This is a genomic window from Sphingomonas gellani (genome assembly GCF_900110035.1).
Classification (GTDB): domain Bacteria; phylum Pseudomonadota; class Alphaproteobacteria; order Sphingomonadales; family Sphingomonadaceae; genus Sphingomonas; species Sphingomonas gellani.
This window is the reverse complement of sequence record NZ_FOCF01000002.1, coordinates 57,672-171,520: the sequence shown is the minus strand read 5'-3', so window position 1 is coordinate 171,520 and position 113,849 is coordinate 57,672. Positions and strand designations below refer to the sequence as shown.

At 66.9% G+C, this 113,849-nt stretch carries 104 protein-coding genes, 2 tRNA genes and 2 pseudogenes (2 of these 108 cut by a window edge); 61 read left to right on the top strand and 47 right to left on the bottom strand.

Translation table 11 applies throughout. The features are described 5' to 3' along the window. Positions 1–79, bottom strand: partial view of an Lrp/AsnC family transcriptional regulator gene (locus BMX37_RS05120; RefSeq protein WP_093664420.1) — the beginning only. 362 nt of this gene lie to the left of the window's left edge; 79 of the gene's 441 nt are visible here — the first part of the coding sequence; the start codon lies at positions 77–79; its stop codon lies beyond the left edge, outside the window. Between the two features lie 136 nt (positions 80–215). On the opposite strand from BMX37_RS05120, the gene BMX37_RS05115 reads away from it, so the two are divergent. After that, positions 216–1,262 (top strand): ornithine cyclodeaminase, encoded by a 1,047-nt coding sequence (locus BMX37_RS05115; protein WP_093664784.1) that lies wholly within the window; start codon positions 216–218, stop codon positions 1,260–1,262. Positions 1,263–1,283: 21 nt separating this feature from the next. Here BMX37_RS05115 and pdxR read toward each other — a convergent pair whose 3' ends face one another. Continuing rightward, a complete protein-coding gene (gene pdxR / locus BMX37_RS05110; protein ID WP_093664419.1) occupies positions 1,284–2,765 on the bottom strand; it encodes a MocR-like pyridoxine biosynthesis transcription factor PdxR in 1,482 nt (493 codons plus the stop codon). Positions 2,766–2,932: 167 nt separating this feature from the next. Here pdxR and BMX37_RS05105 point away from each other — a divergent pair, with 167 nt between their 5' ends. Beyond that, positions 2,933–3,532: an FMN-binding negative transcriptional regulator gene (locus tag BMX37_RS05105; RefSeq protein ID WP_093664418.1), complete on the top strand. Its 600-nt coding sequence runs from the start codon at positions 2,933–2,935 to the stop codon at positions 3,530–3,532. On the opposite strand, the gene proC is transcribed toward BMX37_RS05105, so the two are convergent. The 4 genes from proC to BMX37_RS05085 are packed head-to-tail and all read right to left on the bottom strand — an operon-like array spanning position 3,516 to position 10,691. After that, positions 3,516–4,322: a pyrroline-5-carboxylate reductase gene (gene proC / locus BMX37_RS05100; RefSeq protein WP_093664417.1), complete on the bottom strand. Its 807-nt coding sequence runs from the start codon at positions 4,320–4,322 to the stop codon at positions 3,516–3,518. The genes BMX37_RS05105 and proC overlap by 17 nt on opposite strands. A gap of 18 nt (positions 4,323–4,340) precedes the next feature. Beyond that, positions 4,341–5,873, bottom strand: a complete 1,533-nt coding sequence (locus BMX37_RS05095; RefSeq protein WP_093664782.1) for an amidase — start codon at positions 5,871–5,873, stop codon at positions 4,341–4,343. A gap of 28 nt (positions 5,874–5,901) precedes the next feature. Next, positions 5,902–7,983 (bottom strand): S9 family peptidase, encoded by a 2,082-nt coding sequence (locus BMX37_RS05090; RefSeq protein ID WP_093664416.1) that lies wholly within the window; start codon positions 7,981–7,983, stop codon positions 5,902–5,904. Beyond that, complete coding sequence (locus BMX37_RS05085) at positions 7,980–10,691, bottom strand: TonB-dependent receptor domain-containing protein (RefSeq protein WP_093664780.1); 2,712 nt, start codon at positions 10,689–10,691, stop codon at positions 7,980–7,982. Before BMX37_RS05085 ends, BMX37_RS05090 begins: the two co-directional genes overlap by 4 nt. A 587-nt stretch (positions 10,692–11,278) precedes the next feature. Here BMX37_RS05085 and BMX37_RS18980 point away from each other — a divergent pair. Beyond that, positions 11,279–12,046 (top strand): annotated as a pseudogene (locus BMX37_RS18980) (tyrosine-type recombinase/integrase); the annotation flags it as partial. A gap of 6 nt (positions 12,047–12,052) precedes the next feature. Next, positions 12,053–12,766: pseudogene (locus BMX37_RS18975) on the top strand (IS91 family transposase); the annotation flags it as partial. A gap of 499 nt (positions 12,767–13,265) precedes the next feature. Here BMX37_RS18975 and BMX37_RS05075 read toward each other — a convergent pair. Then, positions 13,266–14,174: a LysR family transcriptional regulator gene (locus BMX37_RS05075; protein ID WP_170841851.1), complete on the bottom strand. Its 909-nt coding sequence runs from the start codon at positions 14,172–14,174 to the stop codon at positions 13,266–13,268. 138 nt (positions 14,175–14,312) lie between these two features. On the opposite strand from BMX37_RS05075, the gene BMX37_RS19440 reads away from it, so the two are divergent. After that, positions 14,313–14,891 carry an alpha/beta fold hydrolase gene (locus BMX37_RS19440; RefSeq protein WP_170841871.1) on the top strand — a complete coding sequence of 193 codons (579 nt, stop codon included), beginning with the start codon at positions 14,313–14,315 and terminating at the stop codon, positions 14,889–14,891. Here the strand turns inward: BMX37_RS19440 and BMX37_RS18720 are convergent. After that, complete coding sequence (locus BMX37_RS18720; protein ID WP_212611407.1) at positions 14,845–14,985, bottom strand: hypothetical protein; 141 nt, start codon at positions 14,983–14,985, stop codon at positions 14,845–14,847. The genes BMX37_RS19440 and BMX37_RS18720 overlap by 47 nt on opposite strands. 414 nt (positions 14,986–15,399) lie before the next feature. Between BMX37_RS18720 and BMX37_RS05065 the strand changes: the two genes are divergently transcribed. Next, complete coding sequence (locus tag BMX37_RS05065) at positions 15,400–16,179, top strand: helix-turn-helix domain-containing protein (protein WP_093664413.1); 780 nt, start codon at positions 15,400–15,402, stop codon at positions 16,177–16,179. A gap of 715 nt (positions 16,180–16,894) precedes the next feature. Here BMX37_RS05065 and BMX37_RS05055 read toward each other — a convergent pair. Next, a complete protein-coding gene (locus tag BMX37_RS05055) occupies positions 16,895–18,118 on the bottom strand; it encodes a tyrosine-type recombinase/integrase (RefSeq protein WP_093664411.1) in 1,224 nt (407 codons plus the stop codon). A 59-nt stretch (positions 18,119–18,177) separates the two neighbouring features. On the opposite strand from BMX37_RS05055, the gene BMX37_RS05050 reads away from it, so the two are divergent. Next, positions 18,178–18,417: a hypothetical protein gene (locus BMX37_RS05050; RefSeq protein WP_139198013.1), complete on the top strand. Its 240-nt coding sequence runs from the start codon at positions 18,178–18,180 to the stop codon at positions 18,415–18,417. Between the two features lie 100 nt (positions 18,418–18,517). Here the strand turns inward: BMX37_RS05050 and BMX37_RS05045 are convergent, their stop codons facing one another. Together BMX37_RS05045 and BMX37_RS05040 are read right to left on the bottom strand one after the other, a co-directional pair. Then, entirely contained in the window at positions 18,518–19,315 is a 798-nt protein-coding gene (locus tag BMX37_RS05045; protein ID WP_093664409.1) for a DNA adenine methylase, read from the bottom strand. Between the two features lie 328 nt (positions 19,316–19,643). Beyond that, the gene (locus tag BMX37_RS05040; RefSeq protein WP_139198011.1) at positions 19,644–20,762 is read right to left on the bottom strand and encodes a hypothetical protein; all 1,119 of its coding nucleotides are present in this window, start codon (positions 20,760–20,762) and stop codon (positions 19,644–19,646) included. 152 nt (positions 20,763–20,914) lie between these two features. Between BMX37_RS05040 and BMX37_RS05035 the strand changes: the two genes are divergently transcribed. Both BMX37_RS05035 and BMX37_RS05030 read left to right on the top strand, forming a co-directional pair. Beyond that, complete coding sequence (locus tag BMX37_RS05035) at positions 20,915–21,547, top strand: serine O-acetyltransferase (RefSeq protein WP_093664407.1); 633 nt, start codon at positions 20,915–20,917, stop codon at positions 21,545–21,547. A gap of 15 nt (positions 21,548–21,562) precedes the next feature. Then, positions 21,563–21,742, top strand: coding sequence for a hypothetical protein (locus tag BMX37_RS05030; RefSeq protein WP_212611393.1), 180 nt, complete (start codon positions 21,563–21,565; stop codon positions 21,740–21,742). 114 nt (positions 21,743–21,856) lie between these two features. Here the strand turns inward: BMX37_RS05030 and BMX37_RS05025 are convergent, their stop codons facing one another. Both BMX37_RS05025 and BMX37_RS05020 read right to left on the bottom strand, forming a co-directional pair. Continuing rightward, positions 21,857–23,281, bottom strand: coding sequence for a lipopolysaccharide biosynthesis protein (locus tag BMX37_RS05025; RefSeq protein WP_170841850.1), 1,425 nt, complete (start codon positions 23,279–23,281; stop codon positions 21,857–21,859). A 23-nt stretch (positions 23,282–23,304) separates the two neighbouring features. After that, positions 23,305–24,177, bottom strand: coding sequence for a glycosyltransferase family A protein (locus BMX37_RS05020; protein WP_093664404.1), 873 nt, complete (start codon positions 24,175–24,177; stop codon positions 23,305–23,307). 251 nt (positions 24,178–24,428) lie between these two features. Between BMX37_RS05020 and BMX37_RS18715 the strand changes: the two genes are divergently transcribed. Next, a complete protein-coding gene (locus BMX37_RS18715) occupies positions 24,429–24,578 on the top strand; it encodes a hypothetical protein (protein ID WP_170841849.1) in 150 nt (49 codons plus the stop codon). On the opposite strand, the gene BMX37_RS05015 is transcribed toward BMX37_RS18715, so the two are convergent. The 9 genes from BMX37_RS05015 to BMX37_RS04980 all read right to left on the bottom strand — a co-directional run bounded on the left by BMX37_RS05015 (position 24,566) and on the right by BMX37_RS04980 (position 31,920). Then, the gene (locus BMX37_RS05015; RefSeq protein WP_170841848.1) at positions 24,566–26,125 is read right to left on the bottom strand and encodes a hypothetical protein; all 1,560 of its coding nucleotides are present in this window, start codon (positions 26,123–26,125) and stop codon (positions 24,566–24,568) included. The two genes, BMX37_RS18715 and BMX37_RS05015, sit on opposite strands and share 13 nt — an antisense overlap. Before the next feature lie 90 nt (positions 26,126–26,215). Then, positions 26,216–26,473: a hypothetical protein gene (locus tag BMX37_RS05010; RefSeq protein WP_139198009.1), complete on the bottom strand. Its 258-nt coding sequence runs from the start codon at positions 26,471–26,473 to the stop codon at positions 26,216–26,218. 6 nt (positions 26,474–26,479) lie between these two features. Then, complete coding sequence (locus BMX37_RS05005; RefSeq protein ID WP_093664401.1) at positions 26,480–26,707, bottom strand: hypothetical protein; 228 nt, start codon at positions 26,705–26,707, stop codon at positions 26,480–26,482. Beyond that, entirely contained in the window at positions 26,704–27,855 is a 1,152-nt protein-coding gene (locus BMX37_RS05000; RefSeq protein ID WP_244501395.1) for a hypothetical protein, read from the bottom strand. The genes BMX37_RS05005 and BMX37_RS05000 overlap by 4 nt, the downstream gene beginning before the upstream one ends. 97 nt (positions 27,856–27,952) lie before the next feature. Further along, the gene (locus BMX37_RS04995) at positions 27,953–28,564 is read right to left on the bottom strand and encodes a hypothetical protein (RefSeq protein ID WP_093664400.1); all 612 of its coding nucleotides are present in this window, start codon (positions 28,562–28,564) and stop codon (positions 27,953–27,955) included. A gap of 203 nt (positions 28,565–28,767) precedes the next feature. After that, a complete protein-coding gene (locus tag BMX37_RS04990; protein ID WP_093664399.1) occupies positions 28,768–29,268 on the bottom strand; it encodes a Ros/MucR family transcriptional regulator in 501 nt (166 codons plus the stop codon). A gap of 160 nt (positions 29,269–29,428) precedes the next feature. Continuing rightward, positions 29,429–29,818, bottom strand: coding sequence for a hypothetical protein (locus BMX37_RS04985; RefSeq protein WP_093664398.1), 390 nt, complete (start codon positions 29,816–29,818; stop codon positions 29,429–29,431). Positions 29,819–29,978: 160 nt separating this feature from the next. Further along, entirely contained in the window at positions 29,979–30,203 is a 225-nt protein-coding gene (locus BMX37_RS19435; protein WP_170841847.1) for an EexN family lipoprotein, read from the bottom strand. A 1,054-nt stretch (positions 30,204–31,257) separates the two neighbouring features. Next, positions 31,258–31,920, bottom strand: coding sequence for a Crp/Fnr family transcriptional regulator (locus BMX37_RS04980; RefSeq protein WP_170841846.1), 663 nt, complete (start codon positions 31,918–31,920; stop codon positions 31,258–31,260). A gap of 575 nt (positions 31,921–32,495) precedes the next feature. Here BMX37_RS04980 and BMX37_RS04975 point away from each other — a divergent pair. After that, a complete protein-coding gene (locus tag BMX37_RS04975; protein ID WP_093664396.1) occupies positions 32,496–33,557 on the top strand; it encodes a glycosyltransferase in 1,062 nt (353 codons plus the stop codon). Positions 33,558–33,635: 78 nt separating this feature from the next. On the opposite strand, the gene BMX37_RS04970 is transcribed toward BMX37_RS04975, so the two are convergent. From BMX37_RS04970 to BMX37_RS04955, 4 genes are all read right to left on the bottom strand, one after another. Then, on the bottom strand, positions 33,636–34,502 hold the full coding sequence (locus BMX37_RS04970; protein ID WP_170841845.1) for a glycosyltransferase family 2 protein: 867 nt from the start codon (positions 34,500–34,502) through the stop codon (positions 33,636–33,638). Then, positions 34,499–34,747, bottom strand: a complete 249-nt coding sequence (locus tag BMX37_RS04965) for an oligosaccharide flippase family protein (protein ID WP_139198007.1) — start codon at positions 34,745–34,747, stop codon at positions 34,499–34,501. The genes BMX37_RS04970 and BMX37_RS04965 overlap by 4 nt, the downstream gene beginning before the upstream one ends. Before the next feature lie 26 nt (positions 34,748–34,773). Continuing rightward, complete coding sequence (locus BMX37_RS04960; protein ID WP_093664393.1) at positions 34,774–35,049, bottom strand: hypothetical protein; 276 nt, start codon at positions 35,047–35,049, stop codon at positions 34,774–34,776. A gap of 266 nt (positions 35,050–35,315) precedes the next feature. Next, entirely contained in the window at positions 35,316–35,810 is a 495-nt protein-coding gene (locus tag BMX37_RS04955) for a helix-turn-helix domain-containing protein (protein WP_093664392.1), read from the bottom strand. Between the two features lie 84 nt (positions 35,811–35,894). On the opposite strand from BMX37_RS04955, the gene BMX37_RS04950 reads away from it, so the two are divergent. The 9 genes from BMX37_RS04950 (at position 35,895) to BMX37_RS04915 (ending at position 40,635) form a co-directional block, all read left to right on the top strand. Then, complete coding sequence (locus BMX37_RS04950) at positions 35,895–36,167, top strand: transcriptional regulator (RefSeq protein ID WP_093664391.1); 273 nt, start codon at positions 35,895–35,897, stop codon at positions 36,165–36,167. Positions 36,168–36,324: 157 nt separating this feature from the next. Further along, entirely contained in the window at positions 36,325–36,810 is a 486-nt protein-coding gene (locus BMX37_RS04945) for a hypothetical protein (RefSeq protein ID WP_093664390.1), read from the top strand. Positions 36,811–36,914: 104 nt separating this feature from the next. Beyond that, entirely contained in the window at positions 36,915–37,352 is a 438-nt protein-coding gene (locus BMX37_RS04940) for an XRE family transcriptional regulator (protein ID WP_212611392.1), read from the top strand. Further along, complete coding sequence (locus tag BMX37_RS04935) at positions 37,349–37,540, top strand: hypothetical protein (protein ID WP_093664389.1); 192 nt, start codon at positions 37,349–37,351, stop codon at positions 37,538–37,540. The genes BMX37_RS04940 and BMX37_RS04935 overlap by 4 nt, the downstream gene beginning before the upstream one ends. Then, on the top strand, positions 37,537–37,791 hold the full coding sequence (locus BMX37_RS04930; RefSeq protein WP_093664388.1) for a hypothetical protein: 255 nt from the start codon (positions 37,537–37,539) through the stop codon (positions 37,789–37,791). The genes BMX37_RS04935 and BMX37_RS04930 overlap by 4 nt, the downstream gene beginning before the upstream one ends. Further along, positions 37,788–38,099, top strand: coding sequence for a hypothetical protein (locus BMX37_RS04925; protein WP_139198006.1), 312 nt, complete (start codon positions 37,788–37,790; stop codon positions 38,097–38,099). The genes BMX37_RS04930 and BMX37_RS04925 overlap by 4 nt, the downstream gene beginning before the upstream one ends. Further along, positions 38,096–38,266, top strand: coding sequence for a hypothetical protein (locus tag BMX37_RS18705; protein ID WP_170841844.1), 171 nt, complete (start codon positions 38,096–38,098; stop codon positions 38,264–38,266). Before BMX37_RS04925 ends, BMX37_RS18705 begins: the two co-directional genes overlap by 4 nt. Positions 38,267–38,657: 391 nt before the next feature. Then, a complete protein-coding gene (locus BMX37_RS04920) occupies positions 38,658–39,131 on the top strand; it encodes a hypothetical protein (RefSeq protein WP_093664386.1) in 474 nt (157 codons plus the stop codon). Between the two features lie 160 nt (positions 39,132–39,291). Continuing rightward, positions 39,292–40,635: a site-specific integrase gene (locus tag BMX37_RS04915; protein WP_093664385.1), complete on the top strand. Its 1,344-nt coding sequence runs from the start codon at positions 39,292–39,294 to the stop codon at positions 40,633–40,635. A gap of 12 nt (positions 40,636–40,647) precedes the next feature. Here BMX37_RS04915 and BMX37_RS04910 read toward each other — a convergent pair. Further along, positions 40,648–40,723 (bottom strand) — tRNA-Thr (locus BMX37_RS04910). Between the two features lie 162 nt (positions 40,724–40,885). On the opposite strand from BMX37_RS04910, the gene BMX37_RS04905 reads away from it, so the two are divergent. Then, the gene (locus tag BMX37_RS04905; RefSeq protein ID WP_093664384.1) at positions 40,886–42,184 is read left to right on the top strand and encodes a PAS domain-containing protein; all 1,299 of its coding nucleotides are present in this window, start codon (positions 40,886–40,888) and stop codon (positions 42,182–42,184) included. A 122-nt stretch (positions 42,185–42,306) separates the two neighbouring features. Continuing rightward, positions 42,307–46,893: an NAD-glutamate dehydrogenase gene (locus BMX37_RS04900; protein WP_093664383.1), complete on the top strand. Its 4,587-nt coding sequence runs from the start codon at positions 42,307–42,309 to the stop codon at positions 46,891–46,893. A 176-nt stretch (positions 46,894–47,069) separates the two neighbouring features. Here the strand turns inward: BMX37_RS04900 and BMX37_RS04895 are convergent, their stop codons facing one another. Together BMX37_RS04895 and BMX37_RS19430 are read right to left on the bottom strand one after the other, a co-directional pair. Beyond that, positions 47,070–48,716, bottom strand: coding sequence for an inorganic phosphate transporter (locus BMX37_RS04895; RefSeq protein WP_093664382.1), 1,647 nt, complete (start codon positions 48,714–48,716; stop codon positions 47,070–47,072). 109 nt (positions 48,717–48,825) lie between these two features. Next, on the bottom strand, positions 48,826–49,248 hold the full coding sequence (locus BMX37_RS19430; RefSeq protein ID WP_093664381.1) for a DUF3617 domain-containing protein: 423 nt from the start codon (positions 49,246–49,248) through the stop codon (positions 48,826–48,828). Between the two features lie 209 nt (positions 49,249–49,457). On the opposite strand from BMX37_RS19430, the gene BMX37_RS04885 reads away from it, so the two are divergent. Both BMX37_RS04885 and BMX37_RS04880 read left to right on the top strand, forming a co-directional pair. Next, positions 49,458–50,336 (top strand): ABC transporter ATP-binding protein, encoded by an 879-nt coding sequence (locus BMX37_RS04885; protein WP_093664380.1) that lies wholly within the window; start codon positions 49,458–49,460, stop codon positions 50,334–50,336. A gap of 14 nt (positions 50,337–50,350) precedes the next feature. Continuing rightward, positions 50,351–53,938 carry an ABC transporter permease/M1 family aminopeptidase gene (locus BMX37_RS04880; RefSeq protein WP_093664379.1) on the top strand — a complete coding sequence of 1,196 codons (3,588 nt, stop codon included), beginning with the start codon at positions 50,351–50,353 and terminating at the stop codon, positions 53,936–53,938. Between the two features lie 12 nt (positions 53,939–53,950). Here the strand turns inward: BMX37_RS04880 and BMX37_RS04875 are convergent, their stop codons facing one another. The 3 genes from BMX37_RS04875 to BMX37_RS04865 all read right to left on the bottom strand — a co-directional run bounded on the left by BMX37_RS04875 (position 53,951) and on the right by BMX37_RS04865 (position 55,660). Beyond that, positions 53,951–54,385 carry a pseudoazurin gene (locus BMX37_RS04875; protein WP_093664378.1) on the bottom strand — a complete coding sequence of 145 codons (435 nt, stop codon included), beginning with the start codon at positions 54,383–54,385 and terminating at the stop codon, positions 53,951–53,953. 390 nt (positions 54,386–54,775) lie between these two features. Then, on the bottom strand, positions 54,776–55,447 hold the full coding sequence (locus BMX37_RS04870; protein WP_093664377.1) for a hypothetical protein: 672 nt from the start codon (positions 55,445–55,447) through the stop codon (positions 54,776–54,778). A 136-nt stretch (positions 55,448–55,583) separates the two neighbouring features. Then, positions 55,584–55,660 (bottom strand) — tRNA-Pro (locus BMX37_RS04865). A gap of 171 nt (positions 55,661–55,831) precedes the next feature. Here BMX37_RS04865 and yajC point away from each other — a divergent pair. The 4 genes from yajC to BMX37_RS04845 all read left to right on the top strand — a co-directional run bounded on the left by yajC (position 55,832) and on the right by BMX37_RS04845 (position 59,220). Then, positions 55,832–56,170, top strand: a complete 339-nt coding sequence (gene yajC, locus BMX37_RS04860) for a preprotein translocase subunit YajC (protein WP_093664774.1) — start codon at positions 55,832–55,834, stop codon at positions 56,168–56,170. A gap of 5 nt (positions 56,171–56,175) precedes the next feature. Next, positions 56,176–57,774, top strand: coding sequence for a protein translocase subunit SecD (gene secD, locus BMX37_RS04855; RefSeq protein ID WP_093664376.1), 1,599 nt, complete (start codon positions 56,176–56,178; stop codon positions 57,772–57,774). A gap of 76 nt (positions 57,775–57,850) precedes the next feature. Next, positions 57,851–58,831: a protein translocase subunit SecF gene (secF, locus tag BMX37_RS04850; protein WP_093664375.1), complete on the top strand. Its 981-nt coding sequence runs from the start codon at positions 57,851–57,853 to the stop codon at positions 58,829–58,831. Between the two features lie 26 nt (positions 58,832–58,857). Continuing rightward, complete coding sequence (locus tag BMX37_RS04845) at positions 58,858–59,220, top strand: Mth938-like domain-containing protein (protein WP_093664374.1); 363 nt, start codon at positions 58,858–58,860, stop codon at positions 59,218–59,220. A gap of 578 nt (positions 59,221–59,798) precedes the next feature. On the opposite strand, the gene BMX37_RS04840 is transcribed toward BMX37_RS04845, so the two are convergent. Beyond that, entirely contained in the window at positions 59,799–60,620 is an 822-nt protein-coding gene (locus BMX37_RS04840) for a class I mannose-6-phosphate isomerase (RefSeq protein WP_093664373.1), read from the bottom strand. A 176-nt stretch (positions 60,621–60,796) separates the two neighbouring features. Here BMX37_RS04840 and BMX37_RS04835 point away from each other — a divergent pair, with 176 nt between their 5' ends. The 3 genes from BMX37_RS04835 (at position 60,797) to BMX37_RS04825 (ending at position 64,408) form a co-directional block, all read left to right on the top strand. Then, entirely contained in the window at positions 60,797–61,807 is a 1,011-nt protein-coding gene (locus BMX37_RS04835; protein ID WP_093664372.1) for an outer membrane protein assembly factor BamD, read from the top strand. A 130-nt stretch (positions 61,808–61,937) separates the two neighbouring features. Next, positions 61,938–63,593, top strand: a complete 1,656-nt coding sequence (recN, locus tag BMX37_RS04830) for a DNA repair protein RecN (protein ID WP_093664371.1) — start codon at positions 61,938–61,940, stop codon at positions 63,591–63,593. 113 nt (positions 63,594–63,706) lie between these two features. Continuing rightward, positions 63,707–64,408, top strand: a complete 702-nt coding sequence (locus BMX37_RS04825) for an NAD-dependent deacylase (RefSeq protein ID WP_093664370.1) — start codon at positions 63,707–63,709, stop codon at positions 64,406–64,408. A 1-nt stretch (position 64,409) separates the two neighbouring features. On the opposite strand, the gene era is transcribed toward BMX37_RS04825, so the two are convergent. From era to lepB, 3 genes are read right to left on the bottom strand one after another with little or no spacing between them, the layout of a single operon-like run. Continuing rightward, a complete protein-coding gene (gene era, locus BMX37_RS04820) occupies positions 64,410–65,306 on the bottom strand; it encodes a GTPase Era (RefSeq protein ID WP_093664772.1) in 897 nt (298 codons plus the stop codon). 47 nt (positions 65,307–65,353) lie between these two features. Next, positions 65,354–66,025, bottom strand: a complete 672-nt coding sequence (rnc, locus tag BMX37_RS04815; protein WP_093664771.1) for a ribonuclease III — start codon at positions 66,023–66,025, stop codon at positions 65,354–65,356. Continuing rightward, positions 66,025–66,837: a signal peptidase I gene (lepB, locus tag BMX37_RS04810; protein ID WP_093664369.1), complete on the bottom strand. Its 813-nt coding sequence runs from the start codon at positions 66,835–66,837 to the stop codon at positions 66,025–66,027. Before lepB ends, rnc begins: the two co-directional genes overlap by 1 nt. A 151-nt stretch (positions 66,838–66,988) precedes the next feature. On the opposite strand from lepB, the gene pgi reads away from it, so the two are divergent. From pgi to BMX37_RS04790, 4 genes are all read left to right on the top strand, one after another. Beyond that, positions 66,989–68,476: a glucose-6-phosphate isomerase gene (pgi, locus tag BMX37_RS04805; protein WP_093664368.1), complete on the top strand. Its 1,488-nt coding sequence runs from the start codon at positions 66,989–66,991 to the stop codon at positions 68,474–68,476. A gap of 63 nt (positions 68,477–68,539) precedes the next feature. Beyond that, a complete protein-coding gene (locus BMX37_RS04800; protein ID WP_093664367.1) occupies positions 68,540–68,953 on the top strand; it encodes a DUF4174 domain-containing protein in 414 nt (137 codons plus the stop codon). Positions 68,954–69,083: 130 nt separating this feature from the next. After that, positions 69,084–70,439: a glutathione-disulfide reductase gene (gene gorA, locus BMX37_RS04795; RefSeq protein ID WP_093664366.1), complete on the top strand. Its 1,356-nt coding sequence runs from the start codon at positions 69,084–69,086 to the stop codon at positions 70,437–70,439. Between the two features lie 71 nt (positions 70,440–70,510). Beyond that, entirely contained in the window at positions 70,511–71,077 is a 567-nt protein-coding gene (locus BMX37_RS04790; protein WP_093664365.1) for a DUF4337 domain-containing protein, read from the top strand. Positions 71,078–71,083: 6 nt separating this feature from the next. Here BMX37_RS04790 and BMX37_RS04785 read toward each other — a convergent pair whose 3' ends face one another. From BMX37_RS04785 to BMX37_RS19290, 3 genes are all read right to left on the bottom strand, one after another. Next, entirely contained in the window at positions 71,084–71,848 is a 765-nt protein-coding gene (locus BMX37_RS04785) for an enoyl-CoA hydratase/isomerase family protein (RefSeq protein ID WP_093664769.1), read from the bottom strand. 67 nt (positions 71,849–71,915) lie between these two features. Continuing rightward, a complete protein-coding gene (gene rarD / locus BMX37_RS04780) occupies positions 71,916–72,797 on the bottom strand; it encodes an EamA family transporter RarD (protein WP_093664767.1) in 882 nt (293 codons plus the stop codon). A 907-nt stretch (positions 72,798–73,704) separates the two neighbouring features. Continuing rightward, the gene (locus BMX37_RS19290; RefSeq protein ID WP_093664364.1) at positions 73,705–74,559 is read right to left on the bottom strand and encodes a cold-shock protein; all 855 of its coding nucleotides are present in this window, start codon (positions 74,557–74,559) and stop codon (positions 73,705–73,707) included. Positions 74,560–74,764: 205 nt separating this feature from the next. Here BMX37_RS19290 and BMX37_RS04770 point away from each other — a divergent pair, with 205 nt between their 5' ends. From BMX37_RS04770 to BMX37_RS04740, 7 genes are all read left to right on the top strand, one after another. Next, a complete protein-coding gene (locus tag BMX37_RS04770; protein WP_170841843.1) occupies positions 74,765–75,571 on the top strand; it encodes a TerC family protein in 807 nt (268 codons plus the stop codon). A gap of 39 nt (positions 75,572–75,610) precedes the next feature. Continuing rightward, positions 75,611–76,231, top strand: coding sequence for a ribonuclease D (locus tag BMX37_RS04765; RefSeq protein ID WP_093664362.1), 621 nt, complete (start codon positions 75,611–75,613; stop codon positions 76,229–76,231). Further along, positions 76,224–76,862, top strand: coding sequence for an LPS export ABC transporter periplasmic protein LptC (gene lptC / locus BMX37_RS04760; RefSeq protein ID WP_093664361.1), 639 nt, complete (start codon positions 76,224–76,226; stop codon positions 76,860–76,862). Before BMX37_RS04765 ends, lptC begins: the two co-directional genes overlap by 8 nt. 5 nt (positions 76,863–76,867) lie before the next feature. Beyond that, positions 76,868–77,401, top strand: coding sequence for an LptA/OstA family protein (locus BMX37_RS04755; protein ID WP_093664360.1), 534 nt, complete (start codon positions 76,868–76,870; stop codon positions 77,399–77,401). A 100-nt stretch (positions 77,402–77,501) separates the two neighbouring features. Then, the gene (lptB, locus tag BMX37_RS04750; protein ID WP_244501394.1) at positions 77,502–78,281 is read left to right on the top strand and encodes an LPS export ABC transporter ATP-binding protein; all 780 of its coding nucleotides are present in this window, start codon (positions 77,502–77,504) and stop codon (positions 78,279–78,281) included. A 48-nt stretch (positions 78,282–78,329) separates the two neighbouring features. Next, positions 78,330–79,838: an RNA polymerase factor sigma-54 gene (gene rpoN / locus BMX37_RS04745; protein WP_093664358.1), complete on the top strand. Its 1,509-nt coding sequence runs from the start codon at positions 78,330–78,332 to the stop codon at positions 79,836–79,838. Next, on the top strand, positions 79,835–80,677 hold the full coding sequence (locus BMX37_RS04740; protein ID WP_093664357.1) for a glycoside hydrolase family 16 protein: 843 nt from the start codon (positions 79,835–79,837) through the stop codon (positions 80,675–80,677). Before rpoN ends, BMX37_RS04740 begins: the two co-directional genes overlap by 4 nt. A gap of 50 nt (positions 80,678–80,727) precedes the next feature. Here BMX37_RS04740 and BMX37_RS04735 read toward each other — a convergent pair whose 3' ends face one another. Beyond that, a complete protein-coding gene (locus tag BMX37_RS04735) occupies positions 80,728–81,219 on the bottom strand; it encodes a GAF domain-containing protein (protein ID WP_093664356.1) in 492 nt (163 codons plus the stop codon). A gap of 125 nt (positions 81,220–81,344) precedes the next feature. Beyond that, positions 81,345–82,343, bottom strand: coding sequence for a ligase-associated DNA damage response exonuclease (locus BMX37_RS04730; RefSeq protein WP_093664355.1), 999 nt, complete (start codon positions 82,341–82,343; stop codon positions 81,345–81,347). A gap of 92 nt (positions 82,344–82,435) precedes the next feature. Here BMX37_RS04730 and BMX37_RS18700 point away from each other — a divergent pair, with 92 nt between their 5' ends. From BMX37_RS18700 to BMX37_RS04720, 3 genes are all read left to right on the top strand, one after another. Continuing rightward, complete coding sequence (locus BMX37_RS18700; protein WP_170841836.1) at positions 82,436–82,618, top strand: hypothetical protein; 183 nt, start codon at positions 82,436–82,438, stop codon at positions 82,616–82,618. Next, positions 82,528–85,041 (top strand): ligase-associated DNA damage response DEXH box helicase, encoded by a 2,514-nt coding sequence (locus BMX37_RS04725; protein ID WP_093664765.1) that lies wholly within the window; start codon positions 82,528–82,530, stop codon positions 85,039–85,041. Before BMX37_RS18700 ends, BMX37_RS04725 begins: the two co-directional genes overlap by 91 nt. Positions 85,042–85,161: 120 nt before the next feature. Continuing rightward, positions 85,162–87,042: a methyl-accepting chemotaxis protein gene (locus BMX37_RS04720; RefSeq protein ID WP_093664354.1), complete on the top strand. Its 1,881-nt coding sequence runs from the start codon at positions 85,162–85,164 to the stop codon at positions 87,040–87,042. Positions 87,043–87,219: 177 nt separating this feature from the next. Here the strand turns inward: BMX37_RS04720 and BMX37_RS04715 are convergent, their stop codons facing one another. Next, complete coding sequence (locus BMX37_RS04715) at positions 87,220–88,467, bottom strand: dipeptidase (protein ID WP_093664353.1); 1,248 nt, start codon at positions 88,465–88,467, stop codon at positions 87,220–87,222. Next, on the bottom strand, positions 88,464–89,171 hold the full coding sequence (locus tag BMX37_RS04710) for a helix-turn-helix domain-containing protein (protein ID WP_244501392.1): 708 nt from the start codon (positions 89,169–89,171) through the stop codon (positions 88,464–88,466). The genes BMX37_RS04715 and BMX37_RS04710 overlap by 4 nt, the downstream gene beginning before the upstream one ends. 137 nt (positions 89,172–89,308) lie before the next feature. Here BMX37_RS04710 and BMX37_RS04705 point away from each other — a divergent pair, with 137 nt between their 5' ends. The 10 genes from BMX37_RS04705 (at position 89,309) to BMX37_RS04660 (ending at position 102,547) form a co-directional block, all read left to right on the top strand. Then, on the top strand, positions 89,309–91,315 hold the full coding sequence (locus BMX37_RS04705) for a serine hydrolase domain-containing protein (RefSeq protein ID WP_093664351.1): 2,007 nt from the start codon (positions 89,309–89,311) through the stop codon (positions 91,313–91,315). Continuing rightward, positions 91,315–92,328 carry a dipeptide epimerase gene (locus BMX37_RS04700; RefSeq protein WP_093664350.1) on the top strand — a complete coding sequence of 338 codons (1,014 nt, stop codon included), beginning with the start codon at positions 91,315–91,317 and terminating at the stop codon, positions 92,326–92,328. The genes BMX37_RS04705 and BMX37_RS04700 overlap by 1 nt, the downstream gene beginning before the upstream one ends. After that, positions 92,325–93,590 carry a peptide MFS transporter gene (locus tag BMX37_RS04695; RefSeq protein WP_093664349.1) on the top strand — a complete coding sequence of 422 codons (1,266 nt, stop codon included), beginning with the start codon at positions 92,325–92,327 and terminating at the stop codon, positions 93,588–93,590. Before BMX37_RS04700 ends, BMX37_RS04695 begins: the two co-directional genes overlap by 4 nt. A gap of 76 nt (positions 93,591–93,666) precedes the next feature. Beyond that, a complete protein-coding gene (locus BMX37_RS04690; RefSeq protein WP_093664348.1) occupies positions 93,667–95,961 on the top strand; it encodes a TonB-dependent receptor in 2,295 nt (764 codons plus the stop codon). A gap of 22 nt (positions 95,962–95,983) precedes the next feature. Next, the gene (locus tag BMX37_RS04685) at positions 95,984–97,021 is read left to right on the top strand and encodes an N-acetyltransferase DgcN family protein (protein WP_093664764.1); all 1,038 of its coding nucleotides are present in this window, start codon (positions 95,984–95,986) and stop codon (positions 97,019–97,021) included. Beyond that, positions 97,009–98,133: a YkvI family membrane protein gene (locus BMX37_RS04680; protein ID WP_093664347.1), complete on the top strand. Its 1,125-nt coding sequence runs from the start codon at positions 97,009–97,011 to the stop codon at positions 98,131–98,133. Before BMX37_RS04685 ends, BMX37_RS04680 begins: the two co-directional genes overlap by 13 nt. After that, entirely contained in the window at positions 98,130–99,704 is a 1,575-nt protein-coding gene (locus BMX37_RS04675) for a serine hydrolase (RefSeq protein WP_093664346.1), read from the top strand. The genes BMX37_RS04680 and BMX37_RS04675 overlap by 4 nt, the downstream gene beginning before the upstream one ends. After that, on the top strand, positions 99,701–101,683 hold the full coding sequence (locus tag BMX37_RS04670; protein ID WP_093664345.1) for a serine hydrolase domain-containing protein: 1,983 nt from the start codon (positions 99,701–99,703) through the stop codon (positions 101,681–101,683). Before BMX37_RS04675 ends, BMX37_RS04670 begins: the two co-directional genes overlap by 4 nt. An 85-nt stretch (positions 101,684–101,768) precedes the next feature. Beyond that, entirely contained in the window at positions 101,769–102,113 is a 345-nt protein-coding gene (locus BMX37_RS04665) for a hypothetical protein (RefSeq protein ID WP_093664344.1), read from the top strand. Next, positions 102,110–102,547 (top strand): hypothetical protein, encoded by a 438-nt coding sequence (locus tag BMX37_RS04660; protein WP_093664343.1) that lies wholly within the window; start codon positions 102,110–102,112, stop codon positions 102,545–102,547. Before BMX37_RS04665 ends, BMX37_RS04660 begins: the two co-directional genes overlap by 4 nt. 185 nt (positions 102,548–102,732) lie before the next feature. On the opposite strand, the gene BMX37_RS04655 is transcribed toward BMX37_RS04660, so the two are convergent. Next, on the bottom strand, positions 102,733–104,019 hold the full coding sequence (locus BMX37_RS04655; protein ID WP_093664342.1) for a homoserine dehydrogenase: 1,287 nt from the start codon (positions 104,017–104,019) through the stop codon (positions 102,733–102,735). Between the two features lie 115 nt (positions 104,020–104,134). Then, complete coding sequence (locus tag BMX37_RS18435) at positions 104,135–104,281, bottom strand: lmo0937 family membrane protein (protein WP_139198004.1); 147 nt, start codon at positions 104,279–104,281, stop codon at positions 104,135–104,137. A 171-nt stretch (positions 104,282–104,452) separates the two neighbouring features. Between BMX37_RS18435 and BMX37_RS04650 the strand changes: the two genes are divergently transcribed. Beyond that, the gene (locus tag BMX37_RS04650; RefSeq protein ID WP_093664762.1) at positions 104,453–106,456 is read left to right on the top strand and encodes an OPT family oligopeptide transporter; all 2,004 of its coding nucleotides are present in this window, start codon (positions 104,453–104,455) and stop codon (positions 106,454–106,456) included. Between the two features lie 10 nt (positions 106,457–106,466). On the opposite strand, the gene BMX37_RS04645 is transcribed toward BMX37_RS04650, so the two are convergent. Continuing rightward, positions 106,467–107,087: an RNA polymerase sigma factor gene (locus tag BMX37_RS04645; RefSeq protein ID WP_170841842.1), complete on the bottom strand. Its 621-nt coding sequence runs from the start codon at positions 107,085–107,087 to the stop codon at positions 106,467–106,469. A 227-nt stretch (positions 107,088–107,314) separates the two neighbouring features. Here BMX37_RS04645 and BMX37_RS04640 point away from each other — a divergent pair, with 227 nt between their 5' ends. From BMX37_RS04640 to BMX37_RS04630, 3 genes are read left to right on the top strand one after another with little or no spacing between them, the layout of a single operon-like run. Next, on the top strand, positions 107,315–108,505 hold the full coding sequence (locus tag BMX37_RS04640; RefSeq protein WP_093664340.1) for an HlyD family secretion protein: 1,191 nt from the start codon (positions 107,315–107,317) through the stop codon (positions 108,503–108,505). A gap of 2 nt (positions 108,506–108,507) precedes the next feature. Then, complete coding sequence (locus BMX37_RS04635) at positions 108,508–110,088, top strand: MDR family MFS transporter (protein ID WP_093664339.1); 1,581 nt, start codon at positions 108,508–108,510, stop codon at positions 110,086–110,088. Then, entirely contained in the window at positions 110,088–111,587 is a 1,500-nt protein-coding gene (locus BMX37_RS04630; protein WP_093664338.1) for an efflux transporter outer membrane subunit, read from the top strand. Before BMX37_RS04635 ends, BMX37_RS04630 begins: the two co-directional genes overlap by 1 nt. Before the next feature lie 13 nt (positions 111,588–111,600). Here BMX37_RS04630 and BMX37_RS04625 read toward each other — a convergent pair whose 3' ends face one another. After that, complete coding sequence (locus BMX37_RS04625; protein ID WP_170841841.1) at positions 111,601–112,188, bottom strand: TetR/AcrR family transcriptional regulator; 588 nt, start codon at positions 112,186–112,188, stop codon at positions 111,601–111,603. Positions 112,189–112,368: 180 nt separating this feature from the next. Between BMX37_RS04625 and ubiM the strand changes: the two genes are divergently transcribed. Next, the gene (ubiM, locus tag BMX37_RS04620) at positions 112,369–113,538 is read left to right on the top strand and encodes a 5-demethoxyubiquinol-8 5-hydroxylase UbiM (protein ID WP_093664336.1); all 1,170 of its coding nucleotides are present in this window, start codon (positions 112,369–112,371) and stop codon (positions 113,536–113,538) included. A 43-nt stretch (positions 113,539–113,581) separates the two neighbouring features. Beyond that, on the top strand, positions 113,582–113,849 hold the 5' end (the start) of the coding sequence (locus tag BMX37_RS04615) for a succinyl-CoA:acetate CoA-transferase ScpC (protein WP_093664335.1). Its footprint extends 1,244 nt past the window's final position; 268 of the gene's 1,512 nt are visible here — the first part of the coding sequence; its start codon is at positions 113,582–113,584; its stop codon lies beyond the right edge, outside the window.

Genomic DNA, 113,849 nt, shown 5'->3' with positions numbered 1-113,849 from the left:
ACGCACGGCCGTCCACGCGCAGATGCGAGATGATCCGTCGGTCCAGATCGTCCGGGATGAATTTCGCATGTCGCGTCACGCCGGCCCCGTCCGTTATCGCAGAGTGCCTGCGCAAGTTGCGCAGCCGCTCGCCACTTTTAGCACGGAAATGCCATTCCGTCAGCTTCCTGGAAGGGGCACTTCAATCCGACTGACATGTGTTCGAAAGGTTCGTCATGGCACCCGCCGCTTCTCCGCTCGCCTACATCCCCTTTGTCAGCGTCGAGAACATGATGCGCCTGGTGCACCACCATGGCATCGAACAGGTGCTGCGCGACCTGGCCGAAGAAATCGAGGGCGACTATCGCCGCTGGGACATGTTCGAGAAGGCCCCTCGCCTTGCCTCGCACTCTCGCGATGGGGTGATCGAACTGATGCCCACCTCGGATGGCCAGACCTTCAGCTTCAAATATGTCAACGGCCACCCCGGCAACATCGTCAAGGGGTATCAGACCGTCGCGGCGTTCGGCCTGCTCGCCCGGGTGGACACGGGCTATCCGCTAATGCTGTCGGAAATGACGTTGCTGACCGCGCTGCGGACCGCGGCGACGTCGGCGATGGCTGCCCGCTATCTCGCGCCAAAGGGCGCGCGCACGATGGCGGTGATCGGCAACGGTGCACAGGCGGAGTTCCAGGCACTGGCGATGAAGGCGGTGATCGGCGTGGAGGAGGTGCGCCTGTACGACATCGACCCCGCCGCCAAGCGCAAGGCGGTGCACAACCTGCAGGGCAGCGGGATAAGGGTTACATCGTGCGACACCGCGCAGGACGCGATCGAGGGGGCGCAGATCGTCACCACCTGCACCGCCGACAAGGCCTATGCCACCATCCTGAGCGACAACATGGTCGGCGAAGGGATCCACATCAACGCGATCGGCGGCGATTGTCCGGGCAAGACGGAGTTGCACCGTGATATTCTTTCCCGCGCCAGCACGTTCGTCGAATATGAGCCGCAAACCCGGATCGAAGGTGAGATCCAGCAGATGCCGCCCGCTTATCCCGTGACTGAATTATGGCAGGTCGTGCGCGGCGACGCAGCCGGGCGGCGAGGTTCGCGTGAGATCACGCTGTTCGACAGCGTCGGCTTCGCAATCGAGGATTTCTCCGCGTTGCGCTATGTCCATGGCAAGCTGCAGGATGGCGATTACTGCCACCAGCTCGACATGCTGGCCGACCCGGACGATCCGCGCGACCTGTTCGGGATGCTTCAGCGCGCGGCCTGATCGGGCGCGGGCCGGGCGCGGCTATACGTACGTCGCCCGATGCAGGGCATCGACGGCATACTGCGCCTCTGTCGCGTTCAGGCTGGCGAACCCGACGCGCAAACCGCGCGGCGCGTCCTCGCTAGCCATGAACGATCGAGACGACGCCAGTCTTAGCCCCGCCGCCCACGCCCGCGCCTCCGCTGCGTCGAGGTCGATGCCCGGGAAACGCAGCCAAAAGGCGAGCCCGCCATCGGGCGGATCGAACGCGACCGTATCACTGAAGCGCGCGCGTAGCTTGTCGGCAAACTGGCGGCGGCGCTCGGCGTAGATTTTTCGTACCTTGTAGGCATGACGCTGCAGTTCCCCGCTGACGATCAGGTCGGCGGCAGCATCCTCGGTCAACCGGTTGCCCATGCCGTCGGTGACGGAAATCGCATGAGCGAGCGCCGGCATGATTGCGCGCGGGCCAACGATGTAGCCGATCCGCAGGGTCGGCAGCAGCAGCTTGGACAGCGAACCCAGATAGATGACGTGCTCCGGGCTATAGGCGGCCATGGGCAGCAACGGCTGCGACGCGAAATGGAACTCGTGGTCGTAATCGTCCTCCAGCACCGCGAAGCCGAACTGGCGTGCCAAATCCAGCATGCGCAGTCGGCGCTCCGGGCGAAGCGCGACGGTGGTCGGGAACTGATGGTGCGGCGTCAGAAACACGGCGCGCACCCGGTGCCTGCGACACGCCGCCTCCACGCCTTCGACGTCGATTCCGCTGCCGTCCAGCGGCACCGCGACGACGTGCGCTCCCGCTGAGCGGAACGCCGCCATCGCCGGCTCATGGGTCAGCGCCTCGACCAGGACAGTCTCTCCAGGTTTCAGCAGGATTTGCGTCGCCAGAAACAACGCGTTCTGGCTTCCGCGTGTGATGCACACCTCCTCCGGCGTAATCGACAGCGCACGCTGGTTGCGCAGCATCTCCGCGATCGCGCAACGCAGCCGCATCGATCCTAGGGGATCGCGGTATTGGAGCCGGTTCTCGGCGGCGGCCCCGACGATCGCCTTGCGATACGCGCGCGCCAGCGTTTCGGCTGGGAACAGCCGGCCATCGGGCGCGCCCTCGTCCAGCTTAAGCCCCTGGCCGCCTGGCAGCGCGATTGGGCGCTCGGGCGGGGGCAGCACGCGATAATAAGGCGCGACCTCGCCAATGGACGGCATGTCGGTATGGATCGGCTCGGCGGAGGGGGGCTTGCCGGTATGCGCGGGAAAGGCGGGGGAAACGATCGTACCGCGCGTCCCGGCCGAACGGAGCCACCCCTGCGCGATCAGCTCCTCATAAGCGATGACCACCGTTTTGCGGTTGACGCCAAGCTGGGCTGCGAGTTGCCGGCTGCTGGGCAGATACTTGCCCGCCGCCAGCCGCCCGCTTCTGATGTCCCGGATGATCGCACGGATCACCTGGCCGTAGAGGGGAACGTCCTTTTCCGAGGAAATCCGTTCCCCGAGCGTGACATGGAGTGGTCGCAACATGAATGAAGACGGCCTTTACTCAGCAGGGTGGAAGCGTTCGCACGAAGCCGTTGGCCCTGCCAATTGTATAAAAATTGGCCCTTGAACGGTCCAGCGCGCAAGGCAAAGCTGAGAATGCGAGCGTCGGACGCAGACAGCGCATCACGTTTTCCGGAGCCGGCCCCATCATGAGCGATCCTTTCGCGGACTTCACCACCGACGACATACGCGCGCTGATCGCGCAGCATCCGCTGGCCTGGGTGTGTTCGGTCGGCGACGCCCCGTCCGAAGCCGCGCAACTGCCGCTGATCGGCGAATATGACGAGGACGGGCGGCTGCTGTCGCTAATCGGGCATCTCGGACGGGCCAACCCGCTATATGACCGGTTGCGCGCGCAAGGACGCGCCCTGCTGCTGTTTAGCGGCCCATCGGCCTATGTCTCGCCCGAACATGCCGGACTGCGCGACTGGGCGCCGACCTGGATCTACGCCAACCTCAGGATCACGGCGGAGGTGACGGTGGATGCAGCACTGACCGACGAAGCGCTGGACGTGCTGATCGGGGCTATGGAACATGGCCGGCAAGCACCATGGACGCGCGCCGAGATCGCGCACCGCTATCACGGCATGGCCAGCGCGATCATCGGGTTCCGGGCGTGGGTCACTGGGATCGCGGGACGCTTCAAGTTCGGCCAGGACGAGCGCGACGCGGTATATCGGACCATCGCGGAGCGGCTTGCCGAACCCGCTGTCACCCCTTGGCTGCGTCGGTTCAATCCGGATCGTTGACGAGGTTCACGCCTTGGTCGGCAAGCTCGACGGATCGGCGTGCTGCGGCCTGCGCCACTCTTGCCATGAGGTCGTCGATACCCGCGTCTTCGTCCATCTGCGCCAGACCAGCCGCAGTGGTACCGCCGGGGCTGGTCACCTGTCGGCGCAGATCGGCCAGGGCGCAGCTCTCCGCCTCGACCAGCGCCGCCGCGCCGGTCAGGGTCGCGCTGGCCAGCCGGGTCGCCACGGGTTCCGCCAATCCCAGTCGCACACCCGCCGCTGCCAACGCCTCAGTCATGCGGAAGACATAGGCGGGGCCGCTTCCCGATATCGCGGTGACCAGGTCGATGTCCCCTTCGGTGGCCAGCCAGACGACCTCTCCGACCGCACCCAGCAGCCCTCCGGCGCGATCGCGATCGGCGCTCGACACCGCCTGGCCCGCGACCAGCCCGCTGATCCCCCGACCAATCGCGGCCGGCGTGTTCGGCATGGCCCGCACTACCCTCCCACTTCCGCCGAATGGCGCCGCCAACGCGGAGAGCGGCACTCCCGCCATGATCGACAGGATCAGCGGCCTGCAATCGGCGACCCGTCGTAGCGCCGGCGCGAGGGCGGGGAACGTCTGCGGCTTCACGGCAAGAACGACGACCAGATCGCTCTCTCCACTGACATCATCCAAGTTTGCAACCCGCTCCACGCCGTCCGGCAAGGTGGCGTCGGGATCGAAGGCCATGACGCGTTCGCCGCTGCTCCACCGTCGTGCCAGCGCGCCGCCCATCCGGCCGCAGCCGATCAACAGGATCGTCATCGTGCTAAACTCCTTGCGTCAGCGGAGCGCCGGCGGGCGCGTACGGGCGATCCACGGCGATGCCTGTTCATAGGCATGGCCGAGCTGGAGCACGGCTAGGTCGGCAAGCCGGGGGCCGATCAACTGGATACCGATGGGCAGTCGGTAGCGCCCGCCAAAGCCCGCCGGAACGGCAAGCGTGGGCAGGCCCGCCATGGTCGGCGGCAGCGTGACTTCCATCCAGCGATGATAGCTGTCCATCGCCTTGCCCGCGATCTCCCGCGGCCAATGCTGCTCGGCGTCGAAGGGAAACACCTGCGCGGTGGGCAGCGCCAGGAAGTCGTAGGTCTGGAACGCCTTGCGAAAGGCTTCAAGGATGCGCGTGCGACCTCCGGACGCCTTTGCCAGTTGCGGGCCGGTCAGCCTGGTGCCGCCCTCCACCTCCCAGACCGCTTCCGGCTTCAGTTGCGCCCGCTTCACCGGATCGTCGTAAAACCCCTGCAGGTCGGCCCCGACCGACCATTGCCGCAGCGGCACGGCGGTGTTCCACATCGCGTCGGCGCTTTCCGACAAGCGTGCTGCGTCGACGGTCATACCGATCGCGCCAAACGCCGACAGTGCCGCCTCGCAGGTCGCCATCACACCGGCCTCGGTCGGCAAAGCGCCTCCCAGGTCACCGAGCCAGCCGATCCGCTTGCCCTTCCAGTCGCGCTCCAGCGGTGCGGCGAACATCGCGGGATCGTCCTGCGGCGCAAACGGCGCGCGCGGATCGGGACCCGCCTGAACCGACATCAACAAGGCGACGTCGGCGACGCTGCGCGCCATCGGGCCGGACGTGGCGAAATTCTGCCAGAACAGGTCGGTGTTCGGAATCGACGGAACCCGGCCCCATGACGGGCGAAAGCCGAAAACGTTGTTCCACCCGGCCGGATTGCGCAGCGACCCGCCGAAATCGCTGCCATCGGCGAGCGGCACCATCCGGAGCGCCAGTGCGACCGCGCCGCCGCCGGTGCTGCCGCCTGCCGACTTGCGCGGATCATAGGCGTTGCGGGTCGTGCCGAACACCCGGTTGTAGGAGTGCGACCCCAGCGCGAATTCAGGCACGTTGCTCTTGCCGACGAAGATCGCGCCGGCGTTGCGCATCCGTGCGACGACCAGGGAGTCGGCGTCGGGAACATGGTCCTTGAGCAGCGGCGATCCTTGCGTGCTGGCGATGCCCCGCGTCGACGCGGTGTCCTTCACCGCATGGGGAAAGCCATGCAGCGGGCCATGGAAGTGCCCGGCAGCCGCGTCACGGTCGGCGACATCGGCCTGGCGCAGCGCATCCGCATGGTCGATCCGCGAGACCAGGGCCGTGAAGCGCGGGTTCAGCGCGTCGACCCGCGCCAGGTGCGCCGTCATCAACTCGCGGGCGGACAGGCCCTTCTTCCTGAGCTCAGCCGCCATCGTCACCGCGCTCATGTCGAGGATGTCTGCGCCCTTCGTCGCAGCCAGCGACGGGCTGGCGGCGATCAGCGCGGGGACAGCGGCCAGCATGTCGCGGCGGTTCGGATGAAAAGCGGGGTCGGGCATCGTCTTCACCTTCGCGTCTTCCGGTCGGTCACAGATGGGCATCGAACCAAGCGAGCACCCGCCGCTGGATGTCCAGCTGATGCTCGGGCTCGGAAATCCAGTGCGGTTCGCGCGGGTAGGTCACGAAAGTCGCGTCCTTTCCCATCAGGCGTAGCCCGCGATAGAAGGCCAGCCCCTGCGTCGTGGGCACTCGGCGATCCTCGCCCCCGTGCAGCACCAGCACGGGGCCAGACGCCTTTGCAATGCTGCGGAGTGGAGATGCGGCATCCATGCTCGCCACATCGGCCGGCGACGAACCGTAATAGCCGCCGAACCAGTCGGGCGTGTCTGTCGCCAGTGATAGGCTGAGCAGGTCGGTCACACCGGCGCCGACGATCGCCGTGCGGAAGCGCGTGTCGCGGGTGATCGCCCATGCAGACATGAAGCCTCCATAGCTCCAGCCGCCGATACCCAGCCTGTTCGGGTCGGTGATCCCGCGCCCGACCAGCATGTCCAGACCATCCACAATGTCCTGGTAGTCGCCAGTGCCCCAATCGTTCTTCACGCCCCGCGCGAAGGCGGTGCCCTGTCCCCCCGACCCGCGCGCATTCGGCAGCAGCACGACATAGCCGCGCGCCGCCAGGATTTGCGCCCAGCTGGTCCAGCTGCCCAGCCAGCTCGTCTCCCACACGTCCGCGGGGCCGCCATGCGGCTGCACCACCGTTTTCGTCGGCATCCCCGGCACGAAGCCGGGCGGTGTCACCAGCACGCCATAGATCGGCCTGCCGTCACGGCTGCTGGTCCAACGCACCTCCGCCACTTTACCGAGCCGCCAATCGCGCATCTGGGGGTTCACGTCCGACACCGCACGCAGCCTGCCGCGGCGGAACACCCAGGCATCGGCCGCTCGGCCGGCTTGGCTGCCGCTCAGCGCGATCGTCCCGTTGTCCGCGACCGATATGTCGCGGATCTGGCCATCCAGGTCGATCAAGGGCCGAAACCGGTCCGTCGTGACATCGACCTGCATCACCACGGTACGGGTGTGCACAACGGCACGCGCAAGCACCACGGCGTTGTTCCGCGACCAGTCGAGCCGCTTCAGCGTCCCATCCAGCGTCGCGCCCAGCTGCCGCAAGGCGCCGGTCGCGACGTCCGCGACATAGCCGCGCGTCCCGATCCTGTCCGGCTCGGGCGCGGTGAAGGCGATGCGCCTGCCGTCCGGCGACCAGCTGCCGGTGCTGTACACCCCCTTGAAGATCGTGCGCGCGACCGTCGCGCTCGCAACGTCCATCACCATCAGGTCGGAGCGGTAATAGAAATCGTTCAACCCGCCCGTAGCCGCGACCCGCAGCGCAAACCGGCTGCCGTCGGGCGACCAGCTCAACTCGCTCACCTCGCGGTCAGCGACAGCGATCCGCCGCAGCACGTGCGACGCCAGGTCTAGGATCCAGATACGGGCAAGGTCCTGCGGCGCATCCGCCTCTGCCCAGTCGCGCTTGGCCGCGCGATCGGCACGTTCGCATGCCGTGAGGGGATCGGGCGCGAGAAACGCGATGCGGCGCCCGTCCGGCGACCAGCGGAAGCTGCGGATGTCACGTCCCACGGCGGTGAGCGGCTGCGCCTCGCCACCGGTGGCCGAGATCAGCCACAATTGGCGCGGCGCCTCAGTCGGCGTCGGCTGGTCGGGGTCGCCCGTCACCGGGCGGAGGTCGAATCCGGCGACGCCGCGCGCGCTGGGGTTGGCGCGGTTCGACAGAAACGCGATGTTGCGGCCATCGGGCGACCATTGCGGCGTGTCGTCCAGCCCGGCGCTGACCGTCAGCCGCCTTGGCGGCGTGCCGCCATCGGCGGCCGCGAGCCAGATGGTGGCGTGGCTGGCGCGTTGGCCGATGCCGGGCTGGGTTACATACAGGACCTGCCGCCCGTTAGGGGAAATCTCCGCATCGCGGACATCGGTAAGCCCGGCGATGGCGTTCGGCGTCACCAGGTGGGTGGGCGCGTCGGCGACCGGCTGCGCGCCAGCGGCCGGAGCAGCCACGGCCAGGACAAGCGCCAGGCTGACCGCCAGTACCCGACCGGCATCCACCTTCAGCGCCTTGATGACCCGGGTCAGCGATCCCGTCGCGATCAAAAAGCCACCCTTGCGCCGACAGACAGGTAGCGGCCGATCACGTCGTAATAGGGCGTAAAGGTGGAATACAGCGGCGGGTCCTTGTCGAAGAGGTTCGACACGCTGCCATAGAATTCGAAGTTGCGGCCGTCGCCCATGGGCACCTTTTGGCTGAGCTGTACATCGAAATAAGTATAGGCGGGAATTCGGTTGTTGGTCAGCGTGGCGCGGGTCCGGTCCCAATAGCCGGATGAGATGTAGCGCGCCCTGACCAATCCGCTGAAGCTGTCGCTGGCGTACCCGATCGTGGCGTTGGCACGAACGCGCGGCGTGCCCTCGGTCAGCGCATAGCCCTGTGTCCCGACATACTCGACCTTGGTCAGGCCGTCGTCCACGGTGAAGCTGTTCACCCACGTGCCGACCAGGCGCAGGTTGATCCGCCCGTTGGTCGCCGCGTTCACGGGCATAGTATAGGCCACCTCGCCGTCGACGCCGTCCGTCTTCATCCGCGACAGATTGAGCTGCGCCGACGTGATGCTCTGGATCGTGCCTGCGGCGCTCCGGTCGATGAAGCCGCATAGGGTCGTGTTGCCCGCGGCGCAGCGATTGACGATGGTCTGCGCGCCCAGCGTGGTGATGACGTCGCGGATCGAAATGTTGAAATAGTCGAGCGACGCGGTCAGGCCGCGTGCCGGCGCGGTGGTGACGCCCGCCGTCCATGTGTCCGCACGTTCAGGCTGCAACGCCGCGCTGCCGCCGCCATAGATCAATGTGCTGGTGGTACCGGCGGCCGTGTTGCGCGGATCGACGATGCCCACGTACGACACGGTACGCGACGTGAACAACTCGCTGAGATTGGCTGCGCGGATGTCGCGCGAGCGCGCCACGCGGCCGACCACGCCCGGCAGGAACTCGTTGGTTGCGCCCAGCTTCCACGACCAGATTGTGCCGCTCAGGCTGTAGTCGGATGCCCGGACCGCGCCGTTAAACTCCAGCTTGCGTAACAGCGGCGTGTCGTGGATCAACGGCACGACGATTTCACCGAACGCCTCCTTGACGTTCGTTTTTCCCGAAAAGCCGGTGAAGTAGAAGGTGCTGAACGCGGCGGCGGCGTCGAGCTCGCCGATCCTCGCGCGGGTCGACACGTTGCGTCCTTCCGCGCCGATCGCGATAGAAACCGGTCCGGCGGGCAGCTCAAACGGCTCGCCCCGCAACGACACACCGTAGGTGTCGAGCTTGTCCAGCACGTTCGACTGCGGCGTACCGGTGACGTAGTCGATCGCCGCTTGGCTCGGCGCGCCGGCCCCGAACAGGTTGATCGGCACGCAGGTGCTGCTGGGATCGGTCAGCGCGACGCGGCAGACGGGCTGCCCCGTCATTGGGCTGATGACCGAATCGACGGCATTTGCGAAGTTACGGGTGATGAGGAAGCCGGGCGCGTGCAGATCGTTGTGGAACTCGCCATGGCTGTAGAACGCCCCGTAGCGCCAACGATTGTCGGCAAAGCTGCCGTCCAGCGCGACCGAGCCCTGGATGTTGCGCCGGTCGACATCGAGATCGGCGAAGGAAAGGTCGCTGTTGAAGCGGGACAACAGGAAACTGGTCTGTCGGGCCGCGGCGAGACGGTCCTTGATCTCCTGACGCAGAAACGCATTGTCGCTGCGGATCGTAAGATTGTCGCTGTGGCTGCCGAACCACGCATAGCTGTCGTAGTAGCGCGAGTAGCGCAGGTCCGCACTGAGCTTTAGCGTGCCGGTCAGGTCGTATGACGCCTTCGCCATCGCCGCATAGCGACGTTGAGGCACAATCAGCACGCCTATGTCATCGTTGGACGGCGCTTCGCCGCCGACCATGCTGCTGCCGATGATCCGACCGAGGTTAGGCGTGCGCAGGCTGCCGTCCGTATTGAAGCCCAGGCCCCGCAGCACGCCCGAGTTGATGTAACCGCCAACTAGCCTTGTCGAATAGCCGACATCCGGGGTGAGAGCCGTGTTGCCCAGCGTCGACCAGCGGCCGGTGTTTTCGCGGTCGATCCGCCGACCGATACCCCGGTTGTCGACGAACTCTCCGCCGATCACGAGGTGGCCGCGACCATCGGCGAAGCCGGTGCCGAACTTGCCCTCGGCTCGGTACTGCTGCGCATCGCCGCGCGACGAGACGGCCGCCTCGCCTCCGAGGCGCAATCCGTCGAAGCGACTGTCGACGTGCAGATTGACCACACCAGCCACTGCATCGGAGCCCCAAGCCGCCGAAGCGCCGCCGGTTACGACGTCGACGCTGTCGATCATGATGGTTGGAACGGTGTTCAGGTCTGAGTTGACGAGGCGTCGGCCGTCGAGAAGTAGAAGAGAACGTTTGTCGCCCAATCCGCGGATGTTCACTGGGAACCGGCCGGCGCTTACGTTAGAACTCGAAGTAACAGGCGAGTCCGCCGCCTTGAACTGCGGAAGGTCTGCCAGCGCGGCCCCAAGATTTGCTCTAGGCACGATCTCAAGTTCGGCTTGCGAGACGCGCAGGAGAGGTGTTGGCGATTCATACCCCGGACGATCGATGCGCGAACCGGTAACGACGATGTCGCCGGCTGGTGACGCATCGTTGCGGGCGGGCTCTTGTGCGGCATCATCTGGAGTGCTCGTCTGCGCGACCGCAGGCAAGGTAACGATCGCAACCGACACCAAGATCGCGCCACCTGCCAGCCAGCGCGTCGGGCGGTGTGATTTCTCTTGCATCGTGTCCATCCCCCTTGATCGGTCTTTCGATGCTCGCTGCCGAGGGAGGGCTTTTGATCCACAAGATCGATGTTCAGGTATCAACAGCAGAAACGCGTTCTGGCCTGCATACCGATTATCGTTCCTGTGGGTCTACTTCGCACTTCCTTCAACGATCGCCATCAACGCTCTCGCAGTCTCAGAAGTCGGCGGTGGACAGGAAACATCCAATTTTTTGCAAACCAATGGGTCCAAGCCGACTGTATATGGTCGTGACCAAGATTTCGGTGACCCGGCCGCCTGTTCGGGTACTGGCCACGAGGGTGCGGGGCTGGGGTGACCTAGGCGTCACGGTCGTCGGAGGCGGCACGACACGCGCTTACGAGGCACGCCTCTGTTTCGACGGGACTTCGTACCCGCGGAACCCGAGCGTCGCGCCGGCGGAACCGACCAGGGGATATCGCGGCCGCACCGTGCTCGGCTGACCCAATGCACGAAGCCGCTGCGCGGCAGTGGTGTTGGCGGTGAAGTAGCGCGTCGACGCTGAGGTTTGGCCGTGTGGCAGCACAGGCGGACAATGGGGTTCCTTCAACTTGAGGAACCCTGTCATGACGACGTCACCGACCACAGCACCTGTCACCCCGCTGCGTCAGCGGATGCTCGACGACATGGCGATGCGTTCGATGCGGGCTCAGACGCAGCACGACTATGTCCGCCACGTCCGCGCCTTCGCGGCTTTCCTGGGCCGTTCGCCCTACACCGCGACGGCCGAGGACGTGCGGCGCTTCCAGGTCCACCAGCGCGAGCAGGGCGCGGGCGAGGCCGTCATCGGCGGCGCGGTGTCGGCGCTGCGCTTCCTGTTCGGGGTGACGCTCGACCGACCCGACCTGTCGCGCAAGCTGGTGTTGGCGCCGCGCCCCAGGAAGCTGCCCGACGTGCTCAGTGTCGACGAGGTGGCGCGGTTGCTCAAGGCAGCGCCGGGCATCAAGTACCGCGCGGCGCTTGGCGTGGCGTACGGCGCCGGCCTGCGCGTGTCGGAGGTCGCGCACCTCAGGGCTGACGACATCGACAGCAAGCGGATGCTGATCCGCATCGAGGAGGGCAAGGGCCGCAACGCCATGCTGTCGCCGCAGTTGCTCGAGCTGCTCAGACTGTGGTGGCGCGAGGGCAAGCGGCGCAGCGTCCTGCTGCCGCACGGCTGGCTGTTCCCGGGCCGCAGCTGCACCGACCCGATCTCGACCCGGCAGTTGCACCGCGCGGTCTGTGAGGCGGCCGAGGCGGCGGGCATCCGCAAGCGTGTCAGCCCGCACACGCTGCGGCACAGCTTCGCCACTCACCTGCTCGAACAGGACGTCGACATCCGCGTCATCCAGGTGCTGCTCGTCCACATGATTGTCCCGGGCGGCGGATTGTCGCCGGACGGCAGCCGCTGGATCTCGTCACGCCCGGCATTCCTGCTGCCGGTGCGGGTGCTCGGCAAGCTGTTCCGCCGCCTGTTCCTGACCCGGCTGATGGCGCTGTACGACGCCGGGCCTCTCGGCTTCCATGGAAGGCTCGCGCACCTCGTAGACCGCCGCGCCTTCCTGCGGCACCTGTCCCCGGTTCGGAAGAAGAACTGGGTTGTCTATATCAAGCCGCCCTTCGCCGGACCACAGGCAGTGCTCGCCTATCTATCGCGCTACTCCCACCGGGTCGCGATCTCGAACAGTCGGCTCCTCCGCTTCGATGACACTGGCGTCACCCTCCGATGGAAGGATTACCGTCGCGCTGGCGCCGACCGGCAGCAGGTCATGACGCTCAGCCCCGACGAGTTCATCCGCCGCTTCCTGCTGCACGTCCTGCCGAAAGGATTCCACCGCATCCGCCACTACGGCCTGCTCGCCGGCGCCGCCCGCAAGGCCCATCTCGAACGTGCCCGCGAACTGCTCGGGGTCGCCCCGCCGATGGTCGATGCCGCGCCGGCCGAACCGGAAGATAGCCGCCCGCCATGCTCGTGCTGCGGCGGGCGCATGCTCGTCATCGAAACCTTCGAACGCTGGCGCCAGCCCCGCGCCCCGCCACACGACGCCGCCCCGACCGGAACCACGACGCCATGACCCGGCATGGCCAGACCCGGCCCCGCCACGCGATTACCTCGCTTCCGGCGTCCATGCCGCTCACGCCGGCGACATCGCCAGCCACATGAACGCTCGCCCAGACCCTCGGTCCCGCCCAAAATCCATGTCTGACACCGCGCTCGATTGCCGTCTTCCGGCACGTCGGAGCGCATCTCGCCACCAGTCGCGCCAGTCCGCCGACCACCCGAAAACCGCTTTCCCCATAGACCACCCGTGGCCCGCGGCTTCCTGCCATGGAGGAAATCATACACCTCCCTTTGCCTGATTACCTTCACAGATGACGACGTTTGAGAACGGTCTGTTGCTTCCCAACTACGGACGATCATTCATCTTCCAGGCAAATAGGGATCCACTCGGAAGAGCCGCTTACAGCGGCACGAGTCGAAGATGACTGACGCAAAGCCGGCAACCGGCCGGCGATGGAATAAGAAAGGTGTTGGCTAAAGGACTTGAGAGGTTACACACAGATTGTTTTGCCTTAGACGCCAAATCGAAGCTGCTGCCGCAAGACCGGCACAAGATAGTTGATGAAGGTGCGCACGACGCCCTTCTGAGATCGGCTTGACGGGAAGACCAGATGGACCGGTGTCGGCGACGCGTCGAGGTCTGTTAGAAGCGGAACAAGCCGTCCGGCAGCGATGTGGCCCGCAACTTGGTACGAGCGCGCGCACATGATGCCTCTTCCACGAAGCGCTGCATCAAGGGCGCCTGCTGCGCTATTCGTACTCAGCCGTGTATAAACCTGACTCGATCGCGCGGATGACCGACGTCCTTGAGCCGCGTCAATCGGCCACATGTCGTGGTCTCCCTCGGCATTGAGCCCGATACATTCGTGATCAGCCAAATCCTGCGGTGTTGCCGGAGCGCCATTTTTCTCGAGGTAGGATGGTGAGGCACAGAACATGGTCGTTATGTCCCCGACCTTGATCGCCTTCAACGTGGAGTCGGGAAGCGGTGCAAGCCGTACCGCCAGGTCCACGCCCTCGCCGGTGAGGTTCACGACGCGATTTACCAGCAGGACGCGGGCACTGACGCCCGGATGCGTATCAAGAAACTCTTCGACGAGCGGCATCACCTGCAGACGTCCAAAGAGCTCCGGCGCGGTTATGACGATCTGCCCTTGCAGGTTTGCCTCCGTGGCATCGATCTCGCCATCGTCCAGCCTTGCCAGAACGTCGCGCCAAACCTCCACATGGTGCTGACCGGCGGGTGTCAGGCTCAGCTTGCGGGTCGATCGAAGCAGCAACACGCACCCGGTGTGACGCTCGAGGACCGCCAACGCACGCGTTGCTGCTGCTGGCGAGCGACCATATCGTCTCGCCGCGGCTGAAAGGGAGCCCTGCTCTACCGCCGCAACAATCATTCGCATTGCGTCCAGCCGATCCATCTTTTCAGAATCTGCAATCAAGCTTGTCGAAACGCAAGCGTTTCTCCGCATCGCGAAACGACTAGGAGGGGCAGCTTGCTACAGGAGGTCGATGTGGACGAGGATGACGTGACTGTTCGACGGCGGACATTGCTCGCGATGATCGGAGCCGTTCCGATGATGGCCGGCGCGCCCGCGACGGGCCAGCCGTCGTCGCCGCAATCGAGTGGTAATCGAGGCGTTGCGCCGACCGTCCGGTATCGGACGCAGCATGTCGGTGACGCGGAGGTGTTCTTTCGAGAGGCCGGAGCGCCAAGCGCGCCGGTTATCCTGCTCCTGCACGGCTTCCCGACGGCCAGCCATATGTTTCGCGATCTCATTCCCGCGCTCGCCGACCGCTACCGCGTCATCGCACCCGATCTTCCGGGTTTCGGCCAGACCAAGGCGCCGCCCAGGGGGCAGTTCAACTACTGTTTTGATCGGCTGAGCCCCGAAGCCCACCCGTGGCACGGCCGTCGTTCTCGAAAACAATCCAGACCGTGTGAGAACTTGTGGTCGTGGAGCCACCCAGCCTTTTTTTGGCCAGAGGGGCAGAAACCCGTGACATGTTCGGGTTTGCCGCTGCACCGGCACCGGAGCGGTTTCATGGGGAACTTATCAGGCGCCGCACTGGCCCATATGGCAGCGTGGCTCAGGCTTGTACCGCTCGGATCAGCCCCTGTACGCCGACGAGGTTGATCGCCTGCCTGAGGTTGCAGGCGAGCGCCGTCAGGCTGAACTCGCCGCAACCGTAAGCATGGGGCCACGCCTCCTGCAACGTTCGTGGCCCCATGATTCGTGGCCCCATGATTCGTGGCCCCTTTTGTGTGGGCCACGGCGGAACATAATCAGGTTTCACGGGACCGCCGAGAGGCAGTTTACCGCAGATTTCCGCGGTTTTCCAGGTTTGTTCCGGAGACGTGATGGTGCCGCTTGCAGGACTCGAACCTGCGACCCCCGCATTACGAACGAAGCCGATAGCACGCGTTTCCGCGCCTTTCGGCCATCGTAGCGGCAGGAACCACTCCTGCCAAAGTCGCAGATTTCCGTAGGTCGCATCGCGCGACACCGGAGCGACACCGGGGAGACAAGCACCACCGACATCTGCCCTCTCGAGGGCTCTGCAACCTGCGAAGCGCGCGGCTGCCTACCCCGGTTCAGCCGGCGCTTTCGTGCGCCCATCGACTCCGCACCGGGAGCCGACACGATGTCGTTCGCCATTGCCCGTTCCACCACAGCCACCGCCATCGGCGGCCTCTTCGCCGACGTCCTCAACCGCCAGCGCGTCAAGCAAGGTACACCGCATCGAACAGGTGCATCGGTTCGGCGTGACAGCCTGGAGGCCGGCACGTTTGAAGAGGGGTTCTTTGCCGTCCCTGTAAAGGGCGAAGCCGACAAGCTGACCCGCGCGGCCGGCAAGCTGCTGGATGAAGGGCGGCGCCTGAAACGGAAGCAACGCGGGGGAGAGGAGCTGTCCGTCGCGGAGCGGGCGGTCGCGGCGATGACCGCTGCCGCTGTTCGAGTGTACCAGGAGTTTTGCACGCTGTGGCGCGTGACCAAAGGCCAGCTTTACCCCTCGTATGACTACCTCGCCGAGCGAACGGAACTCGGCCGCCGCACCGTCGCCCGGGCAATCGTCATCCTGGAGAAGGTCGGCCTCCTGATCCGGCAACGCCGCTTTGCGCGCGTCGAGGCGGAGGGTGCTGGCCCGCGCTGGCATCAGACATCGAACGTGTACCGCCCGGTCCTCGCGAAGGCGCTAATGACCTTCCTGCCCCGATCCATGCGCCCAGCGCCGCCCCCCGTCGACGAGATCCAGCGCGAGGCCGATCGGCAGGAGGACACGCAGCACATGCTGGCGGGCCTCAACTGCCGCGAGCTGGCGCGCGCCACCCTGGTGAGCGGCCCACTGGCGGACGTCGTGGCGAAACTAGGCGCCTGCATCGATGCCCGTAGCGAGAGTGCCGATATGGCGCTGAACCGCTAGTCGAGTCATTGATCTAAGGTCAAAAGGAGTCGCTACGCGACGCGCAGCCTGATCCCGTCAAAGGCGAGAGCCCTACCTCCCCGCCCCGACAGCCAAGACGCGGCTGTCGGAACGCGGCGGCTTGCGCCGCCACGGGCTGCCGGAAGGCAGCGAGCGCGGAAGCGGATCGCGATGCAAGCGGGTGATCCGCCAAGGGCGATCTTTTTAGTCCGGAAATCGTCGCGTTGCGTACGGAGGCACTGCGCAAGAACCAGCCACCTGCCTGTGTGAGCTTGGCTCGGCCAAAAGCGACGGCGGGCCCGATCCGCCGCCTGTCGCCTTAAGCCCTTAAATTCGGAGTGTATTTCATGAAGCCGCAATCGGAACCGGGTGATGTCACCGTTGAAGGTGGCTGGGTAATACTCGACGGGCCCGACGGGGTCGCGCTTACGCTCACCCCTCAGGCAGCTGGCGAGACGGGGCGGCGTTTGATCGCTGCCGGCTTCGAAGCTGTACGCTCGACGATACCGGAGCCACCATCCAATGTTGTAGACACGTCGCCGCCGGTCAGCTGAGTACGTTCGATCCCAAAGGCGTAATAATAAGGCGTAGCGATTGCGGGACAGGGGAATTGCGCGCGTGATGCGCCTCCGGCCCCCGCATAGGAGCCGGGCCCGTCGGGAGGACCCAAGGGGTTGGTCGGCGGTCAAGCCGCCGCTCGATCGGCCGGCCGCGCTCAGCCGACCAGCGCGATCGCCCAGGCTTCGAGGAGAGCCCGGCGGGGCCCGAGGTGCTGCGCCCGATTGTACGCACCCTCGACCTTGGCGACGGTGCCGTCCTCCTTCTTCAACACGTGGCCCAACACCGCCTCGATCATCTGCCGCTGGTCCGGCGCGCGCAGGTTCATGATCGTCGAAAAGGATGCGCGCCAGCCGTGCGGGACGTGCCGGCCGGCGTAGCCGGTGCGATCGTACAGCGCACCGATCGCAGCCTCGCCGATCGGCCGGCCGGCACCACGGCCCGGGAAGATGAGGGCGTCATGCAAATTTGCATCGCTGGCATGCATATTTGCACGCGCTGCGCGCAGGACCTCTACCGCTGCCGGCGAGAGCGGCACCAAATGATCGCGTTCGGCTTGGCTCTTGTCAGCCTTGCGCATCTTCACCCGGGCGGCCGGAACGCGCCAAAGCGGCTCGGGACCGTCCAGGTCCTCGATTTCCGACCAGCACGCGCCACGCACCGCAGCCAGGCGCACGGCAGTCAAGGCAAGGAAGCGAGAAGCCAGCACCGTCGCCGGCGCGGCCGCCAGTTGGTCGACGGCGACGAGCAAGGATCGCGCATCATCGATGTCAGTCAGCGCCGGGTGGTGCCGTGCCGGGGCCGCCGGCTTCAGCCGGCGGGCGAGAAAGGCCGACGGATCGCTGTCCACCAGCTCCTCGGTGATGGCGAACGCGAACACGGCTGAGATCCGCTGACGAATGCGGCGCGCGGTCTCCCGGCTGCCGCGCTCCTCGATGACGCGCAGCGCGTTCAGGATGACAGGCGGCGTGATCGCCGCGATCGGCATGGTGCCGATCGCCGGAAAGATGTCGCGCTCCAGGCTGACCAGCACGTCGGCCGCATGAACGTCGGTCCAGTTCGCCTTGCTTTCAGCATGCCAGCGCCGGGCGACATACTCGAAAGCACGAACTTGCGCGGGCTCCTCCGAACGCGCTGTGCGTGGATCCTGTCCGTTGGCCAGTTGCTCGCGCGCACGCGCGACCTGATCCCGCGCCTCGTCCAGGCTTACATTCGGCCACTCGCCTATCGTCAGCAGCTGCTCCTTGCCGCCGAGGCGGAAGCGCCAGCGGAACGACTTCAGCCCGGTTGGCGCGACGAACAGGTGCAAGCCTCGCTCGTCGGTCAGCTTGTAGGCGGCCGCGCGCGGCCGCGCGGCTTTCACCGCAGCGTTGGTCAGCATTTTGTAAAATCCTGATTTGGATGAGGGACTTCTGCCCCGCCACGGCGCATGCGCTCCGGATGGGCAGCTTCAGAATTCAGGTGGACGACGGCGGGCAGGTAGCGGAGGCCACGGTCACGAACCTGAAGAGCATGGACGCCGCATGTCGCGAGGCAGTGCATTCCGCCTTGCTGATCGGCCGCGAGCGATCAGCGGGAGGTCAGTTCCAGCAAATCTTAATTTGCCGGGTGCACGACCAGGACACAGACGAGAGCCGCGCCCTCTACGTCCGGATCGATGTAGGACCTGCGGAGGAGTAACCACGGCGGAGGTGCCCTCCGCCATGGTCGCGCGAAAGGCGCGGTTTTCCGCCGTTCCTGGAGTGACGGCCGGGGCACGATACCCCGGCCGATACCCGCCTCAGCGCGGCTGATTGCGGATGATCAGCTCCGTCACCTTCGTTCGCCGGCCGGTGGAGGCGCTCGACACCGTCCAGGTGGTCTGGACTTCCTTGATCGCGAAGGGTGCGAAGGTCTCGCGGATGAAGGGCGTGTCGTTGATCGACATGACGAACTGGCCGGCGATGCCGGCAAGCTGGGCCGCCAAGGCGACAAAGTCGGCACGGCCGAAGCCGGTGCCGTAGCCGGTCGTCTCGTCATAGGGCGGATCCAGGTAGAACAGCGCCCCCTGCCCGTCATAGCGGCGGATAACGTCTTGGTACGGCAGCTGCTCGATCGTCACCGGCTCGAGCCGATGGTGCAGCTTCCGCAGCTCGGCGCGCATCACGCTGTGCTGGATCCGCGACGACTGGTCGCGTCGAACGCCGAAGGTGCGGCCCGTCACCTTGCCCCCGAACGCCAGGCGCTGAAGGTAGAGGAAGCGGACCGCGCGCTCGATATCGGTCAGCCCGGCGGGATCCAGCTGGATTTGCCGCTCGAACTCGGCTCGGCTGGCGAGCAGCCAGCCGAATTCGTCGACGAACGGTTCATAGTGGCGTCGCACGACGCGGAAGAGATTGGCGACGTCGCCAGACAGGTCGTTGATGACCTCGACAGGCGGCGCCTTGCCCCGGCGCAGGAACACGCCGCCCATGCCGACGAAAGGCTCGATATAGGCGCGGTGGGGAATGGTATCGATGATGGCGCACAGGCGCTTGGCCAGGTTGCGCTTGCCGCCGAGATAAGCGGCGGGAGGATTGGCGGCGATCGTCGCTCGCATAGGTGTAGGCTCAGCTTTCTTCGGTAAGAAGCACGTCGGCTACGCGCGCTGAGTTGCCGCCGATCGGCGCGATCGGCGGGCCTGGAATGTCGTGGATCATGGTGGCTTCGGGGAACACGCTGGCGAGGCCTCTGGCGTCACCACCTGGTACCGGGTGGTTAGCCGCGCAGAACAGGCGACTGCGCCCCGCGTATTCCCCGAAGGTCTTCTATTTCGCAGGCCACCCGGCGAACCGGTCGGCCTGTTTCCGCGCGCGCGGACCTACCTCCGCGGCTAGCTCGGGCAGGCCCGGCGGCTATGGCACGCGTGTGGCGGCGGGTCGAGAGCGTCAGGGCGCTACGCAGCCGGGTCCGAGGTGCAGCACTGCCTTCCCCTTCAGCAGGGGCGTCCCGACCGGCAGCTTCAGATCGCACGCGTCGACGGTGATCGTCGGGATACCGCCCTCTGTCTGGAACAGCGGCGTGGCGTTGCCGCTGCGGGCGATCAGCCGCGCGACGTGGAGGCGGATGGAGCCCTGCACCTGGACATGCGCGCACTCGCCGCGACCCGGCTGACATGGGTCGATGCTGGTGATCGTACCCCAGTCGCCGTCCGACCAGACCTTGAAGTTGCGCCGGTTCCCCTCGGCAACCACGCGGTTCAGCGTCGTGCGGACGCTCTTGATGTCGTACCCAGCATCCCGGTTCCAGCCGCTATAGCCGTCCGTGATCGTGACATCGTGGCAACCCTTCTCCGTCGCGATCCCGTCGCCGTTGAAGATATCGCCAATCGACTGCATGCCGCGAATGTAGAACCGGCTGATCGTCCACGGCCCGCCATTGTCGCCCGCGTTCTTGCCCGCCAACCCGATCCCGGCCGGGACCTTCGACGATTGCGTGTTCGGCTTGGTCGCCTCGATCCGCACGTCGGTGATCGTGCCGGAAGACGAACCGCGGAAGTAGAAGCCGCCCGGTCCAGCGTTCAGGCTGGTGACGCGCGCGATCGTCACGCGCGGGGTGGCATCGCTGCCCTCGAAGTTGCGCAGGATGAAGCTGGCGCCGTCCGCCTGGATGTCCTGCAGGATCAGGTCCGGCACCACGCCGCGGGGCCGGCTGATCGTGCCCAGCCCGGTAAAGCGCATGTTGGCGATGCTGCCACCCGCCGCCTTGAAGTTGCGGGTGGTGGCGAAGGTGCCAGGGTTGAACAGTAGTGGGGCAGCTGGCGATGCAGCCACGGCCAGCGCCCCCGGCTGTGGCGGGCACGCGCTCTTCGGCCCGACATAGACCAGCGTCGAACCGCATCGGGTCAGGACCGTGCCCCTGCCGACGCCGAGGGCCTTAGCCTGGGTGGAGACCATCACCCGACCGTCGCCGCTCTTGTCGGGAAGCGGAGCGGTGACGGTGACGACCTGCGCGGCAGCCGCGAACGGCACTAGGGTCACCGCGAGGGCGAGGATCAGCTTTTTCATGGTGGTGGGTCCTTCTGGACTGCAGGCTGCGGGCTGCGGGATGCGGCCCGTCAGACGTCGGCGTTCAGCGCGTCGGTGAGGGTTAAAGCGTTCGCGCTGGACAGGCTGCATGATCTCGCGCGAAGGTGGCGGATCATCGAAACGGGGAAGCTATGACGGACAGACCGGCCTACGAAGACGCAAAGCGCGCGGATCACATTGACGGCTGCGCTCGCTCTTTTCGCCAGCTTCGGACGCTTCTGGCAGAGGACCTCTTTCGCTACTCTGGCCGGGTAAGCGCAGCGCAAGCCTTGAAGCACTACCTCTTCACACCGGGCTTTAAGTACACGGTGTGGATGCGCAGCACCGGTTATCTAAAAACCGGCAAGGTCACCAAGATGGCTCTTTATCCGCTGTTCAAACTCATACTGCTACGGTTGCGGTATAAGTACGGTCTGGCAATTCCTGAAAACACAGTGATCGGCGGCGGGCTGTTCATCAACAGGTTCGGAGGCATCTACATCCACAACGATGCGATCATCGGGCGTAACTGCAACATCACTCCGGGCGTTCTGCTCGGCCAGATAAACCGTGGATCGAAGGCCGGCGCACCCACTCTAGGCGATCGGGTCTTCCTCGGTTCAGGCGCGAAGGTGGTCGGCCGGGTGACCGTCGGGGATGATGCGGCCATTGGCGTCAACGCGCTTGTGACGAGTGACGTGCCGCCAAACGCAGTAATGGCCGCGCCGCAAGCCACCATGATCTCCGAACGCGGCTCAGGTGCCTACATCAATCGGCAGGTCTAACCCATGGATCAGCTGATGATCCGTCCTGACGGGCACATCACCTATACGCAGCACGAGGTCGCCGGAGAGGTCTTCGTTACTGTGCTGCTACCAGACCCGACGGCTGATCGGGTTGCTTCGATCGAGTTCCGCCTCGCTGATTTTGTGGCGTTTGCCGACTACACCGCCGATGTGAGTGCTGCGCTACTTGGTTGATCGCGGGCTCCAGCCTATCGCTGAAGCCCGCGAGCTGTCTCAGTTGATAGCGGTGGTCTTGCTGGTCGGTCCGAAGGGGTAATCATCCTAGATGACCTCCTCTGATCGGCTATCTCAAGCCCGTCGTACCATTCCGAACATCTCCAGCAGAGCCTCGCGACCAGACTTGCTCACCGCCTGGAGGGCCAGTGCCAGTGAGTACGCGATCACTGCCGTCAGCCCGACGAAATATACGGACGGCAGCGAAGCTGGAAACGTGCGGCTGATGACAAACGTGATAACACCAGCGATCAGGGAAGGCAGCTGGACGGTTATCAACGACCCGTAGCTGACCGGATTGTTCCGAGTGGCGCTCCAGTACAGAAATGGTAGACCTAGGAGCTGGCCAAAAAAATACGCCCGGGCAACACCAACTGCGCCGAACGGAATGCCAATTGCAAAGCTGGCTAAGCTAATAAGGCTTGAGGTAACGCCCCAGACGAACTGCCTTCTGCCCTGGCCAGTGCTTACGTAAAGCCACCCGGTCGTATTTGCTACGATCTGGGCGAGAGCTGTCAAGCTGAGCCAGAAGAAGATGGGAGCCGCGCCCATCCACTTCGGCCCAAGCAGTATCTCGACCACTCGGCCGCTGCAAATGGCGGCCGTGATCACTCCTGGAAGCGAAACGATTGCTAGTCCGCGAAGGGCGAGCAGATAGGCCCGGCGGTACCGCGCCGGTTCATCCTGCATCCGACTTAGGGCCGGCGTCATCACGCGGCTAAGCGGCTGATTAATGTTCTGAAGCGGGAACAGCATCAGCTTATAACTACGATCGTACAGGCCTAGCTGAGCTGAACCTTGCGCTTTCGCGATGATCACATTGTCAGCATTTCGAGCCAGAAAGTTCACAAGATTGAATCCAGTGATGCTCGCGCCGAAAGCGATCAACTTTCTGGTCCCCGCGAAGTTCGCGCCTAGGCGAGGTCGCCAACCGGAATTGGCCCACATCATTAGGGTGCTACTCATGGCGCCTACAAAGGCCCCTATCCAGATTGCCCAATAATTACGAAGAAAGTAGGCAGCGATGACCGTTCCGAACAAAGTTGCAGCAGCTGAAACAACATCGTTCAAGCTGAGAACGGAAAACCGCATCTCTCGATTAAGAAGAGCCTGATGCTGCAACTTGGCGCCGGATACGAGGACCGTCGCGGCCGTCGCCGCAGTGACGAGCGCCGCCCTTGTATCGTGATAGAACAACCCGACTAGGGGCGCTATTGCAACCATCACTACCGCGATGGCAGCGGAGGCGGCCATGTTGACCCAGAAGAGCGCGTTGCTGTGTTCAGGATCCAATGTTTTGGCCTGAATAACAGCCGAATTCAGCCCCAGGTTCTGGAAGATCAGGATGAACCCGGCGACCGGTGCGACCATGGCGGTTACGCCGTAATCGTCTGGCGATAGCAGCCGCGCCACTATGACCGTGGTAAGCATTGTGGTGACGACCTTGAACGCCTGGGCCACAGCCGTCGTCGCGGCTCCGCGGGTGGCGTTGCGGGCCATCGAGGCCGGTGCGCCTGCCGCCATCAGCCTATCTCCGGAGCAAGCCGGAACCGGTCGGGGATACCTTGAGGCCGGCCGTAAGTCTCCCACATTGCCCTAATCTGTCGATCATTAGCACCGGCCCAGTTCTCATGGATAAGGCCAGTGGCTTGGCTGTCGTAGGTGTGCATGAGTGGGATTTTACCGCCCACCTTTAGCTGAACGGTGTTCGCTCGCCGACCCATCCAGTAAAACCAAACATCGTCAGCGGTTCGGCAGATCCGAAGCGCGGTCTCCATATCCATTACGTCGGGATGCAAGCTGCCTGGAGGATAGAGCACGCCCCCGACCCCAGTTGGCATCAGATCTACGGACGACTTTCGGGCGAACTCGTCCTGAACGTCGTCTGCCCAAGAACCATATGGTAGAAGGAAGCCGTCGAGGGTGAACGAGACGCGGTGAGCGCGCGAGCACACGATCGCGCCAGGATTTTGCGCTGCTCCGGTCGTCAGTTGCTCCACCAAGTTGCTCGAGTACACCACATCGTCGTCTACAGTGATGATGTTGGCATTCGGAAAGTCTGAGAGCGCGTTCACGAGTTTGCCGTAGGATCGAATCGGCGGGCGTGGTTGAATTGAAATACGCTCGCCCGCGAGTTCAGTCACGAGCTTCGGCAGCGCCTTCTCGTCTCCCTGATCAAGGTAAAGCACGACCTGGTCGGGGACCACCGTTTGCATCAGCAGGCTCTGCAGAACGTGGTGAAGGCCCTTGAAGCGGGCGGGGTATGAGGTGAGGCTTACTACCAAGTCGCCCTGCAAAGGTTTCTTCACGCTGCCAGCGCGCCTGCTAGCCTTCGCGAGTGCTCGACGTACCCGCCGTTCCTTGATCACTCGCTGCCTAAGCTCTCTCAGCCCCATCCAGGCCCCCTTCCGTGTCGAGGGCTCGCGTTTGCATATATGATGCGGAAAATGAAGAAGCTTACGCTACTCCAAGGCCACAAAGATGGCGCAGAACGAATAACGTTCTGTGTCGCAGCAGATGTCCTGATGTCGCCTAATTCCCTACACCTAGTGTCGGTACACGGCGTCTACCAATGCTCGATCGCCCCGTCATTCCCCCGCCCCCTGACGGCGGGCGATGGCGATATCCTCGAAACAAGGGAAAAAATGTGGACAACGAGAGGTTGCTGGACCGGCTGGACCACCTTGAGCGGCTGGTCGCGGAGCTGATCGCCGAACGCGACGATCGTCGCCGGCAGAGCGAGGATGACGACGCCGTGTGGAACGCCGCCTTCCCTGGACAGTCTCAGGCTTCGTAGGCGCTCACCGTACCCGTGCCGGGTCCGGCGGTCGGCACGAATGACAGATTGGCATACCGCAGGGTGGCGCTGGTGTAGCTTTCGGTCGGGTACTGGGGCGCTCCGCCCGCACCGTTCAACACCGCGCACGCGTCCAGCCAGATCGTGGAGTTGTCCGACGTCGACGGTCGTCCGGTCGCGAACGCCGCGCTCTGCTCCGCGCCGTCCTGACCCCGCCGGGTGCTGCTTTCGCAGCCCAGGTTCCAGCTCATCGCCTGGTGCACGTCGTGAAGCGACCGGTCCTGGTTCTGCCGGTACGATCCACTGACGCGGATGACGCGGCAGGTTTCGTGACAGGTGGTGCCATTGTTCGCGAGGCCGGATTCCCAGCCGTTCCAGTCCGAGGTACATCCCAGCTCAATCGCAGAACATGCCTGATGGTAATTGAAGCCGTCGAACAGGGCGTTGCTGGCGTAGCAGCCGACGGCGATCGTGTCGCTGCCATCGGTCGCCGCGGAACCGTCCACCTGAAGTGCGCCAGCTCCAACGCCGCCATGAAAACCGCACCGTACGAAGTCGAACTGATGGCGAAAGCCGCCAGCCGCATAGAGGTGGAAGGCGGCATAGCCGCCCGCTGACCCGCCGATGAAGCGAAGCCCCTCGATATAGGCGCGCACCGCCTTTGTCGGCGTCGCGTTGATGCCAGCCGGCAGGTTGCCGGTCAGCGAGCCATGCAACAGGTTGGCGTCCGGAGCGCGGTTGTTGAAGGTCCGAACATAGATCTTGTTGTTGGCTACGTCGGTCCAGACGACACCCAGCCCATAAGCCGGAACCTGCCCAGCATCCGTGACGCCGTTCAGGGCTGTCCACAGGGCGTTGATTTCAGGCCAGGGGTTTGCGGCGTCGGCAGGCGCGGCGATCAGCTTGGCCAGCGGTCGGGGCGCGTTGTTCCGGTCGAGATTGGCGAAATCGTAGATCTGAGAGTAGCGCGTCGTCGACGTGACGGTTGCCACGTAGGTGTTGGTGTCGCTTGATGCCGCATAGTTCGGCGAAATAGCCGTGTACGCGTTGTATGCGACCCCGCCCGCGACACTCGGCTCTAAGACGCAATCCTGCGTGATGTCCGTGCTGCGCCAGCAATCCCCCCAAGTCGCGTTGTTCGTCGCCTGACCCGAGCGCGCCTGTGTGCTGCTGTCGCGGTAGACGATCGGCGTCGCGGCGGTCGGCAACGCCGCTTCATAGTTGACAGTGAATGGCTGTCCCGTGTCGACTCCCATTTTTACCGCCAGCCGCAGCGATCGGAACGCAGTCGCGGCGGACAGGCCGTCATTGTTGTTGTTGCCGGTCGACAGCCGCACGTAGAACGTGGTCACAGGCGCGATCCGCGCCTTGCGGGTCGCCTCGCTGTAGTCCGTCGAGAAGGTCGAGGCGCTGCCTTTGCCCACGCGGCTGATCGTCGGCGCGTAGGGACCCGAAAAGGCGAAGCCGCTGGGGCTAGCAATCGAAGCACTCGGCGTTGGCGTGGGAGTAGGCGCGACGCCGCTGTCGAGCGAGGTGCTGCGGAGCATACGCGCACGGTGCGCACGCCCCGAGCGATGAGGCGAAAAGGGCATTGGCAGTCCTTTAGATATGAAGAGGGGCGTCAGGCCGCGTGTCGATCAGCGCGGCCAGGCCTCGAGCAGCAGCTGCCGCTTCTGGTCGCAGGTCTTCAGGTCAAAGCGGCCGTCGCGGATCGTCGCATCGTCGTCGGCCGCAGTGGCGCTACCGTCCGGCTGCCGGTGCTGCGGCGTCGGCCGGCACCGTTCGGTCGCTGCCTGGGGCGGCGTCGGCAGGGCCGAGGGTCTGATCGAGCTCGTCGATCGCCCGCACGCGGTCAGCATCACGGCACAGCACACGGCCAGCAGGTGTCTGGGCATATTCCCTCAGGGCGCCAGCTGGAACACGACATCGCTGGTCGGCGTCTCGACCTTGCCATCGAACGCCCCCGAAAACAGGTCATAGGCGAGCTTCGGCAGCTTGCTGATCACCGGCCACCACACGGTGTCGTTCAGGTGGCAGACGCGGCTGTCGTCGACGCTGGCCATGCGCAGCGTGACGATCGCCAGCGTGTCCGGGTCTCTCGCGTCGACCTGGATCAGGACGCCCCTCACCGGATCAGGCTCACCTGATTGGCCTGCCAGCCCCAGCCGCTCGCCTTGCGCTGCACGGCCGCCAGGTCACCGACCAGCGTTCCGTAATAGCAGCGGCGCTGGCGCTGTGCGTCCGGCGACGGGTCGGTGCAGATGAACAGCTCGCCCGTATTGCCCAGCCGCTCGATCAGCGGACGGATCGCCGCCTCCACTTCCCATTTGTGGACTGCGGTGAACTCGATCGATAGCGTCGGCAGGCGGACGCCGCGCCGCTTCAGCGGCACGCCGCGCGCCGACAGATCATAGCTGCCGAGATCCTTGACCCCGAACTTGCCGCCAAAGCTGAAATTGCGATCCAGCTGGATGCGGGCACCCAGCACCAGGCGTCCCACCGTCGCGGCCGCGCCGGCGAGCCCGCCGATCGTCAGGCGGATATAGCGGCCGACCAGCCGATCACCCGACCACCAGCCGATCCCGCGTCCGCTCTCCCACATGGCAGCGCCGGCGAGGAACGGCAGGTCGCCGGTCGCAAAGCTGCCCGCCGGAAAGCCGTCGCCCTGCGCGGCTGTCGCCACTTCGACATTCAGCGTCCAGGGGGCCCCGGCGCCGTCGCAGCCGAGCAGCGCGGCGAAGTCGATCGCGCGATCGGCGCCGAGGTCGACCAGCAGCCACTGCCGGTCGGCGCCCGAGGCGGATTGCCACGTCACGCCGAGATAGTCGTTACCGACATAGACCGGGTCGTGCCCGGCCGCGGTCGAGCTGGCGGTCACCGCCGGCAGCGCCAGCGGCTCCCCGGGGCTGTCCGGGTCAGGCAAGTAGCGGAGCGTGGGCAGGCGCGGCAGCTGGACGTGCGGATAGGGGGTGGGCGCTGGCGGTGGGTGATCGTTGACGTTCCAACCCAGCCGATTGAGGACCTCGCTTAGCACCTCGCGCGATGCCGCCACGTCGCGTACGACCAGACGGCGCTGAGCGCCCGGCCGACGCTCCAGGCGGCCGTCCGCGACCAGCTGGCCGATCAACTGATGCGCCCTGCCCTTGCTGATTTTCAGCGCGAACGCGATCTCCTCGAGCGTGGGGCTCACCCCATCCCGCGCGATCCGTTCAATGATGTACGCCAGCACCAGATCTCGCCGTCGCGGTTCCGGTGCCGGATGGAAAGGCGCGCTCATCGACCCCCGTCTACATGCCCCTTCCGGAACATAGCGTGAAGAACCGGATGTAGGAAAGCGAGCGGTCTTTCGCTCCTCGATCCAAGATCGGAACCCGTTAATTGTCCTGCCGGACCTCGCCGGCGCGCGGAAGCCATCCCTTCGGCGGTGGCGAGTCCCAGACCCATCGGCGCGTATCTTCCAGCAGCACCTCCGGCGCCAGCCAGCCGCCCTGCTCCAGACGATAGCGGATCACCGCCATTGGCTCCTGCAGGCCGCTGGCGGCTGGGCGCTGCGCGTTCCCTGCCCTCTCCCACAGCTCGCGGATCGGCTTCGGATCGCGCATGTACCGATGCACGACCAAAAGCGCGAGGCGCAGATCCAGCGTCGCCACCTCGCGGCCCGGCGATCGCGCGACGATGTCCTGCAGAACGCCCACCGCGGCCCCGATCAGCTGTTCGTCATATTTGCCGATGCGGCGCTTCAAGTTCGGCTGCCGACGGGCGTAGGGCACCACCAGGGCCTTCAACCGGCGCGAGCCACAGCTGAAGCGGCGACAGGTCATGTAGCGGGTGATCTCGGACCAGGTCGTGTTCCCGCCGATCAGGTGCAGATGCCGGGCGAGTGCCTCCACCGTCCAATCGTCCTCATAATGGCAGTCGCGGCAGACGATCCGCACGTCCGCCTCGATCTGCGTCAGGTCTGAGAGGTGCTTGGGATCGCCGACCATCCAGGCGATCTAGCGAGAACAAAACGTGATTCGCTAGAGCTTAGCGGCGAACCATGGCGGATACCCTGTCCGCCATGGTTGACGAACACGGCAGAAACACGCGGGATCTAACTGGCTGATCTTTGAACGATACCCCGATGGTACCCCCGCGCGCAGCGTCATGCACGACCGGCAGGGAAACGCCCCTGCCGGCCCAATCCGGTTCAGGCCTCGCTCGCCGATATCTTACGACGCCGAGCGGCCGGCGCAGAAACCTCTGCCGCCTCGGCGCCGCCGCGCTGGCCAGGCTTGCGGCCCAACCCGATCTTCTTCGCCATGGCGCGGCGGTGCTCCGAATAGTTCTCGGCGACCATCGGGTAATCCGGCTTCAGCCCATAGCGATCGCGATACTCGGCCGGGGTGAGGCCGTTGCTCGCCAAGTGGCGGCGCAGCGTCTTGTACGGCTTGCCGTCGATCATCGAGATGATGTGATCCTTGGACGCCAGCGACTTGCGCGCGGTCACGGCCGGTACGTACTCGGTCGGCTGTTCTGCGGGCTGCTCCGTCGATGCTCCGCTGCCGAGCAGCGCTGACACAGTCTCATGCATCTTGCCGAGAAAAGCTGGAACTTCCTCGGACGAGGTCCGAGTGTTGGGGTTGCCCAACCAAGCAATGGTCAGCTCGGTGGCCAATTCGACCGCGTTGAGTTCAGAGGTCTCAGTCATTACGCACTCCCTTGAGTAGAGAGCTTAGTAACAACGTCTCGCGAATGGTCAATGTCACGAGCAGGTTCATCGAAAGAGCTTTATTGAACAGAATCCTGTCGAAGCGCTCCCCCAAGACGAAGGAAGAGAAGGGCTACAACACTGGCCGACTTCGGTGATGCTAGAGCGATCCGAAGATCCGACGTTCCCGGCTCATCTGCTCTTCCATCATCGCCCATATGCTACGGGCGGCTTGGCAGTAGCCCCTCCAATCGCCGGCTATCGCCTTGCTGCTCCACACCGAAACGTGCACGCTCGACGCCAGCCGCTTGGCGGCAATCACTCGCTGCAACTCAGCCAGCTCTGCAAGCATAGAGCGATCAGCTCGTGCGCGAAGTTCCGGGATCAGCGTCTCGTTTATATACTGCGTGCGAGCACCGCTGGCCCGGCTGAGGCGCACGCGAGCGTTGCTCAGCGCGGCCACGTTGGGCTCCGGCTGGCTGCAGAAGGCTCGGATTTCGTCAATGCCTGATGCAATCCGCCGATGGTGCTCAGCAAGCGTCTGATTCATGCCGCTATCATAGCGAACATTCGTTACCTGTCGTTTTAGGCAGCAGAAATCTGCGGAGCCATGACTGAACCAAAAAGTGCCGATCCCGCCGGAATCGTGGCGGGTATCCGCCCCGCCCTGATCGACGGCAGTGGAAGAAAAGCGGGCTACGCGCTTTTCCTCAATGTTTGCCGATCGTCACACCGTTTCTGCTTGGGGTGCCCTCGCGGTCGTAGAACGCCTGCTTGACGTTTCGGCAGTCCTCTGAAGAATCAAATCGTGCAACACATTCGCTTAAACGCTGATCAAGCACAGCAGGGTGCTCTCTGTAGAAGCTTACCGATCTCGACTCTTGAGTACACCCGCTTAGGATTAGTGTGATCGAGATCAGGGCGACTTGCTTCATGCAACCCGACTGGCACGCTTTCCCTCACCTAGGCAAGTCCGTAGATCAATGGGACCAAGTACGCAGCGTGCGAATGTGACACCGGCCTCCATCGCTTTCAGACAGTCCGCCACTCGCATCAGGCTGACCATGGAGGAGATATCCTCCGCCGAAGTTCGTAGCCCACGCGGAAAACCACAGGGTTTCCACCTTTATATCGCGAGAATACCTCCGCCGTACCCGAACGTCGGGAATTGGTTGGAAGCTGCCGTTGTGCCTGTCGGCGATGCAGCTATCGTCACGAGATGATCGACGAGGATAGGGACGATGGCCCGCCACGCTGGAGCGACCCACCCAGCCCCGTTTACAAAGCGCTCGGATGGGGCTGCCTAGCCGTCCTGCTCGTGCCGCTTCTCTTCATCATCTACGTTGTCGCGACTTTCTGCGAGAACAATTGCTCCTGAGGATCGATTGTCCGTTGCTGGGCGCGTCCGGCCGGGCCGCTTTTCACGTCCGCTTACCGATCGCGAACGGCCGAAATTGGGTGGTTCGCGGACGCTGATCGCTCGATGATAAGAACGGTTGCTCAACCGCCTTTGTAAGATCTTCGCCGGGGTCGACCAACGAAGTAGCCCAGCAGCGCTGTCCCTCCCCAACCAATGAGGACCAGTATCGCCCACGGGATCGACGGAAGCACCAAATTGCTGCCGCCTTCAGTGACGGCCTTGCCAAGAAAGAGGGTTGACGGGGCGAGCGCCCAAAGGGTGAGCAGCGCTCGTCGCGGCCGCGTCATCGTCAGCGAAGCGAGCCAGAACCCAACCAAGCCGCTAAACAGCAGAGTGGTAAGCAACAGCAACATGGCATCGACTCTAGCAGTCAATCAGACATCTGCAATTGGGCGTAAGCGGACGCAGACGACCATGGCGGAGACGACCTCCGCCATGGTCAAGGGCGGCCGCCAAAGACCGGGCAATCTAAGCCGCCACCTTGCGAGAGTACCCCGCCAGTACCCCGATGTCAGGACTGTCGTGGGCCGCGCTCTCGAGATCGAAGTCTGGCTGCTAGATCTGCGTCGTCATCTCGCGGGTAGCCAGTCGAGGCCCGAGCGAACGGGGCGGCGCGGCCGGCCGCCGAGCTCCACCAGCCGATCCATCGCGAGAATGGAGACGCACCGCCCGCTTCGCGCGATCAGGCCGTCAATCTCCAAGATCTTTAGCGTGCGGTTCACGTGCACGGCCGTGAGCCCGAGTACGTCGCCGATCTCCTCCTGAGTGAGCGGGAGATCAAAAGTGGAATGTTCTGCGAGCTGCAGAGGCCCTAGCCGCTCCGTAAGGTCGACCAGAAGCGCCGCCATCCTCTGCTCCGCTCTAGTTCGGCCTACTGAGGCAAGCTGATCCATGAGGGTGATTCGCTCACGTTGCGCGCTGAGCAAGAAGCTGACCGCAATGCGCGGGTGCTTTTGGATCACCTGACCAAAATCGGTGAGCGAAATAGCGGAAACGGCTGCAGGTGTGATCGCTGTGAGCGTCTCGACTGCTTCGTCGCTGCTCATACTTGACGTGCCCAACACATCGCCGGGCAGATGGATCGTCAGAACCTGGCGGCGTCCCGCGGGAAGCAGCATGGACGCGAGCACCCAACCCTCCGAAAGCAGGAAGAACCCGGCAGCGGGATCGCCTTCCCGCCGGATCGTGTCACCGCGTTCTACCGCATGAGGTTTCCCAACAAGCTTGATCACCGCGTCTCGCTCGCCGTCCGACAGACGGCCAAACTCCTCCATGGGGTGGAGCGGGTATGTGGAGGGCAAGCTTATTCTCCCGGCCGTCAACAGCGCCCATCTCACGCGAGCGTTTAGAGATACTACATTGTTAATGTAGGATAATTTGATCGACGACCGCAAGCATCCTTTATGGCGCCGAACGCGCGACCATGGCGGATATACGCTCCGCCGTGGTCAGGAAAAGTTGCGGGAAACCGCGGCCTTCATAATCGATCAAGCTGCTCGATACCCCAACGCTACCCCCAATTCAGCAACGCGACCGAACGCATGCTGATGCAAGAATTTCGGTCCACGTCGAGCGACTTGGCGATCTCGATCAGCTGCCGGGTGAACCTGATGTCCGACGAATGTAAGCGTTTTCCTTCTTCGGCCGTCACAGATGGCCATCTATTAACCCGGATGGCATCGCTGGTCCCAACACTGGACGTTTAGCGGTCCGACCAAACGAAGCGTTCACGACCTATGCAATTCACTTGCCTGATATAACGCCGTGCACCAGGGGGCCTTCGTGAGACGATAATCCGCGGGGAACCATGCCACAGAAGAAGGTTTTTGGATTGCCGGCGCGCCGGAATCGAAGGGAGAACCCCTACAACTTCCTCCTTGCGGAGGCGCTTGAAAAATCAGGCTGGTCTGTCGTGGACCCGAGCGTCAAGCAGGCACTTTTCGGTCGCGCGGATATCGTTCATGTTCACTGGCCACAGCAGTACGCCAGTGCCAAGGGAAACGCGTATCTTTACCGGTTGCCCCTCTTCGTTCTGACGCTTGCAGTTCAGAAACTCAGGGGCGCACGCGTGATCTGGACCGCGCACAACGTCACGTCGCATTCGTCCCGACGACCCAAGCTTGAGCACATGCTCATGGCTTACTTCGTCAGGCTCGTGGACGGAGTGATCTACCTGAGCGAGTCGGTCAAGCAAAGTGCTGAGGATGTCTACCTTCCGCTGCGGCGCGTTCGCTCTCGCATCGTTCCCCACGGGGTGTACGGTGATGCCTACCCTCCTTCTCCAACATTCGCGGAGGCCCGAGCACGCTTTGGCTTGGAAAGTTCTGGCGCAATAGCGGGTGTCATTGGCGACATTCGGCCTTACAAGGGTATTGATCGCGTATTGGCTAATCTAACTCGGCAAACACCCTGTTTCGAGGTCCTCATAGCTGGTGCGTTGCCGAAAGACGATTACGGCAAGGGCATCTTGCGACAGATCAACGATGCACGTCAGGCGGGTTGGAAGGTTCACCTGTTCGACAAACGCTTGGACGATGCTGAACTAGTAGCGGCGATCACCGCCTGTTCAGTTATTGCATTCCCGTACTTGACTGAGTCGACTTCTGGAATGGCGATGCTCGCGGCAGAGAGGGGAATCCGTATCGTTTCGCCACCCGGTGGAGCGTTTGACACCTTGCAAGCGCAACTGGGCGGGCGCGGCATGACGCGCACCTCTACATTCGATGTTCGGGATTTAGAGGAAGCGATTGCCGGCGCCCTGTCCGAAGACCCCGCCGCTCGTGTCGCTGACCTTCGCGATTGCAACGATTGGCGGCGGATCGCCAAAATTGTCACGGAGCTTTATGAAGACGCCATTGGCCATATCTGATGGTTCAGCATCGGGCAGACACAATGCCGGAGTAACTCCGAACGAGTTAAATCTACCGCGCGACTTGTCGGGCCCGAATTAACCCCGGTGCAGATGCTGCCGCACGATAAAGGCTGAGCCGGCCAATCCAGCCTTTCTGAACATTCTACCGGTTAGGAGCGCACGGCGAACCCGCGATGTCTCATGTGCCTTGCGAATGCCGAACGCGATTCTCAGAAAATATGCTCGGACGTCAGCCGCCATGTCACCGCCGTAGACGCCCAGGAAACGGTCAATCCCATCCGCGCGCCTCAGTGTAGCGGTCGTAATCCTCGCGCCGTGGTGCTCAACCCACTGTACCAACGGCTCGGGCACTACCCGATACCGCTTGCCCGCACGCACCAAGCGGATGAAGAAGTCCCAGTCGTTGAAAACGGGCACGTTCGGGTCAAACCCGCCGACATCTTCGAAGGCGTTACGGCGTATGAGGACACTGCTACCGGTCATGTAGACGCGTTGATGCAGAACGTTCGTCGCCGTCAGGCCGGGAGCCGTGGTCAGGTGCTTCACCGAACCATTCGGGAAACACCGATCGATGTACGAAATTACAAAGTCCGTATCTGAAGATAAGAGCTGCGCCGACAACGCCTCGAGGTAGCTCGGCAGCCATCTGTCGTCATCGTCCAGGAAAGCTATGGCTTCGCCTGCGCTAAGCCGCGCTCCAACGTTGCGCGATCCGCAGGCACCCGGCTCGGCTGCATTATGCACATAACGCAGTGGGACCGGAAAGGCAGATGCACGTACCTGAACTAATTCCCGCGTCTCGCTATCGCCCAAATCATCAATGACGAGTACCTCATTCGGTGCTTGCGTCTGCATTTCAACGGTAGACAAGGTTTCCGCCAGCAGCCTCGCTCTGCCGTGAGTCGGAATGACCACCGAAATAGTCGGACCAGCCTCTTTCACGCGCCAACCTCCTTTGTAGGCTTCCATAACATGGCGTTGGTCAGCCGATAATCGCGGAACACCTGCAAAAAGGACAACACAACTGCGGACATGGCCGCAAGCCCATAGGCGCGCGGGCCAACGAGGCGCGCGATCAGGATGGTCGAGAGCAGTGTGATGATCAGCGACAGTGCGCGCCGCAAAAGGAGAAGCATGGGCCCGCGCCGCGCCCGCCTGTGTATCTCCTCTATGCTCATTTCACGCATGTTCAGGTCAGCCTTTTCGCACTGTCTTAGTGGCCACGCTGGCCGCTATTGGTTCCGTTCTTCAGGTCATTTTGGATGCTGCTCGACACTTCGGCCGCACAGGCCGCGAACGCGTAGAAATCGTCCAGCGTGAATTCGACGTTTAGAACCTCGCGGCGCCCATGAGGCACCAGCACCGAGACCACCTGATTATGCCCGCCCCTGTCCGTCAGCAGGAACTGCACCACACCCGTCGGCTGGATGCGCGGTGTGTCCTTGCTTGCGCCGCGCCTACGAGCGCCCTCGTCGTTGATTCCGCCCATGCTTGCCCCTCAGGTTGAACCGCCTAGTGCGACTGCCCGTTCGTGCCGGCTTCTCGCAATCTCCATGTCTGCACCGAAAGGATGTGTAACGGCCGATCACACGGTTACAGCACCGTTTACTGGTATTTGCCCATGCCTGCTTCGACTCCCCAGCTACAACCTGTCCTGATATGGAACACAACGGGAACGGGAGGCCCGATTCGGAGTGTCAGTACGCGTATACCGTCGCTCGCCTGGGTGCGGCCATCGGTGTAAAAAGTGTCGGGTCAAGTGCGCCGAGCTCGCCGGGGTTCGTGATGATCTGTGGCAGGAGGTGCAGGCGCTTCGCGCGCTTCAGGAGCGGAATCCGACTCCTCATACAGCTCGGCGCCTTGCAGCCGCGCGAGAGCTCTGGGCAGACGCTTGGCGAGAGCATGAGCAAGCTCGGCCCCCTCCAGCCGGGCCAATGCCTTTAGCTGAGCCTCGTACATCTCGGTCAGCGCCGCTTCGCTTGGCAGCGCCACCGGCATAAGAAGATGCTGGATCATAGGCGAAGGAAGCGGTGGTGGCGCACCAACCTCGGGATCGTTGATTTCACCTGTCAGGTATTCTGGCGTGGTACCAAGCTCCCGGGCGATCCTATGCAGGTGCGAGGATCCCGAACTGATGCCAGCCTCAAGTTTACCTATAGTGGCTTGAGACAGCCCAGACCGACGCGCGAGAGCACTTTGCGAGAAGCCCTTCGCCAAACGTCGTTCCGCAATCCGCTCACCCAGCCGCATCGGATGGTTCTATTCTTCACAGAATAGCTGGGTAGCTTCGATTGGCTGTTGACGATCTATTCTAATCAGAATAGCCGTTCTTGCATGGCTCTCGAAGACCACCTCGAATCACCACTCGCCCGTGCGGTACGCGTCACGGTCGGTCGGCAGTCGGGGTTCGCCAGACTGATCGGTCGGAGTCAGCCTTACGTCCACAAGCTCCTGCAAGATGGAAAAAGACTGCCTGGCGAATACGTTCTGACAGTTGAGGCAGCGACGGGAGTATCGAAGCACGACCTTCGCCCCGACCTCTACCCGCGCGAGGGAGCCGCCCCCACTGGTCAGGACCGCCCCTCCGACTTGGTGCGGGCCCAATGATCGTTGCAACACATTTCCTTTCCGTCCGCTGGCAGACCGGCGGGACCTCGCGAGCCGCATCTTTCGTGCGAGGCAATGATCTGCCGCTCCCAACCTGTGCAGCCTCCGGCGCCGGTCGTATGCAGCGATCGGCGCCGCGTTTTCGGACGCTGGCCGCATGACGAAGGAGCGTGCGCCCGTCACGATCGAGAATACGCTGTATCGCGTGCTCGGCGAGCTGACGATCGAACTGGCAGCCGAGACCACCGGCCGCGCCGAAAGCTACCTCCGCGCCCTCTCCGATCCCGACAAGCGCGAGCGTCTGACGATCGAGGATGCGATCAAGCTCGACCTCGCGTGGCGCGCTGGCGGCCGCGAGGGCTTTCCGCTGTACGAGACGTTCGGCCGGATCATCGAGAGCGAGGCGGCCGAGCGGTTCGCTGACGCCGATGCGCTCGGCCTGCTCACCCAGGACTATGCCCGTGAATCGGGCGAGGCGACCGCATGGCTGATCGCAGCCATGCAACCCGGCGCCTCGCTCGACACCCTCCGCCGCGCGCTCAAAGAGTGCGAGGAGGCGGACACCGCCTGCACCCCGGCCATCGCCAACCTGCGCGACAGGATTCGCCGCAAGACCAGCGGAGCGGCGCCCGACACCAGCTGACCCGCCACCCCCGCGCCCCGCGCCCCTGACCACCACCACCGACGACAAGCCCGACCGCATGGCCCCGCCGCGCGGAACGGCTTGTCGCATGCCTGGAACCCGCCGTGCCCGAGCCCGTGATCTCCCCCGGTACCTACATCCGAAAGCGCCGTGAAGCCGCGGGCAAGTCGCTCGTCGACGTCGCCGTCCGGCTGCCGACCGATCCGGCCTGGCCGGAACACCAGCGCACGGAATGGCTGCGCCTGATCGAGGCGGACGCAGCACCTCTCGGCTTCAGCACGGTGGTCGCGCTCGCCGCCGCCTTCCCGCTCGACATGGGCGTGCTGGCACGCCTCGACGCCGTGCGGCAGGGACTGAGCGACACGCCTCCACACATCTGCCGCGACTGCGCCTGCAGCAATTACGACGGGTGCGTTGGCCCATTCGGCCGGGTCTGCCACTGGATCGAGCGGGACCTCTGCTCTGCCTGCGATCTGCGGACGATCGTTGACCAGGTCGACGCCATCCACGCCGCAGCAGCCGCCGGGCTTGCAGCACGATGAGCCGCCGCAGGAAATCGCTGCGCGTCCTGCACGCCGCTGCGGGGCTGTTCGCCGGCATCGCCCTCTACGCGACGATCTACGGCCCCGTGCGCGTAGCCGTCGCCTGCCTCGTCCTCGCGATCGCCGCTCAGCTCGTGAGCATCGATCGCCTCCGCTTCGCGCAGCAGACCGGGAGCAAGAACCCATGACGCGTCCTGCCCAGATCAGCCGCTCGTACCATTTCGAGCGGCCCACGCCCTTGCTGGTCGAGATCCACGATCACGATTGCCCCTGCTGCACCGATCTGCCGCCTGTGCCCTACACGATCGGCGACGTAGGCAAGCTGCTGCTCGCCGGCATGGGCATCGGCGTCGCGATCGGCGCCGTCTGCCACCCCCTCGCCTTCGCCGCGTCGACGATCGCGATCGCGCAGGACGTGCTGCAGGCGTTCGGGTTGTGAGCCCCTCCAAGTTGCCTGCTCCGCCGGTGCTTCTCACGAAAGCGGAGGGTTTGGATTACGCCTCGAAGATGATGCTCGAGATGGCGAGCATGATCAGACTTTGTGCGACGATCTCGGATGCGTTGCCGAAGACGATGGAACTTGGCTCGCTACCGGACGAAGCACGTGGGCATCTAACTCGCATCAGGGCCTCTCTCGTCGACCCGAAGCTCCAGATCGCGGCCGCCACGGCAGCAGGCGAACACATCCGCGAGTTGGCCATGGAGGAAAGGCTCATCGCCGCTCGGGTTGCGGCAGCAAACGCGTGAAGCCGAACCCCGGCCACCTCCCAACCGACGCGATGGGAAAGCGCGTGCGCGGCGAGCTGGAGAACGGCATGCCGTTCGCCGGCTGGCCGGCCGACGGCTCCGGTGCGTGCAACTGGCGGCGGACCGGGCACCCCTTCGAGATCGCGCGCTACGAGGTGGTCGCGTGACCGCGTCGGTGCAGCTCGAACGCTGCCGCTGCTCTGCCTGCCGCGGCTGGACCAGCGGAGGTTGCCAGCTGACCTTCATCACCAGCTCGGGGGGCAGGCCGGATGCCGCCCCCCTCACCGATCCCGACGTGCCGGCGACCGTCACCGCCGACATGAGCGCACCCCAAGGCCGCCCGGTCGAGACACCCGCTCCCACACGGCGTGGCGCTCGCGGCCACAAGCCGGAGACCGTGTCATGAACGCTCAGACCGCGATCGAACCCATCACCCGCCGCGCCGGCCGCAAGAGGCACGCTCCTCGGCCGAGGCTCACGTCGACGCGGCGATCGCCGCGCGTGCCGCAGCGGACACCTCCGCGACGCCGGCTTCGCGATCGGCGTTGGGGAGGTGCGATGACCCGCTTTGCCGCGACCACCGAGGTCAGCAGTTCGCGCAGCCGCGAGGAGATCGAACGGACGCTGGAGCGCTACGGCGCCGACCAGTTCCTCTACGGCTGGCAAGACGAGGCGGCGCTGGTCGGCTTCCGCATGGCGGGTCGGCAGATCCGTTTCATTCTCCAGCTGCCCAAGAAGAGCGACAAATCTTTCACCCATCATAGCCGCGGCGCGCGGACGCCAGAGGCTGCGCTGAAGGAATGGGAACAGGCCGTGCGTCAGCGCTGGCGAGCGCTCGCCCTCGTGATCAAGGCCAAGCTGGAAGCCGTCGAGAGTGGCATCAGCGTGTTCGAGGACGAGTTCCTGGCGAACATCGTTCTGCCCACCGGTGAGACCGCCGGCGCCTGGATGAAGCCGCAAATCGCAGACGCGTACCGCGTCGGCACCATGCCGGCGCTGCTGCCGATGCTGCCCGCCCCGGAGGAACCATGAACGCTCCCTCAATTGCCAAGCTGGACCGCAGGATCAGCCGAGCCGCCGAAGATGGCAGAGGCATCAGGCTCGAAGCCGCCGATGTCGACCTTCTGGTGACGCATGGCGTCCTTCACGTCATCCACCGCGCAACAGCAGACTATCTCAAGGATCAAGCGGGATGCCGCGACAGGAAACGCCGCTCTATCGTCGGGGGAAATATTGGCTCGGATGGGACCGGAAGGTCGACGGGTCTCTCCGCAGTCCCAACCTCACCATCTTCTGGTACGATCCCGCAGCGGGACGCGTCCGAAGCGCATCATCGGGCACGGCGCAGGAGGACCTCGCCGTCCTAGCGCTCGACCGGAAGTATCTCGCTGACACCGACGAGGCGCCAGCGTTCTGCCACGCGTGCGGTCAGCCGCTCGCCCAAGCTCAGGCGTACCTGCTGACTGACGCGATCGCCGACTATCGACTCGAGTGGGGGGACGCGCGAGCGTCGGCCGACACGATCGAGGGACGGCTCAAGCACGTCCTGGACTTCCTCGACGTCGAGGAAGCGCGAGGCAGCGAGGGCCGTTTCGGCATCGCCACTAGCTGCGCGGCGGCTTGCACGAGCGTGTTTGTCCATGCCTTCCGGGCTTGGTCGCGCAAGCAGCCGGTCGTCTGGAGAAACAAGGCCGGTCTCGTTACGAAGTCGAAAGACCGGTCGCCCGCGGCCACGGAGGCCGCGATCGCGCAGTTGGTCGCCGTTCTGAACCATGCGGTCAACGCGGATCCTCCGCGCTCTGACAAGCGACCGACGTACAAGCCGCTGCCGCCCAGCCAGGTGCAACGAACCCGTCGCACCAGGATCGGCATCGAGGAGTTGGCGAAGATCGTCGCCTATGCGGCCGAACCGAACAAGCGCCGAGGCTCGCTGCACCGCTTCATCGTCGCCTCGATCTGCACCATCGCCCGCCCGGGCGCCGTGGTAGAGATCTCGGTCACGCCTGAGCGCAACCAGTGGTGGCCTGGTTCGCCGACAATCGACCTCAACCCGAACGGCCGAACGCAGAACAAGAAGCGGCGCCCGCTTCTGCCTGTCCTCCCGCTGCTCGCGGAATGGCTCGACGCGGAGCGTGTCGAATACGATGCGCTACCTGTCGAGGAGCGAATCGGGCGAGGTTGGCTGGTCAACTACTATGGCCGACCGGTGAAGAGCATCGATCGCGCTTGGGACGCAATGCTCGTCGACTTGGGCTTCCCCACCGGACGGGAGTGGAAGCCTTACGTGCTGCGCCATAGCCTCGCCACGCTCGCCCGCAATCGCGGCGCTGAGAAGTGGGACTTGGAAGGCTTCATGGGGCACCGCGCCTCCAGCCAGACCGAGGTCTATGCTGTGGGCGAATTCCCCACGGTCGTGAGCGCCCTAGCGAGCATCATTTCCGATATCGAGCGACTGGCTCCGGGCTCCCTGCACCGGAATGCCACCGGAGCCAGCCGCGCGCCCCTCGCACCGAGGGAGGCAAAAATGCCCGGATAATAACATGTTAGGTGGTGCCGCTTGCAGGACTCGAACCTGCGACCCCCGCATTACGAATGCGATGCTCTACCAGCTGAGCTAAAGCGGCACGACCGGCGCGGAGCCGGTGGAGGTGGCGCCTGTAACAGCAGCGTCCCGTGCTGACAAGCCGCTCAAGCATGTCGGCCCGGGTTTACGTTGCGTTTACCAAGACGGGCGCAAGACGCGGGCATCCGGCATCATGCCGAACCCATAAGGGCCTGCAAACGCCATGAATATCGCGCGCGAATTCGAACAGCGGATCGGTATCGACGAACCGGAAACGGCGATCGACGTCGAGGCCGACACGGATGGCGGCATCGACGACGCCTTGTTCGACCTGGGCGGCGACGAGCGGCGCATGCATGTGCGCGCGTACAATCATTGGGTGTCGCTGCTGAAGGGGCGCGCGTATCCGGCGATCGCGGACCTGGACCCGAGCAGCATCGCCGATTTCGGCGGGCACAGCGTGCTGCTCGATTTCAGCAGAGGGATCGAGGATCCGCTGATCGCCTTTCTGGGGCGGAAGCTGCGCGAGGAGTGCGGGCTGGAGTCCGGGATCCAGCGAATCGGCGACGTGCCCAGCCGCTCCCTGCTGTCGCGACTGACCGATCATTACCTGCAGATCATCGCCAATCGCGCGCCGATCGGGTTCGAGGCGGAATTCGTCGGCATACGGGGCCGTACCACCCTGTACCGCGGCATCCTGATGCCCTTTTCATCCGACGGCGACGCGATCGACTATATCTACGGCGTCATCAACTGGAAGGAGACGGTGGACGCGGTCACGCAGGCGGGACTGCATGCCGAACTGGACGCGGCGGTGCGTGACGCTCCCCGCACCGCGCACGACACGCCCGTCTGGGCTGACGGACCGAGCGCCGAGGTCGCGGTGGAGGAGCCGGGTGACAGCGACGAAGGCGATGTCCCCTCCCCCCTCCTCGATGAGCCGCTGCCCACGGCATCGCTCGCGGACCGATTGGCGCTCGCCCGCGAAAGCGCGGCGGCAGTGCGTGCGGCCGATACGCGCAGCCGCTCCGCCCTGTACCGCGCCCTAGGCCGTGCGCATGATTTCGCCATCGCGGCTGACACGGAAGCGGACGATTATGCGGAGATGCTCGCCGACGCCGGCATCACGGTTCAGGCGCGCGCTCCGCTGACCCCGGTGGTGAAGCTGATCTTCGGCGTGGATTACGACAAGACGCGGCTGACCGAATTCGCCTCCGTGCTCAGCCACGCCCGCCGCAACGGCATCGGAAGCGGCCAGTTGCCGGCATTTCTGGACGGGTTCGCAGGCGGCATAAAGGCAGTCGTCGCGGCCGAGCGACAGGCGAAGAAGCCTGCGCCCAAGCCCGTCGTCGCGCCGGCACCCCGCCCGACCATCGCCCACCTGCCCTTCGACGTGACGGGCGATGCCGGCAGCACGGTGGTTCTGATCGCACGCATTGCGGATGGCGGCGGGCTCGACCTGATCGGCACGGTGACCGGCGACACCTCGCTGTGCGAACGCGCCCTGCGCGCGCTGGACTGATCGCGCCCGTCCTGAACCGGGGCGACGATCCGCTAAGGAAGCGGTAACAGGATGACGCGCGCGCAAATCCGCCGATTTGCGGGGGTTGAGCCGGTCACGGGGCGGGCGCATAGGCCGGCATCATGACCGATGTGCAAATGTTGACGAACCAGCTCGCAGCCCGCCTGACGGAGGGTGCACTTCCGGGCGAGCTCGACCGATTCGGACCCGCAGAAGTGACCGATGCGGCCCGCTTCATGGTGGACGCCGCTGCTGAGCGGACGCCCGGCACGCCTGCGATCACGCTCTCGCCCATCGCGGCGGACGATCCTCGCCGCCGCATGCGGCTGGCCGTGGTCAATGACGACATGCCGTTCCTGGTCGATTCGGTGGCGGCGGCGATCGGCGCGCGCGACATCGCGGTCGATCGCATCCTTCACCCCATCGTGCCCGTGTCGCGCGACGCGGACGGCCGCCTGCTCGCGGTCGGCGAGGGTCCGTCCCGCGAATCGATGATCTATCTGGAGCTGGAGCGTGCGGATGCCCGCGACCGGCGCGAACTGACCGATGCGTTGTGCGCCGTGCTGGCCGACGTGCGTAGCGCCGTCGCCGACTGGCCCGCGCTGACCCAGGCGCTGCGTCAGGACGCGGAGGCGCTGGGCAGCGCGGATGAGGGCGGCGCCCTGCTCGACTGGCTGCTGGCGGACAATCTGACGCTGCTGGGCCATCAGCGCTGGGCCCATGGCGGGGCGGGCGCCGCACTCGGCATCGCGCGGAACCGCCACGATCCGCCGATCCTGGCGGAGGCGAGCCGCACGCTGGCGATGAACTATTTCACCGCCGGCGGCGCCGCGCCGCTGCTGCTGAAATCCAGCCTGATCTCTCCCGTTCACCGCGCCGTGCCGCTCGACCTGGTGATCCTACCGGTGCGTGAGGGCAGCAGCGTCACCGGTCTGTCAATCCATGCCGGCTTGTGGACCAGCGCCGCGCTGGCCGCCGCGCCGGCGGAGGTGCCCGTCCTGCGGCGACGGCTGGCCGAGTTGCAGCAGAAATTCGGCTTCGACCCGCGCGGCCATGCCGGAAAGGCGCTGACTCACGCGCTGTCCAACCTGCCGCACGACCTCGCCGTAGCGATCGCGCCGGACGCGCTGGAGCGGCTGGTGCTGACCGCCATGTCGCTGGCCGATCGCCCGCGTCCGGCGCTGGTCGCCGTACGATCGCCGTTGGGCCGCCAGTTGTTCGCATTCGTCTGGCTGCCGCGCGATGACCTGACCACCGCGCGGCGTGTCGCGATCGGCGACATGCTCGCGGAACGGGCGGGCGGAATTGTGATCAACTGGTCGATCGCACTGGAAGAGGGCGGCATCGCGCTGCTCCGTTATACGCTGGACGTGCGCGGCGGCGACGCGAGCGCCGATGTCGACGGGCTGGAGCCGCGTATCGCGCGCATGGTGCGCGGCTGGATCCCCGCGGTCGAAGGATCGCTGGGCGAGGCGGTCGGCCCGGCGCGAGCAGCACGACTGGCGCTGCGTTACGCGGGCGCGTTTCCGACGGGGTATCGCAACGCCCATCCGGCGGAGGAGGCTGCGCTCGACACGCTGCACCTGTCCCGACTGGAAGGCGACGATGCACGCGGCGTCCGGATCGCGATGGGTGACAGCGGTACGCGGCTGAAGATCTATCGCCAGGGTGGCGCGCTGGCCCTGTCCGATGCGGTGCCGGTGCTGGAGAATTTCGGGTTCCGCGTCGTCGAGGAAATGCCGACCGCGCTGAGCGATGAGTCGCGATCCTCGATCCACGATTTCCAGGTCGAGGCGGACGGTACGTTACCGACGGACGCGTCCGTGCTGGAGGGGGCGATCGCCGCCGTGCTGGCAGGCGGGGCGGAGAATGATGCCTTCAACCGCCTGATCGTGGAGGCGGGGCTGACTCCGGATGCGGTGGTGCTGCTGCGCGCATGGTTCCGGTACCTGCGCCAGGCTGGACTGCCCTATGGCCTGGCGACGGTGGTCGATGCGCTGCGCCGCGCGCCCGTCGTTGCCGCCGCCTTGGTCGCCCGGTTCTTCGCCGCGCATGGTCCGAGCGATGGCGATGTCGCCGCCGCCGATGCCGCGGTGACTCAGGGGCTGGATGCGGTGTCCGCGATCGACGACGACCGCATCCTACGCGCCTATCGTGCGGTGATCGGCGCGACGCTGCGCACCAACGCCTTCGCGCCGGCGGGACAAGTGGCGCTCGCCTTCAAGCTGGACAGCCACCGCATCCCCGGTCTGCCCGCGCCCGTGCCATGGCGTGAGGTCTGGGTGTATTCGCCGCGTGTGGAGGGCATCCATCTGCGCGCCGGTCCGGTCGCGCGCGGCGGCCTGCGCTGGTCCGACCGGCGCGACGACTTCCGCACGGAGATCCTCGGCCTGATGAAGGCGCAGCGGGTCAAGAACGCGGTGATCGTGCCGACCGGGGCAAAGGGCGGCTTCTACCCGAAGCAGCTCCCCTCCCCCGCGGTCGATCGCGACGCCTGGCTGGCGGAGGGCACCGAAAGCTATCGCGTGTTCATCCGGTCGCTGCTGTCGATCACCGACAACATCGTCGACGGCGCCGTCGTGCATCCGGAGGGCGTGCGCATCCTGGACAGCGAGGACCCGTATTTCGTGGTCGCCGCCGACAAGGGCACGGCGACCTTCTCCGACGTCGCCAACGCGCTGGCGCTGGAACGCGGATTCTGGCTGGGCGACGCCTTTGCGTCCGGCGGCAGCCAGGGTTACGATCACAAGGCGATGGGCATCACGGCCAAGGGCGCCTGGGTCTCGGTACAGCGCCACTTCGCCGAACGCGGCGTGGACGTGCAGATCGACCCCGTCACTGTGGTCGGTTGCGGCGACATGTCGGGCGATGTGTTCGGCAACGGCATGCTGCTGTCGCGTTCGATCAGGCTGGTCGCGGCGTTCGACCACCGCCACATCTTCCTCGACCCCAACCCCGATGCGGCGGTGTCGTACGAGGAGCGTGCGCGGCTGTTCGCCCTGCCCCGCTCGTCCTGGGCCGACTATGCCGCGCCTCTGTCGGCCGGCGGCGGCGTCCACAGCCGCGCCGCCAAGTCGATCGCGGTGACGGCGGAGGTCGCGGCCGCGCTGGGCATCGAGGCGGGCGAGATGGAGCCCACCGCGCTGATCGCCGCGATCCTGAAGGCGCCGGCCGACCTGCTCTGGTTCGGCGGCATCGGCACCTATGTAAAGGCGCGCAGCGAGAACAACGCGGCCGTCGGCGACCCCGCCAACGATCGCCTGCGCGTCGATGCGGAGGACCTGCGAGTCACCGCGATCGGAGAGGGCGCGAATTTGGGCGTGACCCAGGCGGCGCGCATCGCCTTTGCCGGACGCGGCGGCCGCATCAACACCGACTTCATCGACAATTCGGCGGGCGTCGATTGTTCGGACAACGAGGTCAACATCAAGATCGCGCTGAATCGCGAAATGATCGAGGGCCGGCTGGCGGAGGCGGATCGCAACGCCCTGCTCGCCGCGATGACCGACGACGTCGCGCATCTGGTGCTGGAGGACAACCGGCTCCAGACGCTGGCGCTGTCTATCGCGGAGCGGGACGGCGCGCGCGCCATGCCCAGCTATGTGCGCCTGATCGAGATGTTCGAGGGCACCGGCCGCCTGGACCGCCGCGTGGAGGGATTGTCCGGCAACGACGACCTGTTGCGTCGTGGCCAGGAGGGCGCCGGGCTGACCCGGCCCGAACTGTCCGTGCTGCTCGCCACCGCGAAGCTGGCGCTGCAGGACGCGATCGAGACAGCCGGCCTGGGTGCCGATCCGGCGCTGCGCGACGACCTCCACGCCGCATTTCCGCGCGCCATGCGCGAGGCGTTCGGCCCCGCGATTGATGAGCATCGCCTGCGCGGAGAGATCGTCGCGACCAAGCTGGCCAACCGCATCGTCAACCGGCTGGGCGTCCTTCAACCTTTCGACGTGGCCGAGGAGGAAGGCGCCTCGCTCGGCGACCTGGCCGCGATGTTCGTGGTCGCGGAACGCTTGTTCGATCTCCAGCCGCTATGGGCGGAGGTTGAGCGCACAGCGATGCCGGAGGCGGCACGGATCGCCTTGTTCGACGAGATCGCGGCGGGCACGGGATCGCAGATCGCCGATCTGCTGCGCGCGGTGCCGGCCGGCACCTCTCCCGATGCGGCGCTGGCGCGGCTGCGGCCCGGTATCGCCAAGCTGCAAGCCGGACTCGACACGCTGCTGCTGGACGAGGCCCGCGCGCACAGCGGCCGCATCACGACGGCGCTTGCCACCGCCGGCGCACCGACCGACCTCGCCGCGCGCGTGGTGCGCCTGTTCGAGATGGACGGCGGGGTCGGCCTGGCCGATCTCGGCCAGCGGCTCGGCCAGGACGAGGCGGTGCTGACCCGCGCCTTTACCCGGCTGGGTCACGCGCTGGGGCTGGACTGGGCACAGGCCACGGCCGCGCGGATCGGCTCCAGCGACCCGTGGGAGCGTCTGCTGCTCGGCGGACTGGCGCGCGATTTCCAGCAGTTGCGGCTCGACTTCCTCGCCCGCCACGCCGCCGCCGATCCGGGCGCCGCGGTGGAGGCATGGCTCGACACCCATGCCGGACGAGTGGCGCAGTTCCGCGGGCTGGTTTCGCGTGCCCGTGCGGCCACGCAACCCGGCGCGGCGATGCTGGCGCAGATCGCGGGCCAGGCACGCGTGCTGCTCGCGCGCTGACTATCCAGGCGGGCGTGCACGGCGCGCTCGCCCGGTTGCTTTCTACGCTGAGCGAAGCGGCTTAACCGAGCCGGTCACTGGTGGGCAAATGCGTGTGCGTCGTGTCGCAGCGCCGAACGTCTACGATAGCAGGACATGGGCATCGCGCGCGGGCCGCTGGGCAGCTTCGCCCGAAACTACAGCCCCAGCGCGCGGACGCCGGCGAGCAACAGCCAGTACAACACGCCCGACAACAGCATCGCCACCGGCAGGGTCATGAACCAGGCCAGCGCCATCGCGCGCAGCGTGCGATGCTGCACCCCCGCGCCGTTCGCGACGGAGGCCCCTGCCACGCCGGACGACAGGATATGAGTGGTCGACACCGGCAGGCCGAACCGGTCCGCCAACAGGATCGTGCCAGCCGCCATCAGCTCCGCCGACGCGCCCATGCCATAGGTCAGGTGGCTCTTGCCGATCTTCTCGCCCACCGTGACCACGATCCGCTTCCATCCGACCATGGTGCCCAGCCCCAGCGCCAGCGCAACCGTCACCTTGACCCAAATCGGGATATAGCGCGTGCCCTGTTCCAGCTGCCCGGCATAGGCCTGCATCCGCTTGACCTCCAACGCGGAGAAGCGGCCTTGGGCGCCCTTGTCGGCCACCACCATGCGGGTCGCGTCCAGCACCAGGTACATGTCGCCACGCAGGTTCGGCGTCGCCGCCGCCGGCACCCGACCCAGCGATCCGTAGCTGCCGATGCGGCTGCCGACATCGTGCGACACGGTGGCCAGGGCGCCATACACCGCCCGGTTGTCGACCTTGCGCGTTGCAATGCCGCGCGTCAGCGTGTCGCGTGCTTCGACCAGGCTGTCCGGGCGTTTCACCGCGACCCGATCGAATGCCGATTCCGCCTGTGCCGCCACCGCCATGAACACGGGTGTGGCGCTTTCGGGCACGGTGCGGTTCAGGGCGTAGGCGGTGGGCGCACAGCCGATCAGGATCAGCATGATCAGGCCCATGCCCTTTTGCCCGTCGTTGCTGCCATGCGCAAAGCTGACGCCGGTGCAGGTCAGGATCAGCAGCGCGCGAATACCCTTGGGCGGCGGCTGGTCGCCCCTCGGCTCCCGGTACATCGCCGGATCGCGGACGAAACGTTTCATCAGCAGCAACAGGATCAGCGCGCCCCCGAACCCGATCAACGGACTGAACAACAGCGCGGACAGCACCTTTTCCACCTGACCCCATGCAACGCCCGACGCCCCGCCAGCGACCGGTGACAACAGCTGGTTCGCGATGCCGACACCCAGGATCGATCCGATCAGCGCGTGGCTGGACGAGTTGGGCAACCCCGCCGCCCATGTCGCCAGGTTCCACAGGATCGCCGCGACCAGCAGGGCGAAGATCATCGCATAGCCGCTGGCGCTGCCGACATGCAGGATCAGGTCCACCGGCAACAGCGTGATGATCGAGTACGCCACCGCACCCGAAGAGGTCAGCACGCCCAGGAAGTTGAACGCCCCCGACCAAACCACCGCGACCGGCGCGGGCAGGGCGTGGGTGTAGATCACCGTCGCCACGGCATTGGCGGTGTCGTGGAAACCGTTCACGAATTCGAACGCCAGCGCGATGAGCAGCGCCAGCCCCAGGAACAGGAACACGCCGGTCGCCAGCCTCTCCCCGACCTGCTGCGTGTCGGTCAGGATGCTGACCCCGGCATAGATCAGCCCGCCGACCAGCACCGCCAGGAATACCCAGCGGCCGGCCGGATGAAGATGCCCGTCAAGGCGCGGACCACCAGGGCGCGTGCCCGCCGCCGAGTCAGCGGGAAGGATCATGGTTGCCATGGAAACCGCCCTGAACCCGGCAGATGACAGTTCCGTGTAGCTTTTGCGACAACGCACGCGGGCCCAAGCTGTGGCGGCACCTCGAATCAACCGGCAGGCCAGCCCCCAACTACTTTCCCGCTGAACAGTTGCCCACGCGCTTCGCCTCCATGGGTGATCGCATCTCTGTTCGCAGGCCTGCGCGCCGCTGCATGGACGTGGACGTCCCGACATAGCTGTCGGCGGCGTACCGGCCGGCGGATCGCGTCACGATGAGGTCGTCGGAACTGGTGGCCTTGCATTCCGTTTCGAAGGAAAAAGCTCCACCCGACACAGGGGTTCGCAACACCCGACACTGACGTAGATCCGAAAAAGCCAATTCGGGTCCTTTCGCCGCATCTACTGACGCGAGGCAAACCGACCGAGGTCGCGCCGTCGGAAAGGACGTGCCGTCCGAGCGGCCGTCGAACAAGGCCGCCTCTATCTGGTTGGTGACGATCCGGCGCCCCGCTGTGATCGGCGTCGCTGCTGACCCTGCCGCCGCCAGCGACATCAGCAGGATCGTGCCCTCGCTATCACCGATGATCCTCCGCCCCCCCCAGCCCGTCTCGCATCCATCAAAGCAAGCCGGGTAAGCAGCCGCAATCGCCGACAGGACCCTACTTCCCGGACCGCCGGGCCTGCCCCTACCCGCGATTCACCGCTTTACACAGGCAATACACCTGTTAGCCTCCCTGCACGAACCCGGGGGGAGATCGCGCTGTGCTTGCCATCGAAAAGCTGACCCATGTCTACGCCAATGGCACGCGGGCACTGGACGGGGTCGACCTCCTGATCCCGCCGGGCATGTTCGGGCTGCTCGGCCCCAACGGCGCGGGCAAGTCGACGCTGATGCGGACGATCGCGACGTTGCAGGCGCCGACCTCCGGCACCATCACCTTTGACGGCATCGACGTCATCGCCCAACCAGAGGAGCTGCGTCGCACGCTTGGCTACCTGCCCCAGGATTTCGGCGTCTATCCCCGCGTGTCGGCGTACGACATGCTCGACCACATGGCCGTGCTGAAGGGCGTCGCCTCTCGCGCCGAGCGCCGCGATACAGTCGAGGGCCTGCTGAACCAGGTCAACCTGTGGGCCGTACGCAAAAAGGCGCTGGCCGGATTCTCCGGCGGCATGCGGCAACGCTTCGGCATCGCGCAGGCGCTGATCGGCGACCCGCGCCTCATCATCGTCGACGAACCGACCGCCGGACTGGACCCGGAGGAACGCAACCGCTTTCTCAATCTGCTGGGTGAGATCGGCGACAAGGTGGTGGTGATCCTGTCGACGCACATCGTCGAGGATGTGGCCGACCTGTGCCCGCGCATGGCGGTGCTGGCCGGCGGGCACATCCTGCTTGAGGGGGCGCCGCTCGACCTGATCGACGCGACACGAGGCCGCGTCTGGCAGAAGACGATCGCCCGCGACGAGCTGGAGGCGTACCGGAACACCCACCGGGTCATTTCCACCCGCCTGTTCGCCGGGCGCACGATCATCCACGTCATGGCGGACGGCCAACCGGGCGACGGGTTCGAACCGGTGCGCGGCGGACTGGAGGACGTGTATTTCTCCACGCTCGACGCCTCGCGTCGCGCCGCCTGAGGGGGGCCGGGGCCATGTTCGCCGGCATCTTCGGCTTCGAACTCCGCTACCAGCTGCGCAATCCGGTCTTCTGGGTCGCGGCGGTCATCTTCTTCCTGCTCGCGTTCGGCGCGACCACGGTTGACCAGATCCAGGTCGGATCGGGCGGCAACGTCCACAAGAACGCGCCCTTCGCCATCGCGCAGATGATGCTGATCTTCAGCCTGTTCTTCATGTTCGTGTCGACCGCGTTCGTGGCGAACGTAGTGGTGCGTGACGACGACACCGGTTTCGGCCCGATCATCCGGGCGACGCGGATCACGCGCGGCGCCTATCTGTTCGGGCGGTTCGGCGGTGCGTTCGCGGCGGCGGCGATCGGGTTCCTGGCGATTCCGCTCGGCGTCTGGCTGGGCAGCCACATGCCGTGGGTCGATCCGGAGACGCTGGGTCCGAACCGGCTGTCCTTCTACCTGTCGGCCTATCTGTGGCTGGCGTTGCCCAACCTGTTGCTGACGTCCGCCATCTTTTTCGCGCTGGCGACGGTCACGCGCTCGATGATGGCGACCTATGTCGGGGTGGTCGCGTTCCTGATCGTCTGGACGGTCGCCAACGTCGTGCTGGACCGCAACCCGGCCTATGAGATGTGGGGCGCGTATGGCGAGCCGCTGGGGTTCGGCGCGGTCGGATACCTGACGAAATACTGGACGGCCGCCGATCGCAACATGCTGGCGGTGCCGATCACCGGACTGGTGCTGTGGAACCGGCTGCTCGCGCTGCTGGTCGCCGGAGCGGCGCTCGCCATCGCCTTCGCCACCTTCCGCTTTGCCGTACGTCCGTCGAAAAAGGCGCGCAAGGCGGAGCGGCTGGCGGAACGGGCGGACACGTCGGAGCGTGCGCGCCCCGCCGGTCCCCTGCCCCGCCCCCGCTTCGACCGGCGGACCGCGCTGGCGCAGCTGGGCGTGCGGACCCGGCTGGAGCTGGGACAGGTGTTCCGCAGCCCCGCCTATGTGGTGCTGCTCGCGCTCGGCCTGTTCAACTCGGTCGGCGCGCTGATCGATCTGGGCGAGATCTTCGGCACCCCGGTGCTGCCGGTGACACGGGTCGTTATCGGCCTGCTCAAGGGGTCGTTCGGCCTGATCCCGATCATCATCGCGATCTATTATGCCGGCGAGCTGGTCTGGCGGGAGCGTGACCGCAAGACGCACGAGATCATCGATGCCAGCGCGATTCCCGACTGGGCGTTCGTGTTGCCAAAGGCGCTGGCGGTGGTGCTGGTGCTGTTCTCGACCCTGCTGGTCAGCGTGGTCGGCGCGATGGCGATGCAGCTGGTCCATGGCTACAGCCAGTTCGAGATCGGCAAGTACCTGCTCTGGTACGTGCTGCCGGGGACGGTGGACTATACCCTGCTCGCCGTGCTGGCCGTGTTCATCCAGGCGCTCAGCCCGCACAAATTCGTCGGTTGGGGCCTGATGGTGTTGTACATCATCGCGCGTACCACGCTGGGCCGGCTGGGGTTCGGCGACGTGCTGTACAATTATGCCGCAACGCCGGAGGTGCCGCTGTCCGACATGAACGGCCAGGGCAGCTTCTGGATCGGCGCGTGGTGGCTGCGGCTCTACTGGTCCGCCTTTGCGATCATGCTGCTGGTGGCGGCGCATGCGCTGTGGCGGCGGGGTACGGAGACGCGGCTGCTGCCACGTGTCCGCCGCTTGCCGCGCAAGCTGGCGGGCGGCGCAGGCCTGGTCGGCGCGGCGGCGCTGGCCGTGTTCGTCGCGACGGGCGCATGGATCTACACCAACACCCACATCTGGAACGAGTATCGCACGCCGATCGACGATGAGCGGTTCCTGGCCGATTACGAAAAGGCGCTGCTCCCCTATGAGCGCGTGCCGCAGCCATCGGTGCTGGCGGTGCGCGTCGCGGTCGACCTCCGCCCCGAACAGCCTGGGCTGACCGCGTCGGGTGTCATGACGCTGGTCAACCGCACCGGCCGTCCGCTGGACCGGATCGACGTGCGCATGGGCGACCGGCGCACGCGGCTGACCGCGATCGGCATCCCCGGCGCGGCGGTGCAGCGCGACTATCCGCGCTTCCAGTACCGCATTTACCGGTTGGCGACACCGCTGGCACCGGGCGCGACCACCACCTTGTCCTTCCGCACGGAACGGCGCCAGCGCGGCTTCGCCAACAGCGGCAACGACACGCGCGTCGTCGCCAATGGCACCTTCGTCAACAATGCGGAGTTCGCGCCGACGATCGGCATGGACCGCCAGACGCTGCTGCAGGATCGGACCAAGCGCCGCAAATACGGCCTTCCGTCGGAACTGCGCCCGCCCCGGCTGGAGGATCTGTCGGGTACCCGGTTCAGCGCGTTCCACGTCGATTGGGTAAAGACCGACGTCAGCGTGACCACCGACGCCGACCAGACGCCGATCGCGCCGGGGAACAAGGTCGCCGATCGAACCGCGAACGGCCGCCGGACCGCCCGCTTCGTCACGACCGCACCGATCCTGAACTTCTATTCGGTGCAGTCCGCGCGCTATGCCGAACGGCACCGGATGCACGACGGCATCGACCTGGCCGTCTATTATGCGCCCCAGCATGCGGCGAACGTCGACCGGATGCTCGACGCGTTTGCGCATGGCCTGGATTTCTACCAGCCCGCCTTTGGCCCGTACCAGTTCCGCCAGGCGCGGATCATCGAATTTCCGGACTATGCCCAGTTCGCACAGGCGTTCGCCGGGACGATGCCGTATTCGGAGGGGATCGGCTTCATCGCCGACCTGTCCGACAAGGAGAAGATCGACTACGTCACCTATGTCGCCGCGCACGAACTGGCGCATCAATGGTGGGCGCATCAGGTGATCACGTCCGACAACCAGGGCGCGACGATGGGGGTCGAGACGCTGGCGCAGTATTCCGCGCTGATGGTCATGGAGCATCTGTACGGCCGCGACCAGATCCGCCGCTTCCTGAAGTTCGAACTTGATCGCTACCTGCGGTCGCGCGGCGGCGAGGTGATCGAGGAACTGCCTCTCGCCCGCGTCGAGAACCAGCAGTACATCCATTACCGCAAGGGCAGCCTGGCCATGTACCGGCTGAAGGACGAACTGGGCGAGGCGCGGGTGAACGCCGCGTTGAAGCGGTACGACTCCCGCTTCCGCTTCGCCGGCCCGCCCTATCCGCGCAGCCTGGACCTGATCGCCGAATTCCGGCGCGGCGCCTCTCCAGCGGAGAATGCGCTGATCACCGACCTGTTCGAACGCATCACCCTGTACGACCTGAAGACCCGCTCCGCCGTGGTCAGCCGCCGCCCGGACGGCCGGTGGCAGACCCGCCTGACGATCGAGGCCCGCAAGCTGTACGCGGACGGCAAGGGCAATGAGCGCGAGGCACCGATGGTGGAGGTGACGGAGGTCGGCGCATTCGCGGCCATGCCCGGCCGGGGCGCCTTTGCGAAGAAGGACGTGCTGACACTGGCCCGCGTCCCGATCCGGTCGGGGACGCAGACGGTGACGCTGGTGACCGCGACCCGTCCGTCCTTCGCCGGTGTCGACCCGTACAACGTCCGGATCGACCGCAATTCGGACGACAATGTCGCGGCGACCAGCACCGCAAGCTAAGCCGCGCGGCGCCTAGCGGACGTTGGCGAGCAGGCCGGTCATCACCTGCTTCGCTCGTCCGGGCAGCGCGACCGATCTGGCCTGCGCCAGGTTGGTCGGCGCGCCGACCACGACCGCGCCGACCATGCCCATGGCGAAGTGCGGCGTGCATTTGAAGCCATAGACACCGGGCTTGGTGAAGGTGACCGAGATCGGCTTGCTGATCGTGCCCTTGAACGGCTGCGCCCCGGCGGGAAGCATGCCGGGGATGCTTTCCGCGTCATGACCCTTGTCGACGGGCGTGAACACCACCGTCTCGCCCGGCTTGATCCGCACGATCGCGGGCTCGAACACCATCATGCCGCCCGCACCCCGGTTCAGCATCTTCACCACCTTCGGCGGCGCGGCCTGGGCCGGCGCGGCGGCCAGCACGGCGGCGGCGGCGAGGAACGGAACAAGCGAACGCATCGGCGAATCTCCCCAACCGGGGCAAACCGCCCCGTCGCGGCTGCGCTACGCCCGGCTCGCGGAGGCGGTGTTGTCGGGGATCAAGGCCGCGATTGACGGCGATCAAGGCTGACGGGAAGGCCCACGCGGGCACGCGCCGTTGCGTGGAGACGATTGCCTGCGGTGGCGGCGCTCGTTCTTCAGCCAAGCGGCGACTGCCGCGCCGGCGCAGACGCCGACAGACATGCCTGGCGAGTCACAGCAAAAGCCGGGCCGCTGTTCTCCTGAGCGCCACGGTGTGCGGGTCCACGCATCTCCCGCACCGAGGTCAAGGCCACCGAGCCTCGTTTATCGATCAAGGCCAGCAGTGTGGCTCCCCTTTTCGCTCTGACGCTGTCTGCGCCCTCCACCTCACGAAGTGGGGCGCATCTCCTTGCCCGGCGGCGGCTGTCGTCGGTGGATAGTGTCGAAGTTGGCAAACCAGTCCCCCGCCGCCACCACGATCATCCCGGTGCAGTGGAAGAATGCCTCCAGCAGTTCCTGGAACTCGGCGAATTCATGCTCCGGGTTGGTCGGGCCAAGGAGGAACTGCGCTGCGCCGTCGTTGCCATCTAGCCGTATCGCCGAATGAATGTGCCGATCTGAGAAGTGGATCAGCCCGCTGGTGTTCTTGTACACAGGCTCAACCCAAGGGTTACGGTCTTTGATCTTGTCGATCAGGTAACGGTCTTTCATTTGTCGGCCGTCCGCAGCCTTGAGCCGATCGACCTGCTCGCCACCGAACACGCGCCCGGCGAAATCCTCCGGGTCAGCCACCCAATACAGCGCGTACAGCCGCAGCACCGTGTCTAGTTGCAGGCGCAGCAGCGCAGCCGCGACCAGGCCGTTGCGGTCCTCGACACACTTCTTGAACGCCTGACCATTCGCGAGCGTCCGCCGCGCGATGCCGAGCAGGTACAAGTCCTGGTACCCAAACGGCCGATTGACCATCTGGTGCTGGTAGAGGTCGAGCAGTCCGGTTTCAGCGCGAACGAGGTTGGCGAGCGCCTGCTCTGCCCCGGCGGTGGTGCCAACTGTGGTCATTGCGGCATTTTGGCCGAATAAGGCCTCGCGAGCCATCCCAGCGGCGAAGCAGTTAAAACTGCGTTAGAACGGCACCTGCCGAACGTGCGGGCGGCCTTGCCTGCCACGCTGAACCCACGCAGATCCGCGGACATCTTGGTCGGGGCGACAGGATTCGAACCTGCGACCCCCACACCCCCAGTGTGATGCGCTACCAGGCTGCGCTACGCCCCGACCGAGGGGGCGCCTGTACGGCGTGACGGCGCCTTATGCAAGCGGCGGCGTGTGTCCTGCGCGCCGCGGCCCGATCCATTGCGCATGGGCCGCGCCGATGCTAGCGCGCGGCGTTTCATGCGGACGGAATCTGCAAAAGCGTTTCCGCCTGCCAGCAAAGCCATGGATGCGATGTTCATTTCACCAGCTTATGCCCAAACCGTCGGGGCCGGCGCCGAGAGTGGCGCAGGCGGCCTGATCGGCATGTTCGCGCCGCTCGCGCTTGTGTTCGTCGCCTTCTACTTCCTGGTGCTGCGCCCGCAGGCGAAGCGTCAGAAGGAATTCCAGGCGCGCGTGGAGTCGGTCAAGAAGGGTGACACGGTGGTCACCGCCGGCGGCATCGTCGCCCGCGTGACCCGCGTCGAGGACAAGCATGTGGAGGTGGAGATCGCACCCAACACCCGCGTCCGCGTCGTCAAATCCACGCTGGCGGAGGTGACATCCCTCAACGCCAAGCCGGCGAACGACTGAGCGCCATGCTGGACTTTCCCCGCTGGAAGGTTGCTTCCATCGTTGCCCTGCTGGTCGCGCTGTGCATGCTCGCGATCCCCAGCGTGCTTCCCGATCGCTTCACCGCCAGCTGGGGCAAGATTCCGCACCCGAGCGTCAACCTGGGCCTCGATCTCGCCGGCGGTTCCTACCTGCTGCTGGAGGCGGACACGGCGAAGTTCGTCGAGACGCGCCTGGAGAGCATGCGGGACCAGGTGCAGGCCGAAATGCGCCGCACCGCGCCGCGGGTCGACATCGGCGACATCTCGACGCGCGGGGGCCAGCTGTCCTTCATGCTCCGCGATCCATCGCAGGTCGACGCCGCGCGGGAAAAGCTGCTCGCCATCACGGGTGGCGGCGCCGGGCTGACAGGGCAGCGGCAGTGGGACATCCAGGTCGTTGATTCCAGCCGCTTCGTGCTGACCCAGACAAAGGCGGGGATCGACGAGGCGATCGATCAGGCCATGAAGGATTCGACGGAGGTCGTCCGCAAGCGGATTGACGCGCTCGGCACGCGTGAACCGACGATCATCCGCAACGGGTCCAGCCGCATCACGGTTCAGGTCCCCGGCCTCCAGAACCCGCAGGCGTTGAAGGAGCTGCTCGGCAAGACGGCCACGCTGGAATTCAAGCTGGTCGACGACACCGCCAATCCGGCCGACGTCGCAAAGGGCATCGCCCCCGTCGGCAGCCAGATCCTGGCTTACCCCGGCTATCCGGGTGGCCGTATCGCGGTGAAGCGCGCGACGATCGTCACCGGCGGTGACCTGACCGATGCCAAGCAGGCGTTCGAGAGCCAGAGCAACCAGCCGATCGTGGATTTCACCTTCAACAGCCAGGGCGGCAAGCGCTTCGCCAAGGTGACGCAGGAGAACCAGGGCAAGCTGTTCGCGATCATCGTCGACAACGAGGTGATCTCGGCCCCGCGCATCAACACGCCGATCCTGGGCGGATCGGGCTATATCGAGGGTAATTTCACCGCCGATTCCGCGAACCAGCTCGCCATCGCGCTGCGCTCGGGCAAGCTGACCATCCCGATCAAGGTCATCGAGGAATCGACCGTCGGCCCCGATCTCGGCAAGGATTCGGTCCACGACGGCATTCTCGCCTGCATCGTGGCGGTCGTGCTGGTCGTCGGGTTCATGTTCCTGACCTATGGCCGCTTCGGCGCCTATGCCAACCTCGCCGTGGTCATCAACGTGTTCGTGATCGTAGGCGTGCTGGCGCTGCTCAAGGGTACGCTGACCCTGCCCGGCATCGCTGGCTTCGTGCTGACGGTCGGCACCGCAGTGGACGCCAACGTGCTCATCAACGAGCGTATCCGCGAGGAGCGACGGCGCGGGCGCAGTGTCGTGCAGGCGGTCGAGCTTGGCTACAAGGAGGCCAGCCGCACCATCTTCGAGGCGAACGTGACCCACGGCATTTCCGGCATCATCATGCTGGTGCTGGGATCGGGCCCGGTGAAGGGTTTCGCCGTGGTGCTGCTGATCGGCATCTGCACCAGCGTGTTCACCGCCGTGACCTTTACCCGCATGCTGGTGGCGCTCTGGATCCGCCGGACGCGGCCGCAGACGATCAACATCTGATGTCGCTCCTGCCCCCCCTCTCCCGTTACCCCGGCACCGGCCGGGATACCGCCTCGCCGGCCTCGGACCGTCAGCCATGAAACTGCTCAAGATCGTACCCGACCATACCAACATCGACTTCGTCCGCCTGCGCGGCTGGGCGTTCGGGTTGACGCTGGCGCTCTCGATCCTGGCGATCGGGCTGGTCGGTTGGCACGGCCTCAACATGGGCGTCGATTTCACCGGCGGCCTGATGATCGAGGAAAAGTTCGCCACCGCCCCGTCGGAGGAAGCGGTGCGTACAGCTGTCGATCGTCTCGGCGTCGGAGAGGCGGCGATCCAGCGGGTCGGCTCGCCCACCACCCTGTCCATCCGCCTGCCCATCCAGGCGGGCGCGGATGAAGGCGCGACCAACCGGGTGGTGCGGAAGGTCGAGGATGCCCTGTCCAAGACCTTCCCCGGCGCGACCTTTTCCCGCTATTCGACCGTCGGCGGCAAGGTGTCGGACGAGCTGAAGTGGAAGGGCGGCATGGCCGTCTTCTTCGCGGTGCTCGGCATCGGCCTGTTCGCGATCGTCCGTTTCGAGTGGCAGTTCGGCGTGTCCACTATCGTCGCCATCATCCACGACCTGTTGATGACGCTCGGCTTCTTCGCGCTGACCGGGTTCGAGGTGGACCTGAACATCGTCGCGGCGTTCCTGACCATCATCGGCTATTCGATCAACGACAAGATCGTGATCGACGACCGGATTCGCGAGAACATGCGCCGTTACCGCAAGATGGACATGCGGGAGATCATCAACCTGTCGGTCAACGAGACGCTGCCGCGGACGGTGATGACCTCCGTCACCATCCTGCTCGCGCTCGCCGCGCTGCTGATCCTGGGCGGCCACGTGCTGCGCGGGTTCACCGCCGCGATGTTCCTGGGCATCGTGGTCGGCACCTATTCGTCGATCTACGTGTCGTCCTCCCTGCTCATCACGCTGGGCCTGCGTGCCGAGCCGAACCGTGCCAAGCCCGGCACGCTGGACAAGGAGCGGATCGGCGACGCGGAGCGCGTGGCGCCGCGCCAGCGCTGAGCTGAACCCGGGGAAGCGCGATGCGGATGGACCTGGAACGATCGGCCGCCGGGCCGCTGGTGACCGGCTTCTCCGGCAGCGGCTTCCGCATCGGCGATACGGTTTTCCCGGCGCTGTTGATGACCGTGGAGGCGGCGCTGCCCTGGACGCCGCCGTCGCTATCAGCCCTGGCGCTGGAGGACCTGCAGCCCCTGATCGATGCGCGGCCGGAGTTCATCCTGCTCGGCACCGGCCACGCCCTGACCCGCCCCTCTCCGCTCGTCTCCCGCGGATTGGAAGCGCGGGGCATCGGCCTGGAGGTCATGGACAGCCGTGCCGCCGCCCGTGCCTGGGGTGTGCTGCGCGGCGAAGGCCGCATCATCGCCGCGGCGCTGTATCCGCTAAGCTGACGAAGGGCGGCGTTTCGGCCATACAGCGCTGCTTGGCACTGTCGGCGCTTGGCGCCTTACCCGGCGACCTGCCGATCAGCCAACACCGGACCGCCGCGAGTGCATGGACCCCAGCCGGTCATCCAGAATGCACCGCCCGTGCGCCGGCGACGGCCTAGTGGACGGCAATTCGGCAACGCCACATCGCGCTGCCACCGGACGGATGCCAAGGCGCCGCCAATAACCTGGCGTGCTCCACCTCTACCACCGCCGAACAGCCTTCGGAACGCGCAAGATGCGACAACGCCGGTAACAATGACAAGGCCGCGAACTCATGGAGGCGCAAGCTACACCACGGTCGGGTAACGCGCCAAGGCGGGCATGGCGGCTGCTGAACCGGCCCTATGCATGTCCGGTCCCGCCGACGGACCGCCTCCGCAGGGCGGGGATAGATGAGGGGCCATGCGACAGGCTCTCAGTTCGGCCTTCCGCCCCGCCCCGCTGTCCGGCCTCCCCGGCCCTTCGCTCAGCCCCCGGCACCCGGCTCGCCCGGCGCGACGCTCCCCGCGCCGCGCCGGTGCGTCGTCACAGGCTCGTCCTCACAGGCGCGTCGTGCCCGGATAGGCGAACAACAGGTCAACATCGTCGCTCGCCTCGATCGTTTCCGACCCCGTCACGGTGACGCATTCGCCGGCTTGCCAGTCGACACCGCCGACCGTGCCCTTGCCCTTGATCGGCACCAGCCAGCCCGTCTTGCCCTCGGGCAAAGAGACCGACCGACCCTTGGACCAGCGTTCCAGCACGAATTTGGGCCCTTCGACCTTGATGACCCGGCCCGGCTCGACCTCGCCCGGCGAAGATACGGGCTTGTACGGCTCCAGGTCCGCGACGTCGACGCCGTCCTTCAGGTGCAGCTCGCGGTCGGAACCGTAATCGTACAACCGGTATGTCGTTTCCGAATTCTGCTGGATCTCGATGATCGTCAGCCCGCCGCCGATCGCGTGGATCGTGCCGGATGGGGCGTAGTAGAAATCGTCGACCTTGATCGGCACCCAGTCCAGATCCTGCTCGATCGATCCATCCTGTGCGTCCGCACGCAGCTGCTCGCGGGTCATCGTCTGCTTGGGACCGAGCGCGATGGTCGAGTCGGGCTCCACGGTCAGCACTGTCCAGCATTCGTCCTTCCCGCGCGGCAATCCGCGCCTGTGCGCTTCCTCGTCATTGGGGTGGACCTGCACGGACAGCTTCTCGGACGTGAACAGATATTTGATCAGTAGGTCCGGCTTCGAGTCGCCGGGCTCCTGGAACCAGACCTCTCCGATCGGCTGGCCGCCTTTGGGTGCGTCGGCAAAGCCGGGGAACAGCGTGTGGCGGCCCCAGGGTTTCTCGACGCGGTGGGTGTGGAGCTTGGTCGCTGGCATGTTGGTCCTCGAAAGGTTCGACTATGGTGACGCTGGATAACGGATGATGCACGCCGTGCAACGCCCCGCCGCGCGCGCCGATCCCCGCCACCTTGCGGCAGCCCCCTCGCGCGTGCGACGCGATGCTCGCGCAGGGTATTGTTCGCCCCCCGGCCCCGCTGCTACAGCGAGCACCGATGCGTATCCTCCAGTCCCGCCTGCTTCGCTCCAAGCCCCTTGCGGGCGCGATGATCGCCCTTGCCGTGCTGCCGCTCGGCGCCTGTGCGCGCAATCGCGCCTCGGGGCGCAGCGACGTTCCCTACGTCGCCCGCGACGTCGGCACCCTGTACTCGCTGGCCAAGAAGCGGTTGGACCAGAGCCGCTACAAGGAAGCGGCGATCCTGTTCGACGAGGTGGAGCGTCAGCACCCGTATTCGATCTGGGCCCGGCGCGCGCAGCTGATGAGCGCGTTCTCCTATTATCTCGACCGCAACTACACCGCGTCGATCCAGTCGGCGCAGCGGTTCCTGTCGGTGCACCCGGGCAACCGCGATGCGCCATATGCCTATTACCTGATCGCGCTCGGCTATTACGAGCAGATCACCGACGTCACCCGCGACCAGAAGATCACGCGCCAGGCGCTGGACGCGCTGGGTGAGCTGAACCGCCGCTATCCCAATACCCGCTACGCGGCCGATGCGCGGTTGAAGATCGACCTGGTCAACGACCATCTCGCTGGCAAGGAGATGGAGGTCGGCCGTTTCTACGAGAAGCGCGGCCAGTGGCTCGCGGCCTCGATGCGGTTCCGCAAGGTCGTGGACGATTACCAGACCACGACCCACACGCCCGAGGCGTTGATGCGCCTGACCGAAACCTATCTGAACCTCGGCACGCCGATGGAGGCGCAGCGCGCCACGGCGGTGCTGGGCGCCAACTATCCCGGTTCCACTTGGTACGCGCACGCCTTCAAGCTGATGAAGGATCATCCGGCCGAGACGCTGCCGCCGGTCCCGGCGGGCGAGCAGATCGTGAAGCCGACGGCGGTGGCCGCCCCCGCCTCGCTCCCCGGCGAAGGCAATACGGGCACCCCCAAGGCGGAAGCGCCCGGCGCTCCCACCCCGGCTACCCCGGCGGGCGGTGCGGGTGAGGCCGGTGGCGTCAGCGGCGGTCAGCCCGGCACGCCTCAGCCTGGCTCGCCCAACAGCTGATCCCTCGGCAGCGTACCGGCAGGCCCGGGCCAACCAGCCTCCGGTCCGGCATGACCATGCGCCACAATGGCGAACCGGCGGCAATGGCCCTGTTTCGTTCCGGGCGACGAGCCGCTATATGGCGCCGTCTATGCTGACCGCGCTTTCCATTCGCGACGTGGTGCTGATCGAGGCGCTGGACCTCGAATTCGGCGGCGGGCTCGACGTGCTGACCGGCGAAACCGGCGCCGGCAAGTCGATCCTGCTCGACGCGCTCGGACTGGCACTGGGCGGACGCGGCGACAGCGGACTGGTGCGCCACGGGCGACCGCAGGCCGTGGTCACCGCGACCTTCGACGCGCCGGCCACCGTGTTCTCGCTGCTCGAGGATAACGGGCTGGAGGTGGAGCCGGGCGAACCGCTCATCATCCGCCGCCTGGTCAAGGCCGATGGCGGCAGCCGCGCGTTCGTCAACGACCAGCCGGCCTCCGCCGGGCTGCTGCGCGAACTCGCGGGGCATCTGGTGGAGATCCACGGCCAGCATGACGATCGCGGCCTGATTAACCCACGCGGCCACCGTGCCTTGCTCGACATTTTCGGCCGGGTGGAGCCGCGCGACACCGCCGCCGCCTGGGCGACCCTGCGCGAGGCGGAGGGTGCGCTGGCGGCCGCGCGGGCGGAGATCGAGACGGCCGCGCGGGATCGCGAATGGCTGGAACACGCCGTCGGGGAACTCACCGCGCTGGCGCCAGAGCCTGGCGAGGAGGAGGCGCTGGCCGACCGCCGTCGCTCGATGCAGCGCGCCGAAAAGGTCGCAAGCGAGCTAAGCGCGATCGACGATCATCTGGAGGGATCGGACGGCGCGCTCTCCAACCTGCGCCAGGCCGCGCGCGTGCTGGAACGCATCGCGGATGCGCACCCGACGCTGGCGGAGGCGTTGGCGGCGGTGGACCGTGCCGTGACAGAGGCGGACCTTGCCGAGGAGTCGCTGCGCGAGGCACGGCGCGAACTTGCCTATGACGAACGCGCACTGGAGGAGGACGAGGCGCGGCTGTTCGAACTGCGCGGCATGGCGCGCAAGCACCGGGTGCAACCCGACGACCTGTCCGCCCTGACCGCCGACCTGTCCGCCCGGCTGGAACGGCTCGACGCGGGCGAAGGCGGCATTGCCCGGTTGGAGGCGGCGGTGGCGTCCGCCCGCGCCGCCTATGACAAGGCCGCCGACGCACTGTCGGCGCGACGATCCGAAGCCGCCGGGCGACTCGATGCCGCCGTGGCGGGCGAGTTGGCGCCCCTAAAGCTCGACGCGGCCCGCTTCCGCACCGCCGTCCAGCAATTGCCGCGTGACGGCTGGTCCGGGTCGGGCAAGGATCGGGTCGAGTTCGAGATTGCGACCAATCCCGGCGCGCCCTTCGCCCCGCTGACCAAAATCGCGAGCGGCGGCGAATTGTCGCGCTTCATCCTCGCCCTCAAGGTGGCGCTGGCCGAAGAAGGCGGCGCGGCGACGATGATCTTCGACGAGATCGATCGCGGCGTCGGGGGTGCAGTGGCGAGCGCGATCGGCGACCGCCTCTCCCGCCTCGCCACGCGTACCCAGCTGCTCGTCGTGACCCACAGCCCTCAGGTTGCGGCGCGCGGGCGTACCCACCTGTTGATCGCCAAGAGCCATGACGGAACGGTGACCCGGACCGGCGTTCGCCCCCTGGACGAGGAGGAACGTCGCGAGGAAATCGCGCGCATGCTGTCGGGCGCGACGGTGACGGACGAAGCGCGCGCGCAGGCCGATCGGCTGCTGGAGGTGGCGTAAGGCCGCGCACGGCCGACTCTGCCCTTCGGCATCAAACGCGCCCGCCTCGCTAACACCCTCACAAAGTAGATTGGACGTGTGTCCGCCATCTTCGGCAAGGTAAGTCTGTTCCGATGCCCGATCGCCCATCCATCGTGATCCTGACCGGCGCAGGGGTTTCCGCGGAGTCCGGCCTCGCCACGTTCCGCGGCCCCGGCGGGTTGTGGGAGGGGCACCGGGTGGAGGACGTCTGCACACCGGAGGCGCTGGCGGCGGACCCGGCGCTGGTTCACCGCTTCTACGATGCGCGGAGGGCGGCGTTGGCGACCGTGAACCCGAATGCCGCGCATCTTGCGCTTGCGCGGCTGGATGCGGCGTGGCCCGGCGACCTGCTGCTCGTCACCCAGAATGTCGACGACCTGCACGAACGGGCGGGAAGCCGGCGGCTGGTGCACATGCATGGGGCGCTGTTGTCAGCGCTGTGCGCGGCCTGTGGGCATCGGCGCGACTGGTCCGGCGACCTGCCGCCCGCGACCCCCTGCCCCGCCTGCGATGCGCCGATGCTGCGTCCGGATATCGTGTTCTTCGGCGAGATGCCGTACGATATGGACCGGATCGGGGACGCGATCGCCCGCGCCGATCTGTTCGTCTCGATCGGCACTTCGGGCGCGGTCTACCCGGCGGCGGGGTTCGTCCGGCTGGCCGCGCAGGCCGGCGCCCGCACCATGGAATTGAACCTGGAGCCATCCGCCGGCAGCCACAACTTCGATGACCGTCGCTTCGGCCCCGCCAGCCGGCTTGTACCCGAATGGGTCGACGCGCTGCTCGCCGGCTGAGCTACTCGACCCAGTCCAGCCCCAGGTCGCGGAACACTTCGCGGTCCTCGTCCCAGCCGGGGCGGACCTTGACGTGGAGGTACAGGTGCACCGGCCGGTCGAGCAGCACCGCCAGCTCCGCGCGCGCGCGCGCACCGATCTCGCGGATGCGGGTGCCGCCCTTGCCCAACACGATCGCGCGCTGGGTCGGGCGTTCGACCATGATCTGCTGATGGATCTCGACCGATCCGTCCTGGCGCTCCTTGAACGCCTCCGTCTCGATCGCGCTGGCATAGGGCAGTTCGGCGTGGAGTTGCAGGTAGAGCTGCTCGCGCGTCACCTCGGCCGCCATCGCGCGCTCCGATGCGTCGGACACCTGATCCTCGGGATAATGCCACGGCCCCGCCGGCATCCCCGCCGCCAGCGCGTTCTTCAGCTGCGGCAGACCATCGCCGGTTTCCGCCGACACGAACCAGGTTTCGGCAAAGGGCATCAGCGCGTTGAGCCGCTCGGCATGGACCAGCAGCTTCGCCTTGTCGGCGATATCGACCTTGTTCAGCACCAGATATTTGGGCTCCGGCCGATCCTTCAGCGCCTCGACGATGCGGGTGACCTTTTCACCCACGCCGCCTTTGCCGTCCACCACCAGCATCAGCAGGTCCGCGCCCTCCGCGCCGCTCCACGCCGCCTGCACCATGGCGCGGTCCAGCCGCCGCTTGGGTTCGAAGATGCCGGGCGTATCGACCAGCAGGATCTGCGCCGCGTCCTGCATCGCCACGCCGAGCAGCCGGGTGCGCGTCGTCTGCGCCTTTGGGCTGACGATCGCGACCTTTTGCCCGACCAGCGCGTTGACCAGCGTGGATTTGCCGGCGTTGGGCGCGCCGACCACGGCGACCAGGCCGCATTTCGTTTCCGTCATCGTCATTCCTTATCGCAATCGGCCTTATCGCTTAGGGCGATCGCCGCCTAGCGCACCTGATCCAGCAGGGCCGCCGCCGCCGCGGTTTCCGCCTCCTGCTTGCTGGCGCCGGTCGCGGTCGCCTCCGCCAGCCGGCCCACGCTGACCTTCACGGTGAAGCGCGGCGCGTGATGCGGGCCGGATCGGTCGACCACCTCGTACACCGGCGCCTTGCGCCCCTTGGCGGCGGTCCATTCCTGCAGCGCCGATTTGGGGTGCTGCGGCGCCTTCACATCGGCGGCGATGCGGTCGCCCCAGACGCGCCGCACGAAGCCGCGCGCGCCGTCCAGTCCCGCCTCCAGGTACCAGGCGCCGATCAGCGCCTCCATCACATCGCCCAGCACATTGTCGCTGTCGCCCGCGCCATCGTCACGCGCCTGCTTGCCCAGCCTGAGATGCGCCCGCACCCCCAGCGACCGCGCCACATCGGCACAGGTCGCGCCGGTCACCAGCACGTTCAGCCGCTTCGACAGCTCGCCTTCCTTCTCGTTCGGAAAACGCTCGAACAGCCATTCGGCCATGCACAGGCCCAGCACCCGGTCGCCCAGGAACTCCAGCCGCTCGTAATCGCCCGCGCCGGTATTGATGCCATGGCTGGAGTGAGTCAGCGCGCGCGCGAAGCGGTCCGGATGGGCCGGCGCCCGTCCGAACAGCTCCGTCAGCCATGCGTCCGCACTCATCAGAACCCCTGCGCGATCCGCGTCGGCCGCGCGGCCGAGAACCAGGTCCACGGCTTGATCCACTCCGCCGACCCGTCGGTGGAGAAGAAGGTCACCAGCGCCTTGCCCTCGATCCGGTCCATCGGGATGTAGCCCATGCCGTCGGGCGCGGGAAAACGGCTGTCGGCCGAATCGTCGCGATTGTCGCCCATCAGGAACACGTTGCCCGCCGGCACGGTGTACAGCCCGGTGTCGTCGCGATCGGGGAACTCGCCGCGATCGAGCACGGTGTAGGTGCGGCCGCCGGGCAGCGTCTCGCGGAACTGGCTGTAGCGGCAGATCGGCGTGTTGCCCGCCGCAACGTCGCGGAACCGCGCGTCGCAGTCGTAATTGGGGCTGACCGGGATGGTGAAGTCACCGATCCGCTGCTTCGGGATCGCCGTCCCGTTCAGGATGACCTGGCCATGGCGCACCTGGATGGTGTCGCCGGGCAGACCGATCACCCGCTTGATGACGTCGTGATCGTCGGGGCCGGGCGATCGGAACACCACCACGTCACCGCGCGTCGGCGTGCTCCAGTGCATGTTCGGCAGCAGCGGCCAGCCCCAAGGCAGCGACCAGCGCGAATAACCGTAGCTCCATTTCGACACGAACAGGTAATCGCCCACGAACAGACGCGGCAGCATCGATTCGGACGGTATCGAGAAGGGCGCGAGCAGGAAGCTGCGGAAGATCAGCACGAACAACGCCAGCTTCAGCATGAAGCGCACGGTTTCGGCCGTTTCCGAACGCTGCGGACGGGCACCGGACGATTTGGAGCGGGATTTCGCCATGACCGACGGCCTTGCGCAAGCCCTTCGCTCCGTCAAGCGGACACTTGTTGAGCGCGAACCGTTCGGGCGGTGCTTGTCATGAAACGGGGGTTGGCTCTACCTCGCCCCCGCAGCGCGTCGGCGTCGCCGGGGCGAACGGAAGGAATTGCACATGGCCGACTGGACCACGATCGAAGCACTGCCCAGCCCCAAGCTGCTCGACCTGTTCGCGAACGATCCCGACCGGCTGGATCGGTTCAGCCTGGACGTGGCGGGCATCCATTTCGACTGGTCGAAGACGCACCTGACCCCGGACGCCCTGTCCGCGTTCGAAGCGCTGGCCAAGGCGAAGGATCTGGCGGGGCGGCGTGAGGCGATGTTCGCGGGCGAGCATGTCAACGTGACCGAGGATCGCCCGGTGGAGCACACCGCCGAACGCGGCGAGGGCAATGCCGAGAGCGTCGCACGCGCCGGTGCCTATCACGCCCGCATGCGCGCCCTGATCGATGCGATCGAGGCGGACGCACTGGGCCCGATCCGCCATGTGCTGCATGTCGGCATCGGCGGGTCCGCGCTCGGCCCCGACCTGCTGGTCGACGCGCTGGGGCGTGAGGAAACGCGCTACGACGTCGCCATCGTCTCCAACATCGACGGCGTCGCGCTGGAGGAGGTGTTCAAGCGCTTCGATCCGGGCGCGACCCTGCTGGTCGTCGCCAGCAAGACCTTCACCACCACCGAGACGATGACCAACGCGGAAAGCGTGCTGTCCTGGATGAAGGAGCACGGCGTCGAGGACCCATACGGCCGCGTCGTCGCGCTGACCGCGTCGCCGGACAAGGCGGTCGAGTGGGGCGTGGACGAAACCCGCGTGCTGCCGTTCAGCGAGGGTGTTGGCGGTCGCTATTCCCTGTGGTCGTCGATCGGCTTTCCGGCCGCGATCGCGCTGGGCTGGGACCAGTTCTCGGAACTGCTGGAGGGTGCCGCGGAGATGGACCGGCATTTCCGCCTGTCCGCGCTGCACGAGAACGCCCCCGCCCTCGCCGCGTTCGCCGACCTTTACTACACCCAGAACCGGCATGCGGAGACGCGCGCGACCTTTGCCTATGACGAGCGGCTGCGCCTGCTGCCCAGCTATTTGCAACAGCTGGAAATGGAATCGAACGGCAAGGGCGTGACGATCGACGGCCAGCCGGTCGGCCGCCCCACCGCGCCGATTACCTGGGGCGGCGTCGGCACCGACGCGCAGCATGCCGTGTTCCAGCTGCTCCACCAGGGCACGCACCTGGTCCCGGTCGAGTTCGTGGCCGTGATCGAGGCGGGCGACACGCTGGCGCCCGATCATCACCGCGCGCTGCTGAACAATGCGTTCGCACAGGGTGCCGCGCTGATGAAGGGGAAGCAGGTCGACGATCCGGCCCGTTCGTACAGTGGCGACAGGCCGTCCTCGACGCTGCTGCTCGACGTGCTCGATGCGCGCACGCTGGGCGCGTTGATCGCGTTCTACGAGCATCGCGTGTTCGTGTCGGGCGTCCTGCTGGGCATCAACTCGTTCGACCAGTTCGGGGTCGAGCTGGGCAAGGAAATGGCCAAGGCGGCGGAAAAGGGCGGTGGCGACTTCGACCCCTCCACCACCGACCTTATCAAGCGCGCATTCGGCTGAAACGGCGAGGCGCGGCGGCGGGCGGAACAGGGAGCATCGCAGGCGCACGGGCGTTGAAGCGGCATGCCGCCAATCGCCCTCGCCGCTGCCGCCGCCCTCGCCGCGTCCCTCCCCGTGTCTGCCGCCGCGCCCGCGACAATCGCGGGCATGAAGTGGCACCACCGGATCCTGCTGGTGGCGGCACCGGTGCCGGGCGATCACGCACTGCTGGAACAGCGTCGCATCCTGGCCGTCTGGCAACAGGGCGCAGCGGACCGGGACATCGCGCTGGTGGAGATCGTCGGCGGACATGTCACCGGATCGGGCGACGACGCGGCCGCCTTGCGCAGGCATTGGAAGCTGCCGACGCCGCGGTTCGCCGTGGTCCTGATCGGCAAGGACGGGCACGAGGCCATGCGACGCGACGCGCCGATCCCCGCCGCCGCCCTGCAAGGCACGATCGACGCCATGCCGATGCGCCGCGCCGGTCAGCGTTGACCCGGTCGCGATACACGTGGACGGGTGCCGTCTCGAACAACTCCGCTTCGAACCTATCGAACACCAAAGCACCGGCTTGTCGGCATGCGGCGATTTGCCCTAACCCTCACAAGCAACAACGGAATTGGGCATGACGGACACGACCTACGACTACAACCTGTTCGTCATCGGCGCCGGGTCCGGGGGCACCCGGGCCGCCCGAGTCTCCGCCGCCCACGGGGCGAAAGTCGCCGTGGCGGAGGAATATCGCGTAGGCGGCACCTGCGTCATTCGCGGCTGCGTGCCCAAGAAGCTGCTGGTCTATGGCGCGCACTTTGCGGAGGACCTGCGCGACGCGAAGAAGTTCGGCTGGAACGTGCCCGAGCCATGCGATTTCAGTTGGCCGACGCTGCGCGACAATGTGCTGGCGGAGGTTGATCGCCTGAACGGCGCCTACACCCAGACGCTGACCAGCCACGGCGTGGAGATCATCAACGCCCGCGCGGAGGTGACGGGGCCGCACAGCCTGAAGCTGTCGGATGGGCGGGAGGTCACGGCGGAGACGATCCTGATCGCGGTCGGCGCACATCCCGCCGTGCCGGACGTGCCGGGCAAGGAACACGGCATCACCTCCAACGAGGCGTTCCACTTGGATACCGTTCCGAAGCGGATGCTGATCGCGGGCGCGGGCTATATCGCCAACGAGTTCGCGGGCATCTTCCACCAGTTCGGCGCGCACGTCATCCTGATGAACCGGACGCAGGAGATCCTGCGCGGTTACGACCTGCAGATTCGCGACCGGTTGCTCCAGATCTCGATGATGAAGGGGCTGGAGTTCCGCTTCGACGCCCAATTCGAAAAGATCGTCAAGGAGGCGGACGGGTGCCTGACCGTGCACATGCACGGACATGAACCGGTCACCGTCGACTGCGTGATGTTCGCCACGGGCCGCGTGCCCAACACCCACGGCCTGGGCCTGGACACGGCCGGCATCGAACTGGATGAAAAGGGCGCGGTGCAGGTCGACGAGGACAGCCGCTCCTCCTGCCCGTCGATCTATGCGGTGGGCGACGTCACCAACCGGGTACAGCTGACCCCGGTCGCGATCCGGGAGGGGCAAGCGTTCGCCGACAGCAAATATGGCGGAAAGCCGTGCCGGGTCGATTACGACTGCATCCCCAGTGCCGTGTTCAGCCATCCGCCGCTCGCCGGCGTCGGCCTGACCGAAAGCCAGGCTCGCGAAAAGCTGGGGTCGGTAAAGGTCTATTCGTCCGATTTCCGCCCGATGAAGAACGTGCTGGCCGGGCGGCAGGAGCGCGCGTTGTACAAGATGGTCTGTGATGGGGAGACCGATCGCGTGGTCGGCATCCACATGATCGGGCCGGATGCGCCGGAAATCCTGCAATCGGCGGCGATCGCGGTGAAGGCCGGGCTGACCAAGGCACAGTTCGACGCCACGGTCGCGCTGCACCCGTCGATGGCGGAAGAGCTGGTGCTGCTGCGCTGACCGATTGCGTGTCGGCCGGATGACGCGCAATTCACTGGCGTCGGCACGCGTCCGGGCCGACATCTGCGCCCATGGAGATCGAGGTCAGCGCCGAGGCGAAGGACAAGCGGCTCAACCGCGCGGTGGCGATCACCGTGGTCGCGCTGTCGGTGCTGATGGGCCTGGGCAACATCAAGGACGGCAACATCGTCCAGGCGATGGACCAGGCCAAGGCGGACTCGGTCGACCATTGGAACGAGTATCAGGCAACCCGGACAAAGGCGCATATCGCCCGCACCGCCCGCACCGAGATCGCGATCATCGCCGCCTCCCCCGCCTCGGCGGCCGCCGCACGCCCGACGCTGGCCGGACTGGACGCGGATATCGCCAAGTACACCGCCGAGGCACCGAAGATCGCCGCCGATGCGAAGGCGTTCGCCGATCGCTACGACGCGCTGAACGTCCATGACGACCAGTTCGACGCCAGCGAGGCGCTGTTGTCCACCGCGATCTCCGTCGCGGCGGTGGCGGCGCTGGTGGAAAGCCCGTGGGTGCTGGCGGTCGCCTGGCTGTTCGGCCTTGCCGGCATCGTGATGAGCGTGTGCGGTTTCGCCGCCCTGCCCTTCCACCCCGACATCCTGAGCACCCTGCTCGGCTGAGCGCGCCTATGTCCCGGTGAAGCGTCCCGGCCGACGCTCGTTGACCGCGCGCACCCCTTCCGCGAAGTCGGCCGTCTTCTGCAACCATGCCTGTTCGGCCAGCTCGTGGTCGGTCTGGCGCTCGACCAGCGCGGCCAGGTCGCCCCGGATCGTCCGCCGGGTGGACTGCACGGCGAGCGGAGCGGCGGAGGCGATCTCCTGCGCCAGCGCCATGGCAGCATCATCCAGCGCGTCGGGTGCGACCACCTGATCCGCCAGCCCCCACGCTTCCGCCTCCGCCGCGCGGATGCGCCGACCGGTCAGCAGCATCAGTGCGGCGCGTTGCCGGCCGATCACCCGTTCCAGCACGGCCGAGATGCCGAAACCGGGATGGAAGCCCAGTTGCACGAAATTGCCGGAGAACTTCGCCTCCGTCGATGCGACGCGGAAATCCGCAACCAGCGCCAGCCCCAATCCGGCACCCACCGCCGCGCCCTGCACCGCGGCGACGACCGGCTTCGCCACGCCGAACAGCCGCGCCGCCGCGACGTAGAACGGGTTGCGCGTGGCGGTCACGCCCTCTTCCACCGGATTCTTGTTCGCCAGATCGGCACCGGCACAGAATACCCGCCCCTCCGACCGCAACAGGATCGCCCGGACCTGCGCGTCGGCATCCGCCGCATCGAACGCCGCGCCGATCGCCTCCAGCATCGCAAGGTCGGCAAAGTTGCTCGGCGGCCGCGATAACGTGACCACCTCCACATGCCCGTCGCGCCGCGTCGTGATCGTCATCGTGCCATTTCTCCTGCACCGCAGCATTCCAGAGCGGGCGCGTGCAGGCAAGCGCAGGGCGATCCGATTATGCCGCCCGCGCCCGCCGCCATGAATCGGCAGCGTACACCGCGCACCCGGTCCAGATCAGGCCAAAGGTGACGAGGTGCACCGGCTGCAACCGCTCGCCGAACAGCAGCACCGCCTGCGCGAACTGCAAGGTCGGCGCGAGATATTGCAGCAACCCCATAGTGGCGTAACGCAGCCGCCGCGCCGCCGCCGCGAACATCAACAGCGGCACCGCCGTCACCCCGCCGGCCAGTACCAGCAACAGGTTCAGCTGGACATCATGCCCCCATGCGCCCGTGCCATCTGCGGCCGCCCAGCCGATCACCGCAAGCGCGGCCGGCGCGAGCAACAGCGTTTCCACGGTCAGCCCGCCCAGCGCGTCGATCGCCGCGACCTTCCGCACCAGTCCGTACAGGCCGAAGCTGAGCGCCAGCGCGACCGAAATCCACAACGCGCCCCCGCCGGACAGCGCCAGCACCGCCACACCCGTCGCCGCGATCGCGATCGCTGCGCCTTGCACCCGGGATATCCGTTCCCGGAGCACCAGCACGCCCAGCGCGACGTTGACCAGCGGGTTGATGAAATAGCCCAGGCTAGCCTCCAGCACATGCGCGTGCTGGACCGACCAGATATAGACCAGCCAATTCACCGCGATCAGCGCCGCACTGGCGCAGAGCAGCGCCAGCGTCCGTCCGCTCGCCGCCGCCCAGATCGCTCGTGCGCGCCCCAGTGCCAGCACGACCGCCACGAGCAGCAACAGCGACCAGATCACGCGGTGGCTGAGCACCTGGAGGGCGGGCACCCCCTTCAACAGCTTCAGGTAAAGCGGCAACAGGCCCCAACTGGCATAGGCACCCAGCCCCAGCAGCAGGCCCGCACGAAGGGATGGCGCGGTGTTCATCACCCATGCCTTCACCAGCGGCGACGGGCCAAGGCAACCGAGATGTGCTTGTCGATGCCGTCGGGGGGCTATGGGGTGGTGGGCCCGGCACGCACCGCCGTCGCGGGGCGCCCGCCATTCGCATGCAGCACGACAGGGCCGGCGGCACTGGCACAATCTTTGTCGGACCAATGTTCGCCAGTGTCTCGGTCAGCCCGCCATGCGGGGTCCTGCTGGCGAACAGATGTGGCTACGCCAGCTTTGAGCCGGTCAGCACTTCCCGTCCATGTGCGGCGTTATCTCGCCGCCAGTCACGACCCGCCGCCTCAGACGTAAGTCGGACGCTTTAGCACGTCGGGCGAGCTGGCGCTTGCCGTTCCAAGTCCCAGCGCGACGCACTGAAGACACTCCCACACTCGTCAGCCACACCTCACCTGATGAGGCGACCGAAATCCATCAGATCATCAGACCATCAGACCAGCAGACCTGCTGCTGACCAGGCAACATGACTACGCATGGATTGCGTGATTGAGCCGGACATTTGCGTCAGGACGCGTGACGAGCGTTCATCGACACCACGCGCACCCCTGTTTGAGAGCGTACCGGCGGCTATGCGCATGCCGTAGCGTAATACCGGGAACGTCGCTCCGCACGGCCGGTGTCGTACGAAATCACGTTCAAGCGCGGTATGGCCACGCCGTCACTCGCGCGGCTCTTTGGCCCTGAGAACTAATTTACGCGGCACTGTGCCCGAACGAGGAGGGTACGCCACGCAGCTGTGCGAACCATGTTCGGCCGGAATCATCCTGCGGCATGCGACTCGGGCGAGGCCCTAACCTCGGCCTTCGCGGCGGCCGACAAAAACAAACGGCCCGCCCGGATCGCTCCGGACGGGCCGCTTTTTTCCGTCAGCGCCGGATGGCGCGGATCAGCTCGACTGCTGCAGGTTCACGGCGGCGTGCTTGCCGCGGCGATCCACTTCCAACTCGAAAGACAGGCGATCGCCCTCGTTCAGGCTGGTCATGCCGGCGCGCTCTACCGCCGAGACGTGAACGAACGCGTCAGGCTGCCCATCGTCGCGCTGAATGAAGCCGAAGCCCTTCATGGCGTTGAAGAACTTGACGGTGCCCGTCGCCTTCTCACCGGTCAGCTGACGCTGCGGTGCACCACCGAAGCCGCCGCCCTGTGCGCCGCCACGCGGACCGCGATCGTTGCCGCCGAAGCCACCCTCGCGCGGCTCACGCGGAGCACGCTCGGTCACAGCCATCGGCTCGCCTTCGATCTTCAGCTCGGTTGCCGAGATACGGCCACCGCGATCGACCAGCGTGAAGCCCAGCGGCTGTCCTTCGGCCAAGCCGGTCAGGCCCGCCTGCTCGACTGCGGAGATGTGCACGAACACGTCCTCGCCGCCGTCATCACGCACCACGAAGCCGAAGCCCTTTTGCGCGTTGAAGAACTTCACAACGCCGGTGCCCTCGCCCACGACCTGGGGAGGCATGCCGCGACCGCCGCCGAAGCCGCCGCCGCCACCACCGCCGAAGCCGCCGCCACGGTTACCGCCGCCGAAGCCGCCACCACCGCCGCCGCCGAAGCCACCGCCACGGTTGCCGCCGCCGAAGCCGCCACGATCGCCGCCGCCGAAGCCACCGCCACCAAAGCTGCTGCCGCCACCGAAGTCACCGCCGCCGCCAAAGCCGCCGCCGAAATCGTCGCCACCAAAGCCATCGCGCTTGTCGCGCCCGCGCCCGCCACGATTGCCGCGGCCACCCCTGTCGAAACCCATAAGTCCGTTCGTCTTCCCGGTCGCCCGCTATCCTCTCAGGGACCCACGCCGGACGATGGCGTCAGTCCCCCCGACGCGAATCCTGTTGCGCCACATTCTCGCCATAGCGCATCGCAAGCAACGCTGCGAACGAATTCGTCGCGAAAACCGCGCCGCTCATCACAATACTTGCGCAGGCGTGGCCGGGGCGGCACAGGTCCACGTCGTGAACGCGATCGCCGACCTTATTTCCAGCCCCGCCGCCTGGGCGGCCCTCCTCACGCTGGTGGTGATGGAGGTGGTGCTCGGCATCGACAACCTCCTGTTCATTTCCATCCTGTCCAACAAGCTGCCGGTGGAACAACGTGCCCGGGTGCGGCGGATCGGCATCAGCCTGGCGCTGGTGCTGCGGCTCGTGCTGTTGTCGATGATCGCGTGGCTGGTCGGACTAACCGCGCCGGTGATCGACCTAGGCCTGGTGGGCGCGGCCGGCCCGCATGGGGAACCCACGTTTGAGACGGCGTTTTCGGCGCGCGACCTGATCCTGATCGCTGGCGGCCTGTTCCTGGTGTGGAAGGCAACAAAGGAGATCCACCACACCATGGATGCCGACCATGACGCGCCCGAAGGCGGCGCGGCGGGTCAGGCGGTGATGTCGGTCGGCAGTGCGATCGTGCAGATCCTGTTGCTCGACATGGTGTTCTCCATCGATTCGATCCTGACCGCGGTCGGCATGACCGACGAACTGCCGATCATGGTGACCGCCGTGATCCTGGCGGTGGGGGTCATGCTGCTCGCCGCCGACCCGCTGGCGAACTTCATCGGCAAGAATCCGACGGTGGTAATGCTCGCGCTGTCGTTCCTGCTGATGATCGGCCTGGTGCTGATCGCCGACGGCTTCGGCGTGCACGTGCCGAAGGGGTATATCTATGCGGCCATGGCGTTTTCGGCGCTGGTGGAAACGCTGAACATCGTGTCACGCCGACGCAAGGCGCGAGGGAGCGGTCACGCCGCGTCATCGCGCGACGGATGAGGCATTGAGCGCCCGGCCTCGCGCGGCTAGGGCCGGACCATGACCGTTCACCTGCACGAGGAAGACCTGCCCGCCGGCGTCTTCGCACCCGGCGCCTCCATCGCCGTCGATACGGAGACCATGGGTCTCATCACCCCCCGCGACCGGTTGTGCGTGGTGCAGCTGTCCGACGGCGGGCCGGACGAGCATCTTGTCCGCTTCGGCGCCGGCAGCGACTATGCCGCGCCGAACCTGAAGGCGGTGCTGGCCGATCGGGATCGCCTGAAGCTGTATCATTTCGGCCGCTTCGACATCGCGGCGCTGGCCTATTACCTCGGCATCGATGCGGCACCGGCCTGGGACACGAAGATCGCGTCGCGCCTCGTGCGCACCTATACCGATCGCCACGGCCTGAAGGAACTGGTGCGCGAGCTGCTCGGCCAGGACATCAGCAAGGCGCAGCAGTCGTCCGACTGGGGCAGCCCCGACCTTTCCGACGCGCAAAAGGATTATGCCGCATCCGACGTGCGCTTCCTGCACCGCTTGAAGGACGAGCTGGAGCGGCGACTGGCGCGCGAAGGGCGGACCGAACTGGCACAGGCGTGCTTCGACTTCCTGCCCAGCCGCGCACGGCTCGATATCGCCGGCTGGCCGGACATCGACATCTTCGCCCATGCCTGATCCCGCCACGATCGCCCGCACCCGGCGCGAACGCCGGGCACTGCCCGGCAGTTCGCACGACAAGGTGATCGGCGTGCTGCGGGTCGGGCTGCCGATCGGCATCGGCGTGCTCGCGGCGTTCCTGGTCATGGCGCCGCTCAGCAATGCGGGCGACGTGTCGTTCCTGCTCGACAAGAACAAGGTCGACGTCGCCAAGGAGCGGTTGAAGATCGAGGCGGCGCAGTATCGCGGCCAGGATTCCAAGGGGCAGGCGTTCACCCTCAACGCCGGGTCCGCCGTACAGCATACGTCCGCGCAGCCGATCGTGGAGATCAACAAGCTGTTCGCGACCCTTCAACTGCCCGACGGCCCGGCGCGCATACAGGCGGCGACCGCACGCTACGACATGGACACGGAACAGATGACCGTGAACAGCCCGGTCGCGTTCCGCGCGGCAGACGGATACCGGCTCGACACCAACGGCGCCGTGGTGAACCTGAAGGACAGGACGCTGGAAAGCACCGGTCCTGTGCAGGGTGCCGGGCCACAGGGACCGTTCAGCGCCAACAGGATGCACGCGGACCTCGAAAGCCGCGTCGTGAAGCTGGACGGAAATGTCCACTTGCGGATCGTACCCGGCAAGGCGAAATAGCCGTGATGCGTTCCTTGCCCTTGATCGTCCTTATCGCCGCGCTGGCTTCGGCGGCCGATGGCCAGTCGCGCCACAATTCGGACGCACCGATCAACCTGAGCGCCGACCATGTCGAGTTGCAGGACAAGGCCAATCGCGCCATCTTCACCGGCGGCGTGTCCGTCCGCCAGGCGGAGATGACCCTTGATGCGGCACGCATGACGGTCACCTACACCGGCCAGATCGCGGACGGCAGCCCGCAGATCTCGCGCTTGGATGCCAGCGGCAATGTGGTCGTCACCCGGCCGGATCAGACCGCGCGCGGGCAATACGGCATCTATGACCTCAACCGTCGCGTCATCACGATGCTGGGCGGGGTGCGGCTGACGCAGCAGGGCAACACCGTCAACGGATCGCGGCTGACCATCAACCTGGATACCGGTCGCGCGGTTATTGACGGATCGTCGGTGGCGGGCGGCGGGAGCGCAGGCGGCGGCGCGACCTCCACCGCGCCGGGCGGGAGGGTCACGGGCACCTTCTCCGTTCCCAAGCGCAACTGATCGGATCGGCGGTGCCTGCGTCATGCAGGTTTCCTGCCAGCCGCCGATCGGCTAACGATTCGCCAAACATTCTCTGCGAGGCAGCAAGGCGATGGATGCCATGACCCCGACCCTGGACCGCGCGGAGTCGCACGAACCGCAGCCGGAGCCACCCGTAACTCGCGGGTTGCAGGTCGTGTCCATCGCCAAATCCTATGACAAGCGCACCGTGCTGACCGACGTGTCGATGTCGGTGGCGCGCGGCGAGGTGGTGGGGCTGCTCGGCCCGAACGGCGCGGGCAAGACGACCAGCTTTTACTCGGTCATGGGGCTGGTAAAGCCCGATTCGGGCCGCATCCTGCTGGACAACGAGGATATCACCGGCCTGCCCATGTACCGCCGCGCGGTGCTGGGCCTGGGCTATCTGCCGCAGGAAACCAGCATCTTCCGCGGGCTTACCATCGAGAAGAACATCCTGACAGTGCTCGAACTGTCGGAGCCGGACAAGGCGAAGCGAGCGGAGAAGCTGGAACGGCTGCTCGACGAATTCGGCCTGACCCGCCTGCGCGCATCGCCCGCCATGGCGCTGTCGGGCGGCGAGCGGCGCCGGGCGGAGATCGCGCGCGCGCTGGCGGCGGATCCGACCATCATGCTGCTGGATGAGCCGTTCGCGGGCATCGATCCCATCTCCATCGCCGACATTCGCGACTTGGTGAAGGACCTGAAGCGCCGCGACATCGGCGTGCTGATCACCGACCACAATGTCCGCGAAACGCTGGACATCGTCGACCGCGCCTACATCATCTATGACGGTCGCGTGCTGTTCACCGGATCGCCGGAGGAACTGGTCGCGGACGCGAACGTCCGCCGCCTGTACCTGGGCGAGGGCTTTTCGCTGTAATCGCATGCGCGCTCCCCTCCCCTCGTTTGGGCGACGGGAGCCCGCCCGGTGAGCCTCGCCCCGCGGCTCGACATACGCCAGTCCCAGTCGCTGGTGATGACGCCCCAGTTGCAGCAGGCGATCAAGCTGCTGGCGCTGTCGAACCTGGAGATCGAGGCGTTCGTCGCCGAGGAGATCGAGAAGAACCCCCTTCTCGACGCCCCCCGCACCACGCTGAGCGGTGACGAGGAGGGCAGCCGTCCCGCCCAGCCCGAACAGCCGGAAGCGCGAGTGGAGGTCGACAGCCTGGTGTCCGGCGACGGACCGGTCGGCGGTGACCCGCATGAGCCGGGCATGGACGTCGACTATGCGACGGAAAGCCATCAACAGGACAGCGTCGCCGATGGCGGCGGCGGGTTCGACGGCTCTCTGGGGCTGAACGGCATCGCAGGGGGCTCGGGCGGGGAGGACGGCCCCGACCTGGATGCGCTGGCCGGCGGCGAGACCGGGCTGACCGATCACCTGCTCGCCCAGGCGGGCACGGCGTTCGATGCGGCCGACCTGTTCATCGCCCAGCATCTGATCGACCAGATCGACGAGGCCGGGTATCTGCGCGCCGACCTGCTCGACGTCGCGATGCGGCTGGGCGTGGCGAAGGCGCGTGTGGAGGCCGTCCTCGCCACCATCCAGACGTTCGATCCCACCGGCGTCGGCGCCCGCGACCTGGGCGAATGCCTGGCGCTCCAGGCGCGGGAGGCGGATCGTTACGACCCGTGCATGGCCCGTCTGCTCGACAACCTGGACCTGCTCGGTCGAGGAGAATTGCCCCGGCTGAAACGCATGTGCGGCGTCGATGACGAGGACATGGCCGACATGATCCGCGAACTCAGGAACTACGATCCCAAGCCCGGCTGTCGTTTCGGTGGGGAGCCGATCCAGTCGGTGACGCCGGACCTGTTCGTCGCGCGGACCAAGGCGGGTTGGGCGATCGAGATCAACGCCGCCACCCTGCCGCGCGTGCTGGTCAATCGCCACTACCTGCACGAGCTGCAATCGGGGCCGCAGGACAAGGCGTCGAAGGCGTGGGTGTCGGATGCGCTCGCCTCCGCCAACTGGCTGGTCAAGGCGCTGGATCAGCGCCAACGCACCATCATCAAGGTCGCGACCGAAATCGTGAAACAGCAGGAGGCGTTCTTCCTGAAGGGGGTGGCGCATCTGCGCCCGCTGACCCTGGCGCGCGTCGCGGAGGCGATAGAGATGCATGAATCCACCGTCAGCCGCGTCACCAGCAACAAATATCTGTCCTGCGCGCGTGGGCTGTTCGAGCTGAAATACTTCTTCACCTCCGCCATCCAGGCGGCGGACGGCGGCGAGGCGGTATCGGCGGAGGCGGTCCGGAACGCGATCCGCCAGCTTATCGCGGGAGAGGGAGCGAAGATCCTGTCGGACGACACCCTGGTCGAGCTGTTGCAGAAACAGGGCTTCGACATCGCGCGCCGCACCGTCGCCAAATATCGCGAGGCGATGGGGATCGGCAGTTCGGTCCAGCGCCGCCGGGCCAAGGTGCTGGGCGCATGAGCGGCGCACTCGCCCTGCTGGCGCTGCTTCAACTGGGCGCGAGCGACCATCGCATCAATGAGGCGATGCGCCGCCCTGCCGACGCCCGGCTGGTCTGGTCCGATGAGTTCTCCGGCCCCCGGCTAGACCCCAAGAAGTGGCGCTATGACGCGGAGCGGAACAAGGACGGCTGGTACAATCACGAACAGCAATATTACGCGGTCGATCGCCCACAGAACCTCAGGCTGGAGAACGGGCGGCTGGTGATCGAGGCGCGTCACGAACGCCTGCCGGGCGCGGCCGACTGGGGCGGCCAAACCTATACTTCGGCGAAGATCATGACGCTTGGCCCCGCCAGCTGGACCTATGGCTTTTACGAGGTGCGCGCGAAGCTGCCCTGCACACGCGGCACCTGGCCCGCCATCTGGATGCTGCCCGACAGCGGCAAATGGCCCGATGGCGGCGAGATCGACATCATGGAGCATGTCGGATCGCAGCCCCAGGTCGTCCATGCGACGCTGCACACCGCCTTGTTCACACACAGCAAGGGCACGCAACGCGGCGCCAGCCTGGCGCTGCCGTCGAGTTGCTCGGCGTTCCACCGGTATCAGCTGGACTGGCAACCTGATGCGATCACGATCGGGGTGGACGATCACGCCTATATGCGGGTGCGCAACGACCAGCCGGGCGGTCGTGGGGCATGGCCGTTCGATCGGCCGTTCCACATGATCCTGAACCTGGCGGTCGGCGGCGACTGGGCGGGGTCGAAGGGCATCGACGATGCCGCCCTGCCGCAACGGTTCGAGGTCGACTATGTGCGGGTGTGGCAGCGCGCGGTGGTGAGCAAGGCGCCGCGCTGACGATCGCGTTCCAACGGCTGGGCGCCGTCACCCTTCGGCGGCGCGCCCGGCTATTCAGTTTGTTCGCGTCGCTTCTCGAACGCCGATACGGTGCGTTCGGCGAGTTCACGCAGCAGCGCCTTTTCCGCATCGCTGGGCGTGCGCCGTGCCGCCGTATCGATCACGCACAGCGTGCCGATGCGCTTGCCGTCGCCGGTGGTCAGCGGCGCACCTGCATAGAAGCGGATGCCCGGCTCCCCGACCACCAGCGGGTTCTCCGCGAACCGCTCATCACGCGACGCATCCTCGACCACCATCACGTCGCGGCCGCGGATGGCGTGGGTGCAGAACGAGATGGAGCGGGGCAGTTCCTGTGGGGACAGGCCGATCCGCGCCTTGAACCATTGCCGGTGCTGGTCGACCAGGGAGATCAACGCGATCGGCGCACGCATGCACCGCGCCGCTTCCCGAACCAGCAGATCGAACGCGATCTCGTTCGGCGTATCCAGCACGCCGTAACTGTTCAGCGCCGCCAGCCGTGCCGCCTCGTTCCGATCGTCCATCGATGCCCCCTGTACCCGACTCCCCGACTGCACGGCACGCCGATCCACGCTCCCACATGGATTAATGGCGGCGACGATTATCGCCGATCAATAATCAACATCATCGCCGCCGGAAGTTCAACGGGTCAGTCGTCCTCATCCTCGAACCCGACCAGCGCCAGCGCGCGCGCCTTGATCTGGCGGGTCATGCACCAATGGACCAGCGCCTCCTCCCGGCCATGGGTCACCCACACCTCCTTCGGCGCGATCTCCGCCAGGGTATCGGTCAGTTCGTCCCAGTCCGCGTGGTCGGACAGGATCAGCGGCAGTTCGACGTTCTTCTGCCGCGCACGCTGACGCACCCGCATCCACCCCGATGCCATCGCCGTGATCGGATCGGGCAGCCGCCGCGACCAGCGATCGTTGAGCGCACCCGGCGGGCACATCACCACATGTCCCGCCATGTCCGCCTTCGCGGCGTCCGCCACCGGGCGCAGCTCGCCCAGGTCCACCCCGTGCTCGACATACAGGTCGCACAGGCGCTGCAACGCTCCGTGCAGGAAGATCGGCGCTTCATGTCCGCGCACGCGCAGTTCCGCGATGACGCGTTGCGCCTTGCCCAGCGCATAGGCACCGACCAGCACGCATCGATCCGGGTTGGTGCGCAGCCGCTCCACCAGCTTGTCGATCTCGTCACCAGTGTCCGGGTGGCGGAACACGGGCAGTGCGAATGTCGCCTCCGTCACGAAGATGTCGCAGGCCACCGGCTCGAACGGCGCGCAGGTCGGATCGGGCCGCCGCTTATAGTCGCCGGACACCACCACGCGCTCTCCGCGATGATCGAGCACGATCTGTGCGGAGCCAAGCACATGTCCGGCGGGAACGAAGCCGATCTCGACCTCCCCCATCCGCATGCTGTCGCCATAGCCGACCGGGTGCCCGGCCTGTTGGCCGTAGCGGCAGTTCATGATGGCAAGCGTTTCCGGCGTAGCCCAGACCGCGCCATGGCCACCGCGCGCGTGATCGGCATGGCCATGCGTGACCAGCGCGCGCGGCACGGGTTGCGAGGGGTCGATCCACGCGTCCGCCGGCCGGACATAGATGCCGTGTGGATGCGGTTCCAGCCAGTCGCCCAATCGTGCCATGGCTGTACTACGCGCGAACGGCGGTGCGGTGCCGGGATCGAAACGGATCGCGGGATCGTTGGACGACGTGTACGGTGATGCGGAGATGAGCGATGGCGACGGGCGCGATCTGGATGACGGTGGTGTTCGTGGGCGCATTCGTGCTGCTCGCGGCGATCATCTGGGCCAAGTCGAAGAACAAGACATCCGATCGTCAGCGCCGCGAGACGGAGGCGGCGACCAAGCGGCTGTACGAGGAGGGCACGACCGACGAGTCGACCCTGAACCGCAGCTAGACCCTGGCTCGGAAACACTCCCCCCGCCGCTTGCCGAATGGTTCGCCGGCCGGGGCTGGCACCCGCGCCGGCACCAGCTGGACATGCTGCGTGAAGGACGCGTGAGCCGCCACGCGCTGCTGGTCGCCGCGACCGGCGCGGGCAAGACGCTGGCCGGGTTCCTGCCGACCTTGGCCGACCTGATCGAAGCGCCCACCCACGGGCTGCACACGCTGTACGTGTCCCCGCTCAAGGCGCTGGCGGTCGACATCCAGCGCAACCTGGTCACCCCGATCGACGAGATGGGCCTGGAGATCCGCGTCGAGACCCGCACCGGCGACACGCCGTCCGATCGCAAGGCGCGCCAGCGTGTCCGCCCCCCGCAGATCCTGCTGACCACGCCCGAGTCGCTGTCGCTGCTGCTCAGCTATTCGGACAGCGCGACGATGTTCGCCGGCCTGAAGACGATCGTGGTGGACGAAGTGCATGCCTTCGCCACCGGCAAGCGCGGCGACCTGTTGTCGCTGTGCATGGCGCGGCTGCAACGGATCGCGCCGGCGATGCGGCGGGTGGCGCTGTCCGCGACGGTGGCGGACGCGGACGGCTACCGCGCATGGCTGGCGCCGGACGGCGATATCGACGCGGTCGGACTTGTCATCGGAGAGCCGGGCGCCGACCCGGACATCGCCATCCTGCTGCCGGAGGACCGGGTGCCGTGGTCAGGCCATTCGGGCCGCTACGCCGCCGCGCAGGTGATGGCGGAGATCGAGACGCACAACACCTCCATCGTCTTCTGCAACACCCGCTCGCTGGCGGAACTGATCTTCCAGGATTTGTGGAAGGTGAACGAGATGGGGCTGCCGATCGGCGTCCATCACGGCTCGCTGGCGCTGGAGGCCCGGCGCAAGGTGGAGGCGGCGATGGCGTCCGGGCGGCTGCGCGCGCTGGTCGCCACCGCTTCTCTCGACCTGGGCGTCGACTGGGGCAATGTCGATTGCGTGATCCAGATGGGTGCGCCGAAGGGATCGTCGCGCCTGTTGCAGCGGATCGGCCGTGCCAACCACCGGCTGGACGAGGCGTCGGAGGCGATCCTGGTGCCCGGCAACCGCTTCGAATATCTGGAGGCCCGCGCGGCGCTCGACGCGGTCGAGGCGGGCGAGCTGGACCCCGACATCTTCCGCCCCGGCGCGCTAGACGTGCTGGCGCAGCACGTCATGGCGTGTGCCTGCGCGGCGCCGTTCCGCGCTTCGGACCTGCTCGACGAGATCCGCTCGGCCCTGCCCTATTCGGCGCTGAGCGACGACGTGTTCGAGCGCGTGCTCGGCTTCATCCGCGACGGCGGGTACAGCTTGCGCGCCTATGACCGGTTCAAGCGGCTGGTCGAGGAAGCGGACGGCACGTGGCGGGTCAGCCATCCCCGCTTCGTGCAGCAACACCGGCTGAACGCGGGCATCATCGTGGAGGCGACGATGCTGACCGTCCGCTTCCGCAACGGACGCAGCCTGGGCAAGGTGGAGGAAGGGTTCGCATCCTCCCTGAGCAACGGCGACACCTTCTTCTTCGCCGGGCTCAGCCTGGAGGTGGAGTCGATCGACACGGAGGACGTGATCGTCCGCGCCACGAAGCGGGAGGCGCGCATCCCGACCTATGGCGGTTCCCGCATGCCCCTATCGACCAACCTGGCCGATCGGGTCCGCCGCTTCCTCGCCAGCCCGCAGGAATGGCACCGCTTTCCCGACGATGTGCGCGAATGGCTGGAAATTCAGGCCAGGCGCGCCGCCCTGCCCCAGCCCGGCCAGCTGCTGGTGGAGACCTTCCCTCGCGAAGGGCGGCACTACATGGTCGCATACAGCTTCGAAGGGTGGAACGCGCACCAGTCGTTGGGCATGTTGGTGACCAAGCGGATGGAGGCGCAGGGGCTGCGGCCGCTCGGCTTCGTCGCGAACGATTACGCCATTGCGACCTACAGCCTGGACCCGGTCACCGACCCCGCCAGCCTGTTTTCCGCCGACATCCTGGAACATGAATTCGTCGACTGGGTGGAACGGTCGCATCTGCTGAAGCGCGCGTTCCGCGAGGTGGCGGTGATCGGCGGGCTGGTCGAGCGGCAGCATCCCGGCAAGCGCAAGTCAGGCAAGCAGGTCACGTTCTCCACCGACCTGATCTATGACGTGCTGCGCAAGTACGAACCCGGCCACCTGCTGCTCCAGGCGGCCTGGGCCGATGCGCGGGCGCGGATGACCGATGTCGGGCGACTCGCCAACCTGCTTGACCGCGCGGCCGGCACGATGCTCCATGTCGACCTGCCGCGCGTCACGCCGCTGGCCGTGCCGGTGCTGACGCTGATCGGTCGGGAGAAGGTTGCGACCGGTGGCGGCGCGGCGGAGGATGCGCTGCTGATCGAGGCGGAGGCGCTGGCGGCGGAGGCGATGCGGCTGGACTGACGCGACCGACTGCGGGATACCACAGGTCTATCGCTGCGATTGGTTAAGCATAGGTCCGAAACGGGTGTTTAACGTCTTTGGACTAGGACGCTCTCACACGCGAGACGGATCACCATCATCATGAAGAACCTGCGGATCAGCAACAAGCTGCTGACCATTTTCGGCTGCATCGGCGTGGTACTCGCCGGCCTAGCCTGGTTTTCGGTGTCCCAGCTGGGCGCGCTGAACGACCTGTCGACGCTGGTCATCGGCGACCGCATGCCCAAGATCATGGCGGCGCAGGACATGAGCACCGCGACCGCCTCGTTCCGCGCCGCCGAGGGACAGCACATCCTGGCGGAGGACGCGACCGACATGAGCGCCGCCGAGGGCAAGCTGCGCGACAACCGCGCGAAGATCGAGCAGGATTACCGCATGCTCGACGCCAGCCTGCGCAAGCCGGAGGCGCGCCAGCTGCTGGGCGGGTTCAGGCAGTCGCTGAACAGCTATTTCGATGAGAATGCAAAGCTGCTGGTGCTTTCCCGTGCCAACAACAACGCCGCCGCCTCCGCGCTGATGCGTGGCAAGTCGCAGGACGCCTTCGATGCCTTGACCGTCGCGGCCCAGAAGCTGACCACGTTCGAGACCAACCTTGCCACCGAGTCCGGCACGGAGGCGGCCGCCGTGCACAGCCGCGCCCGCATGCTGCTGCTCGGTGCAGTCGGTCTGGCGCTGATGGCGATGGCGGCGATGCTGGTCCTGCTGGTGCGGATGATCGCGGTGCCGATGGCGCAGGTCACCGCCGCGCTGGCCGATCTGGCCGCCGGCAAGATGGATACGCCGGTGCCCGATGGCGACCGCGCCGACGAGGTGGGTGCGCTGGCCCGCGCGATGAAGTCGCTGCGCGACCAGCTTGCCGCCGCCGAACGTGCCAAGCAGGAACAGACCGACCTGATCGTCGACAGCATCGGCCAGGGCCTGAGCCGGCTGGCGGACGGCGACTTGGTGTCGCGTATCGAGACGGAGCTGACCGGCCCGTTCTCGAAGCTCAAGACGGACTTCAACGGCGCGATGGACGTGCTTCAGCAGACGCTGAGCCAGGTGTCCGCAGCGACCAACGGCATCAACAACGGCGCGGGTGACATCCGCCAGGCGTCGGACGACCTGTCCCAGCGTACCGAGCAACAGGCCGCCAGCCTGGAGGAAACCGCCGCCGCGATGGATGAGATCACCGGCACGGTGCGCAAGACGGCGGAGGATGCGAAGCAGGCCAACACAGCCGTCGCACAGGCTCGCCAGGAGGCGGAGCATGGCGGCGACGTGGTGCGCCGCGCGGTGGAGGCGATGGCCGCGATCGAGCGGGCGTCGGCCGAAATCTCCGACATCATCAGCGTCATCGACGGCATCGCGTTCCAGACCAACCTGCTCGCGCTGAACGCCGGTGTCGAGGCGGCACGCGCCGGCGACGCGGGCAAGGGCTTCGCGGTGGTGGCATCCGAAGTGCGCGCATTGGCGCAGCGGTCCGCCGATGCCGCCAAGGATGTGAAGAGCCGCATCACCCAGTCCTCGCAGCAGGTCGGCGCCGGCGTCGACCTGGTCAATCAGAGCGGTGACGCGCTGTCGAGCATCATCGGCCGGATCGCGGAGATCAACACGCTGGTGTCGCAGATGGCCGCCTCCGCCGAGCAACAGGCAAGCGGTCTGGCACAGGTCAACACCGCCGTGTCCGAGATGGACGGCGTGACCCAGCAGAACGCGGCCATGGTGGAGGAATCGACGGCCGCCGCACGCAGCCTGTCGAGCGAAGCCGAGGAACTGGCGCGCCAGGTGTCCAAGTTCCGCACCGGCACCGGTGGCAGCGCGCCGGTGCAGCAGCGCGGATCGACCGTGCACCAGTTGCAGCAGCGCGCCGCCGAGGCCGGCCAGCGCATTGCCGCCCGCGCCGCTCCCCGCGCCGCCGCCACCCGGACCGTGGGGAATACCGCGCTCGCGACGGACACGGACGACTGGTCGGAGTTCTGACGATCGCGGGGCCGTCGTACCGTGAACCGGTATGACGGCCGCTTACCGAAAGCCGTTGTCACGCCGGTCGGAAGGGCGGCGATCCTGAGGCAACGCGGGCGGTGCCGTCACCCTGAAGCCTAATTTGAGGTTAAAGGCACGGCACTGCTACAGCATGGCGGACGCGCCGCCCGCGCCCTACCGCGCCAGTTCTGCCCGCACCCGCTCCGCCGCTTCCATGACACGCAGCACGTTGCCCCCCGCCAGCTTGGCAATGTCCTTGTCGCTCCAACCGCGCCGCATCAGTTCGGCAAGCAGCGCCGGATAGGTTGAGACGTCCGTCATACCCTCCGGCAGCACCTCGCCCACGCCATCGTAATCGGACCCCAGCCCGACATGGTCGACGCCCGCGACCTTTGCGATGTGCTCGATATGGTCGGCCACCTGCGACAACGTGACGCGCGGCGCGGGATGCGCGGCAAGCCAGGTCGCGTAATCCGCCGCCGCCTTGTCCGGCTGTCCGATATCCAGGCCACCGAATGGCGGCGCGTTCAGCCGCGTCTTTTCCGCCGCCGAGTCCGCCGACCAGCGGCGATACGCGTCAGAGACGTAGATCGGTGCGAAATTGACCATCACCACCCCGCCATTGTCGCGTAGCAGCGCCAACACGGAGTCCGACACGTTGCGCGGATGGTCGTCCACCGTCCGCGCGCTGGAATGCGAAAAGATCACCGGTGCCTTCGACGCCGCCAAGGCGCCGCGCATCGTCGCCTCGCTGACATGGCTGATGTCGACCAGCATGCCCAGCCGATTGAGTTCGGCCACGACCTTCAGCCCGAAATCGGTCAAGCCGTTATGCTTGGGATTGTCGGTCGCCGAATCCGCCCAGTCGATCGTCAGCGAATGCGTCAGCGTCAGATAGCCCGCACCCAGTTCGGCATAGGTCCTCAACACCGACAGATCGCCGTCGATCTGACCCCCGCCCTCGACCCCGATCAGGCAGCCGATCCGCTTCTGCGCATGGGCGCGGCGTACCTCGGCCGCGGTGCGCACCATCATGAAATCCCGGGGATAGCGGCGGGCGCAGATCGACTTCACCAGATCGATCTGTTCCAGCGTCTGTTCGACCTGCTCCTTGCCCGGCAGGTCGGGCGACACCCACACCGACCAGAACTGCGCACCGACCAGCCCCTTTTTCAGCCGGGCGATGTCGGTGTTGTAGCGCACCGGTTTGCCCGACAGGTCGGTCAGATCCATCGTCCAGCGAGCCTCGCCCTCGCGTTCGCGCAGTGCCTCCGGCCAGTCGTTGTGACCGTCGATCAGCGGCGTCGCGCGCAGCACCCTGGCGACTCGTACGGAGTAATCCTGCGCCGCCGCCGACATCGGCACCGCGACGCTGGCGACACCCATCGACCACAGCGCCGCCGCGGCTGCCCGGCGGATCATCGGCGGCCACCGGCGCAACGACTGCGGCTTTCGTCCGGTCCGTTCTCGTTGACGGCAACCGCCCCCTGCCGCTGCTCCTCGTGAATGGTCAGAAGCGACTGCATCAGTTCTTCCTCCTCGCTCGACATCACCGCCAACACCTCCGCCTCGTCGCAGCCTTCAGCGGCCAGGTAGGCGTGCCCCATGCTCGAATCGATATACAGCGCCTGACCAGGCTCCAGCGTGACCGGATCGTAGAATTGCGTCTGCACCACCACGCGCCCGGACAGGACGTACAGGAACTCCTCTCCGCTATGGCGAACCAAGTCGCCGAACTGCTCGCTCGACCGGGCGCGGATCTTGGTCACCACAGGGACCATCCGCTTCCGCCGCAACTCGGTGCACAGATAATAATAGTCGTAGTTCGGGGTCTCGACCCGAACCGCCCGTTCGATATCGCTCAGGCTGCGCCGGGCGGTGACGGGTTGCGCAGTGTCATCCTCCCCCTCGGCGAACAGGTCGGACATGCGCATACCCAGCCGCTGCCCCAGCTGCTGCAGCTTGTCGTAAGTCAGCGTCAGGCGGTCGTGCTCGATCTTGGACAAGGTCGACACCGGGATGCCGCTCTTCGCGCTCATCTCCTTCAGCGTCCAGCCTTCGCGGGCCCGAAGCCCCTTCAGCAGGGTGCCCAGCGTCGGGCGGGATGATGGTGGGGTCGAAGACACCGTTTGCCTGCTCCTGGTCGAACACCGCGCCGAAACCGATTGACAGTTCTCCATTCAGGACATCACTATCCTGATCGGAGCACGTTGCTCAGCTTATCGAGCGAGCGGTCGCGCGGCAACGGGGAAGGAGAGAATCCATGCGCAGGATATGGGTTGCGATGTTGGCGGCGTTGGTGGGCACCACCCTGCCCGCACAGACGCCGGGGCCAAAGGCGCCGCCGCTGACCCCCGCTCCTGCGCTGGCCACGCCGGCCACGACGCCGATCGTGACGGGGGGCCGCGCCGCGCACGCCCTGACCGCGACGGATGTGGATGCATGGCTGGACGGCTACATGCCCTATGCCCTGCACACCGGCGACATCGCCGGGGCGGTGGTGACCGTGGTCAAGGACGGTCAGGTGCTGACCGCGCGCGGCTATGGCTATGCCGACATCGCCCACCACCGCCCGGTCGACCCGGCCCGCACGCTGTTTCGGCCGGGATCGGTGTCGAAGCTGGTCACTTGGACCGCCGTCATGCAGCAGGTTCAGGCCGGCAGGCTGGACCTCGACCGCGACGTCAACACCTATCTCGATTTCCGCATCCCGGCCCGCGACGGCAAGCCGGTGACGCTGCGCCAGATCATGACCCACACGGCCGGGTTCGAAGAGGCGATGAAGGATCTGATCGTCTATGATCCGAAGGGGGTGCAGACGCTTGGCGGGTACCTCAAACGCTGGACGCCGCGCCGCATCTTCGACGCCGGCACGACGCCGGCCTATTCCAACTGGGCGACCACGCTGGCCGCGTACATCGTGGAGCGCGTGTCGGGCGTGCCCTTCGACACCTATGTCGAACAGCGCATCTTCGCGCCGCTCGACATGCGCACCGCCAGCTTCCGACAGCCGCTGCCCGGCCCGCTCGCGCCGCTGGTCGCGACCGGCTATCCGCGCGCGTCGGAGCCGGCCAAGGGGTTCGAGATCGTCGTTCCCGCACCCGCCGGCGCGCTGTCCGCCTCGGGGCTGGACATGGCGAAATTCATGATCGCGCACCTGCAGAACGGGCGCGGCGTCCTGAACCCGGCAACGGCCGCGATCATGCACAACAGCCCGCTGAACCGGGTCGATCCGCGCTCGCTGATCCCACCGCTCAACCGCATGGAGCTGGGCTTTTTCGAAACCAACGTGAACGGGCGTGAGGTGATCGGCCATCTGGGCGACACGGAGAATTTCCACACCTCGCTGCACCTGTTCATGGCCGAGGGCGTCGGCTTCTACGTGTCGTTCAACAGCGCGGGTCGCGAGGGCAGCGCCCACACCGTGCGTGGCCAGCTGTTCCAGGATTTCGCCGATCGCTACTTCCCCGGCAGCCCCCCGACCGGTCGCGTCGACGCCCGGACGGCGGCCGACCACGCGCGGCTGATGACCGGCCTGTGGCAGAACAGCCGCCATTCCGAATCGAGCTTTGCCGACATCCTCAACCTGTTCGGGCAGACCGCGGTCAGCGTCGACGACAAGGGCGCGCTGGTCATCCCGTCGCTGACCGGCGCCGGGGGCGGCACGCGCGTGTGGGACGAGGTGTCGCCGTTCGTCTGGCAGGAGCGCGACGGGCATGAGCGCCTTGCCGCGCAAGTCCGCGACGGCCGGGTCGTGCGCTGGAGCTTCGACCAGATCGCGCCGTTCATGGTGTTCGACCGGGTGCCGTTCGGACGGTCGGCGACATGGCTGAAACCGGCGCTTTACATCAGCCTGGCGGTGCTGCTGCTGACCGCGCTGTACTGGCCGGCGACCTGGTGGCTGCGGCGTCGCTACGCCACCCCCATCGGTGTCTCGGGACAGGCGCTGAAGGCGTACCGCGCGACGCGAATCATGGCGCTGGCGGACCTGCTGGTGCTGGGCGGGTGGACCACCTTCGTGCTGATGGCGTTCAACGACCTGGCGCTGATGACCAGCGCCAGCGACGGGGTGCTGTGGCTGCTCCAGATCGTGGGCGCCGTCGTCTTCGTGGGCGCGGTCGGCATCGCCGCGTGGAATGCCTGGCTGGCGTGGCGGGACGGTCGTGGCTGGGCGGGCAAGCTGTGGAGCGTGCTGGTCCTGCCCGCCACGATCGTGGTGCTGTACGTCGCCTCTGCCTTCGGCCTGCTCGCCATGACGGTGAACTACTGATGGCCGCGCTGACGCTGACCGCGACCACGGAGACGCTGCGTCTGGCACAGCCGTTCCGCATCGCGGGCTATGTGTTCGAGACGGCGGACGTGCTGGTGGTCGAGCTGGACGACGGCACCCATCGCGGGCGTGGCGAAGGGGCCGGCGTCTATTATCTGGGCGACGACCTCGACCATATGCGCGCAGGCATCGAGGGCTCGCGGACGGCGATCGAGGCGGGGCCGACGCGGGAGGATCTGCGCATGATCCTGCCGCCCGGCGGCGCCCGCAATGCCGTGGACGCGGCACTCTGGGACCTGGAGGCGAACCGAAGCGGGCGGCCGGTGTGGCAGCTCGCCGGGCTGGACCGGGCGCCACGTCCGATCACCACCACCTTCACGGTCAGCGCCGATACGCCGGACGCGATGGCGGAGGTCGCGCGCGGCTATGCAGGGGCGCGGTCGATCAAGGTGAAGCTGACTGGCGACCTGGACCTGGACCTCGCTCGCGTCGCGGCGATCCGCGCGGCTCGTGACGATGTGTGGCTGGGCGTGGACGGCAACCAGGGCTTCGCCGCCGCCGACCTGGACGCGCTGGTCGCCGGCCTGGTCGAACAGCGCGTGTCGCTGCTCGAACAGCCGCTGCCGCGCGGCCGGGAAGCGGATCTGGACGGATATCGATCGGCCATCCCGATCGCGGGTGACGAGAGCCTGTTGTCGCTGGACGACGTGGCCGGCGCCGTGGGGCGTTTCGACGTGGTCAACATCAAGCTCGACAAGTGCGGTGGCCTGACCGAGGGGCTGCTGATGGCGGCGGAGGCGCGTCGGCTGGGACTGGGCGTCATGGTCGGCACGATGATCGCCACCAGCCTGGGCACCGCGCCTGGTTTCGTGCTGGGGCAGATCGCCGATCTGGTCGACCTGGACGGGCCGACCTTCCTTGCCCAGGATCGGGCACCGTCCGTCACCTATGCCGACGGCACGCTGTTCGCCGGGCCGGACGTCTGGGGCGCCGGAAAAGGCCCCGCCGCATGACCGCGCCGCGCGCCTGGTTCGGCCAGCCGCGCGGGCTGACGATCCTGTTCCTCACCAACATGTGGGAGCAGTTCTCCTATTACGGTATGCGCGCCCTGCTGGTCTATTACATGACCAAGCAGCTGTTGATGGCGCAGGGCACGGCGTCGCTGGTGTACGGCACCTACACCGCTTGCGCATACTTCACGCCCATCGTCGGCGGGGTGATCGCCGACCGCCTGCTGGGCAAGCGGCGCGCGATCATCATCGGCGGGTCGATCATGGCGGCGGGCCATTTCATGATGACGTTCGAGCCGCTCTTCTACCCCGCGCTTGCGACCATCGCGCTGGGCAACGGCCTGTTCCTGCCCAGCCTGCCCAGCCAGATCGACGACCTGTACGAACCCGGCGATCCGCGCGTCGGCTGGGCGTACAACGTCTATTATGTCGGGGTGAACATCGGCGGGTTCCTGGCGCCGCTGGTGTGCGGGACTCTGGGCGAGCTCTACGGGTGGCACTGGGGTTTCGGCGCGGCCGGCATCGGCATGGTCGCGGGCCTGTGCATCTATCTGTGGGGGCAACGCTATCTGCCGCCCCAGGCGCGGTACCCGGTCGTGGAGCGAACCGGGCCCCGCCCGGCCGTGCGCTTCCCGCGCGAGACGCTGGTGCTGCTGGCCGCGATCGGGCTGTCGGTGACGGTATTCCGCGCGGCGTACGAACAGGTCGGCAACACGGTGGCGTTGTGGGCGGATACCGGCGTCGACCGGCGGCTGGGCGCGGGCGCCATTCCCATGACCTGGTTCCAGGCGCTCAACCCGCTGCTGGTGATGGTCATGACCCCGCCGCTGCTCGCCATGTGGCGGCGGCGGGCGGAGCGCGGTTCGGTGGAGCGGCCGGCGCGCAAGATGGCATTGGGTGCGACGATCGCGGCGGGCGCGTACCTGCTGCTCGCCCTGCTGGCCTGGTTCGGCGGACAGGCGCACTGGCTGTGGCTCGCGTTGTTCTTCGCGCTGCTCACGCTGGGTGAGCTGTATATCCTGCCCACCGGGCTCGGCCTGTTCGCGCGACTGGCGCCCGAGGGGCTGGGCGCGACCACGGTGGCCGCATGGTACCTGGCCACCTTCGCGGGCAGCCTGTCGGCAGGGTTGGTCGGCACCTTGTGGAGCCGGATCGGCCACGCGCCCTATTTCCTGCTGCTCGCTGGGCTGGCCGGGTCGGCCGGGCTGATGCTGAGGGCACTCGACCCGCGCGAACGTCGCGTCGCGGGCGGAACAGATCGATGACGAAATAGAATTGACACAATCCGGATCGGAACAATAGTTTCCGATTGGAGAATCGGGAAAAAAGGGTGGGGTAGCGATGACCAAGTCGATGATGGCCTACTCGATTACCGGCGCGCTGGCGGCCCTGCTGCTGGCCCCTTCGGCCTCCGCGCAGACGACGGACGCGCCCGCACAGGACGATCAGGCGGAGGGCACGTCCTCACCGGTCACGCCCGCTTCGACACAGGCGCGTGCCACCCCCTCCTCCGCGCCGGGGGAGGACATCGTGGTCACCGCACAAAAACGCGCACAGGTCCTGATCGACGTGCCGCAATCGGTGTCGGTCGTCGGCGGCGATACGCTGCAACGCAACCAGGCCTACAGCTTTCAGGACTATGCGAAGCTGGTCCCCGGCCTGCAGCTCGCGCAGAGCAATCCTGGTGAGGCACGCATCGTCCTGCGCGGCATCAACACCGGCGGGGTGGCCGCGACGGTCGCGACCTATATCGACGAAACGCCGTTCGGCTCGTCCAGCGGACAGGTGAACTCGGCGATCCTGGCGGGCGAGTTCGACACGTTCGACGTGGCACGGGTGGAGGTGCTGCGCGGGCCACAGGGTACGCTGTACGGCGCCAGTTCACTGGGCGGCGTGCTGAAATACGTCACCGCCGCGCCCAGCACCGACAAGGTGGAGGCGCGTGGCCGCGCATCGCTGGAAAGCACAAAGGGCGGCGATCTCAGCTACATGGGATCGGCGGTGGTCAACCTGCCGCTCGGCGACACCTTCGCCGTGCGCGCGTCGGGCTTCTACCGGGACTATGGCGGCTATATCGACTCGGTCGGCAACGGCGGCTCCGACGTGCAGAAGAACATCAACGGGTCCAAAAGCTATGGCGGCCGCATCTCCGCGCTGTTCAAGCCCAGCGATGCGTTCCAGCTGCGCCTGACCGCGATCCTGCAAAACCTGGACAGCGATGCCGGTACCGTAGTGGAAAGCGACCCACTGACGCTGCGCACGCTGTACGGCCGCAACACGCAGTCGCAATATGTGCCGGAATACACCAACATCGCGTATCGCGTGTACAACGCCACGGCGGACGTTGACCTCGGCTTTGCGACGCTGACCTCGTCCACCAGCTACAGCACGCTGAAACAGTCGCTGCGCGACGACCTGACGGTGAACTACGGTACCCAGCTCGGCCTGTACGACGACGCGACCGGCGCGGCCGCTGACCTGGGGCTGGTGCAGCACACCGACACGAAGCGCTTCACGCAGGAGGTACGCCTGTCCTCCCCCGCCAGCGACACGTTCGAATGGCTGATCGGCGGCTATTACGACCATGAGAAGGGCGCGATCATCCAGCGGCTGGATGTGTACGAGCCGGGCACCTTCACCATCTTCACCGGCGTGCCGCAGCTGTTCGATGGCGCCAACCCGTCGCGCTACGAAGAGTTCGCCGGCTTCGCGAACGGCACGGTGCATTTCGGCCCGATGTTCGACCTGACGCTGGGCGGCCGGTACAGCCACAACGATCAGGACGCGAGCCAGAGCGGCACGGGCCTGCTCGCGCCGGACGCGCTCAGTTCCGCGTCCAAGGAGAACGTGTTTACCTGGTCCGTCGCGCCCAAGTTCAAATTCAGCCGCACCGGCGCGATCTATGCCCGCGTGGCGAAGGGTTTCCGGCCCGGCGGTCCCAACATCGTGCCGCCCAACGCGCCCTCGTCGCTCAGCACCTACGATTCCGACTCGCTCATCAGCTATGAAGTCGGGTTGAAGGCAGAAACGGCGGACCGCAGCTTCGCGATCGATATCGCGGCGTTCCACATCGACTGGCGCGACATCCAGCTGTTCGCGCAGGTCAACGATTTCGGCATCAACGCCAATGGCGGCAAGGCCAAGAGTGACGGCGTCGAGTTCACCGCCACGATGCGCCCGACCCGTGGGTTCGTGGTGTCGCTGAATGGCGCCTACACCGATGCCAAGCTGAAGGAGGACACCGACTTGGCGATCGTCGGGGGCCGCAATGGCGACCAGTTGCCGTACACGCCGAAATACGCGGTATCCGCGAACGCCGACTATGACTGGCAGATCGGCTCCGCCACGCCTTATCTCGGTGCATCGCTGCGCTTTCTCAGCGACCAGTCCGGCCCGTACAGCCCGACCTTCGTCGCGGCGACGGGGCGTCAGTTCCGCATCCCGTCCTACGGCGTGGTCGACCTGCGCGCCGGCGTCGATTTCGGCCGCTTCTCGGTCGAGGCCTATGCCAAGAACCTGACCAATTCGGTGGGCAAGACCAGCGTATCGGGAGAGGGCAATTACCCGTTCGGCGCGGTGGGCACCGGCATCATCCGGCCGCGCGTGATCGGGGTGACGCTTGGCGCGGGGTTCTGATCGGATGGGCCTGCCCGTTGCCATGCCGAAAGGACGCGAGGCCGCCGCCCCGCACGACCTGCCCGCCCCCTATCTGCTGTTCCTGGGCGACGTGACGGAGGCGGGGTTCGCGAAGACGGCGTTCGGGCTACGCGACTGGGCGGCGGATCGGTGCATCGGCGAACACGCGCTGCCCGCCGCGACCGTGACCACCGGCCTGCGCCGCCTGACGCCGCGAGAGGCCGCAGAGGCCGGCGCCCGCGCGATGCTGATCGGCGTCGCCAACCAGGGCGGTGTCATCCCGCCTGCCTGGATGCCCGAACTGATCGCCGCGATCGATGCCGGGTTGGACCTGATCGCCGGCATGCACACCCGCCTGTCCGACATCGCACCGCTGCGCGAGGCGGCGGAGCGCAGGGGCACGCGGCTGCACGACGTCCGCGTCCCACCCCCCGGGCTGCCGGTCGCCACGGGGCGAAGGCGCAGCGGGCGCCGGTTGCTGACGGTCGGCACCGATTGCGCGCTGGGCAAGAAATACACCGCGCTCGCCATCGCGCGCGGACTTTCGGCACGCGGGATCGACGCCACCTTTCGCGCCAGCGGCCAGACCGGGATCATGATCGCGGGCGCGGGCATCGCGATGGACGCGGTGGTCGCCGATTTCGCGGCCGGCGCGGCCGAACTGCTCAGCCCCGACGCCGCGCCCGACCACCTGGACGTGATCGAGGGTCAGGGATCACTGTTCCACCCCGCCTATGCGGGCGTGTCGCTGGCGCTGCTGCACGGCAGCCAGCCGGACATGGTGGTGGTGTGCCACCAACCCGGCCGCGACCGCGTGCTGGGCGCGCCCGGGTTCGCTGTGCCGCCGATCGAGGCGGTGATCGAGCAGACGATCATGCTCGGCCGCCTGACCAACCCCGATATCCGCTGCGTCGGCATCAGCCTGAACACCGACGGCCTGTCGCCACAGGATGTGGAACGAGTCACTGCGGAGACGGGCGAGCGCCTGCACCTGCCCGCTGCCGACCCGATGCGTGGCGGTCCCTCGTTCGAAAGGTTGCTGGACGCATGCCGGGGTTGAGCCACGGCGCGGCCGACCGGTTCCGCCGGTTCGTGCTGCCGGGGCTCGCGTTCAAGGCGGTGGTGATCGGCGGCGGCTATGCCACCGGGCGGGAAATTGCGGAGTTCTTCCTGCCCGCCGGTCCCTGGGGCGGCCTGGCCGCGATGCTGCTCGCCACGCTGATCTGGGCGGTGGTCGCGGCGGCGACGTTCCACTTGGCGCATCTGATCGGTGCGCGCGATTACCGCACCTTCTTCCGGGCATTGCTCGGACGGGGCTGGGTCGCGTTCGAGGCGGCCTATGCCGCGTTCGTGATCCTGATCCTCGCCGTGTTCGGCGCGGCGGCGGGCGCGATCGCCGCGGCGACGCTCGGCGCACCGCCGATCGCCGGGACATTGGCGCTGATGGCGGGTATCGTCGCCTGCGTCGCCTGGGGCAATGCCGCGGTGGAACGGGTGTTCGTGTGGGTGTCGGCGATGCTCTATGCGACCTACGCGATCTTTCTGGTGCTGGCGCTGAGCGGGGTGGGCGACCGGATCGCCGCCGCCTTTGCCGCGTCTCCGCTTCCCTCCGGGGACTGGGCGCTGGGCGGGATCACCTATGCCGGGTACAACATCGTCGGTGCGGTGATCGTGCTGCCCGTCACGCGACACTTCCGATCCGGCCGGGACGCGGTGGTCGCGGGACTGGTCGCGGCACCGCTTGCGATGCTGCCCGCGCTGCTCTTCTTCGCCGCGATGACCGCGTTCCTGCCCCAGATCGCGGGCGCGGTGCTGCCGTCCGATTACATGCTGGTCCGCCTGGGCCATCCCGTCTTTCACCTGCTGTTCCAGGCGATGATCTTCGCCGCCCTGCTGGAAAGCGGCACGGGCGCGGTCCATGCGGTGAACGAGCGTATCGCCCATGCCAGCGGCGGCCGTTTCGTGCTGGGTCCCGGCACGCGCGCCGTTGCCGCGCTGGCGCTGCTGGTGCCGTGCATGCTGCTGGCGGAGCGGATCGGTCTCGTCGCCCTGATCGCCTCCGGCTACCGCGCGCTCGCCTGGGTGCTGATCCTCCTTTACGTCCTGCCGCTGCTCCTGTTCGTCGCGTTGCGGCGGGGCGCACCGGCTCCCCTGTCGGAGATGCCGCGATGAAGCGCCACCTGCTCCTGCTGCCCCTGTTGCTGGCCGCCACCCCGGCGCTGGCCGATCCGCCCGCCGGCTTCGACGCGCGCGTGGAGGCGGTGCGCCGGGCGAGCGAGACGCCGGGCATGGCCGTCGCCATCGTCGAGAATGGCAAGGTCGTGCTGGCCAAGGGCTATGGCATCCGCAAGCTGGGCGCCCCGGCAAAGGTCGATGCTGACACGCTGTTCATGATCGGATCGACGGGCAAGGCGTTCACCAGCGCCGCGCTCGCGACGCTGGTGGATGCGGGAAAGATCGGCTGGGACGACAAGGTCATCGACCATCTGCCCGGTTTCCAGATGTACGATCCCTGGGTCACGCGAGAGATGACGATCCGCGACCTGCTGGTCCATCGCAGCGGGCTGGGCCTGGGCGCGGGCGACCTGTTGCTGGTCCCGCGCGGCAAGCTGTCGCGGGCGGAGTTGGTGCGGCGGCTGCGCTACCTGCCCCCTGCGACCAGTTTCCGCAGCGGATATGCGTACGACAACATCCTCTACGTCGTCGCCGGCGCGGTGATCGAGGCGGTCAGCGGGCAACCCTGGGAGGACTACATGCGCGATCATGTGTTCCGCCCCGCCGGCCTGCCCGACGCGACTGCCGACATGGCACGGCAACTGTCCGCCCCCGACCGCGCGCACCCGCATGGCCGGGCCGGCGGCACCGTGCGGGGCACGGGACCGCTGAAGCTGCTCGACGAGCGTGATCGGCTGGGCCAGGCGGGCGCGCCGGCCGGGCTGATCGCGGCCAGCGCCAACGACATGGCGCGCTGGCTGCAGATCCAGCTGGCCGGCGGCGCGCTGCCCGACGGCAAGGGGCGCCTGTACAGCGAGGCGGCGGGCAAGGAGATGTGGGCGCCGGTCACCCCGATGCCGATCGAGCCCTATCCCGATCCCGTGTCGGGCATCACGCCCGGTTACCAGGCCTATGCGCTGGGCTGGGACGTGCGCGATTATCACGGCGCGCAGGTCATCTGGCATGCCGGCGGCCTATTCGGCTTCACCACCGTCGTGGTGATGATCCCGGAAAAGAAGGTCGGCTTCGCCATCGCGATCAACAGCGAGGAGATCGAGCCGCGCTACGGCCTGATGTACGAGCTGCTCGACCATTATCTGGGCGTCCCCGCACAGGACTGGCCGACCCGCTTCGCCAAATTCAAGCGCGACCGCATCGCCGGGGCGGAGGCGGCGGTGCGCCAGCAGGCCGGGGCCCCGGCGAAGATCGGGCCGTCGCTGCCCGTCGCGCGCTATGCCGGGCGCTATGTCGACCCATGGTACGGTGCGCTGGCCGTGACGCCGAACGGAGGCGGGCTGAAGGTGGATTTCACCACCACCCCCGGCATGACCGGTCGGCTGGAGCATTATCAGTACGACACCTTTGTCGCCCGCTTCGACGATTCCGCGATCGAGCCGGCCTATCTGACGTTCGGACTGGATGCGGAGGGCAAGGTGTCGCGGATCACCGCAAAGCCGGTGTCGCCGATCGCGGACTTCAGCTTCGACTACAAGGATCTGGCCTTTGTGCCGGAAGGAGGTGCCCGATGAAGCGCATCGTGGGGAAGCGCATCGTCGCCATGCTGGCCTGCGCGCTGATCGGCGCGGCGGGCCTTGCGCAACGGGACCTGCCGGTCGCGCCCAAGCCGGCGACGCCGGCCGCGTCGGAAGCACGCACCCCCGTCTCCGCCCCTGCCGCGCCGGCGCTCACCGCCAGCGACCTGTCGGCCTGGTTCGACGGCTATTTTCCCGGCGCGCTGGAGGCGGGGAAGATCGCGGGCGCGCAGGTCGTCGTCGTCAAGGACGGCCAGGTGCTGGTCAAGAAGGGCTATGGCTATGCCGATGTCGCGGCGAAGAAGCCGATGGATGTCGACCGCACGCTGATGCGGATCGGCTCCACGTCGAAACTGTTCACCTGGACCGCCGTGATGCAGCAGGTGCAGGCGGGCCGCATCGACCTGAACGCGGACATCAACCGCTATCTGGACTTCCACATCACGCCCAGGGCCGGGCGCACCATCACGATGAACGACCTGATGCGTCATCGCGGCGGGTTCGAGGAGGGGTTGAAGGACCTGCTCACCGACGATCCGGCCCGGCTGAAGACCACCGAACGATATCTGAAGGAGAATTTGCGCCCGCAGCTGTTCCCTGCGGGCGAAGCGCCGGCCTATTCCAACTACGGCACCGCGCTGGCCGGATATATCGTGCAGCGGGTGTCGGGCGAGCCGTTCGACAGCTATATCGAACGCCACATCCTGTCGCCGCTGCGCATGACGCACACCACGTTCCGCCAGCCGCTGCCGCCCGCGTTCGCCCCCTTCATGTCCAAGGGGTATCGGCAGAGCGATCAGCCGCCCGCCGCGTTCGAGCTGGTCGGCACGGCGCCCGCCGGTGCGGTCAGCACGACCGGCGCGGACATGGCCAACTTCATGATCGCGCATCTCCAGGACGGCCAGTTCGACGGCGCGCAGATCCTGCGCCCGGACATCGCCCGGCTGATGCACACCCCGGCGGTGATGCCGCAACCCGGCTTCGACACGCTGGCGCACGGCTTCTTCTGGAGCCATCGCAACAACCGGCTGGTGATCGGTCATGGCGGCGACACGCTGGTGTTCCACACCGACCTGAACCTGCTGCCGGACGAGCATGTCGGCATCTATGTCACCTTCAACAGCCGGGGCGAGAACGACGCGGTGTACGGCGTGCGCGAGCGGCTGTTCGACCTGTTCATGGACCGCTATTTCCCCGCGCCAAAGCCCGTCACGCCGCCTGCCATCGCCAGCGCGGCGGCCGATGCCAGCGCCATCGCCGGCCGGTACGAGGGATCGCGCCGCGTGGAATCGGGCTTCATCGGCGTGTTCTACCTGCTCCAGCAGGACCAGGTGACGGCGAACCCGGACGGCACGATCAGCGTGTCCTCAATCGAGGGCAAGCAGTTCCGCGAAGTCGCGCGCGGCCTGTGGCGCGAAGTCGGTGGCGACCGCCAGCTTCAGGTAACGGAGGTGGCCGGGCGCCGGGCGATGCTCGACAGCGGCAACCCGGTGGAAATCCGCCAGGCGACGTCGCTGGCGCGCAACGCACGGCTCAACACCTGGATCGCCGGGCTGTCGGTGCTGGTGCTGCTGCTCACCGCGATCGGCTGGCCGGCGGCCTGGTGGCTGCGCCGCCGCTACGGCGCGCCCGTGACACTGAGCGGGCGACCCGCGCTGGCCAGGCGGCTGACGCGCGCGGCGGCGATCGCAGACCTGGTCTATATCGCGGGCTGGTACGCCATCCTCGCGCCGATCCTGAAAACCGAGGTGCAGGTTTATAACAACAGCCTGGACGCGCCGATCCGTGCGTTGCAGATCGCCGCGATCGTGCCGATCGTCGGTGCCGCGGTCGGGCTGTGGAACGCCTGGCTCACCTGGCAGCCGGGACGCGACTGGGGGGCGCGGCTGCGGGCGGTGATCGTCGCGGCGGCGCTGCTCGGCATCGTCTGGGTGGCGTGGGCCGGCAAGCTGATGAGCTTCAACCTGAACTATTGAGGCGGCGGCGGCGCGGGCGGGACAATCGATCCCCGCCCGCGTCGGCGGGCTTGCGGTGGGGGCATGGCGTGATAGCATCTGCGCGATGATCGGGCTGTTGCTCCTCGCCGCCGCTGCCGTGGACGACCCGCTCGCGCGGGTGAAGCAACGGCTCGCGCCCGAGAACCCGTGCGTGGTGGACCCGAACTCGACCGATGTCACGGTATGCGGGCTGCGCCGCGCCGACCGTCTGCGTGTACCCTTCCTGGTCGCCACGCCCGGCGACCCCCGCCGCGAGGCTGTTTCCGCTGAGCGGAATCGCCTGCTTCACCGGACCAATCCAATCGAGGACCTGTCCCCGTTCCTGGTCGGCGGCGGCATGGCCGGCGCGCGCGTGTCGGTGGGTGCCGATGGGACGCGTGCCGAGACCCTGCGGACGCTGGCGCCATGATCCTGCTGGGGGCGCTGGTCCTGTTCGCCGGACAGGCGGGCACTCCGCCGGCATCGTCGAAACAGCCGGTGCCCGAACGCTTCTCCGTGCTGACGCAGAACTGCCCGCCGGCGCACAGCGACACGGAGGTGGTGGTGTGCGGCGACGGCACGTCCGGCGCGCGCCTGCCGCTCCCCGACGATCGCGGGCCGCCGGATCACCCGACACCCTCCAATCCGAAGATCGACGGCGCCGGTGCGCTGGCGGCATCCGCCACGCCATGCGCGGCGACGCAGGGCGGCTGTCAGGTCGGCATTGGTCCGCCGCCCGAGCTGATCAACGCGGCGATCGGCGCGATCAAGAGTGCGTTCGCGAAGAAGCCGGACAAGCGCGGCCGCGTCGCGATCCCGCTGGACGATACGCCCGCGTCATCGGCGGGCCGCGTCCTGCCCTGACGAGCGACGGCACCGGCCTCTCGCACGCTCCGCCATGACCGATAACGGGCCGCTGAGACTGCAAACACATGGGCGCAGTCGCACAACGTCCATCCGCGCGTGACCGGCCGTACCTTCGATCCGTTCCGCTGATGGGCGCACGGCTCAGCCGATCGCGCTGACATCCAGCAGTGCCCCAAGCCGCGTCAATCCAGGATGTGCATCCACAGCGGCTGACTGGCCAGGCTCTGCGATCCGCGCAACCGCTCCAGCGCCTGCGCCACGCTGCGTTCCGGGCCGTCATGTGTGACGATCACCACCCGCACGCTGCCATCGGGATTGGCACCGCGCTGGATCAGGCTCTCGATCGAGACGCCCGCATCGCGCATCGCCGCCGCGATCTCCGCCAGCACGCCGACCCGGTCCGCCACGGTGAAGCGGACATAGGCGCGGCCACGCCGGTCGCCGCTGTCGGCGGCGGGGCGCTGTTCCAGCGCGGCGGCGGGCATGGCGAAGGGCGGCCCGAATTCGCCCCGCGCGATGTCGATCAGGTCGGCGACCACCGCACTCGCGGTCGGCCCCTCTCCTGCCCCGGCGCCTTGGAACAGCAGCCGGCCGACGAAATTGCCGTCCGCGACCACCGCGTTGGTCGACCCGGCGACATGGGCGAGCGGGTGGTGCAGCGGCACGAGGTGCGGGTGCACCCGCTGGAACAGGCCGCCGCCGTTCGCCTCCGCAACACCGACCAGCCGTATCCGGTACCCCAGCGCCGCCGCCTCCGCGATGTCGGCGGCCAGCACCTCGCGAATGCCGTGGCATGCGACATCGGCAAAGGCCGGTTGCGACCCGAAGGCGAGCGCCGCCAGGATCGACAGCTTGTGCGCCGCGTCGATGCCGTCGATGTCGAAACTGGGGTCGGCCTCGGCGAAACCGAGCGCCTGCGCCTCCGCCAGCACGTCTGCGAAGTCGCGCCCCTCCGCCTCCATCTTGGACAGGATGAAATTGCAGGTGCCGTTCAGGATGCCATAGACGCGGTCGATCGCGTTGGCCGCGGCGCCTTCGCGCAGCCCCTTGATGACCGGGATGCCCCCGGCCACCGCAGCCTCGAACTTCAGCGGCACACCGGCGGCCTCGGCGGCGCTCGCCAGCTCCAGGCCGTGATGCGCCAGCATCGCCTTGTTGGCGGTGACGACGCCCTTGCCCCGGCCGATCGCGGTGCGGGCAAGCGACAGGGCGGGACCATCGGACCCACCGATCAGCTCGACCACGACATCCGCGTCCAACGCGGCCAGGCCCGCCGTGTCGTCCAGCCATTCGAAGCGCGACAGATCGACGCCGCGATCCTTGTGCCGGTCGCGCGCGGACACGGCCACGATCTCGATCGGACGGCCGGCGCGGCGGGTAATCAGATCGCGGTTCGTATCCAGCACACGGATAACACCGGCACCGACCGTGCCCAGCCCCGCCAACGCCACTCGCAACGTATCGCTCATCAACCGCCCTCCACGCCCGGGACCGGGTAGCGGAGGGGGCACCGCCCTGTCGAGAACGGCGTTCAGGCCCCCGCCCGAAATTCGCGCAGCAGCGAATCCGGGCGGGGGCGACAGGTCAGACGGCGCGGCGGCCGGTGAACAGCTGGATCAGACCCACCACCAGCGCGACCACCAGCAGGATGTGGATCAACCCACCCGCAACATGGAAGGTGAAGCCGAGCAGCCAGAGGATCAGCAGAATGACGGCAATGGTCCACAACATGGCGGCTCTCCTTTACGGGTACGAAACGAACGAGGACATCGCTCCCGCAGCAGAACATGCGGAACCCGTTGCTGTTCCGAAGCGGCCGCTCGTTTCGGCGCACGCTGCGAAAACCCCTGTGCAGCGATGCGCGATCATGGCACCCAGTCCGCCCCCGCCGAAGGAGTGTTCATGAGCGCCGATCCCGTCCGGGCAACCCCCCGCGCCGCCGTCACGGACCCGGCCGCGTCCGCTGCCGAGCTGACGGTGCGCGGCATCCTGCTGGGCGGCATCATCACGCTGCTGTTCACCGCCGCGAACGTGTATCTGGGGCTGAAGGTCGGGCTGACCTTTGCCACCTCCATCCCGGCGGCCGTGATCTCGATGGCCGTGCTGCGCTACCTGCCGGGCGCGACGATGCTGGAAAACAACATCGTGCAGACGGTGGCGTCCGCCGCCGGCACGCTGGCGGCGATCATCTTCGTGCTGCCGGGGCTGGTGATGATCGGATGGTGGCACGGCTTTCCCTATCTGTTGACCGCCGGGATCACCGCGACGGGCGGATTTCTGGGCGTCATGTTCTCCGTCCCCCTGCGCCGCGCGCTGGTGGTGGAAACCGACCTTGCCTATCCCGAGGGCCACGCCGCGGCAGAGGTGCTGCGCGTCGGCGCGGGCAGCCGACACGGCGCGGCGGACAGCGCGCGGGGACTGCGCGTCATCGTCGCGAACGCGCTGGCATCGGCCGGCTTCGCCATCCTGACTCAGACCCGGCTGGTCGCGGCGGAGGCGACCGGGTTCTTTCGGGTGGGATCGGGCGCATCCACCCTGTCCGCCGGCCTGTCCTTTGCGTTGATCGGGGTCGGCCATCTGGTCGGGCTGTCGGTGGGTCTGGCGCTGCTCGCCGGGGTAGCGATCGGTTTCGGCGTCGCGCTGCCGGCGCTGACCGCACATGCGCCGGTCGCCGGGGGGCTGGCAGAATGGGTCGGCGGCGTGTTCGGCCGCGACGTGCGGTTCATGGGCGCGGGCGTGATCGGCGTGGCCGCGATCTGGACGCTGGTCCGCATCGCCGGCCCGGTCCTGAACGGCATCCGCGGGTCGATCCTGGCGGGGCGTGCGCGCAGCCGTCACGAGGTGCTGCCGGTGGAGGAACGCGACCTCCCCTTCGCCATCGTCGCATGCGGCGCGCTGGCCGTGCTGGTGCCGATCGCGTGGCTGTTGTGGTCGACGATCAGGGGCGGTCCGCTGGCCGGTTCGTCGATCGCGCTGATCGCCGGGGCGCTGGTGTTCGTGGTCGTGCTCGGCCTGATGATCGCAGCGGTGTGCGGATACATGGCCGGCCTGATCGGCGCATCCAACAGCCCGGTGTCCGGCATCGGCATCCTGTCCGTCCTTGCCGCCAGCCTGTTGCTGGTCGGGTTGTTCGGACGCGGCACCCCGCCGGACACGACGCAGGCGCTGATCGCCTATGCCCTGATCGTCACGGGCGTCGTGTTCGGGGTTGCTACCATCGCCAACGACAATCTGCAGGACCTGAAGACCGGGCAGCTGATCGGCGCGACACCGTGGAAGCAGCAAGTGGCGCTGATGTTCGGCGTGCTGTTCGGGTCGCTGGTGGTGCCGCCGGTGCTGGAGCTGATGGCGACCTCCTTCGGCTTTGCCGGCATGCCCGGCGCCGGACCGAACGCGCTGGCCGCGCCCCAGGCGGCGCTGATCTCCGCCCTGGCGAAGGGTGTGCTGGGCGGCGACCTGAACTGGACCATGATCGGTGTCGGCGCGGGGATCGGCGCCGCGGTGGTGATCGTCGACGAGCTGCTCGGCCGCGCCGGGTTGCTCCGCCTGCCGCCGCTGGGCGTCGGACTGGGCATCTACCTGCCGATGGCGGTGACGCTGCCGGTGGTGGTGGGCGCCGTGCTGGGCCACCTGTACGATCGCTGGGCGGGACGCGCGCGGGATGCGGAGGGCGCGCGGCGGCTGGGCGTGCTGATGGCGACGGGCATGATCGTGGGCGAAAGCCTGTGGGGCGTGGCGTTCGCGCTGATCGTGTATCTGGCGGCCAACGACGCTCCGCTGGCGATTGTGGGCGCGCAGTTCGAGACGCCTGCGCTGGCGGCCGGCACGATCCTGTTCGCGGTGCTGGTCGGCTGGCTCTACACCCGCACCCGGCGTGCGGTGCGGGAGGGGCAGGCCGCCGCCTGACCCCGCCCGATCAACCGATCAGGCCGCCCCCCCCATTCTTCCACCGGCGATAGATGTCGCCCGCCACCGGCTCCGGCTCGGCAACGACGGGGGGCGTCGCCGCCGGTCCGTGCTCCAGCGCGCCGACGACCGCAGACCGGGCGCGGGCCACCCTGCTCTTCAAGGTGCCGGGCTGCACGTCCAGCGCCCGCGCGGCATCCTCGTAGCTGTGCCCCTCGACGGCGATCATCTGGAACGCCTCGCCCTGATGCGGCGGCAGCGCGGCGACCGCATCGTCCAGCGCCGCAAGCAGCAGCCCCGTTTCCTGATCCGGGCCGGCGGACAACAGCCGGTCGAAAGCGTCATCCTCCAGCGCGACCTGAGGCTTGGCCTTGCGCAGCGACGACAGGAACGCGTTGCGCGCGATGCGCATCAGCCACGCGCGCAGGTTCGTACCCGGCTCGAACCGCGCCCGCGCCGCCCAGGCTTTCAGCAGCGTTTCCTGCACCAGATCCTCGCCATCGGCATCATTGGCGGTCAGCCGCCGGGCGAACCGCGTCAGGCTGGGCAGCACCGGCCTGACCGCACGCCGGAATCCAGAGGCGGAGACGAACAGTCCCTGAGGTTCGGGGAAATACGGGGTCACGTTCATCAAAACACGTCCAAGGGAATCGGGGGGAGAGAGGATCGGCGGACAACGCTTCAGAACCGGACATTGTGTCCGGAAAAAGGAAAGGCAATGGTGCTCGCAGGGCATTCGCCGCAAAACCGGCCGAAAGGTTGATGCACGTCCCGCTTGAACCGGACACGATGTCCGCTTAATTCCATGTCGCCGCGCAACGGCCTCCAAAGCCTCCACCCGCATCGGACACCGCCCGCATGAGTGACGATCAACGCCGTGACGATCCCCAGCCGGACGGCGAGCCCCAAGCCGCTCCCGACTCCGACGCTGCGCCGGAGAAGAAGCAGGGCGGACGGCTGAGCGGCCGGGCCAAGCTGGTGCTGCTGATCCTGGCGATCGTCGCGCTCGCCGGCGTTGGGCTGTGGTACGCGCGCTACCAGTCGCACGGCAAATATCTTCAGGGCACCAACGACGCACAGGTCGATGCCGACGCCGTGACCGTGTCGCCGCGGGTCGCGGGCTATGTCGCGGACGTGCTGGTGACCGACAATCAGGACGTTCGTCCCGGTCAGCCGCTGGTCCGAATCGATCCCCGCGACGCCCGCGCCAAGTCGCAACAGGCGGAGGCACAGATCGCGGTCGCCTCAGCCCAGGCGAATGCCGTGCGCGCACAGATCGGCGAGCAACATGCTGCGGTCGATCAGGCCCGCGTCCAGCTCGCGGCCGCACGGACGAAGGCGGCGCACGACGCGGCGGAGGTCGCCCGCTATCGCCCGCTCGCGGCGTCCGGCGCGGAAACCCGCGAACGGCTCGCGCAACTGGAACTGACCGCCCGCCAGTCCGCCGACGACGTGCGCGCGCAGCAGGCGGCCGTCGCCGCGCAGCAGCGCCGCATCGCCACCTTGCGCTCGCAGGTTGCGCAGGGCGAGGCACAGGGCCGCGCGGCGCGGGCTCAGCTCGCCTCCGCCGATGTCGACGTCGGCGCCACGCTGATCCGTGCGGTGATCGCCGGGCGCGTCGGCGACAAGACCGTGACCGTCGGCCAATATGCGCAACCGGGCACACGGCTGATGTCGATCGTGCCGCTCGACCGGCTGTATATCACGGCCAATTTCAAGGAAACGCAGCTCGCCCTGATGCGTCCGGGCCAACCGGTGTCGATCAAGGTCGACGCGATCGACGATCTGGAACTGAAGGGCCGCGTGGAAAGTCTGGCGCCGGGCACGGGCGCGCGCTTCTCGCTGCTTCCCCCGGAAAACGCGACGGGTAACTTCACCAAGATCACGCAGCGTGTTCCCGTCCGCATCTCCATCGAGGCGACGCCCGCCGCGCGGCGGCTGCTGGTACCCGGCCTGTCGGTCGACGTGACGGTGGACACGATTTCGGCCAAGGCGGAGATCGACCGCATCCGCGACCAGCAGAAGCAGTTGGACCGGCAGGAGCACTGATCGTGGCGACCGCCGCCGCTTCACCCGACCGGCAACGCGCCGACACGTCGCGGCGGCCACCCGAACGCGCGGACACCGCGGCGTGGCTGGCGGTCGCGGCGGGGACGCTGGGCGCTCTGATGGCGACGCTGGACATCTCCATCGTCAATTCGTCGCTGCCCACCATCCAGGGGGAGATCGGGGCCAGCGGGACGGAGGGGACGTGGATCGCGACCGCCTATCTGGTGGCGGAGATCGTCATCATCCCGATGGCGGCATGGCTGGAACGCCTGCTGGGCCTGCGCACCTTTCTGTTGATCGCCGCCGCGTTGTTCACCGCCTTTTCGGTGCTGTGCGGCGTGTCGACCACGCTGACCATGATGATCGTCGGTCGCGTCGGACAGGGCTTCACCGGCGGCGCGATGATCCCCACCGCGCAGACGATCATCGCCCAGCGTCTGCCGCGTCGCCAGCAACCGGTCGGCATCGCGATGTTCGGCGTCACCGCCATCATGGGTCCGGTCATCGGCCCGCTGATCGGCGGCTGGCTGACGGAGAATGTCAGCTGGCACTACGCCTTTTTCCTCAACGTGCCGATCTGCGCGATCCTGGTCACGCTGCTGCTCCTGGGCCTGAAGCATGAGCGCGTGCGGCTGGATTTGCTGGGGGAGGCGGACTGGGTCGGCATCGCTGGCCTGGCGCTGGGCCTGGGTGGGCTGACCGTGTTCCTGGAGGAGGGCCAGCGCGAGCAATGGTTCTCGTCCGAACTGATCCGCTACATGTTCGCGGTGATGGTCGTCGGCTTCGGCCTGCTGTTCTGGGGACAGGCCACCGCGCGCCGTCCGATCATCAAGCTGAAGCTGTTGCTGGACCGGCAGTTCGGTTCGGTCGCGCTGATGGGCGTGGTGCTCGGTATCGTGCTGTACGGCACCTCCTATGTCATTCCGCAATTCCTGTCGCTGATCGCCGGCTACAACGCGCTGCAATCGGGCAAGGTCGTGCTGCTGTCCGGTATCCCGAGCCTGATCCTGATGGCGATGGTGCCGATCCTGCTGCGCCGCGTCGACATCCGCATCGCGGTCGGTGGTGGGCTGTGCATCATGGGCGCATCGGCGCTGATGGATGCCAATCTGACGCTCGCCTCGGATGGCGCGGACTTCACCGTGTCGCAGTTGCTGCGCGGTGTCGGGCAGATCCTGGGCATGCTGTTCCTCAGCCAGGCGGTAGTCCGATCCGTCCCGCCGGAGGATGCGGGGGACGCGTCTGGGCTGTTCAACGCGGTGCGCAACCTGGGCGGCAGCCTGGCGCTGGCCGGCATCTCGATCATCCAGGACCAGCGATCCTGGTTCCATTCGCGCCGGATCGAGGAAACGCTGAACGCCAATTCCCAGCGGGTGCAGGATTACGTCGCGGGGCTGGGCGCCGGCACCGGCGGTGACGCCGCGGCTCTGCGCCTGATCGGGCGGCAGGTTCAGGGTCAGGCCCTGGTGATGACCTTCAACGACATCTTCTGGATCATGGGAATGGGTACGATGCTCGTGTTGCCGCTGGTCCTGTTCCTCCGCCCGCTGCCAAAGGACGCCGCGCCCGCGGCGATGCACTGATGCGCCGTTCGCTGTCCCTCGCGGCCCTGCTGCCGCCCGTCCTGTTGCCCCTGGCCGCCTGCACCGTGGGCCCGGATTACAAGGGACCGCCCGCGACCGCCGCCGATGCGGTGGCGCGGGGCAGCTTCGTGCGCGCGGGCGACGCGTCCTTCACCCCGGCACCCGGTCTGGCGCGGTGGTGGGACACGCTGGGGGACCCGACGCTGGCCGCGCTGGTCGACGATGCACTGGCGCATAGCCCGACCATCGACCAGGCACAGGCGCGCATCCTCCAGGCGCAGTCGCAACTGACGCAGCAACGCGCCGCGCAACTGCCCAGTGTCAGCACCAACGCCACCGTTCTGCATGCACGACTGCCCGGCGTCGACCTGGGCGGCGGCAGCGGCGACAACAGCGGCGGCGAAGCGGACGGCGGAACGTCCTCGGGCGGTGGCGACTCCACCAGCCTGACCTTCTACAATCTCGGCCTGAACGCATCCTGGGAACTCGACCTGTTCGGCGGAGCGCGGCGGCGGGTGGAGCAGGCGCGCGCCACCATCGGCGCCCGCTTCGCCGATCTGGCCGACGCGCAGGTCAGCCTGTCGGCGCAAGTCGGTCAGGCGTACGTCTCGCTGCGCGACGTGCAGGAGCGGATCCGGCTGAACCAGCGCTCCACGGCGCTTCAGCGTCAGCAGCTTGGCCTGGTGCGACAGCGCCTGGACCGCGGCGCGGCGTCACAGCTCGACCTCGAACGTCTGCAGAACCAGCTGGAGAATACAGAGGCGCAGGCGGTGCCGCTGGGCGCGCAGCGCGACGAATATCTCAACCAGCTGGCCGTCCTGACCGGGCGCACGCCGGGCGCGCTGGACGCGACGCTTGGCACCGTGGTGCCCGTGCCGCTGCCCCCGGCGCAGGTGCCGATCGGCAATCCCGCCGAACTGATCGCCCACCGCCCCGACATCCGCGCCGCCGAGCGCCAGTTGGCCGCCAGCACCGCGGCGATCGGCGTCAACAAAGCGCGCGAGCTGCCCGGCATCAAGTTCATGGGCATATTGGGCCTGGGCGGCACCAACATCGGCGACGTGTTCGATCTGGGCAACCTGACCACCCTCGCCACCCCCATGCTCAGCTGGTCGCTGCTCGATTTCGGCAAGGCGCGTGGTGCGACGCGAGAGGCGGAGGCCGGCGCGACGCTGGCCGATGCGCAGTATCGCCAGACGGTGCTGGAGGCGCTGAACGACGCGGAAACCGCGCTGTCCCGCTTCGCCAACACCCGCGCGCAGCTCGGCCAGCTGTCGCAGGCGGAGGCGACCGCCACCCGGTCCGCCACGCTGAACGCACAGCGGGTGGCGGCGGGCACCAGCTCAACGATCGACCAGATCGACATCGAACGCCAACGCCTGTCGGCCGCGATGTCGGTGGCACAGGCGCGCGCCCAGCTGACCAACAGCTATATCGCGGTGCAAAAGGCGCTGGGTCTCGGCTGGACCGAACCGGCGGCGGGTCAGACGCCCGGCTGATCGCCGCGCCCGTTCAGCGCGCGCACAGGCCGCGCAGCAGAAGGTCCAGCGCGTTCGCGATCTGCTCCTCGGCGTCCAGCCCCGGCTTCAGCGCCAGCGCGGCGGCCATGCGGGTGGCGAGGAACAGTTCCGCCGCGCCGTAATCGGGGCGCAGCTCGCCGCGCTGATGCGCCCGGTCCGCGACCGGTTGCAGCACGGCGACGAAGCGGTCGCCCAGCGCCTTCAGGTCGTGCATCGTCTCCTCGTCCAGGTTCATGTCGGAGGAGATGCGCGCGAACAGGGTCGATGCCGCCGATCCGCTGCGCGCCACCGCCGCCATCGTCCGGCCCAGCGGCTCCTCCAGGTCGATCACCGCCGCCAGCCGGTCGATCTCCCGCCCGAAGATTGCCAGCGCCAGTGCCTCCCGGTCGCGGAAATTGCGGTACAGCGTGCCTCGCCCCACCCCCGCCTGTTCCGCGATATCCTCCAGCGGCACCAGATAGCCGGATTGCTGAAAGCACAGCGCCGCCGCATCGAGCAGCGCATCGCGACGCGCGCGCGCATCGCGTCGCATCGCGCGCTGCGGCTTGATCGCCGGGGCCTGGGTCGCCGGATCGGGCATGATGCACGCTTTCACCCGATCCCCCGCCATGGTGCAACCCGTCGCTTGCCCCGTTGCGCGACGATCGAGCGGCATTGACCTGCGTCAAATGCGGGCACACCTGCCGGTGACATGGAACGAGGCGCAGGTGCTGCGGCGGGCCGACCAACCCCGACGCACCGGCGTGGAGCGGAGGCGACGATGGCGCAGGATGTTGTTGTTGTGGGCGGCGGCCCGGCGGGCCTGGCCTTTGCGCGCTCGCTCGCCGGCAGCGGTCTGGCCGTCACGGTGGTCGAGCGACAGCCGCTGGCCGCGCTGCAGGACCCGACCTGCGACGGGCGGGAGATCGCGCTGACCCATCGATCTGTCACGACACTCACCGCGCTCGGCGCCTGGGCGCATCTCGACCCGGAGGATATCGCACCGCTGCGCGAGGCGCGCGTGCTGAACGGATCGTCACGCTTCGCCCTGTCGTTCGATACCGGTGCCACGGGTGAGGATCGGCTGGGGCAGCTCGTGCCCAATCATCGTATCCGCCGCGCGCTGTTCCTCGCGACGCGCGACCAGCCGGGCCTGGACCTGATCGCCGGGGTCGATGTCGGATCGGTCACGTCGAGCGCCGCGGGTCGGGTCGTCACGCTGGCGGACGGACGGGTGTTGCGTCCGCGCCTGTTGGTGGCGGCCGATTCGCGGTTCTCCGCCGTGCGCGAGCAGCTGGGCATCGCGGCGGAGGTGAACCGGCTCGGCCGGTCGATGCTGGTGTGCCGGGTCGCACATGACGGCGACCATGGCGGCAGCGCGACCGAATGGTTCGAACATGGCCACACCATCGCGATGCTGCCGCTGAACGGGACGCTGTCGTCCGCCGTGCTGACCCTGCCGGCCGAGGAGGCGGAGCGTATCGCCGCGCTGGACCCGGTTGCGCTGGGGGCGGAGATCACGCGCCGCTACGACGCGCGGCTCGGCGCGATGCGGGTGGTGGAGGGCCCGCGCCTGTATCCGCTCGCCACCACCTATGCCCGGCATTTCGTCGCCACCGGCGCGGCCCTGATCGGCGACGCGGCGGTCGGCATGCACCCGGTGACTGCCCATGGCTTCAACCTGGGACTACAGGGTCAGGCGACGCTGGCGGCGCTGGTGAACAAGGCGGCGGCACGCGGCTGCGACATCGCCACGCCCCTGTTGCTGCGCCGGTACGAGGCGGCGCACCGCCTGGCGAGCCGGCCGATCTACGCGGCGACCAACCTGCTGGTCGGCCTGTACACCGACGAGCGGCCCGCCGCCCGCCTGGCCCGTCACGCCACGCTGCGCGCCGGTGCGCGCCTGCCGATGGTGCGCGACGCGGTCAGCCGCCTGCTGATGCAGCCGTGATCTCACCCGAACCCCACCCACTTTCGACAGCGAAGCCGACAGCATGACCAGCCGCATCCCCTGCGACCACCTCCGCGCCAAGATCATGAGCGCCACCGACGCCGCCGCCCTGATCGGATCGGGCAGCACGGTGGGCATGAGCGGCTTCACCGGGTCCGGCTATCCCAAGGCGGTGCCCCTGGCGCTGGCCGCCCGGATCGAGGCGGAGCATGACGCCGGCCGCCCGTTCCGCGTGCGGGTGTGGACCGGCGCCTCCACCGGGCCGGAACTGGACGGCGCGCTGGCCAAGGCGGACGGCATCGAGTTCCGCC

Bases quoted from the DNA above. Each gene is read 5' to 3' on its own strand.
- BMX37_RS04785 (WP_093664769.1), bottom strand. From the start codon at position 71,848: ATGACGATCACGACGCGGCGCGACGGGCATGTGGAGGTGGTCACGTTA.
- BMX37_RS04945 (WP_093664390.1), top strand. From the start codon at position 36,325: ATGACGAAGGAGCGTGCGCCCGTCACGATCGAGAATACGCTGTATCGC.
- BMX37_RS04765 (WP_093664362.1), top strand. From the start codon at position 75,611: ATGACCGTTCACCTGCACGAGGAAGACCTGCCCGCCGGCGTCTTCGCA.
- BMX37_RS18720 (WP_212611407.1), bottom strand. From the start codon at position 14,985: ATGGGGCCACGAACGTTGCAGGAGGCGTGGCCCCATGCTTACGGTTGC.
- ubiM (WP_093664336.1), top strand. From the start codon at position 112,369: ATGGCGCAGGATGTTGTTGTTGTGGGCGGCGGCCCGGCGGGCCTGGCC.
- BMX37_RS04965 (WP_139198007.1), bottom strand. From the start codon at position 34,747: ATGCGTGAAATGAGCATAGAGGAGATACACAGGCGGGCGCGGCGCGGG.
- BMX37_RS18700 (WP_170841836.1), top strand. From the start codon at position 82,436: ATGGCGACGGGCGCGATCTGGATGACGGTGGTGTTCGTGGGCGCATTC.
- proC (WP_093664417.1), bottom strand. From the start codon at position 4,322: ATGACGATCCTGTTGATCGGCTGCGGCCGGATGGGCGGCGCGCTGGCA.
- BMX37_RS04640 (WP_093664340.1), top strand. From the start codon at position 107,315: ATGAGTGACGATCAACGCCGTGACGATCCCCAGCCGGACGGCGAGCCC.
- BMX37_RS19430 (WP_093664381.1), bottom strand. From the start codon at position 49,248: ATGTCGCTGGCGGCGGCAGGGTCAGCAGCGACGCCGATCACAGCGGGG.
- BMX37_RS05075 (WP_170841851.1), bottom strand. From the start codon at position 14,174: ATGGATCGGCTGGACGCAATGCGAATGATTGTTGCGGCGGTAGAGCAG.
- BMX37_RS04975 (WP_093664396.1), top strand. From the start codon at position 32,496: ATGCCACAGAAGAAGGTTTTTGGATTGCCGGCGCGCCGGAATCGAAGG.
- BMX37_RS04680 (WP_093664347.1), top strand. From the start codon at position 97,009: ATGCCGGGGTTGAGCCACGGCGCGGCCGACCGGTTCCGCCGGTTCGTG.
- BMX37_RS05000 (WP_244501395.1), bottom strand. From the start codon at position 27,855: ATGAGCGCGCCTTTCCATCCGGCACCGGAACCGCGACGGCGAGATCTG.
- rarD (WP_093664767.1), bottom strand. From the start codon at position 72,797: ATGAACACCGCGCCATCCCTTCGTGCGGGCCTGCTGCTGGGGCTGGGT.
- BMX37_RS04625 (WP_170841841.1), bottom strand. From the start codon at position 112,188: ATGCCCGATCCGGCGACCCAGGCCCCGGCGATCAAGCCGCAGCGCGCG.
- BMX37_RS04895 (WP_093664382.1), bottom strand. From the start codon at position 48,716: ATGGCAACCATGATCCTTCCCGCTGACTCGGCGGCGGGCACGCGCCCT.
- BMX37_RS04990 (WP_093664399.1), bottom strand. From the start codon at position 29,268: ATGACTGAGACCTCTGAACTCAACGCGGTCGAATTGGCCACCGAGCTG.
- rnc (WP_093664771.1), bottom strand. From the start codon at position 66,025: ATGAGTGCGGACGCATGGCTGACGGAGCTGTTCGGACGGGCGCCGGCC.
- BMX37_RS04950 (WP_093664391.1), top strand. From the start codon at position 35,895: ATGGCTCTCGAAGACCACCTCGAATCACCACTCGCCCGTGCGGTACGC.
- BMX37_RS05035 (WP_093664407.1), top strand. From the start codon at position 20,915: ATGACGGACAGACCGGCCTACGAAGACGCAAAGCGCGCGGATCACATT.
- BMX37_RS04960 (WP_093664393.1), bottom strand. From the start codon at position 35,049: ATGGGCGGAATCAACGACGAGGGCGCTCGTAGGCGCGGCGCAAGCAAG.
- BMX37_RS05115 (WP_093664784.1), top strand. From the start codon at position 216: ATGGCACCCGCCGCTTCTCCGCTCGCCTACATCCCCTTTGTCAGCGTC.
- secD (WP_093664376.1), top strand. From the start codon at position 56,176: ATGCTGGACTTTCCCCGCTGGAAGGTTGCTTCCATCGTTGCCCTGCTG.
- gorA (WP_093664366.1), top strand. From the start codon at position 69,084: ATGACGGACACGACCTACGACTACAACCTGTTCGTCATCGGCGCCGGG.
- BMX37_RS04825 (WP_093664370.1), top strand. From the start codon at position 63,707: ATGCCCGATCGCCCATCCATCGTGATCCTGACCGGCGCAGGGGTTTCC.
- BMX37_RS04955 (WP_093664392.1), bottom strand. From the start codon at position 35,810: ATGCGGCTGGGTGAGCGGATTGCGGAACGACGTTTGGCGAAGGGCTTC.
- BMX37_RS04675 (WP_093664346.1), top strand. From the start codon at position 98,130: ATGAAGCGCCACCTGCTCCTGCTGCCCCTGTTGCTGGCCGCCACCCCG.
- BMX37_RS05050 (WP_139198013.1), top strand. From the start codon at position 18,178: ATGGGCAGCTTCAGAATTCAGGTGGACGACGGCGGGCAGGTAGCGGAG.
- BMX37_RS04880 (WP_093664379.1), top strand. From the start codon at position 50,351: ATGTTCGCCGGCATCTTCGGCTTCGAACTCCGCTACCAGCTGCGCAAT.
- BMX37_RS04930 (WP_093664388.1), top strand. From the start codon at position 37,537: ATGACGCGTCCTGCCCAGATCAGCCGCTCGTACCATTTCGAGCGGCCC.
- BMX37_RS04720 (WP_093664354.1), top strand. From the start codon at position 85,162: ATGAAGAACCTGCGGATCAGCAACAAGCTGCTGACCATTTTCGGCTGC.
- BMX37_RS05045 (WP_093664409.1), bottom strand. From the start codon at position 19,315: ATGCGAGCGACGATCGCCGCCAATCCTCCCGCCGCTTATCTCGGCGGC.
- BMX37_RS04840 (WP_093664373.1), bottom strand. From the start codon at position 60,620: ATGCCAGCGACCAAGCTCCACACCCACCGCGTCGAGAAACCCTGGGGC.
- BMX37_RS04670 (WP_093664345.1), top strand. From the start codon at position 99,701: ATGAAGCGCATCGTGGGGAAGCGCATCGTCGCCATGCTGGCCTGCGCG.
- BMX37_RS04845 (WP_093664374.1), top strand. From the start codon at position 58,858: ATGGACCTGGAACGATCGGCCGCCGGGCCGCTGGTGACCGGCTTCTCC.
- BMX37_RS19435 (WP_170841847.1), bottom strand. From the start codon at position 30,203: ATGAAGCAAGTCGCCCTGATCTCGATCACACTAATCCTAAGCGGGTGT.
- BMX37_RS05025 (WP_170841850.1), bottom strand. From the start codon at position 23,281: ATGGCCCGCAACGCCACCCGCGGAGCCGCGACGACGGCTGTGGCCCAG.
- yajC (WP_093664774.1), top strand. From the start codon at position 55,832: ATGTTCATTTCACCAGCTTATGCCCAAACCGTCGGGGCCGGCGCCGAG.
- BMX37_RS04870 (WP_093664377.1), bottom strand. From the start codon at position 55,447: ATGACCACAGTTGGCACCACCGCCGGGGCAGAGCAGGCGCTCGCCAAC.
- BMX37_RS04630 (WP_093664338.1), top strand. From the start codon at position 110,088: ATGCGCCGTTCGCTGTCCCTCGCGGCCCTGCTGCCGCCCGTCCTGTTG.
- BMX37_RS19440 (WP_170841871.1), top strand. From the start codon at position 14,313: ATGATCGGAGCCGTTCCGATGATGGCCGGCGCGCCCGCGACGGGCCAG.
- BMX37_RS04655 (WP_093664342.1), bottom strand. From the start codon at position 104,019: ATGAGCGATACGTTGCGAGTGGCGTTGGCGGGGCTGGGCACGGTCGGT.
- BMX37_RS04645 (WP_170841842.1), bottom strand. From the start codon at position 107,087: ATGAACGTGACCCCGTATTTCCCCGAACCTCAGGGACTGTTCGTCTCC.
- lepB (WP_093664369.1), bottom strand. From the start codon at position 66,837: ATGGCGAAATCCCGCTCCAAATCGTCCGGTGCCCGTCCGCAGCGTTCG.
- BMX37_RS05040 (WP_139198011.1), bottom strand. From the start codon at position 20,762: ATGAAAAAGCTGATCCTCGCCCTCGCGGTGACCCTAGTGCCGTTCGCG.
- secF (WP_093664375.1), top strand. From the start codon at position 57,851: ATGAAACTGCTCAAGATCGTACCCGACCATACCAACATCGACTTCGTC.
- BMX37_RS04660 (WP_093664343.1), top strand. From the start codon at position 102,110: ATGATCCTGCTGGGGGCGCTGGTCCTGTTCGCCGGACAGGCGGGCACT.
- BMX37_RS04695 (WP_093664349.1), top strand. From the start codon at position 92,325: ATGACCGCGCCGCGCGCCTGGTTCGGCCAGCCGCGCGGGCTGACGATC.
- BMX37_RS04905 (WP_093664384.1), top strand. From the start codon at position 40,886: ATGAATATCGCGCGCGAATTCGAACAGCGGATCGGTATCGACGAACCG.
- pdxR (WP_093664419.1), bottom strand. From the start codon at position 2,765: ATGTTGCGACCACTCCATGTCACGCTCGGGGAACGGATTTCCTCGGAA.
- BMX37_RS04790 (WP_093664365.1), top strand. From the start codon at position 70,511: ATGGAGATCGAGGTCAGCGCCGAGGCGAAGGACAAGCGGCTCAACCGC.
- BMX37_RS04715 (WP_093664353.1), bottom strand. From the start codon at position 88,467: ATGATCCGCCGGGCAGCCGCGGCGGCGCTGTGGTCGATGGGTGTCGCC.
- BMX37_RS19290 (WP_093664364.1), bottom strand. From the start codon at position 74,559: ATGGGTTTCGACAGGGGTGGCCGCGGCAATCGTGGCGGGCGCGGGCGC.
- BMX37_RS04685 (WP_093664764.1), top strand. From the start codon at position 95,984: ATGCCGAAAGGACGCGAGGCCGCCGCCCCGCACGACCTGCCCGCCCCC.
- era (WP_093664772.1), bottom strand. From the start codon at position 65,306: ATGACGGAAACGAAATGCGGCCTGGTCGCCGTGGTCGGCGCGCCCAAC.
- lptC (WP_093664361.1), top strand. From the start codon at position 76,224: ATGCCTGATCCCGCCACGATCGCCCGCACCCGGCGCGAACGCCGGGCA.
- BMX37_RS04995 (WP_093664400.1), bottom strand. From the start codon at position 28,564: ATGGTCGGCGATCCCAAGCACCTCTCAGACCTGACGCAGATCGAGGCG.
- BMX37_RS05020 (WP_093664404.1), bottom strand. From the start codon at position 24,177: ATGGGGCTGAGAGAGCTTAGGCAGCGAGTGATCAAGGAACGGCGGGTA.
- lptB (WP_244501394.1), top strand. From the start codon at position 77,502: ATGACCCCGACCCTGGACCGCGCGGAGTCGCACGAACCGCAGCCGGAG.
- BMX37_RS04985 (WP_093664398.1), bottom strand. From the start codon at position 29,818: ATGAATCAGACGCTTGCTGAGCACCATCGGCGGATTGCATCAGGCATT.
- BMX37_RS18435 (WP_139198004.1), bottom strand. From the start codon at position 104,281: ATGTTGTGGACCATTGCCGTCATTCTGCTGATCCTCTGGCTGCTCGGC.
- BMX37_RS04800 (WP_093664367.1), top strand. From the start codon at position 68,540: ATGCCGCCAATCGCCCTCGCCGCTGCCGCCGCCCTCGCCGCGTCCCTC.
- BMX37_RS05010 (WP_139198009.1), bottom strand. From the start codon at position 26,473: ATGCCCAGACACCTGCTGGCCGTGTGCTGTGCCGTGATGCTGACCGCG.
- BMX37_RS04730 (WP_093664355.1), bottom strand. From the start codon at position 82,343: ATGGCACGATTGGGCGACTGGCTGGAACCGCATCCACACGGCATCTAT.
- BMX37_RS04700 (WP_093664350.1), top strand. From the start codon at position 91,315: ATGGCCGCGCTGACGCTGACCGCGACCACGGAGACGCTGCGTCTGGCA.
- pgi (WP_093664368.1), top strand. From the start codon at position 66,989: ATGGCCGACTGGACCACGATCGAAGCACTGCCCAGCCCCAAGCTGCTC.
- BMX37_RS05105 (WP_093664418.1), top strand. From the start codon at position 2,933: ATGAGCGATCCTTTCGCGGACTTCACCACCGACGACATACGCGCGCTG.
- BMX37_RS04875 (WP_093664378.1), bottom strand. From the start codon at position 54,385: ATGCGTTCGCTTGTTCCGTTCCTCGCCGCCGCCGCCGTGCTGGCCGCC.
- BMX37_RS04915 (WP_093664385.1), top strand. From the start codon at position 39,292: ATGCCGCGACAGGAAACGCCGCTCTATCGTCGGGGGAAATATTGGCTC.
- BMX37_RS04735 (WP_093664356.1), bottom strand. From the start codon at position 81,219: ATGGACGATCGGAACGAGGCGGCACGGCTGGCGGCGCTGAACAGTTAC.
- BMX37_RS05095 (WP_093664782.1), bottom strand. From the start codon at position 5,873: ATGCCCGACCCCGCTTTTCATCCGAACCGCCGCGACATGCTGGCCGCT.
- BMX37_RS04690 (WP_093664348.1), top strand. From the start codon at position 93,667: ATGACCAAGTCGATGATGGCCTACTCGATTACCGGCGCGCTGGCGGCC.
- BMX37_RS04665 (WP_093664344.1), top strand. From the start codon at position 101,769: ATGATCGGGCTGTTGCTCCTCGCCGCCGCTGCCGTGGACGACCCGCTC.
- BMX37_RS05065 (WP_093664413.1), top strand. From the start codon at position 15,400: ATGTCGTTCGCCATTGCCCGTTCCACCACAGCCACCGCCATCGGCGGC.
- BMX37_RS04650 (WP_093664762.1), top strand. From the start codon at position 104,453: ATGAGCGCCGATCCCGTCCGGGCAACCCCCCGCGCCGCCGTCACGGAC.
- BMX37_RS05055 (WP_093664411.1), bottom strand. From the start codon at position 18,118: ATGCTGACCAACGCTGCGGTGAAAGCCGCGCGGCCGCGCGCGGCCGCC.
- BMX37_RS04755 (WP_093664360.1), top strand. From the start codon at position 76,868: ATGCGTTCCTTGCCCTTGATCGTCCTTATCGCCGCGCTGGCTTCGGCG.
- BMX37_RS04835 (WP_093664372.1), top strand. From the start codon at position 60,797: ATGCGTATCCTCCAGTCCCGCCTGCTTCGCTCCAAGCCCCTTGCGGGC.
- BMX37_RS04740 (WP_093664357.1), top strand. From the start codon at position 79,835: ATGAGCGGCGCACTCGCCCTGCTGGCGCTGCTTCAACTGGGCGCGAGC.
- BMX37_RS04935 (WP_093664389.1), top strand. From the start codon at position 37,349: ATGAGCCGCCGCAGGAAATCGCTGCGCGTCCTGCACGCCGCTGCGGGG.
- BMX37_RS04705 (WP_093664351.1), top strand. From the start codon at position 89,309: ATGCGCAGGATATGGGTTGCGATGTTGGCGGCGTTGGTGGGCACCACC.
- recN (WP_093664371.1), top strand. From the start codon at position 61,938: ATGCTGACCGCGCTTTCCATTCGCGACGTGGTGCTGATCGAGGCGCTG.
- BMX37_RS04900 (WP_093664383.1), top strand. From the start codon at position 42,307: ATGACCGATGTGCAAATGTTGACGAACCAGCTCGCAGCCCGCCTGACG.
- BMX37_RS04920 (WP_093664386.1), top strand. From the start codon at position 38,658: ATGACCCGCTTTGCCGCGACCACCGAGGTCAGCAGTTCGCGCAGCCGC.
- BMX37_RS05085 (WP_093664780.1), bottom strand. From the start codon at position 10,691: ATGCAAGAGAAATCACACCGCCCGACGCGCTGGCTGGCAGGTGGCGCG.
- BMX37_RS05030 (WP_212611393.1), top strand. From the start codon at position 21,563: ATGATCCGTCCTGACGGGCACATCACCTATACGCAGCACGAGGTCGCC.
- BMX37_RS05015 (WP_170841848.1), bottom strand. From the start codon at position 26,125: ATGCTCCGCAGCACCTCGCTCGACAGCGGCGTCGCGCCTACTCCCACG.